The 115,343-nt window shown below is 41.4% G+C and carries 107 protein-coding genes and 1 tRNA gene (2 of these 108 cut by a window edge); 51 read left to right on the forward strand and 57 right to left on the reverse strand.

Annotated features, from left to right (window positions below):
* Positions 1–312, forward strand: partial view of an endonuclease/exonuclease/phosphatase family protein gene (locus tag BUC07_RS01725; protein WP_073164632.1) — the end only. The gene continues 765 nt to the left of window position 1, outside the view; only the last 312 of its 1,077 coding nucleotides appear in the window; its start codon lies beyond the left edge, outside the window; its stop codon occupies positions 310–312.
* Positions 313–354: 42 nt separating this feature from the next.
* Here the strand turns inward: BUC07_RS01725 and BUC07_RS01730 are convergent, their stop codons facing one another.
* The 3 genes from BUC07_RS01730 to BUC07_RS01740 form a co-directional block, all read right to left on the reverse strand.
* The gene (locus BUC07_RS01730) at positions 355–792 is read right to left on the reverse strand and encodes a hypothetical protein (RefSeq protein WP_073164635.1); all 438 of its coding nucleotides are present in this window, start codon (positions 790–792) and stop codon (positions 355–357) included.
* A gap of 65 nt (positions 793–857) precedes the next feature.
* On the reverse strand, positions 858–1,514 hold the full coding sequence (locus tag BUC07_RS01735; RefSeq protein WP_073164638.1) for an NAD(P)H-binding protein: 657 nt from the start codon (positions 1,512–1,514) through the stop codon (positions 858–860).
* Between the two features lie 54 nt (positions 1,515–1,568).
* On the reverse strand, positions 1,569–4,814 hold the full coding sequence (locus BUC07_RS01740) for a ligand-binding sensor domain-containing protein (protein WP_073164641.1): 3,246 nt from the start codon (positions 4,812–4,814) through the stop codon (positions 1,569–1,571).
* A 310-nt stretch (positions 4,815–5,124) separates the two neighbouring features.
* On the opposite strand from BUC07_RS01740, the gene BUC07_RS01745 reads away from it, so the two are divergent.
* From BUC07_RS01745 to BUC07_RS01765, 4 genes are all read left to right on the forward strand, one after another.
* Positions 5,125–6,558: a glycoside hydrolase family 140 protein gene (locus BUC07_RS01745; protein ID WP_083578044.1), complete on the forward strand. Its 1,434-nt coding sequence runs from the start codon at positions 5,125–5,127 to the stop codon at positions 6,556–6,558.
* A 19-nt stretch (positions 6,559–6,577) separates the two neighbouring features.
* Positions 6,578–8,077 carry a hypothetical protein gene (locus tag BUC07_RS01750; RefSeq protein ID WP_073164644.1) on the forward strand — a complete coding sequence of 500 codons (1,500 nt, stop codon included), beginning with the start codon at positions 6,578–6,580 and terminating at the stop codon, positions 8,075–8,077.
* Positions 8,078–8,095: 18 nt separating this feature from the next.
* Positions 8,096–9,499, forward strand: a complete 1,404-nt coding sequence (locus BUC07_RS01755; RefSeq protein WP_073164646.1) for a putative collagen-binding domain-containing protein — start codon at positions 8,096–8,098, stop codon at positions 9,497–9,499.
* Positions 9,500–9,795: 296 nt separating this feature from the next.
* Positions 9,796–10,428, forward strand: coding sequence for a hypothetical protein (locus BUC07_RS01765; protein WP_073164651.1), 633 nt, complete (start codon positions 9,796–9,798; stop codon positions 10,426–10,428).
* Between the two features lie 276 nt (positions 10,429–10,704).
* Here the strand turns inward: BUC07_RS01765 and BUC07_RS01770 are convergent, their stop codons facing one another.
* Both BUC07_RS01770 and bamA read right to left on the reverse strand, forming a co-directional pair.
* A complete protein-coding gene (locus BUC07_RS01770; protein ID WP_073164654.1) occupies positions 10,705–14,925 on the reverse strand; it encodes a translocation/assembly module TamB in 4,221 nt (1,406 codons plus the stop codon).
* Positions 14,926–14,941: 16 nt separating this feature from the next.
* Positions 14,942–16,777 (reverse strand): outer membrane protein assembly factor BamA, encoded by a 1,836-nt coding sequence (gene bamA / locus BUC07_RS01775; protein WP_073164657.1) that lies wholly within the window; start codon positions 16,775–16,777, stop codon positions 14,942–14,944.
* A 286-nt stretch (positions 16,778–17,063) separates the two neighbouring features.
* Between bamA and BUC07_RS01780 the strand changes: the two genes are divergently transcribed.
* Both BUC07_RS01780 and BUC07_RS01785 read left to right on the forward strand, forming a co-directional pair.
* The gene (locus tag BUC07_RS01780) at positions 17,064–17,987 is read left to right on the forward strand and encodes a YihY/virulence factor BrkB family protein (protein WP_073164997.1); all 924 of its coding nucleotides are present in this window, start codon (positions 17,064–17,066) and stop codon (positions 17,985–17,987) included.
* 158 nt (positions 17,988–18,145) lie between these two features.
* Positions 18,146–18,649 carry a response regulator gene (locus BUC07_RS01785; RefSeq protein ID WP_073164660.1) on the forward strand — a complete coding sequence of 168 codons (504 nt, stop codon included), beginning with the start codon at positions 18,146–18,148 and terminating at the stop codon, positions 18,647–18,649.
* A gap of 52 nt (positions 18,650–18,701) precedes the next feature.
* Here the strand turns inward: BUC07_RS01785 and BUC07_RS01790 are convergent, their stop codons facing one another.
* The 8 genes from BUC07_RS01790 to BUC07_RS01825 form a co-directional block, all read right to left on the reverse strand.
* Complete coding sequence (locus tag BUC07_RS01790) at positions 18,702–19,745, reverse strand: AI-2E family transporter (protein ID WP_073164661.1); 1,044 nt, start codon at positions 19,743–19,745, stop codon at positions 18,702–18,704.
* An 11-nt stretch (positions 19,746–19,756) separates the two neighbouring features.
* The gene (locus BUC07_RS01795; protein ID WP_073164663.1) at positions 19,757–21,088 is read right to left on the reverse strand and encodes a saccharopine dehydrogenase C-terminal domain-containing protein; all 1,332 of its coding nucleotides are present in this window, start codon (positions 21,086–21,088) and stop codon (positions 19,757–19,759) included.
* A gap of 158 nt (positions 21,089–21,246) precedes the next feature.
* Positions 21,247–22,080 (reverse strand): phytoene/squalene synthase family protein, encoded by an 834-nt coding sequence (locus tag BUC07_RS01800; RefSeq protein ID WP_073164665.1) that lies wholly within the window; start codon positions 22,078–22,080, stop codon positions 21,247–21,249.
* Positions 22,067–23,548: a phytoene desaturase family protein gene (locus BUC07_RS01805; RefSeq protein WP_073164667.1), complete on the reverse strand. Its 1,482-nt coding sequence runs from the start codon at positions 23,546–23,548 to the stop codon at positions 22,067–22,069. Before BUC07_RS01805 ends, BUC07_RS01800 begins: the two co-directional genes overlap by 14 nt.
* A 13-nt stretch (positions 23,549–23,561) precedes the next feature.
* Positions 23,562–24,290: a hypothetical protein gene (locus BUC07_RS01810; RefSeq protein ID WP_139279436.1), complete on the reverse strand. Its 729-nt coding sequence runs from the start codon at positions 24,288–24,290 to the stop codon at positions 23,562–23,564.
* Positions 24,266–25,357: a glycosyltransferase family 2 protein gene (locus BUC07_RS01815; protein WP_073164670.1), complete on the reverse strand. Its 1,092-nt coding sequence runs from the start codon at positions 25,355–25,357 to the stop codon at positions 24,266–24,268. Before BUC07_RS01815 ends, BUC07_RS01810 begins: the two co-directional genes overlap by 25 nt.
* A 1-nt stretch (position 25,358) precedes the next feature.
* On the reverse strand, positions 25,359–25,982 hold the full coding sequence (locus BUC07_RS01820; RefSeq protein ID WP_073164673.1) for a lysophospholipid acyltransferase family protein: 624 nt from the start codon (positions 25,980–25,982) through the stop codon (positions 25,359–25,361).
* 2 nt (positions 25,983–25,984) lie between these two features.
* Positions 25,985–26,629, reverse strand: a complete 645-nt coding sequence (locus tag BUC07_RS01825) for a carotenoid biosynthesis protein (RefSeq protein WP_139279437.1) — start codon at positions 26,627–26,629, stop codon at positions 25,985–25,987.
* Between the two features lie 128 nt (positions 26,630–26,757).
* Between BUC07_RS01825 and BUC07_RS01830 the strand changes: the two genes are divergently transcribed.
* Entirely contained in the window at positions 26,758–28,032 is a 1,275-nt protein-coding gene (locus tag BUC07_RS01830; RefSeq protein WP_073164679.1) for an outer membrane protein assembly factor BamB family protein, read from the forward strand.
* A gap of 428 nt (positions 28,033–28,460) precedes the next feature.
* On the opposite strand, the gene BUC07_RS01840 is transcribed toward BUC07_RS01830, so the two are convergent.
* The gene (locus BUC07_RS01840) at positions 28,461–28,850 is read right to left on the reverse strand and encodes a DUF302 domain-containing protein (protein ID WP_073164685.1); all 390 of its coding nucleotides are present in this window, start codon (positions 28,848–28,850) and stop codon (positions 28,461–28,463) included.
* Between the two features lie 391 nt (positions 28,851–29,241).
* Between BUC07_RS01840 and asnB the strand changes: the two genes are divergently transcribed.
* The 3 genes from asnB to BUC07_RS01855 all read left to right on the forward strand — a co-directional run bounded on the left by asnB (position 29,242) and on the right by BUC07_RS01855 (position 33,310).
* Positions 29,242–30,951, forward strand: coding sequence for an asparagine synthase B (asnB, locus tag BUC07_RS01845; protein WP_073164688.1), 1,710 nt, complete (start codon positions 29,242–29,244; stop codon positions 30,949–30,951).
* 269 nt (positions 30,952–31,220) lie between these two features.
* Entirely contained in the window at positions 31,221–32,315 is a 1,095-nt protein-coding gene (locus BUC07_RS01850) for a TlpA disulfide reductase family protein (RefSeq protein WP_073164692.1), read from the forward strand.
* Between the two features lie 83 nt (positions 32,316–32,398).
* Positions 32,399–33,310: a DMT family transporter gene (locus BUC07_RS01855; RefSeq protein ID WP_073164695.1), complete on the forward strand. Its 912-nt coding sequence runs from the start codon at positions 32,399–32,401 to the stop codon at positions 33,308–33,310.
* Between the two features lie 89 nt (positions 33,311–33,399).
* On the opposite strand, the gene BUC07_RS01860 is transcribed toward BUC07_RS01855, so the two are convergent.
* Complete coding sequence (locus BUC07_RS01860) at positions 33,400–33,795, reverse strand: hypothetical protein (protein WP_073164697.1); 396 nt, start codon at positions 33,793–33,795, stop codon at positions 33,400–33,402.
* 51 nt (positions 33,796–33,846) lie between these two features.
* Here BUC07_RS01860 and BUC07_RS01865 point away from each other — a divergent pair, with 51 nt between their 5' ends.
* From BUC07_RS01865 to BUC07_RS01930, 14 genes are all read left to right on the forward strand, one after another.
* Positions 33,847–34,053, forward strand: coding sequence for a C1orf53 family protein (locus BUC07_RS01865; RefSeq protein WP_073164700.1), 207 nt, complete (start codon positions 33,847–33,849; stop codon positions 34,051–34,053).
* A gap of 143 nt (positions 34,054–34,196) precedes the next feature.
* The gene (gene fmt / locus BUC07_RS01870; protein ID WP_073164703.1) at positions 34,197–35,168 is read left to right on the forward strand and encodes a methionyl-tRNA formyltransferase; all 972 of its coding nucleotides are present in this window, start codon (positions 34,197–34,199) and stop codon (positions 35,166–35,168) included.
* Between the two features lie 241 nt (positions 35,169–35,409).
* Entirely contained in the window at positions 35,410–35,688 is a 279-nt protein-coding gene (locus BUC07_RS01875; protein WP_073164705.1) for a co-chaperone GroES, read from the forward strand.
* Between the two features lie 27 nt (positions 35,689–35,715).
* On the forward strand, positions 35,716–37,359 hold the full coding sequence (groL, locus tag BUC07_RS01880) for a chaperonin GroEL (protein ID WP_073164708.1): 1,644 nt from the start codon (positions 35,716–35,718) through the stop codon (positions 37,357–37,359).
* Between the two features lie 227 nt (positions 37,360–37,586).
* Positions 37,587–38,921, forward strand: coding sequence for an NADP-specific glutamate dehydrogenase (gene gdhA, locus BUC07_RS01885; protein ID WP_073164711.1), 1,335 nt, complete (start codon positions 37,587–37,589; stop codon positions 38,919–38,921).
* Between the two features lie 134 nt (positions 38,922–39,055).
* Positions 39,056–39,820 carry a TatD family hydrolase gene (locus BUC07_RS01890; RefSeq protein ID WP_073164714.1) on the forward strand — a complete coding sequence of 255 codons (765 nt, stop codon included), beginning with the start codon at positions 39,056–39,058 and terminating at the stop codon, positions 39,818–39,820.
* A gap of 32 nt (positions 39,821–39,852) precedes the next feature.
* Positions 39,853–40,896: an asparaginase gene (locus tag BUC07_RS01895; protein ID WP_073164717.1), complete on the forward strand. Its 1,044-nt coding sequence runs from the start codon at positions 39,853–39,855 to the stop codon at positions 40,894–40,896.
* 66 nt (positions 40,897–40,962) lie between these two features.
* Positions 40,963–41,050, forward strand: a tRNA-Ser gene (locus tag BUC07_RS01900).
* 15 nt (positions 41,051–41,065) lie between these two features.
* Positions 41,066–41,311: a GIY-YIG nuclease family protein gene (locus BUC07_RS01905; RefSeq protein WP_073164721.1), complete on the forward strand. Its 246-nt coding sequence runs from the start codon at positions 41,066–41,068 to the stop codon at positions 41,309–41,311.
* A 68-nt stretch (positions 41,312–41,379) separates the two neighbouring features.
* Complete coding sequence (locus tag BUC07_RS21565) at positions 41,380–41,625, forward strand: GIY-YIG nuclease family protein (RefSeq protein ID WP_073164721.1); 246 nt, start codon at positions 41,380–41,382, stop codon at positions 41,623–41,625.
* A 234-nt stretch (positions 41,626–41,859) separates the two neighbouring features.
* Positions 41,860–42,672: a MotA/TolQ/ExbB proton channel family protein gene (locus BUC07_RS01915; RefSeq protein ID WP_073164724.1), complete on the forward strand. Its 813-nt coding sequence runs from the start codon at positions 41,860–41,862 to the stop codon at positions 42,670–42,672.
* An 8-nt stretch (positions 42,673–42,680) separates the two neighbouring features.
* Positions 42,681–43,139 carry a hypothetical protein gene (locus BUC07_RS01920; RefSeq protein WP_073164726.1) on the forward strand — a complete coding sequence of 153 codons (459 nt, stop codon included), beginning with the start codon at positions 42,681–42,683 and terminating at the stop codon, positions 43,137–43,139.
* A 34-nt stretch (positions 43,140–43,173) separates the two neighbouring features.
* A complete protein-coding gene (locus tag BUC07_RS01925; protein WP_073164729.1) occupies positions 43,174–43,743 on the forward strand; it encodes an ExbD/TolR family protein in 570 nt (189 codons plus the stop codon).
* A gap of 2 nt (positions 43,744–43,745) precedes the next feature.
* On the forward strand, positions 43,746–44,216 hold the full coding sequence (locus BUC07_RS01930; protein ID WP_073164732.1) for an ExbD/TolR family protein: 471 nt from the start codon (positions 43,746–43,748) through the stop codon (positions 44,214–44,216).
* Positions 44,217–44,294: 78 nt separating this feature from the next.
* Here the strand turns inward: BUC07_RS01930 and aspS are convergent, their stop codons facing one another.
* On the reverse strand, positions 44,295–46,049 hold the full coding sequence (gene aspS, locus BUC07_RS01935; protein ID WP_073164734.1) for an aspartate--tRNA ligase: 1,755 nt from the start codon (positions 46,047–46,049) through the stop codon (positions 44,295–44,297).
* Between the two features lie 85 nt (positions 46,050–46,134).
* On the opposite strand from aspS, the gene BUC07_RS01940 reads away from it, so the two are divergent.
* The gene (locus tag BUC07_RS01940; RefSeq protein ID WP_073165000.1) at positions 46,135–46,578 is read left to right on the forward strand and encodes a nucleoside deaminase; all 444 of its coding nucleotides are present in this window, start codon (positions 46,135–46,137) and stop codon (positions 46,576–46,578) included.
* Between the two features lie 213 nt (positions 46,579–46,791).
* Positions 46,792–47,985, forward strand: coding sequence for a transglutaminase-like domain-containing protein (locus BUC07_RS01945; RefSeq protein WP_073164737.1), 1,194 nt, complete (start codon positions 46,792–46,794; stop codon positions 47,983–47,985).
* 51 nt (positions 47,986–48,036) lie between these two features.
* Here BUC07_RS01945 and BUC07_RS01950 read toward each other — a convergent pair whose 3' ends face one another.
* The 8 genes from BUC07_RS01950 to aroB form a co-directional block, all read right to left on the reverse strand.
* Positions 48,037–48,726: a DUF4386 domain-containing protein gene (locus BUC07_RS01950; RefSeq protein WP_073165005.1), complete on the reverse strand. Its 690-nt coding sequence runs from the start codon at positions 48,724–48,726 to the stop codon at positions 48,037–48,039.
* A 4-nt stretch (positions 48,727–48,730) separates the two neighbouring features.
* Positions 48,731–49,729: an NAD(P)-dependent alcohol dehydrogenase gene (locus BUC07_RS01955; protein ID WP_083578047.1), complete on the reverse strand. Its 999-nt coding sequence runs from the start codon at positions 49,727–49,729 to the stop codon at positions 48,731–48,733.
* A 219-nt stretch (positions 49,730–49,948) separates the two neighbouring features.
* Positions 49,949–51,163 (reverse strand): serine hydrolase domain-containing protein, encoded by a 1,215-nt coding sequence (locus BUC07_RS01960; protein ID WP_073164740.1) that lies wholly within the window; start codon positions 51,161–51,163, stop codon positions 49,949–49,951.
* 30 nt (positions 51,164–51,193) lie between these two features.
* Positions 51,194–51,793 (reverse strand): ankyrin repeat domain-containing protein, encoded by a 600-nt coding sequence (locus BUC07_RS01965; RefSeq protein WP_073164743.1) that lies wholly within the window; start codon positions 51,791–51,793, stop codon positions 51,194–51,196.
* 99 nt (positions 51,794–51,892) lie between these two features.
* Entirely contained in the window at positions 51,893–52,921 is a 1,029-nt protein-coding gene (locus tag BUC07_RS01970; RefSeq protein WP_073164745.1) for a serine hydrolase domain-containing protein, read from the reverse strand.
* 127 nt (positions 52,922–53,048) lie between these two features.
* Complete coding sequence (locus tag BUC07_RS01975; protein WP_083578048.1) at positions 53,049–54,884, reverse strand: tetratricopeptide repeat protein; 1,836 nt, start codon at positions 54,882–54,884, stop codon at positions 53,049–53,051.
* A 124-nt stretch (positions 54,885–55,008) separates the two neighbouring features.
* A complete protein-coding gene (locus BUC07_RS01980) occupies positions 55,009–56,250 on the reverse strand; it encodes a 3-phosphoshikimate 1-carboxyvinyltransferase (protein ID WP_073164747.1) in 1,242 nt (413 codons plus the stop codon).
* Between the two features lie 86 nt (positions 56,251–56,336).
* Positions 56,337–57,410, reverse strand: a complete 1,074-nt coding sequence (gene aroB / locus BUC07_RS01985; protein WP_073164749.1) for a 3-dehydroquinate synthase — start codon at positions 57,408–57,410, stop codon at positions 56,337–56,339.
* A 95-nt stretch (positions 57,411–57,505) separates the two neighbouring features.
* Here aroB and BUC07_RS01990 point away from each other — a divergent pair, with 95 nt between their 5' ends.
* Positions 57,506–57,964 carry a hypothetical protein gene (locus BUC07_RS01990; RefSeq protein WP_139279438.1) on the forward strand — a complete coding sequence of 153 codons (459 nt, stop codon included), beginning with the start codon at positions 57,506–57,508 and terminating at the stop codon, positions 57,962–57,964.
* Between the two features lie 16 nt (positions 57,965–57,980).
* The gene (gene dprA / locus BUC07_RS01995) at positions 57,981–59,084 is read left to right on the forward strand and encodes a DNA-processing protein DprA (RefSeq protein WP_073164754.1); all 1,104 of its coding nucleotides are present in this window, start codon (positions 57,981–57,983) and stop codon (positions 59,082–59,084) included.
* A gap of 28 nt (positions 59,085–59,112) precedes the next feature.
* Here the strand turns inward: dprA and BUC07_RS20830 are convergent, their stop codons facing one another.
* Together BUC07_RS20830 and BUC07_RS02000 are read right to left on the reverse strand one after the other, a co-directional pair.
* Positions 59,113–59,271, reverse strand: a complete 159-nt coding sequence (locus BUC07_RS20830) for a hypothetical protein (RefSeq protein ID WP_175552444.1) — start codon at positions 59,269–59,271, stop codon at positions 59,113–59,115.
* The gene (locus BUC07_RS02000; RefSeq protein WP_073164757.1) at positions 59,255–59,842 is read right to left on the reverse strand and encodes an ATPase; all 588 of its coding nucleotides are present in this window, start codon (positions 59,840–59,842) and stop codon (positions 59,255–59,257) included. The genes BUC07_RS20830 and BUC07_RS02000 overlap by 17 nt, the downstream gene beginning before the upstream one ends.
* 82 nt (positions 59,843–59,924) lie before the next feature.
* Here BUC07_RS02000 and BUC07_RS02005 point away from each other — a divergent pair, with 82 nt between their 5' ends.
* Positions 59,925–61,250 (forward strand): DEAD/DEAH box helicase, encoded by a 1,326-nt coding sequence (locus tag BUC07_RS02005; protein WP_073164759.1) that lies wholly within the window; start codon positions 59,925–59,927, stop codon positions 61,248–61,250.
* 2 nt (positions 61,251–61,252) lie between these two features.
* On the opposite strand, the gene BUC07_RS02010 is transcribed toward BUC07_RS02005, so the two are convergent.
* The 5 genes from BUC07_RS02010 to BUC07_RS02030 all read right to left on the reverse strand — a co-directional run bounded on the left by BUC07_RS02010 (position 61,253) and on the right by BUC07_RS02030 (position 66,180).
* Positions 61,253–62,596 (reverse strand): 1-acyl-sn-glycerol-3-phosphate acyltransferase, encoded by a 1,344-nt coding sequence (locus BUC07_RS02010; RefSeq protein ID WP_073164762.1) that lies wholly within the window; start codon positions 62,594–62,596, stop codon positions 61,253–61,255.
* Positions 62,593–63,552, reverse strand: coding sequence for a bile acid:sodium symporter family protein (locus BUC07_RS02015; RefSeq protein ID WP_073164764.1), 960 nt, complete (start codon positions 63,550–63,552; stop codon positions 62,593–62,595). The genes BUC07_RS02010 and BUC07_RS02015 overlap by 4 nt, the downstream gene beginning before the upstream one ends.
* 111 nt (positions 63,553–63,663) lie before the next feature.
* Entirely contained in the window at positions 63,664–64,818 is a 1,155-nt protein-coding gene (locus tag BUC07_RS02020; RefSeq protein ID WP_073165011.1) for an alkaline phosphatase, read from the reverse strand.
* 213 nt (positions 64,819–65,031) lie between these two features.
* Positions 65,032–65,694, reverse strand: a complete 663-nt coding sequence (locus BUC07_RS02025; RefSeq protein ID WP_073164767.1) for an AlbA family DNA-binding domain-containing protein — start codon at positions 65,692–65,694, stop codon at positions 65,032–65,034.
* Between the two features lie 39 nt (positions 65,695–65,733).
* Positions 65,734–66,180 (reverse strand): GNAT family N-acetyltransferase, encoded by a 447-nt coding sequence (locus BUC07_RS02030; RefSeq protein WP_073164770.1) that lies wholly within the window; start codon positions 66,178–66,180, stop codon positions 65,734–65,736.
* Between the two features lie 100 nt (positions 66,181–66,280).
* On the opposite strand from BUC07_RS02030, the gene yjjX reads away from it, so the two are divergent.
* Entirely contained in the window at positions 66,281–66,799 is a 519-nt protein-coding gene (gene yjjX, locus BUC07_RS02035) for an inosine/xanthosine triphosphatase (RefSeq protein ID WP_073164772.1), read from the forward strand.
* Here yjjX and BUC07_RS02040 read toward each other — a convergent pair.
* The 3 genes from BUC07_RS02040 to miaB are packed head-to-tail and all read right to left on the reverse strand — an operon-like array spanning position 66,796 to position 68,858.
* A complete protein-coding gene (locus BUC07_RS02040; protein WP_073164775.1) occupies positions 66,796–67,125 on the reverse strand; it encodes a NifB/NifX family molybdenum-iron cluster-binding protein in 330 nt (109 codons plus the stop codon). The two genes, yjjX and BUC07_RS02040, sit on opposite strands and share 4 nt — an antisense overlap.
* A 48-nt stretch (positions 67,126–67,173) precedes the next feature.
* Positions 67,174–67,518, reverse strand: a complete 345-nt coding sequence (locus BUC07_RS02045) for a carboxymuconolactone decarboxylase family protein (protein ID WP_073164778.1) — start codon at positions 67,516–67,518, stop codon at positions 67,174–67,176.
* Positions 67,519–67,529: 11 nt separating this feature from the next.
* On the reverse strand, positions 67,530–68,858 hold the full coding sequence (gene miaB, locus BUC07_RS02050; protein WP_073164781.1) for a tRNA (N6-isopentenyl adenosine(37)-C2)-methylthiotransferase MiaB: 1,329 nt from the start codon (positions 68,856–68,858) through the stop codon (positions 67,530–67,532).
* 137 nt (positions 68,859–68,995) lie between these two features.
* Between miaB and BUC07_RS02055 the strand changes: the two genes are divergently transcribed.
* The 3 genes from BUC07_RS02055 (at position 68,996) to BUC07_RS02065 (ending at position 72,260) form a co-directional block, all read left to right on the forward strand.
* Positions 68,996–69,745, forward strand: a complete 750-nt coding sequence (locus BUC07_RS02055; RefSeq protein ID WP_073164783.1) for a YebC/PmpR family DNA-binding transcriptional regulator — start codon at positions 68,996–68,998, stop codon at positions 69,743–69,745.
* Between the two features lie 135 nt (positions 69,746–69,880).
* A complete protein-coding gene (locus BUC07_RS02060) occupies positions 69,881–70,378 on the forward strand; it encodes an SPOR domain-containing protein (protein WP_073164786.1) in 498 nt (165 codons plus the stop codon).
* Entirely contained in the window at positions 70,362–72,260 is a 1,899-nt protein-coding gene (locus BUC07_RS02065) for an amidophosphoribosyltransferase (protein ID WP_073164789.1), read from the forward strand. The genes BUC07_RS02060 and BUC07_RS02065 overlap by 17 nt, the downstream gene beginning before the upstream one ends.
* Positions 72,261–72,447: 187 nt before the next feature.
* On the opposite strand, the gene BUC07_RS02070 is transcribed toward BUC07_RS02065, so the two are convergent.
* Positions 72,448–72,675 (reverse strand): hypothetical protein, encoded by a 228-nt coding sequence (locus tag BUC07_RS02070; protein WP_073164791.1) that lies wholly within the window; start codon positions 72,673–72,675, stop codon positions 72,448–72,450.
* Positions 72,676–72,744: 69 nt separating this feature from the next.
* Between BUC07_RS02070 and BUC07_RS02075 the strand changes: the two genes are divergently transcribed.
* From BUC07_RS02075 to BUC07_RS02105, 7 genes are all read left to right on the forward strand, one after another.
* Positions 72,745–73,947 carry a lipid II:glycine glycyltransferase FemX gene (locus tag BUC07_RS02075; protein WP_217652621.1) on the forward strand — a complete coding sequence of 401 codons (1,203 nt, stop codon included), beginning with the start codon at positions 72,745–72,747 and terminating at the stop codon, positions 73,945–73,947.
* Positions 73,948–74,500: 553 nt separating this feature from the next.
* A complete protein-coding gene (locus tag BUC07_RS02080) occupies positions 74,501–75,301 on the forward strand; it encodes an ion transporter (protein WP_073164794.1) in 801 nt (266 codons plus the stop codon).
* On the forward strand, positions 75,276–77,129 hold the full coding sequence (locus BUC07_RS02085) for a hypothetical protein (RefSeq protein WP_073164797.1): 1,854 nt from the start codon (positions 75,276–75,278) through the stop codon (positions 77,127–77,129). Before BUC07_RS02080 ends, BUC07_RS02085 begins: the two co-directional genes overlap by 26 nt.
* A gap of 68 nt (positions 77,130–77,197) precedes the next feature.
* On the forward strand, positions 77,198–77,545 hold the full coding sequence (locus tag BUC07_RS02090) for a type II toxin-antitoxin system RelE/ParE family toxin (protein WP_073164800.1): 348 nt from the start codon (positions 77,198–77,200) through the stop codon (positions 77,543–77,545).
* Complete coding sequence (locus BUC07_RS02095) at positions 77,523–77,834, forward strand: helix-turn-helix domain-containing protein (RefSeq protein ID WP_073164803.1); 312 nt, start codon at positions 77,523–77,525, stop codon at positions 77,832–77,834. Before BUC07_RS02090 ends, BUC07_RS02095 begins: the two co-directional genes overlap by 23 nt.
* 386 nt (positions 77,835–78,220) lie before the next feature.
* Positions 78,221–81,259: an Eco57I restriction-modification methylase domain-containing protein gene (locus tag BUC07_RS02100; protein WP_073164806.1), complete on the forward strand. Its 3,039-nt coding sequence runs from the start codon at positions 78,221–78,223 to the stop codon at positions 81,257–81,259.
* A gap of 5 nt (positions 81,260–81,264) precedes the next feature.
* Positions 81,265–81,957, forward strand: coding sequence for a transposase (locus BUC07_RS02105; protein ID WP_073164810.1), 693 nt, complete (start codon positions 81,265–81,267; stop codon positions 81,955–81,957).
* A gap of 146 nt (positions 81,958–82,103) precedes the next feature.
* Here the strand turns inward: BUC07_RS02105 and BUC07_RS02110 are convergent, their stop codons facing one another.
* From BUC07_RS02110 to rsfS, 7 genes are read right to left on the reverse strand one after another with little or no spacing between them, the layout of a single operon-like run.
* The gene (locus tag BUC07_RS02110; RefSeq protein ID WP_073164813.1) at positions 82,104–82,853 is read right to left on the reverse strand and encodes a CDP-alcohol phosphatidyltransferase family protein; all 750 of its coding nucleotides are present in this window, start codon (positions 82,851–82,853) and stop codon (positions 82,104–82,106) included.
* A 6-nt stretch (positions 82,854–82,859) separates the two neighbouring features.
* Positions 82,860–83,516 (reverse strand): phosphatidylserine decarboxylase family protein, encoded by a 657-nt coding sequence (locus BUC07_RS02115; protein ID WP_073164816.1) that lies wholly within the window; start codon positions 83,514–83,516, stop codon positions 82,860–82,862.
* Positions 83,517–83,519: 3 nt separating this feature from the next.
* Positions 83,520–84,347: a phosphatidate cytidylyltransferase gene (locus BUC07_RS02120; protein WP_073164819.1), complete on the reverse strand. Its 828-nt coding sequence runs from the start codon at positions 84,345–84,347 to the stop codon at positions 83,520–83,522.
* On the reverse strand, positions 84,344–84,550 hold the full coding sequence (locus BUC07_RS02125; RefSeq protein ID WP_073164821.1) for a putative signal transducing protein: 207 nt from the start codon (positions 84,548–84,550) through the stop codon (positions 84,344–84,346). Before BUC07_RS02125 ends, BUC07_RS02120 begins: the two co-directional genes overlap by 4 nt.
* A 31-nt stretch (positions 84,551–84,581) precedes the next feature.
* Positions 84,582–84,866 carry an LUD domain-containing protein gene (locus BUC07_RS02130; RefSeq protein ID WP_217652622.1) on the reverse strand — a complete coding sequence of 95 codons (285 nt, stop codon included), beginning with the start codon at positions 84,864–84,866 and terminating at the stop codon, positions 84,582–84,584.
* 29 nt (positions 84,867–84,895) lie between these two features.
* Complete coding sequence (gene ftsH, locus BUC07_RS02135) at positions 84,896–86,992, reverse strand: ATP-dependent zinc metalloprotease FtsH (protein WP_083578050.1); 2,097 nt, start codon at positions 86,990–86,992, stop codon at positions 84,896–84,898.
* Between the two features lie 9 nt (positions 86,993–87,001).
* Positions 87,002–87,373 (reverse strand): ribosome silencing factor, encoded by a 372-nt coding sequence (rsfS, locus tag BUC07_RS02140; protein WP_073164827.1) that lies wholly within the window; start codon positions 87,371–87,373, stop codon positions 87,002–87,004.
* 161 nt (positions 87,374–87,534) lie between these two features.
* Between rsfS and BUC07_RS02145 the strand changes: the two genes are divergently transcribed.
* Positions 87,535–88,278 carry a biotin--[acetyl-CoA-carboxylase] ligase gene (locus BUC07_RS02145; RefSeq protein WP_073164830.1) on the forward strand — a complete coding sequence of 248 codons (744 nt, stop codon included), beginning with the start codon at positions 87,535–87,537 and terminating at the stop codon, positions 88,276–88,278.
* 6 nt (positions 88,279–88,284) lie between these two features.
* Here the strand turns inward: BUC07_RS02145 and BUC07_RS02150 are convergent, their stop codons facing one another.
* The 3 genes from BUC07_RS02150 to pyrE form a co-directional block, all read right to left on the reverse strand.
* A complete protein-coding gene (locus tag BUC07_RS02150; RefSeq protein ID WP_073164833.1) occupies positions 88,285–88,728 on the reverse strand; it encodes a hypothetical protein in 444 nt (147 codons plus the stop codon).
* A gap of 180 nt (positions 88,729–88,908) precedes the next feature.
* A complete protein-coding gene (locus tag BUC07_RS02155; RefSeq protein ID WP_073164836.1) occupies positions 88,909–89,112 on the reverse strand; it encodes a hypothetical protein in 204 nt (67 codons plus the stop codon).
* 34 nt (positions 89,113–89,146) lie between these two features.
* Positions 89,147–89,782, reverse strand: coding sequence for an orotate phosphoribosyltransferase (gene pyrE, locus BUC07_RS02160; protein ID WP_073164839.1), 636 nt, complete (start codon positions 89,780–89,782; stop codon positions 89,147–89,149).
* Between the two features lie 30 nt (positions 89,783–89,812).
* On the opposite strand from pyrE, the gene BUC07_RS21405 reads away from it, so the two are divergent.
* The gene (locus tag BUC07_RS21405) at positions 89,813–90,433 is read left to right on the forward strand and encodes an NUDIX hydrolase (protein WP_073164842.1); all 621 of its coding nucleotides are present in this window, start codon (positions 89,813–89,815) and stop codon (positions 90,431–90,433) included.
* Here BUC07_RS21405 and BUC07_RS02170 read toward each other — a convergent pair.
* The 3 genes from BUC07_RS02170 to BUC07_RS02180 form a co-directional block, all read right to left on the reverse strand.
* Positions 90,421–91,851 (reverse strand): peroxiredoxin family protein, encoded by a 1,431-nt coding sequence (locus tag BUC07_RS02170; RefSeq protein ID WP_073164844.1) that lies wholly within the window; start codon positions 91,849–91,851, stop codon positions 90,421–90,423. The genes BUC07_RS21405 and BUC07_RS02170 overlap by 13 nt on opposite strands.
* Positions 91,844–92,326: a pantetheine-phosphate adenylyltransferase gene (gene coaD / locus BUC07_RS02175; RefSeq protein WP_073164847.1), complete on the reverse strand. Its 483-nt coding sequence runs from the start codon at positions 92,324–92,326 to the stop codon at positions 91,844–91,846. The genes BUC07_RS02170 and coaD overlap by 8 nt, the downstream gene beginning before the upstream one ends.
* An 87-nt stretch (positions 92,327–92,413) precedes the next feature.
* Positions 92,414–94,633: an APC family permease gene (locus BUC07_RS02180; RefSeq protein WP_073164849.1), complete on the reverse strand. Its 2,220-nt coding sequence runs from the start codon at positions 94,631–94,633 to the stop codon at positions 92,414–92,416.
* A gap of 184 nt (positions 94,634–94,817) precedes the next feature.
* Between BUC07_RS02180 and BUC07_RS02185 the strand changes: the two genes are divergently transcribed.
* From BUC07_RS02185 to BUC07_RS02205, 5 genes are all read left to right on the forward strand, one after another.
* Positions 94,818–96,437 carry an ArnT family glycosyltransferase gene (locus BUC07_RS02185; RefSeq protein WP_139279440.1) on the forward strand — a complete coding sequence of 540 codons (1,620 nt, stop codon included), beginning with the start codon at positions 94,818–94,820 and terminating at the stop codon, positions 96,435–96,437.
* A gap of 38 nt (positions 96,438–96,475) precedes the next feature.
* Entirely contained in the window at positions 96,476–97,915 is a 1,440-nt protein-coding gene (locus BUC07_RS02190; protein ID WP_073164855.1) for an MBOAT family O-acyltransferase, read from the forward strand.
* Complete coding sequence (locus tag BUC07_RS02195; RefSeq protein ID WP_073164857.1) at positions 97,915–98,850, forward strand: hypothetical protein; 936 nt, start codon at positions 97,915–97,917, stop codon at positions 98,848–98,850. The genes BUC07_RS02190 and BUC07_RS02195 overlap by 1 nt, the downstream gene beginning before the upstream one ends.
* Positions 98,851–98,911: 61 nt before the next feature.
* Complete coding sequence (locus tag BUC07_RS02200) at positions 98,912–99,859, forward strand: glycosyltransferase family 2 protein (protein WP_073164860.1); 948 nt, start codon at positions 98,912–98,914, stop codon at positions 99,857–99,859.
* Positions 99,860–100,289: 430 nt separating this feature from the next.
* On the forward strand, positions 100,290–101,471 hold the full coding sequence (locus BUC07_RS02205; RefSeq protein WP_139279441.1) for a hypothetical protein: 1,182 nt from the start codon (positions 100,290–100,292) through the stop codon (positions 101,469–101,471).
* Positions 101,472–101,532: 61 nt separating this feature from the next.
* Here the strand turns inward: BUC07_RS02205 and BUC07_RS02210 are convergent, their stop codons facing one another.
* The 5 genes from BUC07_RS02210 to BUC07_RS02230 all read right to left on the reverse strand — a co-directional run bounded on the left by BUC07_RS02210 (position 101,533) and on the right by BUC07_RS02230 (position 107,410).
* Entirely contained in the window at positions 101,533–103,011 is a 1,479-nt protein-coding gene (locus BUC07_RS02210; protein WP_073164865.1) for an ArnT family glycosyltransferase, read from the reverse strand.
* Between the two features lie 92 nt (positions 103,012–103,103).
* Positions 103,104–104,801, reverse strand: a complete 1,698-nt coding sequence (locus BUC07_RS02215; protein WP_073164868.1) for a hypothetical protein — start codon at positions 104,799–104,801, stop codon at positions 103,104–103,106.
* A complete protein-coding gene (locus BUC07_RS02220; protein WP_073164871.1) occupies positions 104,788–105,690 on the reverse strand; it encodes a lysylphosphatidylglycerol synthase domain-containing protein in 903 nt (300 codons plus the stop codon). Before BUC07_RS02220 ends, BUC07_RS02215 begins: the two co-directional genes overlap by 14 nt.
* 3 nt (positions 105,691–105,693) lie before the next feature.
* On the reverse strand, positions 105,694–106,473 hold the full coding sequence (locus BUC07_RS02225; protein ID WP_073164873.1) for a hypothetical protein: 780 nt from the start codon (positions 106,471–106,473) through the stop codon (positions 105,694–105,696).
* Positions 106,460–107,410, reverse strand: coding sequence for a glycosyltransferase family 2 protein (locus tag BUC07_RS02230; RefSeq protein WP_073164876.1), 951 nt, complete (start codon positions 107,408–107,410; stop codon positions 106,460–106,462). The genes BUC07_RS02225 and BUC07_RS02230 overlap by 14 nt, the downstream gene beginning before the upstream one ends.
* Before the next feature lie 336 nt (positions 107,411–107,746).
* On the opposite strand from BUC07_RS02230, the gene BUC07_RS02235 reads away from it, so the two are divergent.
* Positions 107,747–109,312 (forward strand): ArnT family glycosyltransferase, encoded by a 1,566-nt coding sequence (locus tag BUC07_RS02235; RefSeq protein WP_073164879.1) that lies wholly within the window; start codon positions 107,747–107,749, stop codon positions 109,310–109,312.
* A gap of 6 nt (positions 109,313–109,318) precedes the next feature.
* Here the strand turns inward: BUC07_RS02235 and BUC07_RS02240 are convergent, their stop codons facing one another.
* The 3 genes from BUC07_RS02240 to BUC07_RS02250 form a co-directional block, all read right to left on the reverse strand.
* Positions 109,319–110,068: a glycosyltransferase family 2 protein gene (locus BUC07_RS02240; protein ID WP_073164882.1), complete on the reverse strand. Its 750-nt coding sequence runs from the start codon at positions 110,066–110,068 to the stop codon at positions 109,319–109,321.
* A gap of 69 nt (positions 110,069–110,137) precedes the next feature.
* Positions 110,138–111,478 carry an ABC transporter permease gene (locus BUC07_RS02245; protein WP_073164885.1) on the reverse strand — a complete coding sequence of 447 codons (1,341 nt, stop codon included), beginning with the start codon at positions 111,476–111,478 and terminating at the stop codon, positions 110,138–110,140.
* Between the two features lie 14 nt (positions 111,479–111,492).
* On the reverse strand, positions 111,493–112,410 hold the full coding sequence (locus BUC07_RS02250) for an ABC transporter ATP-binding protein (protein WP_073164887.1): 918 nt from the start codon (positions 112,408–112,410) through the stop codon (positions 111,493–111,495).
* A gap of 517 nt (positions 112,411–112,927) precedes the next feature.
* Between BUC07_RS02250 and BUC07_RS02260 the strand changes: the two genes are divergently transcribed.
* A complete protein-coding gene (locus BUC07_RS02260; protein WP_073164893.1) occupies positions 112,928–113,962 on the forward strand; it encodes an HNH endonuclease domain-containing protein in 1,035 nt (344 codons plus the stop codon).
* Positions 113,959–114,837: an HIT domain-containing protein gene (locus tag BUC07_RS02265; protein WP_073164895.1), complete on the forward strand. Its 879-nt coding sequence runs from the start codon at positions 113,959–113,961 to the stop codon at positions 114,835–114,837. Before BUC07_RS02260 ends, BUC07_RS02265 begins: the two co-directional genes overlap by 4 nt.
* Before the next feature lie 7 nt (positions 114,838–114,844).
* On the opposite strand, the gene BUC07_RS02270 is transcribed toward BUC07_RS02265, so the two are convergent.
* Positions 114,845–115,343, reverse strand: partial view of a c-type cytochrome gene (locus BUC07_RS02270; RefSeq protein WP_073164898.1) — the 3' portion only. The gene runs 113 nt beyond the window's last position; 499 of the gene's 612 nt are visible here — the last part of the coding sequence; its start codon lies beyond the right edge, outside the window; the stop codon is at positions 114,845–114,847.

Raw genomic sequence — 115,343 nt, forward strand, 5'->3', positions numbered from 1 at the left:
CTTAATGCGCTGCCTCCCGGTGAAGCAGCTGACGGACTGGTGAACCTGATGTTCCCCGAAGCCTCGGAAGGACGTGGCACGTACAATTACCGCGGAAACTGGAATATGCTCGATAATATAATCGTTTCAACCGGTTTGCTCGACGACAAAGGGTTTCGGGTTATAGCAGATAAAGGTTTCGTTTTTTATCAGGACTGGATGGAATACCGGAACAGTGAGGGAGAAATGTCGCCCAACCGCACTTACGGAGGCCCCAATTATTATGGTGGTGTAAGCGATCATTTCCCGGTTTATATCCGGTTGAAAAGGTAGTTTGGGCGAATATTTTTCAGTAAATTATTACACCAAGGGCTATTAAAATAAAGCCCTGTCCCATGGAATTCCGGCCAGAATCAAAATAAAACTCAGCCCGAACCAGATTGAAGCCACGCGATGTTTTTTCCATGACACGGCTTTTTTCGTTTTGCTTTTACCTATGTGAACAAATATCAGGGCTACCAGCATAATGAGAATGTGTTCTACTGCATAAAATCTGAGATCGGCATTTTGCATTGCCGCCCCAAAATTGGCAAAGGCTGCTTTGGTGAGCGGACTTACAAAAGCGTAAAGTATCAATCCAATCAGGAACTGAATGTCCATGAAAATTGTGAGCAGCAAACCCGAAACTTTGTCTCTTTTGGTCCATTCATTTTTTCCAAGCCATCCGTAAATTGAAAAAGTTATGGCTATAATCAGAACAATTAAAACCAGCCAGCGAAAAACGTTATGCGTGTGAAGTAATCCTGTGTACATAATTAATTATTTTTTGATTAAAACAGGGAACCCCCCTGTTGGTTCATTAAATTAAAAATAAGTTTTCAGTCGTTTTCTGCCAATTGGAAAACTTCCGCGGCTTCCCAAATTGTTTTTTCAGGTTCAGGATGCAACACAGCATTTATCATGGACTGTGCCACTGTTACCCCGTGAATAGGGCGGTATTTTTTGAAAATGAATTTGGTAACAAATCGAACAACCGGAACCGACAACTCTTCCATTAGGCGCCGCTCTTCGCGGTCGCCGGTTAACGATGCCGGGCGCAAAATGGCCAAATTTTGAAAGCCAATTTTTGATACTGCCTCGTCGAGTTCGCCTTTTATGCGCGGATAAAACATACGCGATTTTGCGTTGGCACCAACCGACGAAACCAGCACGTAGTTTTCAATGCCGTTTTCTTTGGCTTTCCGGGCAAAATTCAGGTTGAAAGTGACATCTGTTTCGTATTGCTTTTCTTTGCCGCCGGCCTGTTTTAGGGTAGTTCCCAGAGCTGAAAAAAGTACATCGCCGGTCAGTTTGTCAGCCCAGCTTTCTACGTGGCCGAAATCGATTAGTTGTTCTTCCAGTTTGGGATGTGAAATTCCCGAGCTGCGGCGCACGAAAATGCGCACTTTCTCAAAATTTTCATTTTTCAACAGAAGTTGTACAAGCTGTTTGCCTACCAATCCGGTGGCACCTATTACATTGGCTGTTCGTTTCATAACTTTATTTTTTTCAATAAAATGAACGTGGTTCAATCCGTAATGTTGGGCTGGTTAAAGCTCCTGAACCGGAATCGAGAAATGAAAAACGGTACCTTGTGGGTGATTGGGTGTCACCCATATTTTTCCATTATTCCTTTCAGTGAATTCTTTGCAGATGATTAATCCCAGCCCTGTGCCTTTTTCACCCTGCGTACCGTTCCGGCTTTTTTTGTCCAGGTCGAACAGCTGGCGCATCTCTTCTTCATTCATGCCAATTCCTTTGTCAGCAATGTGGACAGTTACAAACCCGTTTTTACGCTTTGCCGAAACAGTAATTTCACCTTCGGATGGTGTGTATTTTAGTGCGTTGCTGAGTAGGTTCCGGGTAACGGCGTTTATAGTATCAGTATCAAAAAATGCATCTATTTGTTCCGGGAAATTGCGGTTGATTGTAATTCCTTTTTGCAGTGCTGAAGCTTCTTTTAATTCGATATTATTTTGCAGAATTTTACTCAGGTTTTCTGTTTGAGGTGAAATGTTGATTTTATCCATTTGCGAGCGTGCCCAGGTGAGCAGGTTTTCGAGCAGTTCAAATGTATTGTCGGCAGATTTTTTAGCAGCTTGCAGCAACTCTTTTTGTCTGTCAATATCCATGTTATAGTCAGGATCAGTTAAAACATCGAGAATCCCGACCAATCCTGAAAAAGGACTGCGCAGGTCGTGTGATATGATAGAGAAAAATTTGTTTTTTGTTTGGTTGGCCTGCTCCAGTTGTTCGTTTTTTTGCTGCAGTTCGCGGGTATTTTCATCAATTTTTTGTTCCAGATTTTTTTGACGTTTAATAAGTGCCCGCGATCTCAACTTCAAAATAAAAACGAAAAGAGTAATGGTGAAAATGATTGCCAGTATTATAAACAGAGGAGTTCTCCAGAAGGGGGCATTTATTTTGAGCTGAAGCAATGCGGGCCCACTTCGCCAATTCCCGTTTTTATTTTTTACTTCTACCCTGAAAAAATAGCGTCCGGGCGATAAGTTGGTGTAAGTTGCTACCTGCTCATCCTGAGGGTACATCCATTCAGAATTAAAGCCCTCCAGCATGAAACGGAAAACGGGCCGGGATTGATAATTAAAGTCAATTGTGGTAAACCGGAGGTTTATCATCTGTTTATCATGCTCCAGTTCCAATAATGGAACTTCTGAATTTGTAGTATCTATAAGGGAGAAATAGGGCTGGCCATCGACTGAAACTTCGGTAATTAATGTTTTCACTTGTGACCCTTGTATTTCTTTTACTTCCCGTGGGGAGAAAAAGTCAATTCCCTCGTTGCCCCCAAAATATATGTTATTTTCCTCGTCAGTTGCAGCTGATTGTGTGAAATAATTTGTGGAAACAAGGCCATCCGTATGATTGAAAAAGCGGGTTTGAAATGTAATGCTGTCGTTTTCTGAAATCCGGTTGTAGGTAAGCCGAAGGATTCCCGACTGGGTGCTGCACCAGATCTCACCGGGCGAAACCGATTCGATGGCTGAAATATCCAGATATGGAAACTCGTCACCAGTCAATACCGGCTGAAAAGTATTTTGCTTATGCATGAAAATATTCAGGCTATTACCTGTGCCTGCCCAAATGGTTCCGTCAACATCACAGTGTATTGTATTGATTTTATTTTCTGAAAGTGAAGCCGGATTTTCTGCTTCGTGAAAGTAAGTGCTGAACTGTTCGGTTTTAAGGTTTAACCTGGTTACACCATATACAGTTGCAATCCAAAGGTTATTGTCGTTGTCGATGCAAAGGTTGTACGAATAATCGTTCGACAAACTGGCGAAAGGATTTTCAGGATCGTGGCGAAACAGTTCCATGTATTTCGATTCGGGGTTGTATTTGCCAATCCCTTTTCCATGAAAACTTATCCAGATATTTCCATTATTGTCTTCCGCAATTCCTCTGATATCAGCTGTTTTAAGTTGTTGGTTAAGTGAATCGGGTTTGAAGTCAATGTGTTCGAAAGCCATCTTAACGGGATCAAATATTTGCAGGCCACCCTGCCATGATCCAACCCAAATGCGATGCCGGCTGTCTTCAAAAATTGCCATTACAGAACCGGGCGGCCCACTGCTTTTTTTTGATTTAAGTTGAAACTGCTTCATTTGTACCGGGGAATGGCTGTGTTTTTCTACAAAACCTCCCTCATAACCCAGCCACATATTGTTAGTATGATCGAAAAGTATAGAGGTGACTTCTTTTTGCGTGAGCTGGTAGGCACCTCCTGATGAAGCTACAAAATGATTGAACGGCACATTGGTAAGTCCCAGGTTCACTCCTCTGATTCCCGACGAGACCCAAAGGTTTTTGTCATTGTCAATATAAATATTATCAGCGGCTGTGCGGTCCAGGCTCATCGGGTCGGAGGGGACGTTAGTGTACAGATCGAATCGATCGGCTTGAATGTTAAACCTGATTAACCCGTTGTTGCTTGACAGCCAAGCGATAGAGTCGTCAATTATTCGAAAATTTTTAATCGTATATCCGAGATGGTCGAAATGTTGGTGGTTCACTTCTTTCTCCTCCGGGGTGAACCAAAAAAATCCATTACTTATTGTGCTTACAAAAATTTGGCTATTTGTAAATTGGAGGTGAGCGATATCAAAACTTCCAAAATTTGCCCCTTCCAAATTGTTAAAATTTTCAACTTCGAGTGTTTGCGGATCCAACCGGTAAAGGCCGCCGTAGGATCCGGAAAACCAAATCTTTCCATCGGGTTGACAAGCTGTTGCACTGATGTTGCTGACAGGCAAAACGGCATTTTCAGGAATTTTTATAGTGTCTGAGCTTGTGTACCAGGTAGTTTTATTTTGTTTGGGGGTAAAGCGGGCAAGCCCTTCGTCGGTAGCAATCCATAAATTTTTTTCATTGTCCTCAGCAAAATTATTTACGTGTACACTTTCCCAACCATCAACCGGTCCAATAAATTTGTCATTATAAAAATTGTACCACGAAATACCGTTGTCTGAACCTAACCAAAGGGTCCCGTCAGAAGCGGTGAATAAAGTAGTGATTTTGCCGGGAGGAATGACAGAAAAGTCGTTTCCTGTGTTTTGATAAGCTTTAAATTGTTGTCCGTCGAACCGGAAAAGCCTGCTCTCTCCGGCCATCCAAATAAATCCATTGGCATCCTGGCTAATGCTTATAATCCTGGCTTCGGGCAGTCCGTTTTCAATACCGTAATGGTAAAATGCAACAGAAGCACTGCAGGGTATTGCGTAAAAAAGTACCCATGCGATAATAAGATATTTGATGTACCGAATCTTAATTTTCATCCATTTTCTGATAAAGATGCGTAAAAATAACAAAAGCATTTTAAAACCAATGTTTGATTTTATATTCTTCTAAAAATGAGCATTCTCTCTCTAAGGTAAGGGTTCGGGAAGTAAGAAATCAGTTTTTTTAAATGGTAGATTCAGGGTTCCGGCATATTGCCGGGAGAATCCCGGGGTGTTAGAAAATAATATCATCTGTATTCACTTTTTTCAGTTATTTGAATGAATCTTTTTTTAAAGTCATTAAATTCTTTCTATTTTTCAAAAATGAACTAAACTATGTATTGATTTTTCAAAAACCTGTAGCTAAATGAATCATAAAATTAAATTTTCACTCCTCCTTGTTTTCCTTCCATTCTTTATAACTTCCTCAGGCCAGGTATCTGAATGGACAGGCAACCCAACTGATTTTTCGCGTGGTGAAATAATCGTATCTGAAAACAAACGGTTTTTGGTTTTCGAAGATGGCACTCCTTTTTTTTGGTTAGGCGATACTGCCTGGGAACTGTTTCACCGGCTTTCGAAAGACGAAACCGAAACCTATCTTGAAAACAGGCGAGAACTGGGGTTTACGGTAATTCAGGCAGTGGTGCTGGCCGAACTCGACGGGCTGAACACGCCCAATGCCGAAGGTGAAAAACCGTTGATTGATAACGACCCCACTCAGATTAACGAGGCCTATTTCCGGCATGTTGACTGGGTGATAAAAAAGGCGGAAGAAAAAGGATTGGTAATTGGCTTGCTGCCTACCTGGGGCGACAAATGGAACAAAAAGTGGGGAGTAGGCCCCATGGTTTTTTCACCCGGAAATGCCCGGATTTTTGGTGAAATTCTGGGCAAACGATACAAAGAATTTCCCAACATCGTTTGGATTGTTGGTGGTGACCGCCCGATTGAGGAAGATTCCCACCGGCAGATTGTAAGTTCCATGGCGCGCGGTTTGCGTGAGGGAGATGAGGGAGCGCATCTCATCACTTTTCATCCAACCGGAGGGTTGGGTTCGTCTGAGTATTTTCACGAAGAAGCGTGGCTCGATTTCAACATGCGGCAGAACGGGCACAATGTGAATTTTACCGGTGTTTATGAAAATACGCTCAAAGATTACAACCGCATTCCCGTAAAACCGGTTATCGACGGTGAACCCATTTACGAAGATCATCCCATTCAGTTTAACCCGCAGCAACATGGCCACTCCACCTCGGCAGATGTGCGGCGCCCGATGTACTGGAATTTGTTCAGCGGCGCTTTTGGCCACACTTATGGTCATCACTCCATTTGGCAAATGTGGCAACCCGGTCGTAATCCCGTTAATTTTCCGCTCATGCCATGGTACGAGGCTATTAACCAGCCGGGCTCGGCGCAAATGCAATATGGCCGGAAACTGATGGAGTCGCGGCCTTTCCTTTCCCGCATTCCTGATAATTCTATAATTATTGCAGATGATGTTCCTACTTCAGTTCCCGGAGCCGGACAATACCGGTTTGTGGCAACACGAGATTCAGAGGGAACTTATGCAATGGTTTATCTCCCGGTAGGGCGTTCGTTCACCGTTAAAATGGATGCCGTAAGAAGCGCTGAAGTAATAGCCTGGTGGTATAACCCGCGCAACGGAGAAGCAACCCGGATTGGTGAATTTCCGGGGTTTGGCACCCGCACTTTTACGCCTCCAACTCCAGGCGAAAACCTGGATTGGATTCTGGTGCTGGATAGTGCAAATGCGGGGTTTGATGCTCCGGGACAATAATTGAAAAAATTAGTGCAGTATGATTAAACAGCTGTGGATTCTTTTAGGAGTTTTATTTTTTTTGAGTTGCAAACCAACAAGCGGTACCATTAACGGCATAAGTATTAATCCGGAAAACCCTCATTACCTGTTGTGGGACGAAACGCCGGTTTTTTTGCTCGGTGCCACCGGATATCACAGCTGGACTCCCGTTAGCCGCCCTGCCGAAGTTAATTTCATTGAACAGCTTGATCGACTTGCAAAGGTAATTGATGACATTGGCAGCCCGCATGTTCGTGGGTTTGTGCGGTGTTTGCCCTACGACCCAATGAACCACATGCACGACGGGGAAGTGGAAAAAGTTTTGCAACCCTGGTTAAAACTGGATGACGGCCGTTATGATTTGGCACAGTTTGAACCGGAATGGGAAAAACGACTGCGGGATTATCTGAATGCAGCATTTGAAAGACATATTGTTGTTTCCCTTGAAGTTTGGGACGACTGGTCGGTTACGCGCGGCCCCGGTGGTGCCTACGACCCGGGCGAAGGAAATGGTTGGAACGGTCACCCTTTCAATCCCAAAAACAATGTGAATTTTGATGAAACCATATTATCTGCCGAAACAAGTGTATGCAACGCTCCGTTTTACAAAACCATTCCGAAGCGAAATAATAACACCCAGGTACTCAGTCTCCAGAAAAAATATGTGGATCGACTGCTTTCCGTCGCAACCAATTACCCCAATGTTATTCTGAATATTTCCAACGAAAGCCGTGCGCATTTGGATTGGAGCCGGTTTTGGGCCGGGTACATTCGCGAGAAGGTGCCGTCGGGCTTCATGATTGGTGAAATGCCGTCAACCAACCGCAAAGATGGGGGTGGCGAATGTGAGTATGAATTCAGTCCTTTAAATTTATGCACTGAACCGTTCTACGACTTTGTGGATATTTCCCAGGGAGTTTCGAGCCATGAATTTGGTCCTCCTTCGAAACAGGCAATTGGTGCGGGCGAACGTATTTTACAATACAGGCAGGCAATGGCTGAAGCAGAAACACAGCGTCCGCTGATTGTTTCAAAAGATTACTCCCGGGATGAAAATGGCGGCGATATGGTTTTGTGGAGCCGGTTTGTGAGTGGCGCAGCCTCTGCACGCTTTCACCGCCCCGCAGGCGATGATCCCGAATCGGTTATCGATTTTCAACACGCAGCAATTGGAAGATTGGGTCGGTTTATTGCAAAAATTCCTTTCTGGCAAATGTCCCCAAATCCGGGAATTGTTGTGAAGCTCCCGGAAGGAACCGGCGCAAATGTGCTTGCTGAACCTGCTTCTGTTTGTGCAATTCAGTTGATTGGCGCTGCAAAAAGCGGTTCTGTTTACCTTGATTTATCGCCCGGAAACTGGAATGTTCAATGGATAGATCCTTCAACAGGAAATGAAATAAATGAGCTTGAGGTTTCAGCAGGTGAAAGCCCGGTTAAACTTGATTTTTTGGATGGAAAGGATCACAGGATTATTTTGTTGAAAAAGAAATCAGATTAAAAATAAAAGTTATTGATCATGTTTCGAAAGTATTTTTTACCGTTTGTTTCAGGAGTTCTTTTTTTTGTAGGTTTTCAAAATAAACAGGCCGCAGCCCGGGGCATTCAGCCATGGGATGAAAACTCCTGGTACTGGCAATTCAAGGGTGAACCAGTGTTATTGCTCGGTGCCAGCAGCGACGACAACCTGTTTCAGTGGCCCGCCAAAATGCTGGTGCCGCACCTCGACTCCATGAAAAACATAGGAGCCAACTATGTGCGCAACACAATGAGCGACCGCAACGACCGTGGTTTTGAGCTTTATCCGTTTAAAAAACTGGAAAACGGCAAATATGATTTGAACCAGTGGAACGAAGCCTACTGGCAGCGTTTTAAATTCTTTTTGAATGAAACAGCCAAACGCGATATCATTGTTCAGATTGAAGTGTGGGATCGCTTTGATTATACCCGAAACAATTGGCCGCCACATCCCTGGAATCCGGCAAATAATGTGAATTATTCGTATGAAGAATCGGGACTGGCCGGTGAATATCCCGACCATCCGGGACGTAACAAGCAGCCGTTTTTCTTTACCACACCAAAACAGCAGAATAACGAGGTTTTGCTGAAATTTCAACGACAGTTCGTAGAAAAAATGCTTTCCTATTCCTTAAAATACGACCACGTGCTTTACTGCATGGACAATGAAACTTCGGCAGAAGAAGAGTGGGCTGTTTATTGGGCCCAATTTATTTTGGATGAAGCTGAAAAGCAAGGCAAAACTGTTTTTGTAACTGAAATGTGGGACAACTGGGATTTGAAATCGGAGAACCATAAACGCACGTTCGACCATCCTGAGTTGTATGCCTATTGTGATGTTTCGCAGAATAATCACCAGCGTGACCAAACGCACTGGGACAATTTTCAGTGGGTGCGGAAGTACATTGCCGGCCATCCACGCCCAGTCAACACCGTAAAAACGTATGGTGCCGACGGTGGCCGTCACGGTAATAGCAACAATGCCATTGACAGCTGGTGGCGGCATCTGGTTGGAGGAGCTGCTTCAGCCCGCTTTCACCGGCCTAATTCCGGGCTGGGGTTGTCCGAACTTTCCATGAACTCGGTAAAGGCGGCTCGTAAAGTTGAGTCGATTGTGAAATTTTGGGACGTAAACCCAAACAATGATTTACTTTCGGGGAGGGAAGAAAATGAAGCTTACCTCGCAGCAAAGCCGGGAGAAAAGTATGTCGTTTTTTTTCCTGATGCCGGAGAAGTGGAGGTCGATTTGACAGAATACAATTCAGCATTTTCGTTGAAATGGATGAACGTGCGATCCGGAGAATGGCACAGCGAAAAAGAGATTGACGGTGGCGGAATTGTAACCCTGAAAACACCCGGTGGGAATGAGTGGGTGGCAGTAGTAGTACCGTCCAGCGCTATGTAACCGTCCAGCGGCTACGGCCCGCTTGACGGATAAGTTTGGAAAGGTGGTTTTGGGGTTTTTTTATGTTTTATTTTTTTGCCCGTGTTCTTTATCCGCCGAGCCGCTTGTAGCGGCTGTGCGGGTGGCAACCGTGACGGGTAGTTATTTTGGCAATTGGGTTTTTATCTGGTTTGTTCTTTTTGCTCGTGTGCTTTATCCGCCAAGCGGTTTGGAACCGCTGTGCGGGTGGGTGTTTTTACCCGCCGAGCGGGTAGGTGCGGCTGTGCGGGGAAATCCGTATATTTAATTTCAAAAAAATGTATTTCGAACAAGATGGCGTTTATCACATTTACAACCGGTCGAACGACACGGTTTTTTATTCTCGGGGGAATTACCTTTTTTTCCTTTCGAAGATTCAAAATTTTGTTGCACCGGTATGCAATGTGCTGGCGTGGGTGCTGATGCCCAACCATTTTCATTTTATGTTACAGGCAACAGAAGAAAGTTGCAAAAACGCGAATGAGAAACATCGCCCGGACTTGCAGGTTTTATCGAAGAATTTTGGAATTGTTTTGAGCAGTTACACTCAGGCGATTAACCGGCAGGAAGGAAGAAGGGGGAATTTGTTTGCGCATAAAACCAAAGCGAAAATGTTGAATGAGGCGTATTATCCGCCAGGCGGATCGAACCGCCGGGCGGGTGGCGCTGGCAACCAGCTTGATTATGCAACCGCGTGTTTTCTTTATATCCACCAAAACCCGGTTATTGCCGGATTGGTTTCAAAATTAGAAGATTGGGAGTTTTCCTCGTTTCGCGATTATGCAGGAATGAGAGATGGCAGGTTGGTAAAAAAGGAGTTGGCTTTTCATTTTGTTGAGCTTGAACCGGAAGGGTTTTATGAGCAGTCGCAACTATTTGTTGAAGAGGAGTTGCTGAAGCGTTTGTTTTGATTGATCCGTCCAGCGGCTGTTTGGAGCCGTCCAGCGGCTATGGTCCGCTTGACGGGTAGGGTTGGAATGGTGGGTTTGGGGATTTTGGGTTTGTTTTTTTTGCCGGTGTGTTTTATCCGCCGAGCCGCTTGGAGCGGCTGTGCGGAAACCGTCCAGCGGCTACGGCTCGCTTGACGGGTAAGTTGGGAACGGTGGTTTTGAGGTTTTTGGGGGTTTGTTCTTTTTGTCGGTGTGTTTTACCCGCCGAGCCGCGTGCAGCGGCTTGGCGGGTGGCGATTACTCCATATCAAATTTCAGGATCACATCAAAACCGCTGTCGTTGGAGGAGTTATTAAGCTCAAAAAACAGAAAACGGAATAGTTCGTATTCCAGTTTCACTTCATATTTTGCCATGTTTGTTTCGTCTGTTTCGCCAAAACGCTGCTCATAACTCACAAAAAGGTCGTTGGTGATGTATTTGCCCACTACCACTGTAGCGTTGTCAAAACTACCATCGCTTTTCACTTCAATATAATCCACATTCAGTTTGTCGCCGAGGAAATTTGTTATCTGCGATGACAAGATTGAAGCGGCTGCTTTTCCGGCCAGGCTTCCGCCACCAGCCCCGGCCACGTTGTTTTGCTCGTCGATGGTTAATTCGTTCATGCTTTTCCCGAAAATAATATACGAAAGTGCATCCCCTTCGCTTATGGAGCTGTCATCTAATTTGAAACTCACTTCGGGTGATTCGGCCGTTCCTGAAATGTTAACAGTAAGCACCTGCTCGGCACGCTGTGCATTTCTGAATCGATATGAGGCAGTGATGTTCATTGTGGGCATCATCTCCTCGCCTCCCTGGAAGCTGATTGTTCCGTCGTCAATAACAAATGTTTTGCCCAGTAAATCGTACTGCCCGCGCACCACATCCACCGCACCGAATAATTCAAAAAACTCCCCGTTTTTTACAAGTTCCACATCACCTGAAATTTCAATGCGCATGTCGTCATTTTTAATCCAGGTGTTTTTGGGAATTTTTACACCCAGCCTGCCCCGGAGTTTATCGAGGAATTCAAAATTCACAGAGTCTGTCAGTGCAGGCTCAGGCTCTGGATTGGTGAAGGTTGTTGAATCTTTATAAAGCGATAACTTTTCGGCTTCCCTGGCCAGGATTGGTTTGGGCATTTCAGGCACATTTAGTTTTCCCATCATGCGAAGAATTGCCGGCAGATAAATTTCAGCCTGGGGAATGTTTAAATTACCACCGTAAACCAGATTATCTTTTTCACCGCCAAGGCTTGCATTTCCTGAAACCTGCATGTTAAAACTGCGGTGGTCAAACGGATTGAACTTATCAAATACAAGTTTAATCTCCGACTGGCTGAGGTCTCCTTTGTACAATTCTGATTCAAAATTAACTTCTCCCTGCCCGGTGAGGCTCCCGTCAGCACTCATAATCCTGAATGAATCCACTTTAACTCTATCGCGCAGGAAGTTCAGGTTCAGCTTGATTTTTTCATAATCGATACCGTATTCACTCAATTTAAAAGAGGCATCAGCCAACCTGAAATTTCCTTCTGGTTGTGGTGAGTTTGCAGTGCCTGTAACTGCCATTTCGCCGTTAACCTGGCCGTTTATTGTTGCAGAAGGATGAATTGTTTCTAATATCGCCAGCGAAAAGTTCTTCAAATCAACCTGGCCATTGATTGAATCGTCAGGATTAAATTTAAAACTTAACGAATTCGGTTCATATTGAACAGGAAGCGAAGCTGAAAAATTAAATTCACCATCGTCTTCAGTTATTATTTCCGATTCAGCCGATAACTGATTTTCCCGGAAATTGAAATTGCCATCTATTTTTGGGAAGGCATAATCTCTGAAGTTAGCTTCGTTAACAGAAAAATTACCGTTTGCCAGCGGCGATTTCATAGTTCCGGAAAGGCTAAATTCACTTTCCAGAAAGCCTGAAAAATCATCGATGATATCCATTTTTTGCAAAATTGCGGCCGATAAATTTGTGATGTTCATTTGTGCGTTGACAGAATTGTTGCTGTTAAAACCAAACATCATCGAATCGAGTCGCACCTGCACCGGCAGTTTTGCGGTCAGTTCAACTTTTCCGCTGTCTTCTGAAAAAATATTGGTTTCAAACTGAAATTCGTTTTCGCTGTAATCCAGATTTCCGTCGAAACCGGTAAATTCATATCCGGCCAAAGATGCATCAGAAATTGAATACCTGGCGTTGAGGACGGGTGATTGTGCGTTGCCGCTTACGTTTATCTTTGCGTTGAACAGGGAAGTAACAGGGTATTCCAGCTCCAGCAATTGGCTCAGCTTTCCAATATCCAGCCGGCTAATTTCCAGGGTGAAGTCCTCTTCCTCCCGGAGACTTATTATTCCGTTTGCACTGATAACCTGCATCGAATCGGCGTTGCCAGAAGCCAACCTAAAATTATTCAACGTATAATTTACTGAATCGAATTCGATGGTGGCTGGTGCGTTTTGCAACTTCCACTGCTGGTCCTGAAACCGGGTTTCCCAGCTATTTAGCGTGAACCTCGTTTTTTCTCCCGGAACAATGCCGGTCTGCAGGCTGGTCGTTAATTCTGAAGCCTGAAGCCGGGCATCCAGGAATAGTGAATCTGTGTTGCCATCAATATTTGCTGTTATGGAATCCACTTTCAGGTTGCCCGATCCCAGCCCACCTGCGAAAATTCGAGCGCTAAGCATGGTGTCGGTTTTTGTAATCCATCCGGTGGCTGCCAGTTGAAGTTGTTCCAGCAGAATGTCCCCGTACCGTGTGGAGTTTAGCTCAACGTTCGATTCCAGGTTCAAGGAATCGGGCCTGCCGTAAAGGCTTGCAGTCAATTTCCCGCTGGTGTTTACGTCTATCCCGGCCAGGTACGCACTGAATTCATTGAGGCTGTCAATTTCTGCTGAAAGTTGCAGATCGGAATTTGACGTTAAACTATACACTCCGCTGGCTTCAATCCGGGCCATTTGCGTTTTTAGCCTCAACGAATCGAGATTAATGTTTTGGGTTTTAAAATTGCCGGCTGCATGCAGTGAATCAATCTGAATGTGCTGAAATTCTGAACCATTTCCGGAAATTATAACATAGGCATTCAATTTCTCAGGATCGAATTCGGTTCCCGTGGCAGTAGCTTGTAAATTTAGGTTTGAATAAAGACTGTCGATTCCGGTGAGGCGAGCCAAATTGAGGTTGCGGGTGGAAAGATCCAGCTTGTATTCTGGTTTTTCAGCGAAGTTTTGAATGTTGTGCACCAGATTAAAGGAACCGAAATTTCCATGTCCCCGGAAATTGCCTGCCACATTTCCGTTTTTCAGGTTTAGTTTGAAATTGAGCCGGTCGATCTGCCTGTTTTCAATAACCCAGTTGTTCAACTGTCCGCTAATTTTACTGCTGGCGGTTTTCGGGTCAAACCCACGCCCGTTTGCTTCCAGGGTTCCGTTCAGGAAATACATTAAATCAGGATTGTTGAGCCAGTAGCCCAGTTCAACGTTTTTGAAATCAACGGTGAGTTGATAATCGGGTTGAATGTCAGTTTGTTCAGAAAGATAATTCTGCAGGTTGGAGGTGCCGGCGTTGATGAGAATTTGTTGGTCCTGGTCGGATAGTTGGATTGTAGCTTTTGCCGCATTTTGTTCCACGTTTGCCGTTAATTTTACAGAAGGCCGGGCAGGCAGCGTCAGCGAAGGCAAAAAATAGCTGAATTCAGAAATGTCAAACGCGGCGGTTTCGAAATTTGCCGTCCCGTTTTTCAGTGAATCGGATTCTATCTCGGCCATTCCTTCCATGGAATTTCTTCCTGTTTCAACATAAAAATCTCGTAATTCGATGAAATCGGTGTCACGCGTTAAATTAAATTTCAGCTGTTTCATGCTAAAATCGGGCTGGCGAGTTGAAAATGTAAATGAATGCAGTCCCAGCTCCTGGCTTTCTTCAGTCATTTGGAATGAAAGTTCACTGTTCAGGTTGCTGATTTCTTTGGGAATAATGGTGTCCAGCGCTTCGGTTTTTATGTTTCCGTTTGTGAGCTTAAATTTTCCCAGGTTAATTTCAAAAGAACCCGGTTCTTCAGAAGTTTCGCTTTCTTCGGCGCCGGGTTTTATGAGCTGCTGGAAATTCCAGACAGAATCTGAATTTTGCCTGAGGAATAAGCGTGGAGTTTGCAACCCGGCTGAGTGGATGTCCAGCTTTCCGGCAAGCAGTGGCCAAAGGCTATAATCCAGCTCAATTTTTTCAATGCTGGCCAACGTATCATTTTCAGTTTTCAGTAAAATATTGTTTATCGAGAGATGCGTGAAAAAGTTGCCTTCGATTTTGCCAATTTGCAGTTCGCCGTTCAGGAAGCGGGTGGACTGCTTTTCTGCAAGTGAAGAAATTTTTCTTTTGGCCGGTTCGGTCTGAATGAGCAAGGCCGTTGCAGTCAACACAATCACCACCAGAAGGAGGAGTCCTCCCACCGAAAGTAAACTGTATTTTAAGCCTTTTCTCATTGATGTAAAAATTATTTTAAAATGCCTGTCCCACGCTTATAAAAAATTGTGGCCTTTTTTTCTCGTTCCACAACGGAAACCCTGCATCGAAACGCACCGGGCCAATGGGAGTATCGATTCTTATTCCCGAACCGGCAGCATATCCCAAATCGTTGAAATTATAATTGTAAGCTTCTTCCCAAACATTGCCTGCCTCGAAAAATGCCACGAGGCTGAGCCGCCAAAACAGGGGGTAGCGTACTTCAAAATTACTTTCGAAAATACTTTTCCCGCCCAGCGGAGTCCCGCTTTCGCGTTTCGGGCCGAGGTCGGAACGGTTCCAGCCACGGATGGAGTTGCTGCCGCCCGAGTAAAAACGGTCTTCAACCGGGATGAATTGCCGGCTGTCAGACGAATTGATTCCCCCGGCCATCAATCTGAAAGCCAGAATTACGTCGCCGGTTTTCCGGTAAGTTCTGAAATCGGCCCACAGCTTGGTGTAGTTAAAATCACTTCCAAACAAATAACCGTTCACTTTAAAACCAAACGAAACGTTCATCCCCTTAGACGGAGAAAACCTGGGGGTGGAATTATCGAAAACAGTGCTGAGCAAAACCCCTGATTTTTTGTAAGGAAATTTATCGCTTTCAAAATCTGAAAACTCTTCGTCGCCGGCTTCAAGTAGCTGTTCCACATCTTCGAAATAGTAGGTGAGTTTGCTGTTTAGCCGGGGATTAAAATTATAGGTATATGGCACATTAACTCCCCATGTCCGGGTGGTGTAGCCGGGTTCTTCTTTTCGGTTGATAAACGGATTAAGAGAGATGGAGCTGTTCATGCCCAAAAACTGTGGCTGAATCCAGCTCAACCGGGCAGAGTAGGGCTCGAGTGCCGAGTGTTTCAGGTACAGATTGAGACGGCGGGCACTTCCCAAAAATCCATGGTAACTTAAATCGACAAATGCCCTGAATTTATCCTCCGTACCGTACCCAGCACCAAGTCTCGTGTTCAGACGGGGAGCTTCTTCAATATAAACCGAAACGGGGATGGGGCTTTTTTGCGTTTCGGGCACTTTTTCGGGATTAACGGAAACCACCCTGAACATACGCAGCCGATAAAGATTTTGCCGGGTTTCATTTAAAACCGATTTGCTGTATAAATCACCATCGGAATACTTCAGCTGTTTTTTTATGAATTCTTCCGAAACATTTTTGTTGCCTGATATGGTAGTTTCTCCGATGTACGACTTGGGACCGGGATTGACGGAGTAATGAATACCCGTACTGTTGTTATCCAGCTTAAGGTTTAAATTATAGGTGGCAGTGGCGTAAGCGTATCCCTGACTTTTTAACGCATCCTCAATTATGCGGAGATCATTATTTATGGCTTCGTCGCGAAACCGCTTTCCTTCAACTAATTCCAGCTCTTTTGTTATTTTTTCTGTTTCAACCAGGCTGTCAATGTTTTCCGTTTTACTTTGAATGGTAATTGAAACACTATCGGTTACAACCGGTTCGCCCTCGTCAACATTAATTGTTAATTTCAGAGTTTGCTTTTTTTCATTTGTTTTTAGTGGATGAAGCGCTGCCCGGGCATTTAAAAAACCTTCGCTTTGATAAATCCGGATGAGGCGTTCCAGATCCAGGTTAACCAGCTCTTCGCTGTATAAAAAAGGTTCTTTTTCGGTGAAAACTTTTTCGAGATAAGAAACTTCTTTTAACGCCATTTTGTCCAGTAGGAAATCTTTGTCGAGCGTTTTGTTTCCCTGAAAAGTTATTCGACGAACTTCATAATTTTCCTGTCCTTGCAGGCTGAAAATATTTCCGCAAACAAGTAAAATGGAAACTATGAAAGTTAAAAACCGGATTCGCATAAGTTAATTTTCAATCTCCTCAAAAAGGTTTCAAATAATTTTTGAAATAGCAACAATGTAAATGTTGATTGGTTACCAAATTTGTACCACTGTCAGAATATTCAAATAAGCGGTAATTTAAATCTTTTTCGTGGATAAAATTCCACACTTTTCCACAACTTTAAGGAAAAATACAACAAGTCTTTTCAGATTGTAAGTGCCCTTTGGGCTTTTTAGGCTTTTTTTGCGCATGGCATAGTTTTTTCAAATTGTTTATCGATTTGAACCTGTGTTAATAGTGGGAAAAATGTACAAAAATAACTTGGTTACAAAAATTACCGATGGTTTTAAAATAGTAAAAAAAGCACTTTTGCATTTTAACGCCAACCGGCCCATTGAACACGCGGGGACAACTGCATTTTTTGCCATTTTTTCGATGGCACCGATACTTATCATCATTATTTCAGTTTTTGGATATTTTGCCGGAGACGATGCCATTCGCGAAAAATTGTTTGATGAAATTAACCTGCTCCTTGGCTCGGAAAGTACGCGGGTTTTACGAAATGCCATTACAAATTACAAAATTGCTGAAAACAGTAGCCTGGGAACAATAATCGGGATTGGGTTTTTCCTGGTTTCGGCTACAACTCTTTTCAGTGCCATGCAAAATTCCATCAATTACATCTGGCGGATAAAAATCAGGACGAATTTGAAAATGAGTGTTTTAAACCTGCTGAAAACCCGTGCTTTATCGTTTGGGGTTATTTTGAGTTTAGGGTTTGTGTTGCTGGTTTCGCTAGTTGTTGACGCTTCAATCGGCTTTCTGAAAGATTTCCTTTCTGACCGGTTCAGCCCCGATTTTGTGGTGGTGGCCCAAATTCTGAATGCATTACTATCGCTGGTAATTATAGCCACCGTTTTTACTTTTATTTACCGTTTCCTTCCTGATGTACAGGTGAGGTGGAGTGCCAGCTGGTTTGGAGCCGTTTTTACCTCTGTATTGTTTGCGGTGGGAAAATATGCAATTGGTTTATTTATCGGGAACAGCAATCTTGGAGTGGTTTACGGGACTGCCAGTTCGTTTGTGGTTATTCTGATTTGGATATATTTTGTGTCCATCATTTTTTATTTTGGCGTGGAGTTAACCTGTCAGTATTCAAAATTTTACAGGCATGAAATGACACCCGCAAAATATGCTGTTCCGTTTGAAATAGCACGTATTAAAGAATGATGCGGTCAAATTTCAAAGCTCAAGAATCAAATCCAAACTCAAAAAAATGACTTCGTTTCTTATGGATTAATTGTTTTTGGTAACAGGAGGCTTTGAATGTGCTATTGATAAAATGTTTATCTTTAGCCTATCTGAAATCAAACCTAAATAATGAAATTATGACAGCCAAAAAGAATCAACTTATTTATGTGGTAGAAGACAATAAGGTTTACAATAAGCTGATTACCGAGTATTTGAAAAAGCAGCAGTACACCAATGTTAAGGCATTTTTTTCGGGTGAAGAGTGCGTGAAATCCATTAAAAAAGGCGAAAAGCCTGAGATAATTATTCAGGATTATTTTTTGGAAAATATGAATGGACTCGACGTTTTGCGTAATGTGAAAAAAGTTAATCCGGAGCCGGAATTTGTTTTTCTTACCAATAACGAAAGCATGGAAGTGGCTGTAAATACCATAAAGTATGGTGCTTACGATTATATTATTAAAGATAAAATTACACTGGACAAGGTGATGGACCGCATAGGAAAAATCACCCAGCTGAAATCATTGGAGCGACGGAACCGGCAGATTCAAAAATACATGCTGCTTTTCTCAGGTGTTATTTTCCTGATTATAGTCTTCTCAATTCTCTATTTTGTAGTAGATGTCTTTGGTGTTCAGTAAATTGTTCGGTTAAAAGCCAGATGAATTAAAACAAACGAAACCCGGGATAAAATCATTTCTCTTCTTTTTTGTTTATTTTTCCCTGCTGGCTGAGAAGTACCGCAATTGGCCGGGTATCAGGAAATTCAGACATGATTATTATAATGATTACCGTAATGGGGACACTGAGTAGCATTCCCGTAACACCCCACATAACTCCCCATAGCGCAAGTGTAAGAAAAACCACCAGGGGGCTGATGTTCAGCGAAGTGCCCATAATGCGCGGTTCAACAAGGTTCCCCATAATAAGCTGGATGGCGCCCACAATTGCCAGTACCAGAATTGCTGGTGTTATGTCTCCAAACTGAAGCATGGCAAAAATGGTAGGGAAAAGAGTTGCTATCAGCGACCCAATGGATGGGATGAAATTCAGCACAAAAATCAGGAACGACCAGAAAAGCGGGGCATCCACACCAATAATCAGCAACACAAAATAACTCAGCATCCCGGTTATCAGGCTGACAAGAGTTTTTACAGCTATATAGTTACTTACCGATTTGTCAATTTTTTTTATCAGGCCGTTAATTCTGTTGTAACTTTTCTGGTCGGGGTACATGGCTTTTACTTTTTTGGGCAGAATGGGTTCTTCGAGTAAAAGAAAAATTAAGTAGAGAAAAACCATGAAAGCATCGCCAAACAGCCCGGTAAGTGTAGAGAATATTTTTGAAAGAATGCCTCCAAAATTTAATTCATCGGCAAAATCACTCAGAAGCGATGATAAATCCACGTTGAATTGCTGGCTTATGGAATTGGTTATTTTATTTACATTGGCCTCGTAAACCGGCAAAGTCTTCGATAGCTGCTGAATGTTCTGGCTTATCATTTCCACAGTAAAAACCAGAAAAGTAAGCAAAAGCACGGATGATATGATTGTTAGCACCCATTGGGGCAGCCTGCCTACGTATTTAATTTTTGAAAGAATGTTTCTGATAACCCGTATGAGGAATAAAAACAGGATGGCAAGAATGAAAGGAATGATGATTCCCTGTGCATAAATCAGCACCATTACCAGGGTTACAATAATCAGGAAAATATAAATTCTTTTAGTTGCTTCCATGCGTTTTGTCGTTAGTTTAACTTAGCGCTTTCGGGCAGGCCCCACTCTTCATTTATTTTAATTCCGAGGGTTTCCAGTTCGTTTAATACCGGCTCGTAAATACTTTTTATAACGGGAATCTGAACGCCTGTATTATTAATTTTTCCGTTCAAAATCAGTTTTACGGCAACTGCGGCCGGCAGCGCAACAGTGCGCGCTATTGATGTGTATTCTGCTGTCGAAAAATCGAGCATTCGCGACTGAATAACCTCTTTCTCCCCTTTCGAATTTTCAATTAAAAAGGAATGCAGCATCACCACCATATCGCGGGCTCCTTCGGGCAGCATCATCTTTTGTAACATTAACATGGCAGTGAGGTCGAAAGTTGAACCTTCTTTCAGATTTATCATGTTATTGTCGAAATAGCCAAGCCAGTCCAAAGCAAAAATTGCCGGATGATCCAATTCGAGGTTTAACGTTCCTGCCAGTTTTTCTTTCACGTTTTTGGGATAAACGCCAATTTTTTCTGAAACAATTTCTTTGAAGTTTTTCCCTTCAAAGTTTTGTATTTCATGCGAAAGCAAACCGAGCGATTTGATTACATCCATGGCTTCGCACCAGTGAGGATGCCTGAATGTTCCCCTGTAAACAGTCCGGGCTTCTTGTATCCCGTAATTTTCAATGTAATTCAGCGAATTGCGGTTGGGATAAACCTCCATATTGCCCGCTTCGGGGAAATCGATTTTCAACGGATTTTTAAACAAGTCTTCTGTGGGGATTTCAACCACCTCACTGTCTTTTAAAAAGGTTGCCCCATTATTACTGGCCTTTAAAACACCCTGTGGCGACCATGAGAATTTATAACCAAAAGGATTATCGGCTTCTTCAGGAGCTGGTAAAGCCCCGCAAAGGGAGTAAAGCTCATTTATCTTTCCCCCATCTTGATGTACTTTGTCGATAATGCGTTTGACGGTCATGTGGTCCAACCCGGGATCAACGCCAATTTCATTCAAAAATAACAGGCCCGCTTGCTGAGCACCGGCATGTAATTTTTGCATTTCCGCTGAAACGTAGGATGTTGTAACCAAATTTTTCTTGTGTTCCAGACAATGCCGGGCAACTTTAACATGATGCTCGGCGGGAAGCAGACTTACGGTTATATCATGTTCGGCTATCAGTTTATCCAGCAGTTCTGTGTTGTCAATTGTCCACGAAACGGCTGTGCCGCCTTGCTGTGAACTGATAATTTTATCGGCTTTTGCCTGTGTGCGGCTGGCTATTGTAATGTTAAAATTGTTGTCGAGCAAATAATGTGCTATGGGACCTGCAATCCTGCCTGCCCCCAAAATCAAAACTTTTTTCATTTCATCTACCTCTTTCTGTCCGGATATGTGGGTTGAGTTCCTCCATCCGTATTCATTTTTTTATTAAAGAATGTAAAGGTCGTGAATTTTTTTGAACAGAAACTGATTTATGACCTGTTTAAAGACAAGCTTTTTTGAAAACAGAATTTCGATAGTAATCAAATCATTCCCAATTTATGTCTGATCAGGTTATTTACAAAAAGCATCAGTTTTGTTGGATTGGAAATCCGGTAGCGTTGTGTCAAAATATCGTCGGCAGTGGTTTTTTTTATTTTTTCAAGTAGCTTAAGGTAATAAGTATAGGCAAGAAAAACGCCCAGCCTGACATCTCTGTTCAGTTCTTTTATTCCGGAAAGGGCTTCTTCAAAGTCTGCAGCAATATCGTTTTCAATCTCTTTTTTCTGTTCTTCCGAAAAATTTTCAAACTCAATTCCCGGGAAGTAGATTCGCTTGTTTTCAATGTAATCGGCACGAATATCTCGTAAAAAATTCACTTTCTGGAAAGCTTCGCCTAGCTTTCGGGCGGGATGAACCAGTTTGTCAAATTCCTTATTACGATTTTTGTAAAACACCCGCAGGCACATCAGGGCCACCACCTCTGCCGAACCGTAAATGTAGCGGCTGATTTCCTCCTGGTTGTACTCTTGATGTGTCAGATCCATTTCCATACTGTTCAGGAAGGCATCAATATATTCATGGTCGATATTATATTCATTCACCACATACTGAAAACTGTGCAGAATGGGATTGGTACTGAATTGGTCGTTAATGGCTTTATAAGTTTCCTCGCGCAGGTTTATTAATAGTTTTTTCTGGTTGTGATTATGAAAAGTGTCAACAATTTCATCGGCAAAACGCACAAAGCCGTATATGCCGTAAATGCCCGGCCTGTATTTTTTTTTAAACAACTTTATGCCAAGCGAAAACGATGTGCTGTAATTGTTTGCAGTTATTCTGCTGCAATCGAAAGCATTTTTATCATACAGTTGCATTGTGTTTTTCAATTCGTTCAACAGCCAGTTTCGAGCTAATTATCACCATGGGCAACCCCGTGCCCGGCAAGGTTGAAGCTCCTGCGTAAAATACATTTTTAAATTCTTCGTCATAATTTTTTGGTCTGAACCCTCCAATCTGGTTCATGTCGTGGGCCAGCCCGAGTGCACTTCCTTTGTGCAAGTTAAACTGGTCGCGCCATTCTTCGGGCGTGTAAATGGTTTGGGTTATAATTTTTTGCTGAATATCAACCCCCACCCGTTTGCTGAAATCGCTGATGATGCTGTTCACAATTTCTTCGCGGTCGTTCCAGTTGGACTTGTATCGCAAATCGGGAACCGGACAAACAAAAAACAGGCTTTCACAACCTTCGGGGGCGCAGTCGCTGTTGGAATGCGACAGCACATTCACATAATAGTAGGGTTTTTCAAATGAGTCGGGATTAGTGAAAATTTTGTTTGCATACTCCTTAAAATTACTTCCCAAATAATAATTGTGGTGTTTTACGTTCTGCAATTTTTCACTTATGCCCAGGTAAAAAGTAAGGGTTCCCATCGTCCATTTCATTTTATCGAGCTTTTCTTCAGCGAATGAAGGACGGTTAAAAATATGTCCCCTGAACCAGGCTGCATCGGCATTAACAAGAAATATGTCGGCTTCCCATTTTTTTCCGTTGGAGTCAGTAAGGTATTCCAGTTGGTTTTTTGAAGCTTTAAATCCAGTAATTTCGGTATTGTAATGAATCTTTATGTTTTGTTTTTTTAGCTCATCGCACAATCCTTCCACAATTTTGTACATGCCGCCTTCCACGTTAAAATAGCCGTTGTGGATAAATTCGGTGTACGAAAGCATTGAATAAATTGCAGGTGTGTCGAATGGTGTGCGGCCCACAAAAAAGGCGACCAATGATAAAATCTGCTTCACTTCCTCGGAAGTAAAATAGGTAGAAACCTGCTGCCAGAAACTGCGGAAAAGCACAGGTAAAAGTGTGGGCGGGGCCTGCATTAGTGTAAAAAAATAATGCATCAGCGAGTTGTAATTTCGGCGAACCACCAGGTCAACGGTGCCATCAAAAAGTTTCTGGCCTGCCGAAAGGTATTTTTTAATTTTTTCCTCTAAGTCGGGTTCAACATCTTTGAATTCTTCGGCCAGTTTTGCCAAATCTTTATACATGGTGTAGGTTTTACCTGTAGAAAGAAAGTTAACAGTGTAAAGTGGATCGAGCTCAACAAATTTGAATGGCATTTCAATTCCGGCATCTTTAATGAATTCGTCAAATTCGTAGGACATGCTGAAAAAACTCGGACCTACATCAAAGGTAAAACCATCTTTTTTCAACTGGTTTAAACGGCCGCCGGCTTTGTTGTTTTTTTCAACCAGTTCCACCTGGAATCCGCGTCGTGAAAGGCGAAGAGCTGCTGCCAGCCCGGCAAGCCCACTGCCCACAATCAGTACTTTTTTTGCCATGTATATAAATATCTTATTTTAAAGACGGTAACAACTCATTTTTTACCCAAATAAACCGAGGTTCAATATTAAGGGCTTTTTTATAAAATAACAATGCCTTTTCCTCATTTCCTTCATGGTTTTCAATTTGACCGACAGTAGCCAGTAAATTCAAATACATCCATTTTTGGGTTTGCTTTTCTTCCTCCTGTTTTTCAAAAATTTCAATTGCTTTTAAATAGTAATGCATTGCCTTTTCTGTTGAACCGCCAAACATTTCGGGCATGTGGTTCCAAATATTCCCCATTTCAATGTTGGCCTGCAAGTTTGTACTGTCTTTTTCAATGGCCATCTCGGCATGATCCATGCTTTTTGGGCCGAAAAACGGTGCCCTCCAAAGGCTGAGTCCGATTTTAAAACCATAGGCCGCTGCATTGTAGGCGTGGTAATTGGCGGTTTCTCCTTTTTCTTTTTTCAAAAGTTCGAGGTTTTTTTCCATCATTTCCAAGTAGTGCCTGGCATCCTTTTTTTTGTCGTTCCCCAGGCACCAGCCAATGTAACCGTACTGGTAATTTATCAGATCCAACAGGTTGACAGCTTCAGTGCTTTTTTTGCTTTCCATTTCATCTACAGCAGCTTCCCAGTTCTCCATTTTTCCGGAAATAAATGACTCGTAAATATTTGTGCTGTAGTTGTTTTGAGCAACTGAAAACAAACTGAAGCATACAAACAGGAGCATTAATCGATATCTCTTCCTTTCCATTGGTTTTTTTTCTGTTTTTTGTTCAGATAAGATAGAAAAACAATCGCACCCATTAAAAGTTGTTGAGGTATTGCAAGAAACAAATTTTGCCAAACAGACTGTTTACTGGCCACCGAAACAAAAATTTTCAGGGCAATTGCCATTGCGAGCGTGACAATCATAAACACCGGCGGGAGAAAAAACAGCACGACAAAAATTCCGAATGTCCCAAACAACCAATATAAAAAAGCAGCCAAATGGCTGCCGCCAAAAAATTCAGCTACGTTTTTGGCGAATCCCTGCATGGCATCGTCAAACCCCAGGTACATCCTGCAACTGATGGTTTCGTTGCCCGTCATACATTGCATTTTTTGTCCTTCCAATTTATACATGCGTGCAATTAAAATGTCTTCAACCGGATGTTTCTTTACTTTTTCGTGCGGTTGAATTTCCAGATAGGTCTCTTTTTCAAAAAGCATAAACTGGCCGTTGGCTGCTGCCAGCGAAGGTCTGCTGCTTTTGCGGGTGAGCACCATTGGCAGCAGCGACAACAAAATGCTGTTCATCACCGGAACGGTAATTTTTTCGCCGGTGGTTTTCATAATTTGTTTTGGGAAAATAGAAAGCAGTTTCAGCCGGTGTTTTTGCATTTGTACAATCGAGCTTTCAATCACACCCGGCAAAATGCGCACATCGGCATCGAGGAATAAAAAATAGTAGCCTGTGGCATGAAGGGCCAGGTTGTGGCACGCGTTGTTTTTGCCGAGCCAGCCCTCGGGCAATCCCGTTGATTCAACCAGCCTGAAACGTTTATCATTTTTCGAAAATGATTTAACCAGTCCGGCCGTGTTGTCGGTCGATTGATCGTTAAAAACAACTACTTCAATATTTAGGTAGGACTGTTCTTTCAGGTCATTTAGTATGTTTACGATGTTTGCTTCTTCGTTGCGGGCAGGAATCAGAACCGAAACCAGGGGTGTGCTTTGCGGTGTTCGTTTTTTCAGCACCGGTGAAAAAATAATGTTGACCAAGGCCACGCAAAAGCGCAGCGCATAAAACAAAACAACCGTGTAGGCGAGGTAAATCAAATTAATTGTCCTTAAAAGTTATGTTCTTCTTAAAGCACTCTTCGTAAAAATCATTATAATCTTTTTCAATACCGGCCAATGTTTTTCTTTCGTAATCGTAGGTTTTGTAATAAATATACAGGTTGGGCTTCACCGAATCGAAATATTCCGTAAGATTTACAATGAACACCATCTCAACTTTATTGGGAAGCTTTTTCAGTATCCAGTCCAGCCCCTTTTCAAAGTGCAGCGGGTGCTGGTATTTCGATTCAAACTGCCCTTGCGGAAACAGGGCCACCATATTTCCGGGGTCTTTAAGTAATTCAACCGAGTATTGTAATGAGCGAACCACATCTTTCGAATTCTTTCTCAGGGAGAAAACGCCACCCTGGTTCAAAATCTTATTTTCAACCAGTTGTTTTTCTTCCATCAAAATATGGAATTTTTTGCCGAACTGTTTTTTGTTTAACGATGCGATGAAAAAACCGTCCCACCAGCTAAAATGGTTGGCAATAATCAGCAAAGGACGTTTTTTGTTTTTCAGGTTACCGTTTATCCTGATTTTGTTGAAATGCATTTTAATGCGCATCCAGCCGTACCAAACCAGAAAAGGAGACAAAAACCAGTGGTGTTTTGCTTTTATCATGATTAACTGAGCCTAAAGAATAGCACTAAAATAACAAAAAACAGAAACTGGATAATGAAAACCGGTGCGGCCAGCGCATTGGTAAAAGAAACTTTTGTTTTTCGGATGAGCAGGTGAAAAAGAAATGCAAACCCGAACCAGGCGAGGTAATTCTGCAACGGAATAGTTCCCCCGTTCCAGCTCCACATGTCCAGTCCCGGAGCAACCTGTTCCATCACCAAATCGTAACCTACCATCATCAATGGCCCGGCAATGAGTCGGATGATTTCTTTTTGAAAAAGCTGGTCGGAAATTACTGTGGTGCAATAAACCAGCATGAGCCAGTTGAGCCCAATCATTAAGGGCGTTTCAAAAATTTTGGGCCCCAGCCCTTTTCCGTAAATATAATCTCCGAAAAGCAACCCTGTATTCACTCCAATCGCTTCTGCAACAAAAGAGACTACGTAAATCAATCCGAAAACAATCAGTGTTTTGCTGCTGAACCGGGGTTTGTGAAACCAGATTATAAACGCCGCACTGAGCAGTAACGCAAACGGGGTGAGCATTCTGAAAAAATTATGCGTGAAGGGAATTGTAAATCCCAATACCCCAACTGAGTAAAACAGAATCAGAAAATAAGTGGCGTATCTTGCGGTCTTTTGTTTCAAAATGAATGTGTTTTGGGGGCTAATTTATATTTTATTTTTGTTTCGTGGTGAATGGGTGAATGTGGAAATGTTATAATTTTGTATTCTTTTTTTTACTTTAGTCACCAAATCAACTTAAATCTATAATCATGATTAGCCGCTTGCTTGTTTCAATTGTTTCTTTGTTGTTTTTAAGTGCCTGCAATACTTCAGAATCCGGAAAAAACTGGACCCATTTCAGAGGATCGGAAATGAATGGCCATGCAAATGTGGAAACCGCGCCACTAAATTGGAGCGATTCTGCCAACATCGTTTGGAAAGTTCCGGTTGAAGAAAAAGGCTGGTCATCGCCTGTGGTTTTTGGCGATCAAATCTGGCTGACATCCGCCTCCGACGACGGCACTGAATTTTACACGCTTTGTTTCGATTTTGAGAGCGGAGAACTGTTGAACAAACAAACCGTGTTTACGTGCGATGACCCGCAACGCATCCACAGCACCAACTCGTATGCTACGCCCACACCGTGCATTGATGGTAACTTTGTGTATGTGCATTACGGCACATTTGGAACCGCCTGCATAAACACTGATAATTTTGAAGTGGAGTGGAAGCGCGAAGATTTGAAAGCAGAACACATGCAGGGGCCGGCATCTTCGCCCATTCTTCATGAAAATATGCTGATTTTGCATCTGGAAGGCACGGAAAATCCGTATGTGGTGGCGCTCGATAAGAAAACCGGCGAAACCATCTGGAAAAGTGTTCGCCCGGCAGATATTTATGACCCGCTGGAACCGGTTTACCGGAAGTCGTACCAAACGCCCATTGTGATTGAGGCGGATGGGCGTGAGCTCCTAATCAGCAACGCCGCATTTATGTGTTTTGCCCACGATGTAAATACCGGCGAAGTGGTCTGGACCATCGAATACGGGTACGATTCAACCGTGAGCCAGCCGCTTTACTGGAACGGACTGGTATTTGTTAATTCGGGCTGGATATTTTTAGACAACGTACCCTATTTTACGCGGCAGTTTGCAATTGATCCCACCGGCGAAGGCGATGTGACCGAAACACATGTGAAATGGATGTACGAGGATGAGGTGCCGCAAATCCCCACTCCGGTAATTGTGGACGGGAATATGTATATGGTACACGACCGCGGAATGGTCACCTGTCTCGATGCCATGACCGGCGAACCAATATGGAAGGAAAAACTGCGCGGCAATTTCAATGCGTCGCCCATTTATGCGGCTGGCAATATCTACTTTTTTAATGTGAAGGGCGACTGCACCATTATCAAGCCCGGTGAATCGTTTCAAAAAGTAGCCGAAAATAGTATCGGTGAAACAGTGAAGGCAGTTCCTGTTTTTGTGCGGGACCGGATGATTCTGCGCACGGATAAGAATCTTTATATGATAGGAAATTGAACTTTGGCCGGTTGAACTGGTGTCAATTAGAACGTTGAGCTGGTCACTCTCAGTGACCTTCTTAATAAATAGTAGCAATACTGCAAATTTATTCACCAGCTGACTTCGAGTCAGCAGGTGAACTTTCCGTGGAAAACCACGCAGTGGTTCTGCAACAATAGCCGCGGGTAAAGCCCGTGGAGTGAACCGGCATCTCCTCCCGAACCCGGAACGGGTTCAATAAGGAAAAAATAACTGTTTGATTTGGTTGAATCCTTTCAGGATTCTTTTGATCCCAAACTTCTGAACCCCGGATTGCATCCAGGGCTATTGTTGTCCAATCCTTTCAGGATTTTTTCGAGTCAGCAGGTTAAGATCCACCGGCTGGCATACAAAAAAACAGGAGCCCCGTTTCCGGAACTCCTGTCATTATGCATTTTCTAATTGAACTACAAATTGTCAATTACCTTTTTTAGCCGGCTTTTTATTTCAGCGGCCACTTCCTGAACTGTTTCGTTCTTTACTTCTGCCATGGAAACAACCGGGTCAACCGCCGCTATTTCCACTTCTCCCTGCTTAAGTTCCTGAACGACCACGCTGCAAGGTAACAGCACGCCAATATTTTTTTCGCTTTCAACTGCCTTGCGGGCAAACGCAGGATTACAGGCTCCCAGAATCCGGTATTTCCTGAAATCAACATCGAGTTTTTGTTTGAAAATTGAATGCATTTCAACATCGGCGGGTAAGCCAAATCCTTGTTTTTGAAGTTCGCTTGTTACCAGTTCAATTACGTCTTCAAAACTTTTTCCTTTTACTACAGTGTTTAAATAATAACTCATATCATTTTGCTTTTTTTGTTAAACAATTTACAGTTACAATGTAAACAAATTAAGTGGTTTAACGTTCAACCCGATTTTCTGATTCATTCGCTTCCGAATAGAAAACCCGGCAATAAAGGCACGCGGCAAGTTCAATTATTTGCATTCTTCGTGAACTTAGCGTTGTTTGTGCGAAAAATTTTGCTGCCCGGCATAGACTATTCTACTAATCCCTTAAAGAATTACACATTTGGTGTCAGTCTGGTCTATTATTTAATGGTAGTTGAATAATTTTACTAAATGTAAATTAAATGCTATAAAAATGAGAAAATATCTATTGTTTGTTTTGTATTGTTGTCAAAGTGTTTATATTTGACAAAAATTCAAATAAAATCATTTAATTATAAAAGATATGTGTGGAATTGTATGTGCATTTGATTTAAAGAGTGACCCGCAGGTTTTGCGACCGCAGGTGCTGGAGATGTCGAAAAAACTGCGGCATCGCGGGCCCGACTGGTCGGGTATTTATTGCGGCGAAAAAGCAATTATCGCTCACGAGCGGCTTTCGATAGTTGACCCCGAATCGGGAGGTCAGCCCCTGTACAGTAAAGATCGGAAACTGATTTTGGGCGTGAACGGCGAAATTTACAACCACCGCGAAATCAGGAAACAGTTTGAAGGGAAATACGAGTTTTTAACTGGCTCCGACTGCGAAGTCATTCTGGCGCTGTACAGTGAAAAAAAGGAAAAGTTTCTCGACGATATGAACGGCATTTTTGCATTCGGGCTTTACGACGAAGAAAACGATGCCTGGCTGATTGCCCGCGACCATATCGGAATTATTCCGCTTTACCAGGGCTGGGACCAGCACGGAAACTATTACGTGGCTTCGGAACTGAAAGCGCTGGAAGGTTACTGCACAAAAATTGAAGAATTTCCGCCGGGACACTATTATTACAGCAAAGACGGTGAACTGAAACGCTGGTACGAGCGCGACTGGATGGAATACGAAAATGTAAAAGACAATCCGGCTGATATCGATGAATTGTCGCAGGCACTGGAAGATGCCGTACATCGCCAGCTGATGTCGGATGTACCCTACGGGGTGCTTCTTTCCGGCGGTCTGGATTCGTCCATTACATCGGCACTGGCCAAAAAGTTTGCTGCCCGGCGAATTGAAGAAAATGACCAGAAGGATGCGTGGTGGCCCCAGCTGCATTCATTTGTAATTGGCCTCGAAGAATCCCCCGATTTGGAAGCTGCCCGCGAGGTGGCCGAAGAAATTGGAACTATTCATCACGAAATAAATTATACCATCCAGGAAGGTTTGGATGCTATTCGTGATGTAATTTACCATATCGAAACTTTTGACGTAACTACTGTGCGGGCTTCCACTCCCATGTATATGATAGCGCGCGTGATAAGATCGATGGGTATTAAAATGGTGCTCACCGGTGAAGGCGCCGACGAAATTTTTGGCGGATACCTTTATTTCCACAAAGCGCCCAATGCGGAAGAGTTTCACAAAGAAAGTGTGCGGAAAGTGAGCCGGCTGCATTTGTACGATTGTTTGCGCGCCAACAAATCGCTGGCATCGTGGGGCGTGGAAGGCCGCGTGCCGTTCCTCGACAAAGAGTTTATTGATGTGGCCATGCGTTTTAACCCCGAAGCCAAAATGGCAAAGGACGGGAAAATTGAAAAATGGTGCCTCCGGAAAGGGTTTGAAAAATATCTGCCCGAAAGCGTGGCGTGGCGGCAAAAAGAGCAGTTTTCCGACGGTGTTGGCTATGGCTGGATTGATACCCTGAAAAAAATAGCCGGCGAACAGGTAACCGATGAAATGATGGAAAATGCCGCATTCCGGTTCCCGGTTAACACGCCGCAAAACAAGGAAGAATACATGTACCGCGCCATTTACAGCGAGCACTTTCCGTCGGATCAGGCGGCTGGCTGTGTTCCCTCGGTGCCGTCAATCGCTTGCAGTACCGGCGAGGCTCTGGCCTGGGACGAATCGTTCCAAAACAATGCAGATCCCTCGGGGCGTGCGGTGAATACCGTGCATTCGAAAGGAACAATATTTCAGGATATTAAACGAAAACAAGCAGAGAAGGTAAGTGTGTAAATTTGAAGCCGTTCTGTGTCTGCAGGGCGGTTTTTTATTTTTCGTAGAATTGAATTCCTGCTCGGTTAATATGCTCCAATAAATCAGGTTTTTCAATTTGATGAAAAATAGGCATTAACTTCAAAACAGTACTAAATGCCTGTTATTTTATGCGAATCAGGTTTTTCATTCCCATTTATTAAATGCAGTTCCCAAAAAAATATTTTCAATATGTAAATGATTTCCTATCTTGCAGCAAAATATCACATTAGATTTAATATTATTTGAAAATGAAAAAGTTAGCAGTTTTTATTATAGCCATTGCCTTTTTTGCGTGTAGTCAGCAAAAAGACGGATTTGAAATCACAGTTGAACTGGAAGGTGCCGAAGGCCAGGTTTTGCTCGAAAAGCGCGGGGAGTCCAACTGGGTTCCGGTTGACACAGCCGATATAGTTGACGGCGTTGCCGTTCTCGAAGGCAAAGTTGAGGCACCGGAAGACCATTACATTTCATTGCTTGGGCAGCGTGCCAAAACCATTGTTTTTGTTGAGAATGCTGATATCATGGTAACCGGCAAAGTTGATTCACTGGCAAATGTTGAAGTTACGGGCTCTGCCACTCACGATGAATACAGCAGCGTGAACCAGCAAATTCAGGAGATTGGCGATGAATACATGGCCATTTACCAGCAGGCCCGCGAAGCAGGTGCACAAGGCGACACTGCAAAAGCGCAGCAGCTCATGGATGAAGTAAACGAACTGTATGAAAGCACCACAACTTTACAGGCCGATTTTGTGAGGAGCCATCCCGGCTCTTATGCGTCACCTTATTTTATTTCGCGCGTTCAGTATGGTATGGAACTGGATGAACTTGATGAGTTGGTAAATTCACTCGATCCGAAACTGGAAACAGTGCCCGCAATTGTAGCTTTAAAAGAGCGTATTGAAAAACTGAAAACCGTTGCCGTGGGACAAACTGCACCCGATTTTACCATGAACGATACCGAAGGAAATCCGGTAACTTTTTCGGATGTTTATTCGCAGCACGAATATACACTTCTCGATTTCTGGGCAGCTTGGTGCGGGCCCTGCCGGCAGGAAAATCCGAATATTGTGTCCGTTTTTAACGAATTTAAAGACGATGGTTTTTACGTGTTCGGCGTTTCGCTCGACCGCGAAAAAGAGGCCTGGCTGAAAGCCATTGAAGACGACAATCTCACGTGGGCACACGTTTCTGATTTATCGTACTGGAATAATGCTGCCGCACAAATGTACGCTGTAAATTCAATCCCATCCAGCTTAATTGTTGACAAAAACGGTACAATTGTCGCCAAAAACAAACGCGGAGAGGAGCTGGGCGAAACAATTCGCGAATTATTGAATTAATTTTTCGACAACAGAATATTTAAAAGCCTTTCGGAAGAAGGGCTTTTTTTATGCACGGAAATACTACATTTGCCCACTGAAAAATGCAGGATTATTTTGGTGAAATAGCAGGCGTATTAACCGCTGTATTCTGGACGGTTACCAGCATGGCTTTCGAGTCGGCAGGAAAAAAAGTGGGCTCGCTGGCCGTTAACCTTATCCGGCTGGTAATGGCCTTCTTTTTCATTGGTGCCTACAGTTGGATTGCCCGCGGTTTTTTCTTCCCTTCCGATGCCAGTCTTTTTCAGTGGCAGTGGCTGGCGCTTTCAGGGCTGGTGGGATTTGTAATTGGCGATTTGCTGCTTTTCCAGGCTTTTGTGGTTGTGGGGGCACGAATTTCAATGCTGATAATGGCACTTGCCCCGCCATTTGCCGCTTTGGTGGGATGGCTGCTTTTGGGCGAAGTGCTTGATTCACAAAGCTGGCTGGGAATGGCGGTTACCATGGTCGGGATCGTCATCGTTATTTTAAAACGTGAGCGTTCAACCCAAAACGGTTCAATTGTCAGAAAGTTAACTTCCAGCTATTCAGTTCCGGGTATTTTACTGGCCCTTGGAGGCGCAATAGGGCAGGCAACCGGGCTGGTGCTCAGTAAAAAAGGAATGGGTGAGTACGATGCATTTTCTGCCTCCCAAATCAGGGTGCTGGCCGGAATTGCAGGTTTTTCAATTCTATTTATTTTCATGAAACGCTGGCCATGGGTGTGGACGGCGTTAAAACACGGCTCAGCCATGAAACGGATTACCCTGGGGGCATTTTTCGGACCTTTTCTGGGCGTGTCATTCTCGTTACTTGCCGTGCAACATACTTCTGCCGGAATTGCAGCAACTCTGATGGCTATTACCCCGGTGCTTATTATTGCACCTTCAGTAATTATTTTTAAAGAAAAAGTGAACTGGAAGGAAATTTTGGGCGCAGTGGTTACAGTTGCAGGGGTAGCAATGTTTTTTCTTTAGAATTGAAAAATTGTGAAATTGAAAAATTGTCAAATGGTTAAATTGCAGAAATGTCGAATTGAAAAATCGTTATTGGGGTTAATTTTTTTTCAATTCAAATACTCACGCAACTCAGCCAGTTTCATTTGCCGATCCATTGAAAAGCTGGTGCTTTCGCGGTCAACTTTATCCAGTAAGAAGTAGGATTTTCTGAAAAAATCAAGTTTTTGTTCCGCACTTTCTGCCAGTTCTCCCTGCTCTTTCAAAACAAAGGCAATCATCTCCAGGTGGTCATTGGTAAATTTCTTTTCCGAAACCAGATAATCGAGAAACGACTCAATATTCTTTTCCTGAATTTTTGTTTCCAGTTTCAGGTAATTGTAAAAATACCGGATTTGCTCCCCTGCTTCTTCCTTCTGACCTTTTTTTCTGAAATTGAATATTTTCTGAATGACATCGAAAAGCATCATTAGCTGGCGCATCAAATAATCGCGTTCAATTCCCATATTTCCAATAATTTTGATTTAAATTTATGGTTTATTTTGAAGAGCAGTGCCATGAGCTACGAAGAATATTATTTTGATGACAATATCAGTTTTAGCGATGGCCTTGTGGAAGGCAAGGACTTTTACCTTGAGAATGGTTACAGGGTAATGACCAGCGAATTTTTAACCCGTCGTGGTTTTTGTTGCGCAAACGGTTGCCGGCACTGCCCTTACTGGCCAAAAGCACAAAAAGGAAACACACGACTACGTGAAAAATGAGCTGGAATAGAATGTTGATTTTTTGAAGCAGCCTGGTAAGATTCACATTGAAAAGCGTTGAGATCCCTAATTTATTTGTGTTAAATCCGTTAAAACATTCGATAATTTAATTGAATCATTATTTTTGCTGAAAAATTAGGTTGATGACAGGAAAAGAGCTCCGGATAGTTTTTATGGGTACCCCTGATTTTGCAGTGGCCAGTTTACAAGCATTGGTTGAAAACAGCTATAATGTGGTTGGTGTGGTAACGGCACCCGATAAACCGGCAGGACGCGGAAAAAAATTGACGGAATCGGCTGTGAAAAAATACGCTGTTGAAAAAAATATCAAAGTCCTTCAGCCCGAAAAGTTAAAACACCCGGACTTTCTTGAAGAATTAAAAGCATTACAACCCGATTTGCAGGTGGTAGTTGCTTTCAGGATGTTGCCGGAAGTGGTTTGGGCTATGCCCCCGCTCGGAACCTTCAATCTGCATGGATCGTTGTTGCCGCAGTACCGGGGCGCAGCTCCGCTAAACTGGGCGGTTATCAACGGCGAAACAAAAACGGGAGTTACTACTTTTTTGCTCGACCAAAAGATTGACACGGGTAAAATCCTGTTTCGCAAGGAAGTTAAAATTGAAAAGAGCGATACAGTAGGCGATATTCACGATCGCCTGATGGAAGTGGGAGCCAAACTGGTGCTGAAAACAGTTGATGCTTTGGCAAATGGAAAAGTAAAACCCATACCGCAATCGGAACTGGAATCGGATAAAAATAGTAGGCCGGCCCCAAAAATTTTTAAAATTGACTGCAAAATCAACTGGACAAAAGATGTGGAAACTGTTCGGAATTTGATCCGCGGTTTGTCGCCACATCCTGCTGCCTGGGCCAACCTGGTGCACAAGGACACCGGCCGTACCATCCCGTGCAAAATATTTTTTGCTCAGCCGGTTATTTCTGCCGAAACTGCTACTCCCGGCACCATCGATTCTGATGATCAATCATTTTTGAACGTTGCCTGCGGAAATGGCTGGTTGGAAATTACCGATATGCAGCTTTCCGGGAAAAAACGTATGAATGCCGCTGATTTTCTGCGTGGATTTCGCAATATCATGGATTACCATTTCGAATAAGATTTTTTTACCAAAATACATTTTTTCATTTATACTGCCACCCTGTCATAATTAATGCCATTTGTTTGTTGTGTCTGTATTTCAGTCTATTGAAAACGCAATGCGGGTTTGAGGTTCCAGTGAAAATGTAATTTTGTCCATTTTGCCTTGCAAAAACAGTGTCCATGCTGCTTGGCACAGAATATGATTAAGCTGTGTGTCGATTTTTGAAAAAAATGTTTAATTATAAAAACGTAAAACAATGGCAGAACTTAAAGGTAAAATTCTGGCTGGTAAAATCCTGGTAAAACCGCAGGAAGCCGAAGAAAAAACACAAAGTGGAATTATCATTCCGGATTCAGCAAAAGAAAAACCACAGCAGGGAACTGTTGTATTGGTCGGTGCTGACAAAAAAGACGAACCCATGGAAGTTAAAGTGGGCGACGTTGTAGTTTATGGCAAATATTCCGGAACAGAGTTAAACATTGACGATGAAGATTATTTGCTGATGTCACAACCCGACGTTTTGTACATTGCATAATCAAACAAATTCAAAAAAGAAAATAAAATGGCAAAAGAAATTAAATTTGAAATTGATGCCCGTGATAAACTGAAATCAGGAGTTGACCAACTGGCCAACGCTGTAAAAGTAACACTGGGCCCCAAAGGGCGTAACGTAGTTATTGAGAAAAAATTTGGAGCACCTCAAATGACCAAAGACGGGGTAACCGTTGCAAAGGAAATTGATTTACCCGATTCATACGAAAATCTGGGTGCTCAAATGGTGAAAGAGGTAGCCTCTAAAACCGGCGACGATGCCGGTGACGGAACTACAACTGCAACCGTTTTGGCACAGTCAATTATTAATGTTGGCTTGAAAAACGTTGCTGCCGGTGCAAATCCAATGGATTTGAAACGTGGTATTGACAAAGCCGTTAAACGCGTTGTGAAAAATCTGGCAGAACAGGCACAAACCATTGGCGACGATTACAAAAAAATTGAATCGGTTGCAAAAGTTTCAGCAAACAACGACGAAACAATTGGTGCATTGATTGCCGAAGCAATGCAGAAAGTACACAAAGAAGGTGTTATTACCATTGAAGAATCGAAAGGTACCGAAACCTACGTTGACGTAGTGGAAGGTATGCAGTTCGACCGTGGTTACATTTCTCCTTACTTTGTAACCGACACTGAAAAAATGGAAGCCGACCTGGAAAATCCTTACATCCTTATTCACGACAAGAAAATCAGCACCATGAAGGATTTGCTTCCCATACTCGAAGCTACCGCACAGAATGGTCGTCCGTTGATGATTATTTCTGAAGATGTTGATGGCGAGGCACTGGCTACTTTGGTAGTTAACCGTTTGCGTGGCTCACTGAAAGTTTGCGCTGTGAAAGCACCAGGCTTTGGCGATCGTCGTAAAGAAATGCTCGAAGACATTGCTGTTTTGACAGGAGGTACAGTTATTACCGAAGAAAAAGGTATGAAACTGGAACAGACCACCATCGAAATGTTGGGCGAAGCCGAAAAAGTTACAGTTGATAAAGAAAATACAACTATTGTTAACGGCTCTGGCGATCCGAAGGCTATCGAATCGCGCGTTTCTCAAATCAAAAAACAGATTGAAACCACTACTTCTGACTACGACAAAGAAAAACTGCAGGAACGCCTCGCTAAACTTGCCGGTGGTGTTGCAGTAATCTACGTTGGCGCATCTTCAGAAGTTGAAATGAAAGAGAAAAAAGACCGCGTTGACGATGCACTTAGCGCAACCCGCGCAGCTGTTGAAGAAGGTATTGTTCCCGGAGGTGGTGTTGCCTACCTGCGTGCACACGATTCACTCAAAGATTTGACAGGAGATAACGACGACGAACAAACAGGTATCGATATCGTTACTCGCGCCATTGAAGAACCGTTGCGTCAGATTGTAGAAAACGCCGGAAAAGAAGGTGCTGTTATTGCCCAGAAAGTAAGAGAAGGAAAAGGAGACTATGGATACAACGCACGTGTTGATGAATTCCAACAATTGTATGAAACTGGCGTGATAGACCCTGCCAAAGTTGCACGTATTGCACTTGAAAACGCAGCTTCTATTGCCGGCATGTTCCTTACAACCGAAGCCGTAATAGTGGATGAAAAAGAGGATAATCCTCCAGCCATGCCAGCCGGCGGCGCTCCCGGAATGGGAGGTATGGGAGGAATGATGTAAAATATAGTTCCTATTAATTATTATCGAAGCCTTTCCTTAACAGGAGAGGCTTTTTTTTGCATTTCAAAATCCTGACGATTGTCAGAAACTGTTATTTAACATCTTTTATGGGTTTGTAAGTTTTTGGTATTGTGTTTGTTACGTTTTTGTGGCATGTCGCTTAAACCATCTGTTTTCATGAATAAGTTGTCTAACTTTAACATTTAATTTTTAAAACCATTCATAAAATGAAAGCAGATATAAATGAGTTCATTTCAAAGCTTGAAAACAGAACTCCCGGAGAAAAAGAGTTTCATCAGGCAGTAGAAGAAGTAATCGGTTCAGTGTGGGATTTTTATCAGAAAAATCCGCGTTACCAACAGGCAAATATCCTGGAACGCATGGTAGAACCCGAACGGGTAATCATGTTTCGTGTGCCGTGGGTTGACGACCGTGGTGAAGTACAGGTAAACCGGGGCTACCGTGTTGAATTCAATTCGGCACTCGGGCCATACAAAGGAGGATTGCGTTTCCATGCCAGTGTTACCTTGAGCATTCTTAAATTTTTAGGTTTTGAACAAACGTTTAAAAATAGCTTGACTACATTACCAATGGGAGGCGGGAAAGGCGGCTCTGACTTCAGTCCGAAAGGAAAATCAGACGGCGAAATTATGCGTTTTTGCCAGTCGTTTATGAGCGAATTATTTCGGCATATAGGTCCGAATACCGATGTTCCGGCCGGTGACATTGGAGTTGGCGGCCGCGAGGTGGGTTATTTGTTTGGACAATATAAACGCCTAAAGAATGAATTTACAGGAGTTATGACCGGTAAAGGGCTGGGCTGGGGAGGTAGCCTTATTCGCCCAGAGGCAACCGGTTTTGGTGCTGTTTATTTTGCACAGCACATGCTTCACCGAATTGGTAAAGATATTGAGGGACAGAAAGTTGCTGTCTCAGGTTTTGGAAATGTTGCCTGGGGGGCCATAACCAAAATTAATGAGCTGGGCGGAAAAGTCGTTACCATTTCCGGCCCTGATGGTTATATATATGATCCTGAAGGTATTTCAGGAGAGAAAATTGATTATTTGCTCGAACTCCGCTCCACAAACAACGATGTGGTGGAACCCTATGCAGCCGAATTTGGAGCCAAATTTATACCGGAACGTCATCCATGGGAAGTGCCTGTAAATGTTGCCATTCCTTGTGCTACCGAAAATGAGGTGAATTTAAACGATGCAAAAGAACTGGTTAAAAACGCGTGTTACCTGCTGGCAGAAGCTTCAAATATGGGCTGCATGGCCGATGCCGCAGAGTACCTTTCAAAAAATATTGATTATGCTCCGGGAAAGGCGGTAAATGCCGGAGGTGTTGCTGTATCGGGACTTGAAATGTCGCAAAACAGCATGCGTATCAGCTGGCCACGAGAAGAAGTGGATGCCCGTCTGAAATTAATTATGAGCGACATTCATGAAAGGTGTGTGAGTTATGGCAAAAACGGAAATAAAGTTGATTACATAAAAGGAGCCAATATTGGTGGGTTTGTTAAAGTTGCAGATGCTATGCTGGCACAGGGCGTCGTATAATTTGTGAGGAATTTACTGTCAAAAATAAAAGTGTTTTATCCTGATTACAACGTAAAATTTAATCTATTGGTAAAGTTGAATTTAACTTAAGGATAAAACACTTTTTTACATTTGACGAAATTTGAATTTTCGACATGCTGATTGATACACACTCACATATTTATTCTGAAGATTTTAACCACGATATTGATGATGTGATGCAACGTGCATACGACAATGACGTGAAAAAAATTATTCTTCCGAATATCGATTCCGGGTCTATTAAGCGTTTGCTCGACCTCAGTAATTCCTACCCACATCTTTGTTTTCCGTTAATGGGACTTCATCCCACATCCGTTTCAGCAGATTATGAAGAAGAACTGCAAGCCGTGGAATATTGGCTGGATAAAAGAAAATTTTACGGAATCGGGGAGATTGGAATCGATTTGTACTGGGAGCAGAAATATGTTGAGGAACAAAAAATTGCATTCAGGCACCAGGTGAAACTGGCCAAATCAAGGAATTTACCCATAGTTATTCATTTGCGAAATTCTTTCGAGGAAGTTTATTCCATTGTAAAAGAAGAGCAGGATGGTAATTTGAAAGGGATTTTTCATTGCTTTTCGGGAAGCGTTGATGAAGCCCAGAAAGTGGTTGACCTTGGTTTTCTTCTTGGAATTGGCGGTGTGGTAACCTTTAAAAACAGTAACCTGGATGAGGTGTTAAAAGACGTTGATATAAAAAATATTGTATTGGAAACCGATGCTCCCTACCTGGCCCCGGTCCCCAAGCGGGGAAGGAGAAATGAAAGTGCCTACCTTGCTTTTGTTGCCAAAAAAGTTGCTGAAGTTTACGGCATTTCTGTAGAACAGGTAGCAGAAATAACTTCATCAAATGCCCGCCAATTGTTCGGAATTTGATAAATTAGCGCCGCTAAACTATAACTGAGCAAATGACTAATTCTGAAGAGAAGGAAACTTCAATACTGATTATTTATACCGGCGGTACCATTGGTATGGTTCAGCATCCGCACTCCGGCACGCTAGCGCCTTTCAAATTCGATCAGATCAAAAAGGAAATCCCGGAACTCAACAAGTTCAACTATAACATCGAAACAGTAACATTCACCCCGCCCCTCGATTCATCCAACATGAGCCCGCGCAACTGGGTGAAAATTGCCAGAATAATCCAGAAAAATTATAACCGATTCAACGGGTTTGTTGTTTTGCACGGAACCGATACCATGGCCTATACAGCCTCGGCGTTGAGTTACATGTTCGAGAACCTCGACAAACCAATTATTTTCACAGGTTCCCAGCTGCCAATAGGCACTTTGCGCACCGACGGGAAAGAGAATTTAATTACCTCGGTTGAAATCGCCGCTGCGCGTAAAAATGGCATGAGCTTGGTCCCTGAAGTATGCATTTATTTTGATTTTAAACTCTACCGTGGAAACCGTGCAGTAAAACGGGATGCCGACTTGTTCAGTGCTTTTCGTTCAGTAAATTACCCGGAACTCGCTGTGGCAGGAGTTGACATCAGGTTCCGGACCGAATTTATTCACTGCAATGAAAATAAGGGAATCCTGAAAGTAAATACACAATTTGACGATAATGTGGTCATCCTGAAAATTTTCCCGGGAATCAACCAGCAGGTTTTTAATTCTGTATTTAATATCCCCGGGTTAAAAGGAGTGGTGCTCGAAACATTTGGTTCGGGGAATGTGCCTACATCAAGGTGGCTTATTAACTGCATTAAAAAAGCCATCAGGCGAAATATAATTTTACTGAATGTAACGCAATGCGAGGGCGGACGTGTTTCAATGGGGCAGTACGAAACAAGCTTGGATCTCATAAAAGCAGGGGTTGTTTCGGGCCACGATATGACCACAGAGGCAGCAATTACAAAACTGATGTTTTTACTGGGGCAGGAATTGCCCGTAACCGAAATTAAAATGCGTCTCAATAAGAGTTTGAGAGGGGAAATAAGTGAATAGCTTTATTCCTTTTTCATATTTTTTTATTATTTTGCAGCCCTCTATTTGAGGCATGCCGGAAAATCAGGAGAGGTGCAGGAGTGGCTGAACTGGCACGCCTGGAAAGCGTGAATACCGCAAAACGGTATCGGGGGTTCGAATCCCCCTCTCTCCGCAGGAGAAGAGAAAAATGAGTTATTTCACATACATCTTGAAAAGTGAGCATGATGGAACTTATTATTACGGTTCAACCAAAAATTTGAGAGAACGAGTAAAAGTTCACAACTCAGGAAAAAGCAGGTACACGAAAGGGAGGCGCCCTTGGAAATTACATTATTTTGAAGAGTTTGAATCCCGGAGTGAAGCTGCAAAGCGTGAGAAGTTCTTTAAAAGTATTGATGGATATAATTTTCTTAAAAAGGGAAATATTATATAGGTATCGGGAGGTTCTCCCGAAGGGATCCCTGTGGGGGAATCCCCCTCTCTCCGCAGAAGAAGAGAAAAATGAGTTATTTCACATACATCTTGAAAAGTGAGCATGATGGAACTTATTATTACGGTTCAACCAAAAATTTGAGAGAACGCGTAAAAGTTCACAATTCAGGAAAAAGCAGGTACACGAAAGGGAGGCGCCCCTGGAAATTACATTATTTTGAAGAGTTTGAATCCCGGAGTGAAGCTGCAAAGCGTGAGAAGTTCTTTAAAAGTATTGATGGATATAATTTTCTTAAAAAGGGAAATATTATATAGGTATCGGGAGGTTCTCCCGAAGGGATCCCTGCGGGGGAATCCCCCTCTCTCCGCTCAGAAATTAGAAATAAAGGAGGTTAATGAAATATAAGTTCGTAACTTGACATCAAATAAACTTTAATTTATTTGATTATTTAAAGGGAAAACATGTTATTTGTTGGGAAATTTTAATTGAAATAAGTTCAAATAATACAAAAATCAAGGAAATTATTAATTAAAAAATTTAAATTAATTATGAAAAGACTATTCGCGTTAATAGCAGTATTCGGGATGCTGTTTTTTATGGCATCAAACACTGTGGTTGCACAGGATGAGGCAGCCGACCAGGAAACAACGAGTGCAGAGAGTACGGAGCAGGTTGACATGACTGCTGATCCTGTAGAAGAGGCTGCAGCAGCAGCTGAAGAAGGGAAATCCTTGCACAGCCAGTTGAAACAAAAATTTATTGAAGGTGACCCAACTTTCATGTCATTCGTTTTAATTGCATTGATTTTAGGTTTAGCCTTTGCTATTGAAAGGGTAATTTACCTTAACCTGGCAACCAGCAATACCAAGAAGCTGCTTGTTAAAGTTGAAGATGCGCTTGAAAATGGTGGTGTTGAAGCTGCCAAAGATGTTTGCCGCAAAACGCGCGGCCCCGTTGCAAGTATTTTCTACCAGGGACTGGATCGTTTCGATCACGGAATCGATGTAGTTGAAAAATCAATCATTTCGTACGGTGGCGTTCAGGCTGGTTTGCTCGAAAAAGGACTGAGCTGGATTGGGCTGTTTATCGCACTGGCACCAATGCTTGGTTTTATGGGAACTGTAATTGGTATGATTGGTGCATTTGATGCCATTGAAGTTGCAGGTGACATTTCTCCCTCACTGGTAGCAGGTGGTATTAAAGTAGCTTTGATTACAACTGTGTCGGGGCTGTTAGTTGCAATTATTCTGCAGATTTTTTACAACTATTGTGTTTCAAAAATTGACAGCATCATCAACAACATGGAAGATGCATCCATTTCATTTTTAGATTTATTGGTTAAACATAACTTGAAAAAATAAGAAAATCCATGAATAAAGTAGGAAAAATTGTTACCATAGTATTGTGGGTCCTGCTCATTATCTCGGCTGTTCTTATTGTTTCAATGATGGTTAACATTAGCGAAAATGAAGCCGACCCGACAATGGGTAGTTGGATTAACACCAACCTTGTGTGGACCTACATTTTAATGGCTTTTGGTGCCGGTATTGCTATCCTGGCAAGCATATTCCATATGTTTACCGACATTAAAGCTGCCAAAAAAGGTTTAATATCAGTGGTCTTTTTGGGAGCAGTGGCGCTCGTATCTTATTTGTTGGCTTCCGATGAAATTCCTCAGTTTATAGGAGTTCAGAAGTTTATAAACGACGGAACGCTTACAGAGCAAGTAGCAAAATTAGTGGATACCGGTTTGTATGCTACCTATATTTTAATAGGATTGGCAGTGCTGTCAATTGCATACTCATCAGTAGTTAATTTATTTAAGTAATTTAATTCGTGGTAATTAAACAGGAAAATTAATTATGGCAAAGAAAATACCTGAAATACCGTCAGCATCATTGGCTGATATTGCTTTTATGCTGCTTATCTTTTTCCTGGTAACAACCACGATGGACGTTGACAGCGGATTGGAAAGAAGACTTCCACAATGGGTCGATCCCGAACAGCTCGAAGATGATCAACAGATTAAAGAGCGAAATGTATTTGTTGTTCTGGTTAACAGGAACAATCAATTACTTGTGGAAGGCGAATATGCCCAAATTGATAATTTACGTGAAAGAGCGAAAGAATTTATGGCGAACCCAACCAACGATGAGAGTTTGCCCGAAAAGGAACCGCAACAAATTCCCTATTTTGGGGAAACCATGGTTACCAAAGGAGTTATTTCGCTGCGTAATGACCTTGATACACAGTATGGTACCTATATCGCTGTTCAAAACGAACTGGTTGCTGCCATTAATGAACTGAGAGATGAACTCGCCAGAGATGAATTTGGAGAACCCTATGATGAGTTGGAAAGAGATAAGCAAGACGCTATTCGAGATGTCTATCCATCCAGAATTTCAGAAGCTGAACCTAAAAAGGTAGATTAGTTATGAGTAAATTCAAAGATACAGGAAAAAAGGAAATACCTCCAATATCAACAGCTTCGTTGCCTGATATTGTATTTATGTTGCTGTTCTTCTTCATGGTAAGTACTACCATGCGGGAAGTAACCTACATGGTAGATATTACACTTCCGGAAGCAACAGAATTGAGTAAACTGGAAAAGAAATCGCTGGTAAGCTACATTTATGTGGGTGAACCGCTGAAGCAATATCAAAGTACATTTGGTGTTGCACCACGCATCCAGTTGAACGATCAGTTTGCCAATGTGAATGATATCCAGGATTATGTTATTGCTGAAAGAGAAGCAAGAGACGAAGCCGAAAGGCCCATGATGATTACTTCTCTTAAGGTGGATGAAAATACTAAGATGGGTATTGTTTCCGATATTAAGCAGGAGTTAAGAAAATCTGCTGCATTGCATATTAACTATTCGTCAAGGCAAAAAGTGGAAAGATAGAACTTATCCGTTTTAAGATATATCAAAAAAGGGAAGCTAATTTAGCTTCCCTTTTTTGATCCTTCTGCTTGAAAATAGTTACTTTTTCTTTTCAATTAACCGAAGGCTTAATTCAGTAAGTTGCTCTTCTGATACAGGTGATGGAGAGTCAATCATTACATCCCTGCCGGCATTATTTTTTGGGAAGGCAATTACATCGCGAATGGAATCGAGGCCGGCAAACAGCGAAACAAACCGGTCGAAACCAAATGCAATACCCGCATGCGGAGGTGCACCATATTTAAAGGCGTTCATCAGGAACCCAAATTGTGCTTCAGCCTGTTCAGGCGTAAAGCCGAGTACTTTAAACATTTTCGATTGCAGTTCTGAGTCGTAAATCCTGACAGATCCTCCACCTATTTCTACTCCGTTAATAACCAGGTCGTAGGCGTTTGCACGTACATCTCCCGGGTTGGAGTCGAGCAATTTAATATCCTCGGGTTTCGGAGCTGTAAACGGGTGGTGCATCGCGTAAAACCGTTCAGTTTCTTCATCCCATTCAAGCAGCGGAAAATCAACCACCCACAGTGGTTTAAAAACACCCTGTTTGCGTAACCCCAATTGTTTTGCCATTTCCAGGCGCAGTTCGCCAAGGGCGTGGAGCGTTTTGGTTTTATCTCCAGAAAGAACAAGTATTAAATCGCCGGGTTTTGCATCCAACTTTTCAGCCCACTGTTTTAAATCTTCGGCCGAATAAAATTTGTCCACTGATGATTTGAAGCTTCTGTCTTCGTTATACTTTACGTAAACCAATCCTTTGGCACCAATTTGCGGTCGCTTCACCCAGTTAGTCAGTTCATCGAGTTGTTTGCGTGAATAACCCGCACATCCTTTTGCACATATTGCACCCACATATTCTGCCGAGTCGAATACATTGAACCCTTTTCCTTTAACCGTTTCAGAAATATCTGAAATCAACATGTCAAAACGGATATCAGGTTTGTCGGATCCATATTTTTCGATGGCTTCGGAATAAGGCATTCGTGGAAAATCTTCCACTTCCACATTCAGTACGTTTTTAAACGTGAATTTGGTAAGCCCTTCAAAAGCATTCAGCACATCTTCTTGTTCCACAAACGACATTTCGCAGTCAATCTGTGTAAATTCAGGCTGCCGGTCGGCGCGCAGGTCTTCATCGCGGAAACACTTTACAATCTGGAAATATTTATCGAACCCGGCCACCATTAGCAATTGTTTAAAAACCTGTGGAGACTGCGGAAGTGCAAAAAACTCACCTGAATTCATGCGCGAGGGAACTACAAAATCGCGTGCACCTTCAGGTGTTGATTTTATAAGAACCGGCGTTTCAGTTTCGATGAAACCTTCTTCATTCAAATAAGTACGAATAGCATGTGCCATTTTTGCGCGCAGTTCCAGGTTTTTGCGAACATTTTGGCGGCGCAAATCGAGGTAACGGTATTTCATCCGTAATTCGTCGCCGCCATCGGTATCTTCCTGAATGGTAAACGGCGGAACGGCCGACGGGCTGAGGATTTTAATTCCAGCCACTTCAATTTCAATTTCGCCGGTGGGTATATTTTTATTTTTGCTCGAACGTTCCCTTACTTTTCCTTCTGCCTGAATGACAAACTCACGCCCCAGTTTCTCCAGATTTGCTTTTACGTCTTTCGAGGTATTTTCATCAATTACCAGTTGGGTAACTCCGTATCGGTCGCGTAAATCAATAAATGTCATGGCTCCCAAATCTCTGACCCGTTGAACCCATCCGGCCAGTTTTACCGGCTGATTAATATTTTTTGCTCTTAATTCTCCACACGTATGTGTTCTGTACATGATACCTTTTTTTTTATTTGGTTGCGAAAATAAGAAGATTTTAGCAATTTTATCGGCTAAATTTCACAGCTTTTGTAAACATTTTATGATTGAACCTTTTGGTGATGAATATTTTATGAAAAAGGCCTTTGCCGAGGCTGTTCAGGCTTTTGATCAGGGCGAAGTTCCTGTGGGGGCAGTGGTTGTTTCAGGCAACAAAATTATTGCGCGGGCCCATAATTTAACTGAAACCCTGAACGATGTAACGGCCCATGCCGAAATGCAGGCCATAACTTCCGCAGCCAACTTGATGGGGGGGAAGTACCTGAATGACTGTACGCTGTATGTTACGCTCGAGCCCTGCTTAATGTGTGCAGGTGCACTGGCATGGGCGCAGGTGGGCAAAATTGTTTTTGGCGCTCCTGACCCCAAACGCGGATTCCGGAAGCATTCTCCAAATGCACTTCACCCGAAAACTGAGGTTGTTGGTGGAGTCCTTAGTGAAGAATGTGCTGAGCTTATGCAGGAGTTTTTCAGAAAAAAAAGATGAGGATTGCTGCAATTGCGTCAATTCTTCGTCCCGGATTTAGAGAATAACTAAGTTTGGCATTCAAAAAAGTTAGAAAATTCCGAAATGCCTTGTTAATCTCCATTTCAATAAAATAATGGAATGACCGAAAATAAACCATTAGTTTCGCTCGATGCGCTCCGTAGATTTCATACAAGAAACGAATTTTTATAAGGCTTTAATAAATTTAAGAAGATGAAGAGAATTTTGTGGTTGGTTATCGCTGTAACAGCAATTTTTCACAGTTGTCAGTCTGAATATTCAAGTGTTCCCAAAAAGTACCATTCACTGCTTGATACCGCATTTGCTAATGCCAGAGAGAATGCGGATGAATTAAAACTGGCATTGGAGCAGAGTGAGAAGAATCAAAAGGAAGTAACTGCTTTCTTAATTTCTTATATGCCCGAAAGAGATTTGAAAACATTATCTGCAGAATTTATCCTCGACCAGGTGGAGGGTGCCTGGCGGGCCCGCGAAGAATTTGAATGGTGTCGTAATCTGCCCGATTCTGTTTTTTTGAATGAAGTTTTGCCCTATTGTAATCTGGATGAAACCCGCGACAACTGGCGCGAAAATTTTTACCACCTGTTTTCGCCTTATGTGCAGGAGTGTGAAAATATTTACCAGGCAGTTGATTCTGTAAATTTCAATATCATGGATGAACTGGGGGTGGAATACAATACCAAACGCAGTGTTGTAAATATCAGTCCTTTTCAGGCTATAAAAGAGCAAATGGCTACGTGCACCGGCTTATCGTTTCTGCTGGTCGATGCTTTCCGGTCTGTTGGTATTCCGGCGCGCATTGCAGGAACTCCGCTTTGGACAAACATGCGCGGCAATCACAGCTGGGTGGAAGTTTGGATTGACGGCGAATGGTATTTTACCGAATACTATCCTGATGCGCTGAATAAAAGCTGGTTCTTGGCCGATGCCGGAAAAGCCGATCCGGAAAAACCGGTTCACTGGATTTATGCGGCTTCCTACAAACCTGCCCAAACGCATTATCCGCTGGTGTGGGACCGCGATTCAAGGGAAATTCATGCAGTTAATGTGACCGATCGTTACATCAGGCTGTACCAGGAACAACTGGCCGGACAGGAACTGAAGGAAGATGAAATTTTGGTTGATGTGGTTTTGTTTAAAAATGAGAACGAACAAAATGCGCAGGGCCGGATCTCAGAAAGAATTTCTGTTTTCGAGGGGGATAATCAAATCGAATTTGGCTATTCACCTTTGCCGACTGACGATTTGAACAAGTTCCTGAAGTTCAAACTGGGGAAAAATAAAACTTACCGGTTGGAGTTTGTGGGAGCAGATGCTCAACTGAAATCTGTTGAAATTAATCTGGGAAGAGGACCGGTTGGAGTTATAAAATTGTTTGCTGATTAACTACTTCAGAGAACTCAAAACTTCTTTAAACGGATTGGTATTACATTACATTTAATTTGTCTTAACTCCCTTAATCAGCAGGAACAAACAAAGCGACAGTTCCGAAACCACGGCAACAGTCATAACAAGGATTTCGCTTGTTGAAGTAAGTTCCGGGAACAGGAAATTAACGAAACAGTCGATTAAGTAGCTTACACCGGCTGCAACAACCAAAATGCCCAGCCATTTTGGGAAATAACCGGCTTTAAAAATCAGGTGTCCGAGGATTACACAACTGATTCCAAAAAATACGCCGCTGATTAGGTAACCGTAAGAATGCGCATTCAGAAAAAGAAGCGAAAGCGAATTGAGCTGTTCGTCTGAAAAACTGCTGAGATAGCTATTATCGCCCAAAAGCAACAGCGGCAAATAAAAATTCAGCAGATTTATACCCAGCACCGTTGCCTGGGCCAACCTGAAAAATGCGGCCAGCATGGACAATCCTTTATTTACAGGTTTTAAAACGAAGTAAAGCAGCAGTGGCACTCCCACATCGCTCATTACCATAATTAAATCGCTGATAAAACCGATTCTGAATAAAAAAGAGTTGGCTGCAATGTTTCCGGCAGTAGCATTTGCGTCGCCCGGAACAATGATTCCTGAGCGAACGAATAGCTCGCTGAACAAACCCGAGATGATAATTATAAGGTACAAAACACCGGTAGTCCGGGCATTTGTTTTCATTGTTTGAATTGTTTTCATGACTTTAATTTTCAGGTTCAACAATAATTACAACGTTCCCTTTTTTGTGACCTGAAGCAATGTAGGTGTGTGCTTCGGCAACTTTTTCTAAAGGGTATTGGCGGTCGATTACTGTTTTGAGTTTTCCTTCTTTGGAAATTTTCAATAATTCAGCAAAAAGTTCTCTCAATTCAAATTCTTTTAGTAACCCGGTAGCACTAAATTTGGCTTTCTTTTTACTAAAAACTGAAGTCCGCATCATTTGTAAAAGCAAAGAGAATTTCAGCACCGGCGAAACATACAATCCTGATTCGGTAAGAATATTTTTACTTTCTGAAAAAGAGCTTTTACCAACGGTATCAAAAACCACGTCGTAAGTTTCATTTACTTTGGTGAAATCCTTTTTGGTGTAGTCGATTACATGGTCGGCTCCAAGCGATTTTACCAGGCCTACATTGCGGGTGCTGGTAACACCGGTAACCTCAGCGCCCATATATTTGGCAATTTGTACCGCGGCTGTTCCCAAACTACCGGATGCTCCGTTTATCAATACTTTCTGGCCCGGTTTAATTTGGGCAATTTCTTTCAAAAAATTCAAAGAAGTTACATGGCCATCGCCGTAAGTCGCACCTTCGGCATAACTCATATTTTCGGGCATCGGGAGAATAACACCATTTTCAGGAACTGCCACAAATTCGGCATTGGTGCTGAACCCAAGCGTAGTTTCACCAAAAACACGGTCGCCTGTTTTGAACGAAGTCACATTTTCACCCACCGTTTCAACAATACCCGCAAATCCGGTTCCGGGGATGGCATGTTTTGGTTTGGTGAGTCCGGTCATTAAACGGCCAAAGTAGGGTTTGCCGGTGCGCATCATGCCGTCGGCCGTGGTTGCCGAATTAGCGTGCACTTTTACCAGCACTTCATTTTCTTTGGGTTGCGGTTTTTCAACCTGTTGCAGTTTCAGTACATTCGGTGCTCCGTAACCTGTTGCAACAATTGCTTTCATCATTTTTGTTTTCATTTGTTTTTATTTAAAAGTTTGACTTCTTTTTGTTTGATTATGAATGAAATCATGATGCAAATGTAGGGGAGTGGAACCGGCTAAATGTTCGGGAAAACAATGCAGAGGTTCGGAATTATAAATGTGGACAAAAAAGTATGATTTTATTAAAAAACAGACCTTTAAGGATTTTGAAAACCTTGAAGGTCTTAAAGAGTTTAAAGATTAAAATTGAAGTTATTACTCAATCAAATTAGCCACCTGCCATAATTCGCCATCGCCATAATGTTCCAGTGAGTTGCCGCAATGAACGATAATTATTTCTTTTTCGGGGAAAACATAAATGTTTTGCCCCAGGTTGCCCGACGCAGCGAACTGAAACGTTGAGTCGCAGTTGGCATGGCCCCACCACTGGTAATTGTAGTAAACGTGGTTGCAATTGTCGCCTCCAAACCAATCCGGGTAAATATCGCGCGGAATGGATTTGTTTTCTCGTGTCGATTCCAGCACCCAGTCTTTCGAAATGACTTGTTTGCCGTTCCAGTTTCCTTCCTTCAAAAACAGACGGCCAAAACGGGCATAATCAATGGCCCGGGCAATTAACCGGCTGGGCATGTATTCAAAACCCGACTTTTTGCTGTCGATGGAAAAAAGTGCATCGTATTCCATTACCTGCGACCACAATTTTTCCTGTAAATATTCCGATACCGTTTTTTTTGTAGCACGTTCAATAATCAGTCCCAAATAACTGGTGTTGTAATTATTGTACTGAAATGAATCGCCCGGTTCGCGCGCAATGTCCACTTTTTTGAGCAGCAGTTTCCGCACATTGGGATGGTAATAACCAACCGCCTCGTCGTGCCACGGAGCATGAATATACGTTCCCGGAATGTAACTCGTATTGTAGCTTAATCCGGAGCGCATTTCAAGCAGATTTTTAATGGTAATTTTTTCAAAATCAGGATTTCGTTCTTTGAGTTCAGGTATATATTTGGTCATCGGGTTGTTAACGTCTGAGATAAGGCCATCTTCAATAGCTGCACCAATCAAAAACGAAATAAATGATTTGGCCATCGACTGCGAATGAAAATACGAATCGCGCGAAAAACCATTAAAGTATTTTTCATAAAGTATCGTGTCTTGTCGAATAAATATCAAAGCGGTAGTCTGCGATTTCTTCGCCCACTCACTAAAAGAGCTAAAACCAGAACGTTCCACTCTGTCCTGAAACAATGATTCCATGTATTCTTCATCGAGTTGTTTTGCAAATTGGAAAGAGTCTTTCGACCCCTCGATAACACGGTTCTCGTATTTTTTATAGTCGTAAACATCGGCTACATTCTGGGTAATCAAGCGGTAAACATAGGTTGGCGAATATTTTACCGAAAGGATTACCAGAAATAATAGAACCAAAACCAACGGGGTTAACACGATTACTTTTATTGCCTTTTTCATTACTTCCTGATTTTGAAATCTATATTCAAATTACTGCAAAAGTATGGCAACCATCGGGCGGCTTATTTCAATATCTTTTAAATCAAGCTTTAGCCCAAGTGGTTCCAATTGCTTCTGAATCATTTCATAAATGGGTTTCATTTCAGAAAATGGCCCGATAACCGATTGCCGGGGTGTTGCATTATGGTTGTTTTTTACCGATTTATCAGCCCCTGCCTCAACGAGCATTTTTACAATTTCAACATGGCAAAAAAATGCGGCGGCATGTAAGGCAGTGGAACCTTCATTATTTTGAATGTCCAGTTCTGCATTTGCATCAATTAATGCTTTTGCAATATCTGTTTTGCCGAAAGTAGCGGCTGTAATTAAGGGCGTTGAGCCGCCCATTGGGTCTTTTGCATTGATGTCGATTCCGGCTTCAATATGTTGTTTAACAATTTCCAGATTATCGGAAATTATTGCTGCATGAATATCCATTTGGGGTTGGTCAACCATTGACTTATCGTCAGATTTATTTTCAGACACAGTTAGAGTATTGCTTTCCGATTGAGCATATCCATTTGTTAGTAAGAGAATTACAAGTGAAAAACTTGCAAAAATCTTAATTGAATTCATTTTAAGTGTTTTCATGATTTTAAATTATTTGACTTTGAAATTAGTTGTCTGTTTTTGAAGAACACAACGGTTTGCAAACAGTTTTTTTGTTTCACTGAACGCTTGTTATGATCTTCATCTTTTCAGTATTTTCACAATCCGTCTGTATGTGATTTCCGCTAAACTCCAGTCATATCCATCAAAGTTAGTCGTATTATTAAACTGAATGACAACCGTATCGATGTCTTTGTGGTATTTGGCAATACTTTGGTAACCGGGAATCAGGCCTGTGTGTTCATACTTGTAAATAGAGGAATAGATTTCCTGCTCTCCTTCATTAAATACGGAACCATCGTTCAATGCCCGCAGGAATTTGCCGACATCTTCTGCTGTAGCGATCATTGAGGCGTAATCAGTCGTTTTGATATCTTCCTCTACGCCAACATAGTAGCCACTCATCAAACGATCCATATTTATTTCATGGATAGAACCGAAGGTATTTTTCAGCCCCAGCGGGTCCAAAACTTCCTTTTTTATGAATTGGAATTTGCTCGTTCCTGTCACCTTTTCAATGAGCAGAGAAATCAGTAAATAATTGGTATTTGAATATTCGTAATCTTGATTGGGCTCAAAGTTAGCTGGCAAATCAAGTACGCGTTCAAGCGCTTCTTCGCTGTTTTTTGGCGGGTCTGTCCAAAAGTTTGGGGTGTTTGTCAGATTCGGAATGCCACTTCGATGTTCCACCATCATTCTCAGGGTAATTTTTTCGGCATTCTCAATTCTTCCCGCGAGTTCCGGAAAATATTCGGCTAATGTTTTATCCAGCGACAAATGCCCGTCACCGACCAACCTGGTGATCGCAACTGCATCGTATAACTTACCAATACTGGCAATTTTGAATAGTGCATGAGGATCGGCAGGTATTTTGTTTTTCCGGTCGTGCCAGCCGGCTGCATAAAAAGCAGGTTCTTTTCCCGCTTGATCTACGTAAACAACTATTCCATCAAATCCGTATTTAATTCCTTTATCAAGTTGTTCCTGAACGGTTTCGGGCAGCGGTGCCAATATCGCCCGTAACAAAATCCATGGTACAAAAAACATGGAAGCTATGGTTCCTGTAAATAACATTATTTTGAGTATTCGTTTTGAATGTTTCTTTTTCATAATCCAGCAATTTTTTGAAATCTAAAATTATGTAGCAAAAGTAGCCCGTGAGCTTTTAACGCAAGTGCGCAATTCAAAAAGAAAAGTTCGGAATTATAATTGCGGACCAAATCGTTTGAATTTGATTTTATGAGGAAATATTTTCTTTTAAAAATTCTTTTGGCGTTCTTCCTGTTTCTTTTTTGAAATAGGTATTAAAAACGGTTTTTGAATTGAAGCCGCTTTCGTAAGCCAGTCCTAACAAGGAAATATGACTGTTCGCCGGATCGAGCGCCAGTTTCTTGAAATATTCAATCCGGTAATAGTTGATGAATTCATTAAAATTTTTGCCCATACGTTCATTCAGCAGCCACGACAATTTGTTGGGGTGAATTTCCAACTGTTCGGCAAGCGAACGCAAGGAAAGATTGGGAACCAAAAACGGCTCTTCTTCGGCGATGAAACGGGTCAGTTTTTCGGTGTAGTTATCAGCAGTTTCTGTATCCAGAAGGGAAGGTTTTTCGGGCGCCTGAATAACTATTTTTTCGGGAAGCCGGTAAAGTTTCTTTTTGTAAATATCGTAACGCGGATCTTCTTTCAATCTGTTTGCCAGCGAATCAGTATAACTGAGCAGTAAAACCGATGATTTCAGTTTGATTGCCTCATCGATCCAGGCAAACGCTTCGTCTGCTTTTCCCAGGGTAGCATAAGCCAGATAGAGGTATGAATGCGCCTGAAAAGCAAATTTTCCCCTGGATTTCTCAATTAACTGCTTCAAATACTTTTCCGTTTCAGTCTCATTTTTTTTAAGAATATTTGCCAGGCAAAGTATTCCCAATCTCTCATCGTGAATAACCATTTCTTCCGGCATTTTTTCAAGGAACTGAACCGCTTCGTCAACCCGCCCCATTTTCAGCAGGCAATAACTGCGTACAATGTAGGCCGGAATATTTTTCGGATTATTCGCCAGACATTCATCGTACAATTTTAATGCTTCTGAATATTTGTTTGAACGGTAATGAAAATAAGCGCGGTAAAACAAGGTTTCCTGCGAAAGCGGGTCAATGCTGTGCGCGATTTCAAGGTGCTGTTTTGCTTTTACTTTTTCTCCCAAAATCATATACAACATGGAAACAAACTGCTGTGCTTCGGGGTAGTTCGACTTGAGTTCCACCGAACGAAGCGCGTGTTTGAATGCCTCCTGAAAATTGGCATTGTAAAAAAATGAGAAATTCGCCAACAGATAATGCACCCCCGAGTGTTCCGGATTCAACAAAAAGGCTTTGTCCATGTATTTCCGTGATTTTTTCCAGGCCTCTTCGCGCGGCATCAATTCTGTTACCGCAAAAAAACTGTAAGCATCGGCCAGCCCAACATGCGAGTCGGTATGGTTTGGGTCGAGTTCAATGGCTTTTTCATAAAATCCGATAGCTTTTTGCGCGTCCACCGGATTCCACTTGTTGAAATGAAACCGGCCTTTCAGAAAGAATTCATACGCGTCGATGTTTGTAGTTTTCTTTTCTACAAGGTGTTCCTGAATTTCAAAATGGCCATATTGCTCTCTGAGTTTTTCTGCAATCAGCAGACTGATTTCATCCTGAATTTCAAAAATATTTTCCAGTTGGCGGTCCCAGGTTTCCGACCAAAAATGAAAATCTTCTTCGGCATGAATCAACTGCGCCGTAATTCTCACAGTTTTTGCCGCCAGGCGCACGCTGCCCTCTAAAATTGTTGCTACATTTAATTCTTTGGCAATTTGTATTGCGGGAATATTTTTGTTTTTGAAATAAAAGGAAGAGGTTCTGGAAGTGACCTTCAGTTGCTCAATTTGCGCCAGCGCGTTAATGATTTCTTCGGTTATTCCATCGCTGAAATATTCCATTTCTTCGCTGCCACTCATATTTACAAACGGTAAAACAGCAATGGATTTTGCTGCAATGGGTGCAGAAAAATGAGCCAAATTGCTGTTTAATTCTGAATACATGGACGATTTAATCTTGAAGGAAATTTAATTTCAATAATGAATTAAACAATGGATTACTATTGTAGTTCAAATCTACGTAATGAATTTTGTTCGTGCCAAAAAATAAATTATAGCCCAAAAGCAATTAACTCTGAATTTCTACCACTTCAAACCCCACATTCTTCAAATCTTCCCAAAATGCCGGGTATGATTTGGTTACCACCATGGGATCATCAATTTCCATTTGCAGGCCAGAAAGTGCCATGGGGGCAAAAGCCATTGCCATTCGGTGGTCGTGGTAGGTTTTTACTATCGGTGTCTCTTCTTTTAACTGTAAGTCAATCTGTCCGTCCCATTCCAGTTCACCATGTTTCGGTTCGGTAAGTGAAGCCCCAAATTTTGCCAGTTCGTTTTGCAATGCTGCAATCCGGTCGGTCTCCTTAATTTTCAGCGTTTTCAATCCTGAAAAATGGAACGGGACTTTTTTGGCCACGCACAAACAGGCGAAAGTTTGTGCCACATCAGGATTTTCAATAAAATCGATAGTGAGTCTTTCGGGTTGGACCGATTTCATTTTTTTCAGCAAAACTCCTTCTTTTTTTTGTTCTGAGAAAACGCCGAATTGCTCAAACCAGGTTGCAATATTTGCGTCGCCTTGCAAACTGTCCAGTTTCAGATTTTCCAGAAAAACATCGCCTTTTTGAGCCAGCGCCAGCATCTGGTACCAATACGATGCGCCTGACCAGTCGGCTTCCACGGTAAAATCCATGGGGAAATATTTTTGCTCGGGCACATAAATGGTGTTTTCTTTCCATTCATGCCGGACGCCAAATTTTCCCATTAGTTTTAGGGTGAGTTCAATGTACGACCGCGATGTGATATTGCCTTTCAGGTTGATTGCCAGGCCATTTTCAATGGTTGGCGCAAGCATTAGCAGTGCCGAAATATACTGGCTCGAAACACTTCCGTCGAGTTCAATGGTTTTTCCTTTCAGGTGCGAACCGAAAATTTTCAGTGGTGGAAAACCTTCTTTTTCAAGGTATTCGATTTTGGCGCCCAGTTCGTTCAGCGCATCCACCAAAATTTTTATGGGACGCTGTTTCATGCGTTCCGAACCTGTAATTTCCCACTCGCCAACAATTTTGGAAATGAAAGCGGTGAGGAAGCGCATTGCCGTGCCGGCATGGCCGATGTCAAATTTATTTTGGTTTGAGAAAAGCGCTTCAAGTAAAACTTTTGTGTCGTCAGAATTTGATAAATTCTGCACAGGATAAGGACTGTAACTCAGTGCATTTATGATTAATACCCGGTTGCTAATGCTTTTGGATGCGGGCAGTTTTATCTGTCCCTCTATTTTATTTTTATTGATTGAAATTTGATATCTCATTTTCGATTATCTTAGTGAATCCTCAGCGTATTCGCGGCTTTGTGGCTTTTTTCAAATAAAGCACTCAGTCATAAATGCACGCAGGCTCACGCAGGTTTTAAGTTTTTATAAAAGTTTAAGGCATCAAAGATCAACTCTTTTTCGCAGTTTTGATTAATGGCAATCTCGCCAATTTTCGGAAGTAGCGTAAAGTTGATTCGCCCCGATTCATTTTTCTTGTCGTGGGTCATCAGCTCGAAAAGCCGTTCAAAATCGAATTTTTCAATTTCCAGTTTTCCGTAAATATTTAACAGCCACTCAATCAAACCGTTTTGCTCATTTAGCGGGAAGCCGCATTTTATTTCAGACAAAAATAATTCGGTAATCATTCCGTAAGCCACTGCATAACCGTGCAGTACGGGCCGGTTTTGCTCCATTGCGAGGCTTTCAAATGCGTGACCGGCAGTGTGTCCAAAATTCAAAGCTTTGCGAATGCCGCCTTCCTGAAAATCATTAGCTACAAAATATTTTTTCACCTCTACCGAATGCCGGATTATTTCCTGTAACTGATTGTAATCAATATTTTTAAAGTCGAATATTTTTAATTCATCCAGGTGTTCCGGGCTTTTTATCAGGCCGTGTTTAATCATTTCGGCATAACCGGAAATAAAGTTTTCGCGGTCGATGGTTTTCAGAAAATCAGTATTAATGATAACTGCCACCGGTTCTTTAAACGTTCCCACTTCGTTTTTCAGGCCGTTAAAATTGATGCCGGTTTTTCCGCCTACCGAAGCATCCACTTGCGAAAGCAGGGTAGTTGGAACGTTCAGGAAATCGAGTCCGCGTTTGAAAGTGGAAGCGGCAAATCCAGCCAAATCGGTAAGCATACCGCCTCCAATATTTATCAGCAACGATTTGCGGTCGGCTCCGTTTTGTGAAAGAAATTTCCAAATTTTTTCCACCGATTCCAACTTTTTGTTGTTTTCTCCTGCCGGAATTACTACTTTTTTTATGCCTTCTGATTGGAAAAAATCATCGAATTGGGGCATCCAGATTTCATCCACTTTTTTTTCTGTGGCCAGAAATACTTTTCCCGGTTCGTATTTTTTAATCCACGCCCGAAGTTCGGTTTGTGGCGAACGTGTGTAAATTATTTTGGAATAAATGTTTGAATTTCCCATGGTTACCTGCTAAATTGCGGTAAAGTTAAAATAAATTTGTTTTATGAATTTTGAATCAGGGGCCACAGCCTGTTTTTCAAAAAAAATTAATGCTGATGGTTATTAAAAATAAAAAGAAGGTGGTAAAACTTCGCCGCCTGTTTTTTCTGGTAAGCCTTGTAATTGCACTGGTTGCACTGGTGTTGTTTTTAACAGATTATACATTGTACGCCATTGGAATGGTTGGCGTTTTTGCACTCTGGTTTTTGTTTTTTCAGGTGGCCGATTACCAGTACATTGAGTTTAGCGACGATAACGAAAAAATTTTACTGCGCTATTACAAAGCAATCAGATTTGGAAAAACGGACTTCCACGCCATTGAATTTCCTCAGCAATTACTTTATAACGCACTTTTCGAGCATTCAATGTTTGGAAAGATGACTGATTTAACCCTGGTAATCAGGACAAAACGCGGAATAGCCGAGTACCCTTCGGTGAGTTTGTCCGCATTGCCTTTCGACGACAGGAAAAAAGTGGAGGCGTCTTTGCACAAATTGCTTGGCGTAAACGTTTAATTTCTGCCACACAATCATGAATAATGAAAATTTATACCGAATTGCACTGTCGCTCATTCCCGGGGTGGGGAGTGTTTTGGCGCGGAACCTGGTAGCGTATGCAGGCAGTGTTGAAGCTGTTTTTAGTCAATCGTTCCAGGCACTGAAAAAAATTCCCGGTATTGGTGAAGTGAATGCACGACGAATAAAAAACAAAGAAATTTTCGAACGTGCTGAAAAGGAATTAAAGTTTATTGAAAAGTACAAAATTGATGTGCTGTTTTATACGGATAAAAATTTTCCGCGAAGACTGAAAAATTGTATCGATGCCCCGGTAATATTGTATTCCAAGGGGAATATGAATCTTGATATGCAGCGGATTGTCAGTATTGTGGGCACACGAAATGCCACTGATTACGGCAAAGATGTCTGCGAAAAATTAATCAGTGGCTTTTCTGAACGAAACTACCCGGTTTTGGTGGTGAGCGGCTTGGCCTATGGGATCGACATCCAGGCGCACAAAATGGCACTGAAATACAGCATCCCAACAGTTGGTGTGGTTGCGCACGGGCTCGATAAAATATACCCGTCGCTGCATGCTGACACTGCCCGTAAAATGCTGGGAAACGGCGGATTGGTCTCTGATTTCCCGAGCGGTACAAAAATCGACCCCGCCAACTTTATCCGCCGGAATCGCATAATTGCCGGGCTGGCCGATGCCACAATTGTAGTAGAATCGGCCGAAAAAGGCGGCGCTTTAATAACTGCTGACATTGCCTCCTCGTACAACCGCGATGTTTTTGCTTTTCCGGGGCGGGCCGACGATACTTATTCACGGGGCTGCAACCGGCTCATCCGACTAAACGGCGCCGATTTGATTGAAGGAATCGACGACCTCGAATTTTTTATGGGTTGGGAAAGCAATAAAAAAGAAAAAATTGTCCAATCTACACTTTTTGCTGACTTAACTGCTGATGAAACCAAAGTGGTGGATCTGCTCCGCGATAAAGGCGAACTGTTTATCGATCAGATTTCCGGTGAGCTGGGGATACCTACCAGCAAAGCTTCGGCACTACTGCTGAACATGGAATTTAAGAACCTGTTGGTGGCGCTGCCTGGGAAAATGTACAGACTGAAGTAGTTTTAAAAATGAACAAAATAAACCGGGATTACAATTTATGAGCGGGAATACGTATTACCTTTCCGTTTTCGTCGGAAACAACCAATTCAAGGTTCCGGGCCTTTTTGGTTTTAATTAATTTTTCCTGATACATCTCAAGACCTTTTAAAATTTTTTCCCGAATTTCCTTTTTATTTTCCCTCTTCATCAATTAAAGATTTTAAACGGTCAAATTTAGCAATATTTTTTACAATTTTCGATTCAGTTTTTACTCCCTCAGCAATCAGCTCTGATGACATTTTTTGAGAATTATCAAAAATCATCCAGTAATCACTTACCGGCATAAAAATGTCGAAAAGGTTTTTTATACCTGCATAATAACGTCGTGAAATAACATGTTTGGGTACATGATGTCCTCCTTCAAATACCCTGTTTTCAACACGTTCGTAGGCCAGTTCAACTGAATTTAGCCAAAAAAACAGAAGCGTGGTTTCGTACCCCGATTTTTTGGATTTCAAAATGGTATTCCGAAATGTACGTGACGATAAGGTGGTTTCAAAGGCAAAATCTTTTTGTTGAGGGATGTGTTCGTTAATCTTTTTCAACATTATCCGCCCTGCTTCAATCGACGACAACTCCGGTTTTAACGGAGAAAGACCGCGTGCAATTTCATCTGCATTAATAAAAATATTGCAATTGAGCATTTCCGGCAAAACTGTAAAAGATGCCGTGGTTTTTCCAGCTCCGTTGCAACCGGCTATTATATATAAATTTGGCATAATTTGAATTCTGGGCTAAAGATAAAAATTAAACAAGATTTAAACGGAATTACTTTCAGGCAGGATTTCCTATTTTTGCAGCATGAAGAAAACATTCGAAGAGCTGAAAATTGCCAAATCGATTTTAAAGTCGCTGGATGACATTGGTTTTAAGGAACCAACTCCCATTCAGGAGCAAGCCATTCCGAAAATTAATTCAGGAACAAACGTGGTTGGAGTGGCCCAGACAGGCACGGGCAAAACGGCAGCTTATCTTTTGCCTTTGCTGACCAAGCTTCGAAAGCCTGAAGGCAACGATCCGCGCGTGGTTATTTTAGTACCTACCCGCGAACTTTCCATCCAGGTTGGCGAAGATGTGGCAGAGCTCACCACCCGTTCCGAACTGCGGCATGCTGCTGTTTATGGCGGTATTGGCTGGACAAAACATGCTGAAATTGTGGAACCGGGAATCGACATTTTGGTAGCCACACCCGGCCGTCTGCGCGACTTGTACAACAATGGTGTGCTGTCGCTTAAAAAGGTAAAATACCTGGTAATTGATGAAGCCGACCGGATGCTCGACATGGGATTCATGCCCCAGCTCAGGCAGCTCTTCGATATTTTACCCCGTAAACGTCAAAACCTCCTTTTTTCGGCTACGTTTTCGGAGAACGTGGAAAAACTGGCCGAAGAATTTCTCGATTTTTATGAAAAACTTGAGGTTTCCCCATCGGCTACCCCGGTTGAAGAAGTTACCCAGTTGGCTTATAACGTGCCGAACTACCGCACTAAGCTCAATCTGCTGAAATATTTATTGCTTGATGAAGGAACTTTTTCGCGCATCATCATTTTTGTGAAAACCAAGGAACATGCCGATGGCGTTTATAAAGTGGTGAAACGCAAAGTTGAAGGTGAGATTCGTATTTTACATTCCAACAAAGCGCAAAGCACCCGCATTAATGCTATTCAGGCTTTTAAACACGGCGAAGTGCGGGTGTTGATTACCACCGATGTTTCGGCACGTGGAATGGATGCGAGCATGGTGAGTCATGTAATTAATTTTGATGTGCCGTCGGATTATGAGAATTATGTACATCGCATTGGTAGAACAGCCAGGGCGGGAAACCGGGGTAATGCCATTACGTTTATTGCTCCATCTGAAGAATGGCACTGGAAAAAAATTGAGGAGTTGATTCGAATGGAAATTCCGCTGCAGGAACTCCCCGAAGGAGTGGAAGTTGTTGAAACTGATTTTGATGAACGACAACGTCAGTTGCGTGAAATTGACAGGCAACGAAAAATTGACGATCCTACCTACCAGGGCGCTTTTCATCAGCGAAAGAAAAAAGAGGGGGCAAAAAAGAACTATTCCGATCGTTTTAAACGAACCAAAAAACGCCAGAAACGCTCGAAAAGAACAAGGCGATAAATTTACAGGAGGGTATCCAGCTTTTCAGTCAAACTTTGCTTTTCACTTAAAAGTTGGTGATAGATTTTGGGGTTAGATCTTTTTAACCACAGGTGCCTGAACATGCCAATGTTTTTTCGAAACAGTAAAAACCATTTGAAGGCCAGTTTCCCGGTCAATGGGAAACTCACCAAAAACAATATTTTCAGCCAAATGCCCGGAATAATCCAGGACACAGCAAGCAGTTCCAGCAAATAAAGAACCGGAAAAACAATGATTCCTGCACCCAAAAAGAAGGTGCTCCAAAATGAAAAATCTTTTACTTTTTTGCGTACAACCTTATCGATGATGAAAAAAGGAAGTGCGTTGAAAATGAGTCCGTATAAAAATACTGGCAGGCCTAAAATCAAAACCGGGATATTGAAAATTATTTTCCTAAAATGACTCCGCGGGCTGGAGTCGGTTAACCAGCTTCTGAGTTTTAGTTTTTTGATTTTAGAATTCAGGCTGCCGGCTTTTTTTGCAACCTGCTCTGCCACCTCCGGGTTTTCAGTTTCCAGTTTATCTAATTTATCAACCAAAACCTGGTCCGATTTAAACCGGTTTAATGTTGAAGCTTTTATGTTTTGTTTTCTCAAAAAATGTGGCCCGTAAATTTCTCTTATGGCCTCAAATTCATTATATGACCGCTTTGTTTTAAAGTTTAAAATTAACGGAAGTATTGATTTATGAATTTCTGTTTTGAGCGCAATGGTGGCTAAATTTGGATTTTCGTGATACTGTTCCAGGTAATCTTTTGCAGGAATGGGATCCCCAAAATTAACAATCACAGTGCGGTTAAATTTCCAATAGCTGCTGTAATAAATTCCTGTTGGAATAATTTGAATGTCGAGCTTGTTTTCGCTTTTCTCTTCGGCCATAAAAACAATGCGCGGCACAGCCTTTTTGTGCGCCAGCATTTGGCGTTTGGCAGAATGTGCGGCCTCAGGGAAAAGTGCCAGCGCAAAATTGTTTTCCAACACTTTTATGGAATCCGAAAATGTTTTTTCATTTTTTTCAAGATTGGCTTTTCCGTCGCGCAACCGGTAAACCGGCATAATTTTCAAAAAATGTAAAATGGCATCAATTACTTTTGATTTCCCAAACATGTCGGCTCGGCCCAGCCAAACCGGCTGAAAACGGGTGTGCAAAAGAATGGCCATGGGGTCGCTTAACGCATTTTGGTGATTGGGCGCAAAAACAATCGGTTTGTTTTTCGGAATTTTTTCTTTGCCGGTAATAATTACTTTTTTGTGAATAAGCCAGTCGGCAAATGATATGTACTGTTTCAGAAACCAGTACCCCAACGACCACTTCTCATATTTCATTGCACAGCAGTTTGATATAATGGTTTTCGGGCCCAGAGTCCTGAAATTGCCAGGCCGCTCACAATGTGCCACACTCCCCACCAGGCTGCAATAAATGTCATGCCGCCCAGTTCGAGTTCCGGTGGAAAAATTTTGGGATTGAACATGAGCACCAGTGCCAGCCCGGAGTTTTGTATTCCCGTTTCAAGCGTTATTGCACGACGGTCAACACGCGGCAGTTTCAATGCCGAGGCTAAGGTAAAACCAGTTGTCAGGGCAAGGGCATTGTGCACAAGCACAATTAAAAATATGAGGTGGATAAAGCGAATAAAGTGGCTGAAATTGGCCGAAAGCAGAATAATAACAAATGCAATAAAAATGAGAATAGAAGCTTGTTTTATTGGCTTCTTGATTTTTTTGGTGAATTTAGGAAGGTATTGTGAAAATAAAAGTCCTGCAATAACCGGTATTCCGAGCAAAATAATTACGGTTTGCACCATTTGCATGAAATCAATTTCAATGGGCACCAGGTAATTTCCTGCACCAGATGCGTTATAGTGATTCAGGTACATTTTTCCCCAAACGGCAAAATTTAATGGCGTCATAAAAGTGGCCGCTAAAGTGGCGAATCCGGTGAGACTGACCGAAAGTGCCACGTTTCCCTTGGCCATCGAACTCATAAAATTTGAAACATTTCCTCCGGGGCACGAAGCAATTAAAATCATTCCGAGTGCCACGGTGGGAGTGGGGTTCAGAATTAATACAAACAAGAATGTTATAAACGGCAACAGGAAAAACTGCGAAATAGCACCTGTAATAGCCGATTTGGGCTTGAGGATGACATCTTTGAAATGCTGCCATTTTATATCGAGCGCCACGCCAAACATTACAAAGGCAATTACAACATTTAATGCGAACAACCCGGTGGGAGAGAAGTTTAATCGTACATGATCAAGTACTTCCAGAGCCTCATTCATAAGAAATTATTTAATTGAATGCCGAAAAATAGAAAAACTATTGCGAAAAACAATAAAAAAGCCGAAACCCATTATCTTACGGTCTCGGCTTCAATTGTGGCTGCAGTATTGTTAATTGCTGATAATCAGTTCTTTAATTTTTTTATTGATGTCGGTGTTGTCTATAAAACCGATAAATTCTTCAGCACCCGGACCATAAGCGAAAACAGGCACCATTAAGCCAGTGTGGCCGCCGGTTGTAAATTCTCCTTTTACCAGGCCGGTTTCAGGATTGCCTTCCAGAATAGACATTCCACCGGTTTCATGGTCGGCAGTTACAATAACCAGTGTTTCTTTGTCTTTTGATGCAAACTCCAGGGCCTCGCCAATAGCCTGGTCAAAATCGAGCATGTCTTCCACCACATAAATTGTGCTTCCGGCATGGCCGCCCCAGTCAATTTGCGAACCTTCAACCATCAGGAAGAATCCTTTTTTATTCTTGCTCAAAACAGTAATGGCTGTTTTGGTGGAAACAGGCAGCATATCACCGCGTTCGGCTACTCTTCCGTTATGTCCCGGAGCTGTAAACCCAGCCAGCTTTCCTTTTTTTACTTTTTTTATTTTATTTAGATCCTGTTCAACAACGTAACCTTTTTGTTCCAGTTCGTTTGCGAGGTTGCGGCCATCTTCGCGTTCGGTAAAATGGCTATAGCCCCCGCCAATAAACACATCGATATCTGTTTTCAGAAAATCGGCGGCAATTTCTTCATACATATTCCGGCTGGTTTGGTGAGCAATAAACGAGGCGGGTGTGGCATGTGTAATAGCTGATGTGGAGACAAGCCCTGTGGCTAATCCCTTGTCCTCGGCATCTTCCAAAATCGTTTTAACCGGATTGTCGTTTACATCAACTCCAATGGCACCATTGTATGTTTTTACCCCTGTTGAAATGGCGGTTCCGCCTGCAGCTGAATCGGTGATGTAATTGTCAGCTGAATTTGTACTCATCAGCCCTGTATATTTGAAATTTTGGATGAACAGCTGTCCTTTGTTTGCGATTAAACCGGACTGGAGCTGAGGTAAACTCATTCCGTCACCAATTAAAAGAATTACATTTTTGGGTTTTTTCGATTTAAATTTATGCAGATAGGTTTTTACCATGTGTGTGTCGCCACCCTGATAAATTTTTTCATTATCTTCTGCCTCGGCTTCGAGGTAGTCATTCTGAGCATAAGTAAAAATACTTGCAGTTAGTGCAAGTAATAAAATCATTGATTTTCGTAACATATTCATTTTAATTTTAATTTTGAATCAGTAAAAATAAGTAGAAATATTTTTGTTCAAAGTCAAATCTTTAAAAGATCTGTGAAATTTACTGTTTTTTATTTTTTATTGAATAAATGCTTAATCAAACGCTTTCCTGGAATTATTCGGCTACTACCATTTAACATTGGAATATCCAACAAGTTCAATCCACATTATTAAAGAAGTGTAAAATTTTTATTTAAATTTCACGAGTTCATTCTTGTCGAAATCAGTATTCAGAAAAAAGTAAGTACCCTCGTGGGTTGTGTTTAACCTGATGATGTCCATTATTATGAAATTGCTTAGGATTTCCTGCGCTTTATGCCTCGAAATTTGAGCCAGCCGCATGAATTTTGAAAATGTAATCCTTTCGTTTTCCTGGAGGTACTGAATCAGAAATTTTTCATCATCGGAATAGGTAAAACAAATTCCTTTTGGGCTGTTCTGTTTGTTCCAAACCACCAGTTGGATTTTGTGTGCTAAAATGTTTTCATCGTTTTTTCTGATATACGCCAGCCACTTTCCACTTTGGTCTTTCGCGTAATGGGGCTTTTCAATGCTTGGCTCAATGGAGATTTCGAGTACGGTTTTTCCTTCGGAATTCCATTGTTTAGTTGAAAAATTGATGGGCGGATTACTGTAAATTTTGGCGGCTGCCTCAACCATGTAAAACTCTTCGTCGGTGCTTATTCCCACAATTTTGCCATTATCTTTTACCCCGATGAGCAACCGCCCACCATCGGTATTGGCAAATGCAACAAGCGATTTGGCAATTTTTTTCGAGTCGTTTATGCAGTACTTGAAATCTTGCTGCTGGTGTTCGCCCTCTTCAATAAGTTTATGTAGATACTGATTCAAAACGGGGAATTTTTTATCCTGCTCAAAAACCAGGGTGTATTATTTTAGCCATTCAAAAGTTATATAATGATCCGGACTCATGCCCAGTTTTTTATAAGTTTTTTGGGCCGCTTTGTTGTCCTTGTCGGCATACAAACGAATTCCTTTCAGCGACTCCTCCTGCAATACCATTTCTTTTAAATGCGAATACATTTTGCTGTAAACCCCTTTTCGCCTGAATTCGGGCAGTATAAATACCGACTGTATCCAAAGCACAGTTCCATTGCGCCAGTCGCTCCACTCGTAGGTAGTTAAAAGCGAACCTATGATTTTACCTTTTTTTTCAGCCACATAGTAACGGCCTTTTGTGTTGTCGTTTATTACTTCTTCTACACCTTTTTCTACTGTAGGTTGGTGAAGTTTAATATTTTCCGTTTCTTCGGCCATTGCCATTTGAAATTGGACAATTGCAGAAACATCTGTTTTTTTTGCTATTCTTACTAACATTTTTATTTTTAAAAGGCAAAATTAAAAAAACCGGCATAACCATTAAGTTTTGGTTGATAAAAGTATCCGGCATATTTTATATGTATTAAAATAACACAACATGAAGATTGTAGTTGCTTCGAAAAATCCGGTAAAAATTGAAGCTGTACAAAAAGGATTTAAATCGTATTTTAATGATATTACAGTTGAAAGTGTCCTGGTTGACTCAGGAGTATCAGAACAGCCAGGCACCGATGATGAAACCCTTACTGGAGCAATCAACCGGGTAAAAGCCGCCCGGAATCAGATTTATGACGCTGACTATTGGGTGGCCATTGAGGGTGGAATTCAGGCCAATGAAAAAGATGTTCACGCTTTTGCATGGGTGGTTATTTATTCGGCAGGAAAATATGGTGAGGCCCGGACTGCGTCATTTGTTCTTCCAAAAAAGATAGCCCATTTGGTGGCTGGTGGAATGGAGCTTGGAGTGGCCAACGACATGGTTTTTAACGAAACAAATTCGAAACAAAAAAACGGGGCCGTGGGGTTGCTTACCCACAACCAAATCGATCGGGTTGAGTTATACCGTGCAGGTGTGGTTTTGGCTTTAATTCCCTTTGTGAATCAGGGGTTGTATTAGCCAGCCTTTTGGTTTATCCGGTTAATTATTTCTTCCACCTTAATTTTTTCTTCCTGTAAAAGAACAAGCTGCAACTTTTCTTTTTCGAGTAAACTGCTCACCATAGGGCCAACTTCTCCGGTAATGATTACCGAAACGCCTTTTTTCTGAAGGTGCTTAATCAGTTTTACCCCGCTGTGATCTGTATCTTTGTACGGATTCTCCACAATTGAATATGTACCGCTTGCCTCGTTGTAAATAACAATGTTTTCACACTTTCCGAAGCGTAAATCGAGAAATGATTTTTCGGATTTTCCAGAGGAGGAAATTGCATAAACTTTATTCATAACTTGAAAGTTGTTTTTTACTATAACAATTTTAAACCTGAAAGTTTTTTATTTCTGGTTGTTTAATGCTTCCCAGTATTCCAGCGCTCTTCGTGTATGGGGAATAACAATGGTTCCGCCAACCACATTGGCTACCGAGAAAACTTCAAAAATTTCGTTGGTACTTACCCCTTGTTCAAAACATTTTTCCAGGTGGTATCTCACGCAATCGTCGCACCTCAGCACCATTGATGTGGCCAGGCCGAGCATTTCTTTCACTTTGCCGCTAAGTGCGCCATCCTGGTAAGTCAGGGTATCGAGGCTGTAAAGCCGTTTCATTACTTTATTGTCGCTACCCAGTATTTTGTCATTCATTTTTGAACGATAGGCATTAAAATCTTCAATTATGGCCATAATTTAATTTTTTATTCCACGTCTCCAATTAAAGTCGTTTGGGTGCAGCTATTGATTTTTACTTTTACAAAATCGCCTTTTTTAAAATTGTATTTGGGAAATACCACTACTTTGTTTTCGGAAGTCCGGCCAAAAAGTTGCTGGTCCGATTTTTTTGAAAAACCTTCCACAAGAACTTCAACCACTTTGCCAATATCTTTTTGGTTGCTTTCCAGCGAAAGGCTGTTTTGGAGTTGAATCACTTCGTTTAACCGGCGCGTTTTGGTTTCCTCCGGCACATCGTCTTTCATTTTTTTGGCTGCGTAGGTGCCGGGCCTTTCCGAATATTTAAACATGAAAGCCATATCGAATTTTACCTCTTCCATCAGCGACAGTGTTTGGGCGTGGTCTTCTTCGGTTTCGCTGCAAAAACCGGTAAATACATCGGTGGATAATCCGCAACCGGGCAAAATGGTTTTAATGGCCCGAATGCGGTCGAGGTACCAATCGCGATCGTATTTGCGGTTCATCAGCTTTAAAATGCGCGAACTGCCCGACTGCACCGGCAAATGGATGTGTTTGCAAATGTTGGGGTACTGCGCCATTATGTGCAGCACTTTGTCCGACATATCTTTGGGGTGCGAAGTGGTAAAACGTATCCGCATTTCAGGATCTATTTTAGCAACCATTTCCAGCAAATCCCAAAAGCGCACCGGTTTTCGTTCTCCTTCCGGCAGCCAATTAAACGAATTAACGTTTTGCCCGAGCAGGGTTACTTCCTTATAGTTTTTTGACGAAAGATCTTTTACTTCATTTAAAATATCCTGTGGGTAGCGGCTGCGTTCACGTCCGCGTGTGTACGGAACAATACAGTAGGTGCAAAAATTATTACACCCACGGGTAATGCTTACAAATCCTGAAAGCGCTTTGTCGCCAAGGCGCACGGGAGTGATTTTGTCGTAGGTTTCAATGGTCGATAATTCGGTGTTGAGGGCCTTTTCGCCGCTTTCCACTTTATCGATTAAATAGGGGAGATCGCGGTAGGCATCGGGCCCGGCCACCAAATCAACCACGCCTTTCTCCAGAAATTCATTGCCAACCCGTTCGGCCATGCACCCGAGCACTCCAACCACCAGCTTTTTATTTTTCTTTTTGATGGCATTGTAATGGTTCAGTCTGCCCCAAATGCGTTTTTCGGCATTGTCGCGAACCGAGCAGGTATTCAGGAAAACCGCATCAGCATCTTCGGGCGATTTTACCAACTGGTATTGCCTTTCCTGTAAAATAGCAGCCACCACTTCGCTGTCGGCCACGTTCATCTGGCATCCGTAAGTTTCTATGTATAGTTTTTTTTGTTCCATGTCAAGTGGGGCAAATTTAGTTCATTTTACCGATTAACAGGAATCCACTTTCAAAAGAATATTATTTCGTGTTTGTCAGAAATTGCCATTTTCTACATTTTTGTAACTTAATAGAAATTTAAAAGAACAAAAAGCATATGTCAGGTCACAGCAAATGGTCAACCATAAAACGGAAAAAAGGGGCACTGGATGCCAAGCGGTCGAAAATGTTTTCGAAACTTTCGAAAGAGATTACTGTAGCAGCCAAACTGGGCGGCGCCGATGAGGAAGCCAATTCGAGGCTCCGCTTAGCGGTGCAAAATGCCAAAGGTCAGAACATGCCCAAAGATGTGATTCAACGGGCAATTAACAAGGCCGATAAGGATTCTTCCAATTTTGAAGAAATGACTTTTGAAGGTTACGGGCCCGAGGGAATTGCCATTTTTGTGGAATGTCTTTCGGATAATAACAACCGTACGGTAGGCAGTGTGCGGTCAATTTTTTCAAAACATAACGGGCATTTGGGAACCAATGGTTCAGTAGCCTTTCTTTTTGAAACCAAAGGTGTTTTTGTAGTTCCGGTTACGGACAAAATTGACATGGATGAGTTTGAGCTCGAGATGATTGATGCCGGTGCTGAAGAACTGGAAGAAAATGACGGTTTTATTGAAATTACTTCTGCCATGGAGGATTTTGGCAACATTTCAAAAAAACTGGAAGAGCTAAGCATTGATGCTGAAAGCCAGGGCCTGCAGCGTATTCCAACAACCACTACGGCACTTGATGTGGAAGACGCTAAAAAAGTATTGCGCCTGATTGAACGCCTGGAAGAAGACGACGATGTACAAAATGTTTACCACAACCTGGAAATTACACCCGAGTTGGAAAAAGCACTCAGCGAAGAGTAGTTTGCAGCCAGTTTATTTTAAAAGAGAAAGGGGCTTTTCAGTAACAGAAAATTCCTGCAGACAATTGTCAGTAAGAAAATCCGTTATTGTTTTAAGGTTTTTACGTTATATTTGCATTCTCAATTTAAGGGATTAATGAGGGTACTTTTTTTAATCATTACAGGTTTGTTTTTTTGCCAGCTTGCTCAAGCGCAGGTTCAGTTTCCTGAAAGCACTACTTCTGATACTGTAGCTATTTCCGAAATAACAGTTGACAGCATTCAACTGCTTTCAGAACTTGACTTGACCCAGGATTCCCGCCTCGATAAAATGCTGAAATGGCATATTGAATATAACAGAAGGCGCGATGGAATGGATGGGTACCGTATTGAAATTTTTTCAAGCTCGGCGCTTAACGGTAAAGAACAGGCCCTGAAAAAGAAAGTGGAATTCCTGTCGTTATACCCCGATGTAAATGTTTACGTAAAATTCAGGGCACCGGTGTTCAAAGTGAGGATTGGCGATTTCAGGACCAAAAAAGATGCAATGAAATTGTACAATCGGATCCGTAAAAATTACCCCGGTGCATTTATTGTTCCTGACATCATAAATTTTCCTGTGCTGAAAACAAATAAATATGAGCGACCAGATTAAGCACGAATGCGGAATTGCTTTAATTCGACTTTTAAAACCGTTATCGTATTACAAAGAAAAGTACGGAACCTGGAAATACGGGCTCAATAAACTCTACCTGCTCATGGAAAAGCAGCACAACCGCGGGCAGGACGGTGCAGGCGCAGTTTGCGTGAAAGATCACCTCGCCCCGGGGAGTACCTACATCAACCGGTACCGTTCCATTCAGCAAAACCCCATTAAAGATATTTTCGACAGGATAAACAAACCGCTGAAAAAAGCTATCCGCAAAGGAACTGATGTGAATGATTGCGAATGGGCCTACCAAAATTACCCGTTTGCCGGGGAATTGTATCTGGGCCATTTGCGTTACGGTACTTTCGGGAAAAACAGCATTGAGTTTGTGCATCCGGTAATGCGCCAGAATAACTGGAGGTCGAGAAACCTGGTGCTGGCGGGCAATTTTAACCTGACCAATACCGACGAACTTTTTGAAGTGCTGGTTGACCTGGGGCAACATCCCAAAGCTTATACTGATACTGTTACGGCCCTTGAGAAAGTAGGGCATTTCCTCGATGAAGAGAACCAGTTGCTATTCAGGCAATATAAAAATGAAGGCTACCAGAACAACGAAATTTCGCCGCTGATTGAAAGCAACCTCGATATCCGAAATATTTTGGAAAGGGCCACCAAGGACTGGGATGGCGGATATGCGATGGCAGGGTTAATCGGCCATGGCGATGCTTTTGTGGTGCGCGATCCGTGGGGCATCCGGCCCGCGCATTATTATGCCAACGACGAGATTGTGGTGGTGGCGTCCGAACGTCCGGTTATTCAAACGGCCATGAATGTGCAGTGGAATGAAGTGCATGAAATTGAACCGGGTGAAGCGCTGATTATTAAAAAGAAAGGGGAAGTGAAACATGAAATGGTTCGTCCGCCGCACAAAAGAACTTCCTGCTCGTTCGAACGGATTTATTTTTCGCGGGGCAGCGACCGGAACATCTACAACGAACGCAAAGAGCTGGGGCGGTTAATCAGCCCGGCCATTTTAAAAGCAGTTGATTACGATTTTATTAATACAGTCTTTTCTTTCATCCCCAACACTTCGGAAACTGCTTTTTACGGAATGCTTGAAGGAGTGCGCAGTTACCTTACCAACTGGAAAATTGATGAGCTGAAAAAGAAAAACGGATCGCTTACCAATGCGGATATCAAGAAAATTATTTCGTTTGAACCCCGTGTGGAGAAAATTGCCATTAAAGATGTGAAGCTCCGCACTTTTATTGCCGACGATGCCAGCCGCGACGACCTGGTGGCCCACGTTTACGATGTAACCTACGGGGTTATTAAAAACGGAGTGGATACCCTGGTGGTTATCGACGATTCCATTGTGCGGGGAACAACTTTGAAGAACAGTATTTTGAGAATTCTTGGCCGCCTGCATCCCAAAAAAATTATTGTGGTTTCATCGGCTCCACAAATCCGTTACCCCGACTGCTACGGAATTGACATGGCACAGCTCGATAAATTTATTGCCTTTAACGCGGCCATTACTTTGCTGAAAGAAACTGGCCGGGAATCGGTCATCGACGAGGTTTACCAAAAATGCAAGGAGCAACAAAACCTGCCCAAAGAAGAAATGGTGAACTATGTCCGTGAGATTTACCGTCCTTTTACAGCCGAACAAATTTCTGCCAAAATCTCTGAATTGTTAAAACCCGATGAATGCCTTTCGGAAGTTGAAATTGTTTACCAGTCGGTTGAAAACCTGCACAAAGCATGCCCCAACGATACCGGTGACTGGTACTTCACCGGGAATTATCCCACTCCCGGAGGCAACAGGGTGGTGAATTCTTCATTTATAAATTATATTGAAGGAAAACACAAACGCGCCTACTGATTTTTTTCTGGCAGAATCTTTTTATTTCCATAAAAACAATTTGTAGGTTGGCGTGTTAATGTAAAAGCCTCTGGAAATGAAAGATGTAAATTTGTCATGGCGTATTATTTATCTTTCCTTCGGGAAAAAATTATCTTTCAGTTTTCAGGGGTTTTTTTTATACTTCTGAATGAATTTTTGATATTCTTCACTCATTGCCTCCCGCATTCATTACAACCATTTTCAAAATTTTTGCCAGTGCAGCACTGGGGAAAAACAAAGATTGATATCGCTGTTTTTTTTGTTGGTTGAATGAGTGACAATTAGAGTAGCCAACAGTAAATCCACCAAACTTGCTTTTTTCAAGATGCTGAGCATAAGTTATTTGGTAACCTAAAATTAACAACTGTTTTGCAAAAGCTATTCTTCCCGTCATGCTCTGTTTCTGTTGAAGAATGTGATGATGCGAGATTCATAAATTGTTGTTTTTTGCTTTCAAGAAGGTATGTATTTCAGAACATGGATGATATCATTTTGTGCTGCCAGTATGCTTTTTAAATTTGCCGGCCCAAAAGTCAACAGGATTATGCATTGCAAGCTGGAAGAAAAAGCGATTCGTGATATTGAAGCAACCAATGTGGTTCAGCAAACTTCGTTTTGGGCCCGTGTGAAAAATCAGCAGGGGCTGGAACCTTTTGCTTTTGAGTATGCTGCTTCGGAAGATTTACTGAAACCAGCGAGTAGCGGACAAAAATTTATAAATGACGATTTGCTGGTGTTGGTGCGTTACATCGACGATAAACACAGTGTTGCATATATTCCTTACGGGCCTGTAAATGAACCCGACTTTGAAAACCAGGGCGTTTTTATGGAAGAGCTGGCCGAGGCTATGCGTCCTCATCTGCCTGAAAATTGCATTCTTATACGGTTCGATCTCCCCTGGGAAAACCAGTGGGCGCACGAAGATGATTTTTTTGACGAACGCGGCAACTGGAGCGGTCCTCCATCGGCCAACCAGCAGGAATTCAGGGTGAATTTTAAAACCAACAACTGGAACCTGCAAAAGAGCCGGAGCGACAACCTACCCACCAATACTATTTTTTTGGATTTGAACCAGGGGCAGGAGAGGCTTTTGCAAAACATGAAACCCAAAACACGGTACAACATTCGTTTGTCGAAGCGCAGGGGAGTGCAGGTAAAAAGCTATGGCATGGACATGCTTGAAACCTGGTATGATTTGTACCGCGAAACTTCAATGCGCAACGGAATAACTCTTCACCCCAAAGATAATTTTTACAACTTTTTTGAAATTCAGAAGAATACGGCAAAAGACATTAATACCCACTTGCTGATGGCCGATTATGAAGGCGAATTCCTGGCGGCCATGTTTCTGGTATTGTCGAAAAAACGGGGCACATATTTGTACGGAGCATCTTCGGCAAACAGGCGCAACCTGATGGCTACTTACGCGGTGCAGTGGGAAGGCATCCGGCTCGCGCAGGAAGCAGGCTGCGAAGAGTACGACATGTTTGGCGCAGCTCCCAATGCCAACTCGGGCCACCCGATGCACGGACTTTACCGCTTCAAAAGTGGTTTTGGTGGTTCCTTTTTTCATCGCATGGGGTGCTGGGATTACCCCTTAAACCAAACACAATACAACACTTTCAGAGCGCAGGAGGTAAACAGCCAGGGGTATCATGTGAACTGACATTTCTGTAAACATTGAAATCCTCCGGATTTCTTCCTACAGCCCAGATCCCCAAATCCGTGTCGGTAAAAATTTATTCAGCAGCAGGTATGAATCGGAGCGACTGTCCCCCTGCCAAGGGGGACAAGGACGGATCTATTCGTCCAGGGGGTCAACATCGGAAGTAATAAGGTCAATAAGGTTTAATTTCAAATGAATCATCAATTCTACTAAGGTCAAATTTGAAAAATAAGGTTGTAATTCTTAATGACGCTGACAGGTCTTTCGACGCTGACAGGTCACTTAACACATTAAGATTATTGAATTTTGTTCGAATTGAATTTCAACAAGCTCCTTTTGCTTTTTAAATTAAAGTTGGTTAGTTTTACAAAATACTGAGGCTTAACGAAACTGACCTTGAACAAAACAATCAAAATAACAAATCACATTAACCAAATTCTTAATCTTAGTGGATTTGCCAAAGTTATTTGCTCTTTCAGCTTCGAACAACCATATTTTTTGAGATTCAATTTTAATCTTTATTGAACATTGATTATGCAAAGAATTTAGTTCTATGATAAAAAATATATTCTTAAACGATAGATTTATACTTGGGCTGATTCTTCTAAATGCATTATTACTTATTGCAGGAGGTTACTTACAAACTGATTCTGAAAGACAATTATTTTCATTAGCGGATAATATGATTACAACGCTATTTTTAGTTGAGCTATTTATTAAATTTAAAGCTTTTGGAATTAAAAACTATTTTAAATCAAATTGGAATAAACTTGATTTCATTTTAATTGCATTGTCATTGCCTGCATTAATTGCTTTCCTGTTTAATTTTAGTGTTTTAGATTTTAGTTTTTTGCTTGTTTTTCGTGTATTAAGAGTTTTTAAAGCATTCCGGTTCTTTAAGTTTATCCCAAATATTGGGCAGTTGGTTTCTGGAATACAGCGCGCATTAAAAACATCTTTATTCGTGTTCTCCGGCTTCCTAATCTATATTTTTATCATCGGAATTCTTTCATATTATCTTTTCGAAAACAGCGGTTCGGAATATTTCAGTAATCCAATGATATCACTTTATTCAACATTTAAAATTTTTACCGTTGAGGGATGGTTTGAAATTCCTGAACAAGTAATCGAAAATTATTCAAAATCAGCCTCTTTTTTTACTTATTTGTATTTTATTTTTGTTGTTTTAACAGGTGGAATTTTTGGCCTATCGCTGGTTAATTCAATTTTTGTAGATTCAATGGTGAGCGATAATAATGATGAGCTCGAGAAAAAAATTGACAATATAGATTCAAAAATCATAGAAATTTTAACTAAAATCAAAGACAATGAAACTGGAAATAATTCTGGATAATGTAAATTCTTTAGAAAAGAATTCGTTTTTAAAAATTATCGATAACATAAAAGCCAGCAACCCGAAAAACAGCAAAGAGATTGATAAAATTCTTTCAGACAGTAGTAATGATTTAAAAAGTGTTGACAGTATCAATATTGCCAGGGTTTTTGATTTGGTGAAAAACGAATTTGCCGAAACGGTTCAGGCTGAATTTGTAAATACTACTTCACAACTAGATATACTTATAGACATAATAATTAAAGATGGTAATGGCATATTGAGTCGTGAATGGCTTTCTCGTCTTTATGAAAAGGAATTAGAAAATATTAAGAAGAAAACGCAACAACTTAAGAAACAGTTAGAAAACGAAAAGTCTGATATTAATGAAACCCGGAAGCGATATTACGAGATTTATAAAGCTTGTTTACTTACTGCCTACAAAAATGACATTGAGAAAAATCATGACCCTAAAATAACAGATGATGAGTTATCAATATTATTAACCTTAACCAATGAGTTAGAATTATCACAAGAAGAAGTTAAGCTCATAAATTATTTGATTATACCACCTAAAAAGGCTGATATTGATGATGTCATTAATTCTCTTAAAAATATTGGAGTAATTTTTTACTCTCGAAAAAATAATTTGATTTATGTAGCCGATGAAGTTGTTAAAGTACTACGTAAAATCAGGAAAAAAGAAGTTGCTGATAAATACTATCGTCGAATTCTTAAAACATTGAAAGAATCCCAGATTAATCTTGTTTGTCGAAAACATAACATTAATACCAGAGAACTTGATTATGAATCAAAAATTAAACAAATAATCAAGGAGGGTATTTCATTTTCAAAACTTCTTAAAAATGATATTCACAAAGACGGAACTTCTTTAACTGATAAAAAGAAGTTTTTAAATGAACTTTGGGATAAAGGATTACGAGTGGAAACTCCATTGCGTGGTTCTACAATTGAAGAGAAAATTGAAAATATTATTTTGTATTTCGACGATCTTGAGCGAGATGAAAAAGTTGGTATTTCAGTTGAGGGATATGAAAAATTGCTAATTGATTTGAAAAATACATTGGATACTTTTGAAAAAATTGTTCTTGATGAATTTGAAATGCAAGATGGAACAGTATTAAATAGCAATACATTATTGGAATACAACATTAAACCGCGCGACATTTTAGATATTCTTCCAATTGATGAACTGAAAAAATTTATTGATGCTCACAATCTTAAATCAAGGGGTGATTTGGTACTGAATATTTTGGACGCCTATACCGATGCTGAAAATTTAATGATTGAGAATTATAAAGCTATCGGGTTAAGAGATATTGCCACATTACGAGAAAACGGAATTAATATTAAAGAAAGTGAACTGGGCTTAAAATTTGAAGAAATTACCAAATCAATTTTTGAAAAATTAGGATTCAATGTTGATGAATCCCTGAAAAAACAGCTAAATACTTCTAAAAATAAAATCGATCTTGTTCTGAATTTGGGGAAGAATAATATCATAATCGTTGAATGTAAGTCGGTAAAAGAAAAAGGTTACAATAAATACAGCTCAGTATCGCGACAAATAAAATCGTATGTAAATCTGGCCAGGAAAGCGGAATTCAATGTGGTTAAATCTCTTCTTGTGGCTCCCGAATTTACTGATGATTTTATTAATGAGTGTGATTTGGAATTTGAAATAAACTTGTCACTCATTACAGCCGGGGCTTTGATAAATATCCTTAAAGTATTCAGGAATTCCAATCTGGAACAATTTCCACATCAGCTTTTAATGAAAGATGTTTTGATTAGAGAAGATAGAATTATTAAAGCGATGAGTAAATAACTGTAGAAACACAAAACAATTTTTTGATAAGCGTAACTTTTAAGTTACCTTTGTTTTATTGTAGTAATATGAAGAAAGTCCGAAAGATAATCGCTTACCGACATTACTTTGAGGAGTTTTTATTGAAGCAACCCACAAAGGTTCAGGATAAAATCTACAAAGTTTTGGAAGCGGTTGAAACGTTGGAGAGAATTCCTTCAAATTATTTGAAATACATTACCGGGGCAAATGGATTATATGAGGCCAGGATAAGGTTAGGAAGTAATATTTGGCGTGTTTTCTGTTTCTTTGATGGAGATAAATTGGTTATTCTATTGAATGGATTTCAAAAAAAATCACAGAAAACGCCGAAACAGGAGATTCGAAAAGCGGAGAAATTAATGAATGAATACAATGAAAACAAAAGGAGAAAATAGAGAAGTTAGCTCATGGGCAGAAATAAAAGACAGGGTGTACGGAGAGAAAGGCACTGAGAGACGTGATAACCTGGACAGGGAAACTGAAGCGTTTAAAATTGGCTTGCTTTTAAGAAAAGCGAGAGAATCACGTAATCTGACCCAGGAAGAATTGGGAAAAATTATCGATAAGAAGCGAACTTATATTTCCCGCGTTGAAAATGACGGAAGCAATATCACTTTGAGTACCTTATTCGAAATTGTGGAAAAAGGTCTTGGCGGAAAGGTAAATATCTCAATCGATATGTAGAGATTTATACGTCAATTTTAACCAAATAAAACACAAGATTCTATTTGACGCTGACAGGTCGCCGGTCGCTTCACAACCGCAGTTCATTTAATCGGAGCGACTGTCCCCCTTCCAAGGGGGACAGGGATGGATTTATCCATCCAGGGGGTAAACACTAAAAATTCCGCTTTTCCTCATTTAGGGGAAATGCCGGCGTAAGGCAAGTGCGGTTGGAGGCAAAGGGGTTTTACAAGGCTGACAAGGACAACTTTAGTTGTCCAGGGGGTAAACAGGTAAACAAGAATGATTGTAATCCGCCTGCTGGCAAACACCACCTCAAAAAAAGAAGCAACGTGCTCTCCGGCTTGTCATAATATTTTATTAAATTGCTTCCTTTTCTAACCAATATGAGCACTAAGCAGGAAGCATACGCCAAAATCAGTGAACTGGTGACCCGGTTCAGCGAACAAATCGACTCTTACAAACAATCCGATTACAACGAAACCTTAACCCGTCGCGATTTTATCGACCCGTTTTTTAAAGCCCTCGGCTGGGACGTGGACAATTCCCAGGGAAACGCCGAAGCCTACCGCGAAGTCATTCACGAAGACCGCGTGAAAATCGGCAAAGCTACCAAAGCGCCCGATTACTCTTTCCGGCTGCCGGGCGGAAAGCGCCTCTTTTTTGTGGAAGCCAAAAAGCCGAATATCGACATCAAAAAGGACATTTCGGTGGCTTATCAAATCAGACGGTACGGATGGAGCGCCAAACTGCCGGTGAGTATCATTACCGATTTTGAAGAGCTGGCGGTGTACGATTGTACCAAACGACCGAAACCATCCGACAAATCAGGAATAGCACGTATCAAATACATCAATTTTCGTGAGTATGCCAATGAGTTTGACTACCTCTGGAACACCTTCTCCAAAGAACGAGTGCTGAAAGGCAGCTTCGATAAATACATCCAAAGCGATACCGCCAAAAAAGGAACCGCCACCGTTGACAAGGAGTTCCTGGAGTCGCTCGACAAATGGCGCACTTACCTTGCCACCACCATCAGTTTACGCAATAAGGAACTCGACGAGGACGAAATAAACTACATGGTGCAGCTCACCATCGACAGGCTCATTTTTTTGCGCATTGCCGAAGACCGGGGCGTAGAACCGTACGGACAACTGAAGGTTTCGGTTAATCAAAAAGGCGACGCCTGGCAAAACCTCTTTTTCAATTTTAAAAATGCCGATGCCAAATACAACTCCGGCCTGTTCGATTTTAAAAAGGATAAGATTTCTGTAACCCTGAAAATCGACAACAAGGTGATTAAAACCATTGTGAAGGAGATGTATTACCCCGAATGTCCCTACGAATTTTCGGTGCTGCCGGTGGAAATCCTTGGCAATGCCTACGAGCAGTTTCTCGGAAAAGTCATCCGCATTACCCCCGCGCACCATGCCAAAATCGAGGAAAAACCCGAGGTACGAAAAGCGGGCGGGGTGTATTACACGCCGCAATACGTGGTGGATTACATCGTGAAAAATACTGTTGGTAAACTTATCAGCGGCAAAACACCGCGGCAAATTTCCAACATCAAGATCTGCGATCCGGCCTGCGGAAGCGGCAGTTTCCTTATTGGCGCCTACCAGTACCTGCTCGGTTACCACAAAGACTATTATACCGACCACGGCACTACCATCGGAAAAAAGAACAGCCCGGTTACACCTGCCGGGGAACTCACTTCGGCTGAGAAAAAGCGGATTCTGCTCAACAATATTTTCGGGGTCGATATTGATGTGAATGCCGTGGAAGTGACCAAGCTGAGCCTGCTGCTGAAATGCATGGAGGGCGAAACTGAAACCACCATTGCGCAGCAGCAAAAGCTGTGGCACGAACGCATTTTGCCGAACCTCGGCGACAACATCAAAAGTGGAAACAGCCTGGTGGATACCGATTTTTACGACGCCATGCTCGAATTTGACGACGAAGAAAGAAAAATTAAACCCTTCAACTGGCAGCGCGCTTTCCCTGAAATTTTTAAGAAAGGCGGGTTTGATGCGGTGATTGGGAATCCGCCGTATATAAGAATTCAAAGTATTCAGGAAAACTCACCTGAACAAGCCATTTATTTTCATGAAAAATATCAATCGGCAGCAAAAGGAAATTATGATATCTATGTTATTTTCATAGAACGCGCATTGAATCTAATCAATTCAAAAGGTTATGTCAGCTATATTCTACCCCATAAGTTTTTTACAGCACAATATGGAGAAGGAATCAGAAAAATCTTGCTTTCAGAGAATAACATTGAGGAAGTCGTTCATTTTGGACATCAACAAGTATTTGATAATGCTACAACCTATACTTGTGTTTTAACGCTCTCAGGAATAGGCAAAAAACAAAAATTTAAATTCCAAAAAGTTGAGGACCTAAAAGAATGGAGGAATTCAGAGAAATTGACTAATTCTGAAATCGCATTTAAATCGCTGTCAAATGAAGCATGGAATTTTGTTACTGAAGAAGAAAAGATTGTATTTAACAAATTATCAACTTTAAAAACAAATTTAGAAGATGTAACTGATCGAATCTTTCAGGGATTAAAAACAGGTGCAGACAAAGTTTTTATTTTGCTCAAAAAAGCGGAATACGAAAACTATTATGTTGCTTATTCAAATCAACTTAAAAAAGATGTTGAACTTGAAAAAAAATTACTACATCTATTAATCAAAGGAGGTCATAGTAAAACTTTTAGACTGCAAAGTACCGATTTATTTGTTCTATTTCCTTATGAAAAAAATTCAAACAATAAAACGACTCTTATACCAGAAAAAAAATTACAAAAAGAATATCCTTTAACCTTCTCATATTTAAAAGAAAATAAAGACTTGTTGAAGTCAAGAGATGGTGGAAAAATGGATGCAATAAACTGGCATGGTTACAGTAGAAATCAAGCACTTGATGTAATTTCAACTCCAAAAATTTTCACTCCCGATATCGCTCCAAAAGCCTCCTATTCAATCGATGAAAAAGGAGAAATATTTTTTACCGGAGGAGTTTCGGGCGGTTATGGAATTAAAGTAAAGAAAGGAATCTCGGAAAAATTTGTTCTTGGTTTATTAAATAGCAGATTATTGGATTGGTATTTAAAAAAAATCTCCACGCAAATGAGAGGTGGCTGGTATAGTTTTGAATCGAAATACATCAAACATCTTCCAATAAAATTGATTGATCGAAAAAATAAAGAAGAAATTAAGATTCAACAGGAAATCGAAAAATTGGTAGATTTAATCATCCACCTCCACAAAGAATTGCAAACCATCAAAATCCCATCAAAAACAGAGCAGTTGCAAACCCGCATCGACCACACCGACAACCGCATCAACCAACTGGTGTATGAGCTTTACGGGTTAACCCATGAAGAAATTGCCATGGTGGAAGGAGAAAACAATTAAATCAAATGGATAAATTCCAAAACAAATACCGCATTGAATCCGCCCGGTTAAAAAATTGGGATTATGGCCGGAATGCCTGGTATTATGTAACCATTTGCACCGGCGGCAGAAATTGTTTTTTCGGTGCAATTGTAAACGCAAAAATGAATTATTCGCCCACAGGCGATATTGCCCGGCAATTATGGATGGAAATACCCAATCAATTCGATTATGCAAATCTGGATGAATACATTGTTATGCCCAATCACATTCATGGCATTATACAAATCGATAAAAACAATTATGAATATCCATCCGGAAACGACCATTCGCAATATGATCGTGTTAATACACGGGATGGTGTGCCGGATGGTAAAGACGCGATTAATCGCGTCTCTACGGACGACGCCCCAACCACCGACATCCCAACCACCCACGATCCAAATTTCGATGACGCATCAATGGACATACCAACAAATAAAAATCCCGGCGGGATAACCGGAAATTATAATCCAATGTTGCACGATAATTTATCACGAATCATACGTTGGTACAAAGGGCGCGTTTCGTTTGAGGTGCGGAAGGTAACCGACGGATTTTCGTGGCAATCCCGTTTTCACGACCGCATCATTCGCAATGAAGAACAATTAACCAGGGTCAGGAAATACATTATCAACAACCCCCGGAATTGGAAAAATGATGATTGGTTTATCCCGTAAATGTGCGTTTTATTCGATAGAGACGCGATTAATCGCGTCTCTACGATCGATCGACCCACGAACGGATCCAAAAAATAATGATCCAAACGTGAACACCCCAAACACAAACCGTCCCGGCGGAATAACCGGAAAATCCAATCCCATGTTTACAGAATTTCCACACCAGCCAGGTAGAACACAAAATTCAAAAAGATATAGGCAAGAATGGTGAGTGCCAGGCCATAAACGTTGAATACGGCCAGCAACGCAACGGCAATGGCCAGAAACAGGAACCGGTGCCAGTTTTCCTTCCATTTCAGGTTTTTAAATTTCAGCGAGAACATGGGCAGGTTAATCACCATCATACCGGAGGTGAAAAGGCCCAGCAACAGCAATATGCGGGTAGAATAAATCATTTCGAAAAGCTGGTGGTAGCGCGGTATTTCGAGCATCAGTCCCAGCGATGCCCAAAACAAACCGTTGGAAGGGATGGGCAGCCCACGGAAGAAACCTTCGTCGGGGGCGTTGTTAAAGCGGGCCAGCCGCACTGCTCCCAGCACAGGCATAACAAATGCCGAGAACAAAATCAACCATTGGCTCCAGTGGGCCGTTATTTCGTAAATGGGCTGGTTTTTTTGAAACATTGAAAATTCGAGCAAGGTAAAAAGGATAGCTGCCGGCGCCAGGCCGAACGACACCAAATCGCCCAGCGAATCGAGTTGTTTGCCGGTTTCGGAGTAGGCATTCAGGAGCCGTGCGACAAATCCGTCTAAGAAATCGAAAACCGCAGCGAGGCAGATAAAAATACCGGCCCAGATGAGGTGCCCGTCGATGGCAAAAATAACCGCCAGCGAGCCTGAGACCAGGTTCAGCGAAGTAATAAAATTGGGTATTTGCCTGATAATTCTTTTCAACATTTTTACTTATTCAAAACTTGCTATTACCGTTTGACCACCTACCGTGAGTTGATGCAATTTTACATTTACCTTTGTGTCAACAGGTAAAAACAGGTCCACCCGCGACCCGAACCGGATGAAACCGTATTCTTCGCCCTGTTCAGCTTTGTCGCCCAGCTTTTTGTAGGTTACAATGCGTTGTGCTATTGTGCCGGCAATCTGTCGCGACAAAACCTCGGTGCCACCGTCCATCTTAAATACGGTGGAACAGCGCTCGTTTTTTTCTGACGATTTCTTCACAAATGCAGGGTAGTAGGCACCTTTAAAATGTTTTTGATAAACGATATCGCCGGCAACAGGAACCCGGTTTTGGTGTACGTTAAAAACTGTCATGAAAATAGAAATCATCAACCGTTCTTCCTTGAAATATTCATTTTCGCGAACTTTCAGTATCTCAACAATTTCGCCATCGGCAGGGGCGAGTACATGGTTTTCATTTTTTTCAATCTCGCGGAAAGGCTCCCTGAAGAAGAAAATAATAAGCACTGCCAGCAGCAGCGATGCTCCCATGAGAAAATAAAAAACGGTGTAGTCCCGCAGCAAAATATAAATGATTGCATCGATTACCGCGAGAAAGAAAAAGGCAATGGGAATTATTTTTCGTCCTTCTTGATGAATTTGCATAGCTTATAAATTTCCTGAAAAAGTTAACCATACATAAATAACGGGTATTACAAACAGTAAACTGTCGAGCCGGTCGAGCAAGCCGCCATGGCCTGGTAAAACCGAACCTGAGTCTTTCACGTTAAGTTTGCGTTTTATTTTTGATTCGAACAAATCGCCCAGTGTACCAAAAGCTACTACAATTACTGCAATTATTATCCAGTTGATAATATCCGGTTCCTGAAAAATAACTGCATTGAGAACGCCCATCACCAGTGCGAATATTGCGCCGGCTGTAAACCCTTCCCAGGTTTTGTTGGGCGATATTTTCTCGTTGATTTTATGTTTTCCGAACATGGAGCCTACGAGGTAAGCCATTGAATCGTACACCCAAACAATAAAAAACACGCCCATGAGTATCCACGGAAAAAACTCAGGTGTTTCGGGATAATCAGGGTAAACAATGAAGTTAAGCAGGCTGAAAGGGACGGCAACATAAACAAAACCGGTAAGCGTAACTGAGCTGTTTTGAATTTCTTTTGAGTTGTCCCTGAAGGTTTCAAACAAAAAGAGAATTGTTAAAACAGGGATAAAAATGAGAAAAGCATTCTGAGGGATAAATCCGTGAACCATCCCAAAACAGGTACCAAAAAGGAGTAACCCCAAAGTTAATCCCACATGTTTACGTGGCGAACTGCCTGCATTTTCCACCAGCTGGTAAAACTCGAGCTGGGTAAAAAACAGCATTGCTGCAAAAATTACTGCAAAAACAACAGGATGTATAGCTGTACCTGCAATTAGCAGTGCTACATATATACATCCGGTAACAGTTCTTTGTACAAGATCATTCAATGCTTCAACTCTTTTAGTAGTTCTTTGGCTTTGTTTTCGTCGGCATCGGGCACATACACCACGATGTCGCCAAACGATTTGTAGGCCGAGTCGTGCTGGTTCATAATCACAGTTTTAATGCCTGCATTTTCCAGAATGTCTTTGGCCATGTTTGCTTTGTATTCCTGAACAGTCAGGAACACTTCTTTCCATCCTTCTTCCATGTTACAAAAGTATTAAAATTTATATTCAAAGTTAATATAAAAATACATGAAGACCTTTAGGGCCGTGTGCCCCGAGTGTAAGTGTTTTTTCAATATTGGCTGTCCGGCTTGGGCCGGTAATCAGCAAAAGCTGCGAGGGCAGGTGGTTCCCATATTTTTCTGAAATGGCAGAATAAGCTTCGCCGAGTGAATTTACAAGTTGTTTTTTTGAAACCATGTTATTTTTCAAAATCAACTCCGGTGAACCGCTCAGGTCATGAAATAACGGCGATTCAAAATCGGTCATTTCGGGAATCCTGACAGTTGTTTCTTGCAACTTTTCGAGTATTTGCTGCCGGGCCGGTTTCATTTATCTTCTACCGAAATGGATTTATCTTTCGGAGTGTCGTCGTTTTTAGGAGTTTCTTTATTTTCAGTTTTTTCCTCTTTTGGTTCTTTTGGCTCTTCCTGTCCGTTTTCAGGATCAATAATCTTATCGTCCCACGGCCGTTTGCCAAAGATATGTTCCAGGTCCTCGCTGAAAATTACTTCCCGCTCGAGCAACAGTTCTGCCAGTTTTTTATGGCCTTCAGAATTTTCTTTCAGAATTTGTTTTGCCCGCTTGAACTGCGAATCGATGAGCTCTTTAACTTCTTCGTCAATAAGCTCGGCGGTTTTTTCGCTGTAGGGTTTGGTGAATGAATATTCCGACTGGCCTGTAGAGTCGTAGTAACTCACATTGCCCACTTTTTCGCTCATGCCAAAATAGGTAACCATGGCAATGGATTGCTTGGTGACTTTTTCTAAGTCATTTTGAGCGCCCGAGGAAACCCTGTTGAAAATAAGTTCTTCGGCAGCTCTTCCTCCAAGTGCCGAGCACATCTCGTCAAGTAGCTGGTCTTTTGTCGTAATTGAGCGCTCTTCCGGCAGGTACCAGGCTGCCCCCAGTGCCTTGCCACGCGGAACAATGGTGACTTTCACCAGTGGGTGGGCGTGTTCAAGCAGCCAGCTAATAGTGGCATGCCCTGCTTCGTGGTAAGCAATGGTGTTCTTTTCGTCTTTCGAAATGATTTTATTTTTCTTTTCCAGTCCGCCAATAATGCGGTCAACGGCATCGAGGAAATCCTGTTTGGTAACCGAATCGCGGCTTTTCCGGGCAGCAATAAGCGCCGCCTCGTTACACACGTTGGCAATGTCGGCACCTGAAAAGCCGGGGGTTTGTTTGGCCAGGAAGTCCACTTTTACATCTTTACTCAGTTTAAGTGGCCTGAGGTGGACTTTAAATATTTCAGCACGCTCTTTGAGGTCGGGCAGTTCCACATGAATCTGGCGGTCGAACCTGCCGGCACGCATAAGGGCACGGTCGAGCACATCGGCGCGGTTGGTTGCAGCCAGTATGATTACACCACTGTTGGTGTCAAACCCATCCATTTCGGTGAGCAGCTGGTTCAGGGTGTTTTCCCTTTCGTCGTTGGAACCGAAGTTAGGATTTTTCCCACGCGAGCGGCCGATGGCATCAATTTCATCGATGAAAATGATGCAGGGCGCTTTTTCTTTGGCCTGCTTAAACAGGTCGCGCACCCGCGAAGCACCTACACCTACAAACATCTCCACAAAATCGGAACCCGACATGGAAAAGAATGGCACGCTTGCCTCGCCGGCAACAGCTTTGGCCAGCAATGTTTTTCCTGTTCCGGGGGGGCCAACAAGCAATGCCCCTTTGGGAATTTTCCCGCCCAGTTTAGTGAATTTTTCCGGGCTTTTCAGGAATTCGACAACCTCTTCCACTTCCTGCTTGGCTTCGGCCAAACCAGCCACATCTTTAAACGATGTGGTTACTTTTTGATCTTTATCGAAAATTTTGGCCTGCGATTTACCCACGTTAAAAATTCCGCCGGCACCGCCGCCGCCACCTCTGCTCATTCTTTTGAATATCCACCACCAGAGCAGGATAATCAGCACAAACGGCCCTATTGTCCATAAAATTTCTCCGGCCCAGTTTCGTTCTTCATCGTATTCGAGTAAAATTTCCTGGTCTTTTCCTTCCTGGGCTTCGCGCAGGTTGCGTTCGAATGTTTCTACCGAGCCAATAGTGAACGTAAAGTGCGGGCCTTCTTCTGCAGGTTGCGAAAAATTTCCGCTGAATTGCTGTTCGTATTTTTGAAGACTGCTTTTTTTAAGGTAAATATTGGCCTGTTTCTCGTTAACAACCACAATCCGTTCTATGTCGTCGTTGGCAAGCATTGTGGTTTTTACTTCATTCCAGTTGGTTTCAACGGGGCCGCGGCTGTTGGTCAGGTAAATCTGTACAACAATAAAAATAACGGCAATAATGCCGTAAATCCAGTAGGCGTTAAATTTTGGGCCTTTCGGGTCTTTCGGGTCTTTTTTGTTTTTGGTGCCCTGGTTAAAAGGGAAGCCCGGAGGTGGTGTTTGTTTATTGTTTTTTTTGTTTTCTGCCATATCGAGTTTCTAATTTTCTGAATCTATTTTAATAAATTTTGCATCAGCCCAAAGTTCTTCAAGGTTGTAAAACTGCCTTGCCTGTTGGTGAAATACATGAACTACAATTTCGCCAAAATCGAGTAATACCCAAATTGAGTTTTGCATTCCTTCCACATGCCAGGCATCTTCCCCGGTCTCTTTTTTAACTGTTTCTTCAACCGACCGGGCAATGGAGTTTACTTGTGTTGACGAAGTTCCGTGGCAAATTATAAAATATCCGCATTCAGTATAATGTATTGTATTTAAATCAATTATAGTTATGTCTTTTCCTTTGATTTTTTGAATCCCTTCGAGGATTGCTGTTTTTGTTTTTTCTGTAATTTTTTCGTTTTTATTCATAAATAATTTTTAACTCCACAAAGATAATCTTTTTGACTTACTTCTTTTTTTGTGTTTTCTATTTATGTTTGTTTTTATCGCTGATTTGAAAATTAGTAAACATGAAGTTTAATAACTTCGTGCGAGGAAAATAGTTTAAAGTTGATAATTTCGCTTCTGAAATGACAAAAACAGACAAAAATACACTCATAATCCAGGAAGTTGATTCTTCCAATAACTATGCCAAGCAGTTAATTGCAGCGGGGAAGGCAGATCATGGTACTGTCGTTTTGGCACACTTTCAGAATGCCGGAAAAGGGCACGCCGAAAATTACTGGGAAAGTGAGTTTGGAAAGAACATGTTGGCGAGTTTTATTTTGTTCCCAAAGTTTCTCAGGGCTGACAAACAGTTCTACCTTTCAAAAATTATCAGCCTGGCACTGGTTGATTTGCTAAGCGATGAAATAGGTTCTGTTTCAGTGAAATGGCCTAATGATATTTATGTTGAAAATAAAAAACTGGCCGGCATTTTAATCGAGAATTCAGTCAGTGGAAGCTATATTCATTCTTCGGTGATTGGCGTGGGGCTGAACCTGAACCAGGAGAAATTTAGTGAGCAACTGCCTAATCCGGTGTCGCTTAAACAAGTTGCACAAAGAAAATATTCGCCTGAAACAGTAGTTGAACAGTTAAAAAACAAACTATGGAGCTGGTACAAAAAACTGGAAGACGGCCAGCAAGATTTTATCGATTCAGCCTATTTGCGAAAACTATACCGGCGGGAACAGTGGAGCCGCTTCAAAAAAGGAGATGATTTTTTTGAGGCCAGGATTAAAGGAATTGGCGAATACGGTCAGCTGATTCTTGAGATGAGAAACGGTGCTGAACAAACCTTCCAGTTTAAAGAGGTGGAGTTTGTGATTTAACTTCGGCTATTTATACGGAAGTTTTGAAAGCGTTTCTGCCAGTTGGTTAATTCCCTCAGCCAGTTTATTGCCTGCCATCATTTTAATCATCATGTTCATATCTGCATGCAGCGTCAGCCGCATTTTGGTTTGATGCGGTGTTTCCGGCAGCAGCTGAATCCAGAATGTGAAGCTCAATGGCAAACCACCCGAACTTTCCACTTTAATTGTTTTAAACGGCTCGCGGTTCACTATCCGGATTCTGGCAACTCCCATTCCCGTAATGTTAAACTTGCAGGAATCGCGATCCGACTCAAAGTCGGTGATTTTTACCTGTGGAACCTGTTTGGTGATCTTTTCAATTAAACCTGAATTTAAATACTCCGAGAGGTTTTCAAAATTCGAAAGGTATTCAAAAATAATCTGCTGGTTATGATCGATTAACTTTACTTCGCTTACGTATTTTTCCATGTTTTAAAATCCTTAAATAATTTTTGGGAATTTATAAAGGTTAAGCTCCTTGACAAATTTAAAATCTTTTTTGTTTAGGGTAAAAAGCTCAATTTCGTTTGCAATTCAGATGTAATTCAGAAACAACTTTTTGATTGTTTTTATAGAATTCAATGATAACATCTATATCGCAAAGTATAGTTATTTCCTTGTCCATGCTTCATCTCTTAACCTGCGAGAGTCAATATCTCTTCCTTCCCACATTCCTGCTGAATCAAAAAAGTTATGGTCTGAATGTTCAACTGATTTTGATTTTTTCATCTCAACAAAATCCAGTTGTTCTAAAAGTTGTTTCAGAAACTTCAGTTTGCTTTTGTCTCTTATTTTCAAAACGATTTCTTCCATCCCAATTTCTTTGTAGCAAGTTAAGAAAAAAAATCTACTTTTTTCCCCAGTTCGCCGGGTCTTCCCGCCATTTCATGAGGGTTTCCACCTGGTCTTTCGAAATTTCTCCCATTTCCAGTGCGGTGTCGATTAAAACCTGGTAACGGCTGAGCGGAGTCAGTTCAATATTTGCTTTTTTGAAATTTTCGCGGGCAAGGCTAAAATTATAGGTAAAGATTGAAACCATTCCAATTACTTCGGCACCAAAATTATTGACTGCCTCAGCTGCTTTCAGACTGCTAACTCCTGTTGAAACCAGGTCTTCAATTACAACCACCTTTTGGCCGGGTTTCATTTCGCCTTCAATCAGGTTCTCAAGCCCGTGGCCTTTGGGTTTCGACCGCACATAAATGAAGGGAAGTCCCAGCACGTCAGCAACCAAAACTGCGTGTGCAATTGCTCCGGTGGCAACTCCGGCAATTACTTCGGCCTGCGGGTATTTTTTACGGATAATTTCTGCAAATTTGTCGCGAATAAACGAACGGGTGTCAGGGTAAGATAAAATTTTCCGGTTGTCACAATATATCGGTGATTTCCAGCCCGATGCCCAGGTGAATGGACTCAACGGCTGGATTTTTATAGTATTCAACTCTAAAAGTTTTTTGCTAACTTCTTTTTGTGTTGTTTCCATAATAGTTGAAATGATTTTAATTTAAAGCAAATGTATAAAGTTTTTCTGAATGACCGGTTGATACAAATTGGTGCGCCGGAGAAAATAACAATTAATAAACCATCAGTAACTTTCAGTAACGGGGTTGAAAAAGATGAAATTAAAAAATGGTTTTTAAGTTTCCTGAAAGATGATTTTCAGGAGGTTTATTTGTTGCATCCGCGGCCCGAATATTTTTTTGAAATATTCAGGAGTTCGTTCAGAGAAATCAGTGCTGCGGGGGGCGTAGTAAAATCGGGCAACAAAATACTTTTTATATTCCGCCGCGGTAAATGGGATTTGCCCAAAGGAAAAATCGACAAAGGGGAAACGCCCGAAATTGCTGCATTGCGTGAAGTAGAGGAGGAATGCGGCATTTCAGGGCATGAAATCATCAAGCCGCTGCCCTCCACTTTTCATATTTATGAATCGCCCTATTCGGGAAATACGGGAGAATGGATTTTTAAAGAAACGTTTTGGTTTGAAATGAATTACACCGGAACTTTCAGCGGTAAGCCGCAAACCGAAGAGGATATCCTGGAGGTGAAATGGGTAACGCCCGAAAAACTGGATCCGGTTATTGCCAACACTTATGCCAACTTGAAACAGATTATCGAACTTTACCGCTCCTGATTTCGCTGCCGTTCAAACAACTCCTTTTGCAGGAACGCACCGAATTGCTGTTCAAAACCGTCGAGTGGGGCTTTGGCTTGCTGAAATACAACGTGGTGGTTATCGTTCAGTAAAAAACAGGTGGGGTAAGATTTTATCCGGTATTGTTCAATAAATTCACCATCATTATCAACCAGATGGATTCCCGGAATGTCATTTTCGTTGAGGAAAATTTTCATTTCAATCAAATCGGTTTTTCGGAGAATCACATAAATTTCGAGGTGTTTGTTAAATCTCTCTTCAATTTTAGTGAGGTATTTCAGGTGTTCTTTGCACACCACCATTTCGGTGTCGGCAAAAATGAAATATTTGAAATTACCGGAATTTTCGTTCGTGCATCTGTTGTGGCCATCTGTGTCTTTCAGGCAAATAACCGGAGCCGCACTTCCTGGCCGTAAAAATTTAATTTTTTGCAGCACGTTCTGGGCGGCCGCCGAAATTTGTTTGTGCCTGTTTTTTTGAAAATAATCAGAGCCAGTGATTTTTATAATCGATTCCTGCGAAAAATCGCCGGAGTAGTAGCCGTCGTGCAGCATTTTAAGTAGTGCCAGTTCCAGCATTGGGCTCGAAAGCTGGTAGTTTCTTTTCAGAAATTCAGTTAAAAAGCCTGTGTTTCCTGATGCCACAGCCCTGAAGATCTCGTCATTTCCTGTTGTTTTGGCTTCAAAGCTAAGTTTGTTGGCGTACGTTTTTTCAAAAAGATCGATAAAAGCCGGATGTGCCCAGAAACGTGGAGCGACGTCTGACAATTCTGCGGAAATTTCACGGGGCCCCAGCCGGAATGCATCGGTTTCAACCGATTTTAGCGACAGGTTTTTGTGCATTAAAAAAGCTGGCGCTTTGGCAGAACCAAACTGCTTGTTGAGTTCCGTTTTCAGGGTGTCGAAAATTTGTTTCGACTGCCGGAAATAGAGGCGGTTGAAATATTGGTCGGTCAGCTGGTTCAGCTCCAGGTCGAAAGCCGCAATTTTATCGTTCAGCCGGTTGCCCTGTTCGGTAGCAAACCAGAATTCTACGGGTTTAAAGAAGGGGTTTTTTTTGTCGGCAAAGGTTTTTTTGCGCAGCGGGGGCAGCCTCAGTGTGATCTCTTTTCCGGCCTCCAGAAACAGCAGCCCGCGATAAATCCCGAATTCAGTAAAAAAGAATTCAGTATTCGAAACTTCAATTTCTTTACTGAATTTCCCGTCTGCATCAATTTGTATTGAAAATGCCGAAATTTTTTCCCGGGTTATTGCATCAGAATAGCGAAAGAAAATCAGCTCATGGCCGGCGTAAGCTTCGTTTTGTCCTTTTATTATTGTTGCGCTAACGGGAGCGCAAAACAACAAAAGCAGCAAAATCAGGAATGGCGTTTTTAATTTTGGTGATTTGTCAATCATTTTCGGCTACAAACTCTTTTGGGTCGAGACCTGAAGGAAGAAACATGCTGGCATCTCCGCCGTGCAAAACAATGTCGCGAATGATGGTGGCGTTTACCGGTGTATGTTCCGGCAAGGTAAGCAAGAAAACGGTTTCAATTTCGGGATGCATTTTTTTGTTTATCTGGGCTATGGCGCGTTCATACTCAAAATCGGACGAAGTGCGCAGCCCGCGCAAAATATATTTTGCCCCCACTTCCTTGCAAAAATCAACGGTGAGCCCTTCGTGAACACGCACCTCAATATTACTTTGATTTTCAAAAACCTGGTCGATCCATTTCAATCTTTTGTTAAGTGAAAAAAACGATTTTTTATTGGCATTAAACCCAATCATTATAATGATTTTGTCGAATATTGGCATGGCACGCCTGACAATGGATTCGTGGCCGATTGTAAATGGATCGAATGACCCTGGGAATATGGCTGTTCTTGTCATGATAGTACTGAATTTGCAACAAATTTAGTTTTTTATTAGAAACAGGCATGCCCGTTAACTGTTCGATTTCCCAAACGTTACCTGAAATCAGTTTATTGCCTTGGCCCGGTTGGCGCCCACAAACAGTATGTTCCCCAGGTTTTCGTAGCCTTCCGACAGGTCTTCGGGATTGACCAGCATTTCGGAAGTAAAACCAATAAGGGTTAAATCGGCATCAGCAGAGTATTTTGAAATCACACTTTTTCGGTGTCCTTCTTCAAACGAAACCATTGAAATATTGGACGGGCTGATGGGCAGCCGGCCAGCTTTAATGAGGCTAAGCAGTTGTTTTCTTTTTTCTTCCATCGATTCTTTGGGGTAAAGGGCAAATATTTTGATTTTTCCTTTTTTCCAGTCGGGATGCCCCATTATGATATATCCCAGCAAAATCATCAGGTTGGCATTGCGGTAATCGTCAGGCCGTATCCAGATATGAATCTCTTTTTTATCGCCGAAACTTTTGTAGGAAGTGTTGAGGATGCAAATATCGAACCCTGTGGATTCAACCAAACGGTAGTTGGCGGTTATCTCTTTGAGGTTTTCAGGATTCGTTCTCGAAAATTCGAATAAAATGAGGTTATTCCCTTTCCCGGAAATGCCCGAAAGCTGTACCACCTGAGCGATGGCCGATGTGTAGGAGGGTGAAATTATCGTATCGAGATATACCCTGTTTTTGCTGCTTTGCGAAAGTTGAATCAGGCGGGTGAGTGCCTCTTTCGATTCTTTTGTGGTTTCGGCATTTAAATAACCTTTAATAAAATGAATGTAGGTGCCAAATCCATATTTGTAAGAAAGCCAGCGCATTACATCAAAAGCCGACCGGCGTTTAAATGTGTCGTGCGAAATGCACACGCCAAAGGGGCGCCAGCTATTCTGCTTGTCCGAACTGTCGGCACGCTGCAAAATAATTTGCAACTGCCTGCTCAATTGGAAAATAACACCCCTGAAAAGTTTGTTAAGCCCCTGGTTTTCCTTGTTGTTACGCATCACGCTGTAATATATCAACCCCATTATAATAAGTGAAATGGCAGCGTAAGGAGCATTCATTTTGAACATGAGCCAGAATGAAAATATGGCCCCTACCACCGATATTTTCCAGTTGGAACGGAACGTGGGACGGTAAGCCGGATCGGCTGCAAAATGTTCCAAAAACGAAACCAGGCAAATGGCACCATAGGTAACCATGAAAAACATGGAGATAATTTGGGCCACAAAGTTTACATCGCCAATCACTACAAAAATGAATGCAATAATCACTGTAATTGTTGAAGCATTAACCGGTTCGTTATCGTGCTTTTTCCCTCTGGCAAACCAGCTGTTAAGTGTTTTTTGAGGGAATATGTCGTCGAATCCAATGGCCTGCAAAGTGCGGGGGGCCACAATAATGGAACCCAATGCTGAACTAAGCGAAGCAGCTGCCAGACCGGCAGGAACAATGGGGCCCCAGATGGCAATTTGCCGCATTATAAGTTGATCGCCGACAAGCTCTTCGGGCGATGCAGAAGTGGTGAATTTCCAGGCAACTGCAATATACACCACCATCCCCACAAAAGTGGCCCATAGCGTGCCTTTGGGGATGGATTTTTTCGGATCTTTTAAATCGCCCGATAACCCCAGTCCTGCTGCCAACCCAGTAAAAGCCGGGAATATAATGGTAAATACATAAAAGAAATTTTCGTGCTCGGCTACCCGTGCCTGCAAATCAATTTCAGCAGGTTTGAGCGCTGAATCGCCCAAAAAGAAAAACAGGATGGCAGAAGCTAAAATAACCACAACCACATACAGGGCTTTCATACCCAGGTTAGCTCCTTTGGTTAAAATAAGTACTGAAAGCAAAACCATTGTAGGTATTGAAACCCAGCGGCGATCGGAAATGTAGAACCCGTATTGTTCGTTTAGCCAGTTAAAAAGCGGTTCGAAAGCTTCGCCAAAAGCGATAATGTAAAATGCCACGCTTATGGCCTGCGAAAGGTAGAGTGCGATGCCAATGGCACCACCAATGTTCAGCCCAAACGAGCGGCTGATGATAAAATAGGCACCGCCACCCTGCACCCGCTGATTGGTGGCAATTTCGGCAACGGCAAAAGCAGTGGGAATGGTTACCACATGCCCGAGTATGATGATTCCGATAATTCCCAGAAAACCGACTTGCCCCACAGCCCAGCCAAAACGCAGAAACAAGATTGCTCCAAGAATAGTAGATAGTGCCGTTAAAAATACGGGCATCGTACCAAACTTGGCATTGGTATTCACCAGTGATTTTGCCATTTTCTATTTTTTCAGAGCCAAAAATTAACGGATTTCATTGAAAAAATCAAACAGGGAACGAAGATAATTGTTCCCCCGCAAGATTTTGCATTTTGTTTAGACAGATTCCGAAATAATTCTTCATTTTTCGTGTTAAATCGCTTATTTTGTCTGAAAATTAACTGAACGAATCAATTTGAAACTTTTGTCGAAAAACATTTTGTGGGGATTGGCCTTTCTGACGGTTGGAGTAGCCTGGATATTTGGGTTGTTTATTGACCTCACCGGCGATGCAGGATTGTATGCCGTCATTTCGCGGCAAATGGTGGTATCGGGCGATTGGCTGAACCTGCAAATAAACGACGAACTCTACGACCAAAAACCGCATTTGCTTTTCTGGCTGGCCGCTTTGGGAATCGAATTGTTTGGCAACCTCAATTTTGCATTTAAACTTTTCCCGTTTCTTTTTGCACTCAGTAGCTTGTGGTTTGTTTACCAACTCGGACGGCTTTTGTTTTCGCAGGAGGCCGGTCTTACTGCGGCGCTGATCGTCGGTACTTCGCAAATGTTTTTCCTCTACCTGCTCGATATTCACACCGACACCATTTTGCAGGCCGGTATTACGCTGGCTTTGTGGCAACTGATTGCTTATCTTGAAAAAGGAAAAACCGGACATTTCATTTGGGGTTTTATCGGAATCGGGTTGGCCATGCTTGCAAAAGGTCCGGTGGGGGCGGTGTTGCCGTTTTTTACTGTGCTGATTTACTTGATAGTTAAAAAAGACTTTCGCCAGCTCTTTCACCCCAAATGGATTTTGGGAATTATGATTGTGCTGGTGGTTATTTCGCCAACACTCTGGCATTTGTTTCAGAGTTTTGGGTGGGAAGGCATCCGTTTCTATTTCATTACCAACAACTTTGGACGCGTAACCGGAGAGTACGCCGGTTCCAGTAACGACCCGTTTTTTTACTTGTATAATATGCTCTGGGCATTTTTACCCTGGACACTCATTGTGCTGGCAGCCCTTTGGTTTGAAATAAAAAGCTGGTTCACTTCAGCAAAAATACATCCAGCACGTGCTGCCATTTTGGGAAGTGTCCTGATTTTACTGTTTGTGTACAGCATTTCAAAAGGGAAAGCACCCCACTATTTTCTGATAATGGTTGCGCCGCTCGCAGTGGTAACGGCAGGGCATTTGCCTGAATTTAAAAATATGGCTCTAAAAAGAGGCAGAAGTTTTCTCTGTTTGCAGGGCTTGGTTTTAACTGTTATTTTTCTGGTTTTCATTGCAGTGGTTTTCTTTTTGTCAGAAAAACTAACCTGGATGCCGGTTTTTTTGCTGGCGTTGCTTTTCGTTTTGTCGTGGGTTTTTACCCAAAAAGAACAAGACAGCTGGAAGCGGCTCCTTTTCTTTTCAATAATTGTTACCGGTGTTTTCAATATTTTTATGAATGCGGAATTTATTCCCGGCTTGTTTCGCTACCAGGGAGCCCGGCAGGCGCTGGAAGTTTTTGAAGAAAACCGAAAACCGGGAGATAAATTGTATAATTTCGCACTGGTTGAATATGAGTTGTTTTTTATGGCCGATGAAACGGTGGAAGATATTAAAGTTCCTCAACGATTGTATAAACTTTTGGAATCGGATGAGACATGGGTTTATACGAATCAAATAAAACTCAACGATATAACAAGGAACATGGAATATAAAATCGATACGGTTTATGTGATTCGTCAGCGGGGAATGAATCAACTGACCCGGCAGTTTTTAAACCCCGGCACGCGTGAGAAAAGCCTAACAGCCAACTATTTAATTAAAGCAAAATGAAAAGTGTTAACCAAAATATTTTCGAATAGAGACTAAACATGTTATTTAATTCGCTGGTATTTTTTGTCTTTCTTATTGTAGTTTTTACGGTTTACTGGTTATTCAGAAACCAGTTGAAACTGCAAAATGTAATTGTGCTGGTTAGCAGTTACGTTTTTTATGGCTGGTGGGACTGGCGTTTTCTTTCACTGATTGTTATCAGTTCTTTGGCCGATTATTTTATTGGAATTTGGCTGAGCCGAACGGAGGAGAAAACCAAACGTAAATTACTGCTGGCCCTAAGCATTCTTGTAAACATTGGCATTCTCGGTTTTTTTAAATATTTCAACTTCTTTGTTGATTCGGCCACCGATTTGCTGAGCCAGTTCGGGTTTCAGGCCAACCCAACCAGCCTCCGCATAATTTTGCCGGTGGGAATCAGCTTTTACACGTTTCAGACGTTGAGTTACAGCATCGATATTTACCGGCGGCAGATTGAGCCAACCAAAGACATCATCGCCTTTTTTGCGTTTGTAAGCTTTTTTCCGCAGCTCGTGGCCGGTCCCATTGAGCGTGCCCGCAACCTGGTGCCGCAGTTTCTGAAGAAACGAACTTTCGATCAGGAAAATGCCAGCGACGGAATCCGCCAGATGCTTTGGGGGTTTTTCAAGAAAATTGTAATTGCCGATAACGCCGCTGTGTATGCCAACGAAATTTTTGCAAACTACGGCGATCACACCGGCGGAACGTTACTTTTGGGAGCGGTACTTTTCGGGTTTCAGATTTACGGCGACTTTTCCGGGTATTCTGACATTGCAATTGGTACGGCGCGCCTGTTTGGTTTCAACCTGATGCAAAATTTTGCATTCCCCTATTTTTCGCGCGATATTGCCGAGTTCTGGCGGCGGTGGCATATTTCGCTGTCCACATGGTTTCGCGATTATGTTTACATTCCCATAGGGGGAAGCCGCGTTTCACGCCTCAAGCAAATCCGGAATGTGTTTGTCATTTTTTTGGTGAGCGGGTTCTGGCACGGTGCCAATTACACGTTCATAGCTTGGGGCGCTGCCCACGCACTGCTGTTTGTGCCGCTGCTGGTTTTCAACAAAAATCGCAGGTACACACAACATATCGAAAACCGCGAGCTATTGAGAAATCCGCAAATCATCCTGAAAATTTTTCTCACTTTTTTGCTGGTGACAGTGGCCTGGATATTTTTCAGGGCGCAAACAATAAGCGAGGCATTTGAATACATCATAAAAATGATTCAAACACTTTTTGAGTCTCCGGTAAAGAAATTTAATATTTCAGCGCAACCCGTATTTTTTGCAATTATTCTGATGATAATTCTGGAATGGATAAACCGGAAAGAGAAACACGGCCTGCAAATTAAAAACTGGCCGGTTGTAGCAAGGTGGTCTGTTTATGTGTTTATTGCCCTGTTTATTTTTATGTACGGCAAATTCGAACAAACTGAATTTATTTATTTTGCATTCTGATGACACGATTTCTTCTGAAAATAGCGCTCTTCTGGATTTTGCTGATTGGCCTGATTTACAGTGCGGCCAAAGTTGCCAGCCGTAATGCTGAACGTAAAGATTATTCCAATTACAATATTGAAGATAATGTGATTATTACGCCAAAGAATGAACATTTCGATTTTTTGATGCTGGGGCTTTCGCATGCACGGAATTTTTCGCGCCACCGCAACCATCAGCGTGTGGAAGAAATTTTGAACTGTAGATTTTTAAACTACGGGAAAGGTGGTGGAGATGGAAATATAGCCAACCAGTACGTTTTTTTAAACTATTTTTTGAGCCGCGGAAACACCACTAACCGCATTTTTTACGTGTTGTCGATGCCCATGTTTTTTGCCGAGCGGCTGGACGAAAATGCGTTTACTTACCAGTATGAAAAACTCGATCCGCTGTTTTTTTATCATGTTTTAACCGGTCCCGATGTAAATAAGGGTGAGAAATTATATACCTACGTCAGGAGCAAATTTGACAAGCACTGGCGCATGAAATATGGGCCTTGGAGTGCGAAAATAAGTGATAACGTACTGGAAAAATTCGATACTGCTCAAATAATAAATGGTTTTAAAAGAGCGTATGTCAACGGTTTGGAATTCGATACTTTTGAGAAAAACAAAAAATTGATGCGGAAAACTATTGATCTTGCTCAGAAAAAAGATATTGAAGTTACTTTTATCGTCACACCCTCAACTTTTGGCGAATGGCCGGGGCACGAACACGTGATGGAATTTATGAACGACCTGAAAAAAGAATTCGGCATTGAAGTGTATGATTTTTCAAGGGTGTATTTGCATCAGAATGAATACTTTTACGACCATCACCATTTGAATTCGGATGGAGTGGTAAAATTTACAAAAGAATATTTGAAGCCAATTCTAAATAAGCAAAAGTCAAAGTAATCATGATTTATTATTTCTGAATGTTTTTGATAATTTAGAGTCTGCGATAAATTAATTTCTTATGAAAAAGATCAGTATAATTGTTCCCTGTTTTAATGAAAAGGAGAATTTATTCTATTTGAATCAGAAACTTCAGGAAGTATTTTTAAATCAACCAAAAGAAAAATACAGTTTCCGTATTGTCTTTATTAATGATGGGAGTTCCGATGATACACTTTTGGAAATAAAGGAATTGAAAAGGCAATCTTCCAATATTGATTTTATTTCATTCTCAAGAAATTTTGGTCACCAGCAGGCAATAAAAGCAGGGATTGATTGTGTGGATGCAGATGCAATTATTACCATGGATGCCGACATGCAACATCCGCCACATTTAATTCCTGAGCTGATTGAAAAATGGGAAGAAGGATTTGATATAGTTAATTCCAAAAGATTCGACAGCAAGAACCAATCTTTTATGAAGAAATTAACCTCGAGAAGTTTTTATGCGCTGTTAAATAAACTAAGCTACGTAAAAATAGAATCGGGAACTGCAGATTTTAGATTATTAGACAAAAAAGTAATTGAACAGCTTAGAAATTTGAACGAGCAAAATTTGTTTTTCAGGGGAGTAATTCCCTGGTTAGGATTTAATCAATATACAATTGATTATTATCCGGATGAAAGGAGATTTGGAAAAACAAAATACACTGCCCAAAAAATGATTAGTCTTGCCATTACAGGAATAACATCTTTTAGCATCAAGCCTTTACGCATTTCTATATTCGTTGGATTGTTTCTTTCTGTTATTGCAATATTTTATATGCTTTATGCACTGTACATAGGATTTTTTACCGATAGAGCTATAGCAGGGTGGACTTCCGTTATCGTAAGCGTTTTGTTTATTGGCGGATTACAGTTGTTAATGCTGGGGATTTTAGGTGAGTATATCGGAAAAATTTTTATTGAAAATAAAAAGAGACCAAATTACATAATTGATCAAATCGATATCTTTGATGAAAATAAATAAGAACCTTTTCAAAGCCCTTTTTTATTTAACAATAGTATTAAACCTTGTATTCGTTCTGCAAATTTTTGGCAGTTTAACTGAAAAGGAATTAAGTGTATTTTTTAATTCCGATGCTTTATATCTGCCATCAATTTATAAAGATATTTTTATAGATAACTCCGGCTTTGCAGGATGGCACCTAAATGCTGCCCCAAACTTTTTCCCGGAGTGGCCTTTGTATTTCACAGTTCGCTATATTACTGGTGATTTTAAGATAGCAGGTGTTGTTTATTCACTTATTTATGTGCTGGCAGTAAATGTTTTAACTGTGAGTGTAATTAAATATGTTTTTAAAAGAATTGATTACCGGCACCTTATTTTAATAAATATAGGGTTTGCTCTGTTTTTACATCAATACATTCTGATGAATGTTTTTTACGAAACTGCATTCTTGTTTTTTGTTGGCTTTCATGGCGGGGCATATTTAATGGCACTGCTTTCTTTACTTCTTTTTCTTTTCTATTTACGCCGCGGAAAAGTAATTCATCTCGTACTACTTCTAATTATTGTTTTTTTGGGTGTATTATCCGACAGGCTATTAATCATGTATTATGTGGTTCCTTCTCTCCTCATATTATTTTTTATTCGAAATAATGAATTTAGGCTAAGGATCCTTTTCAGCAGCGCAGCTTCAATTTTAGCTGCATTTTTCGGAATGATTCTTTATAATTTCATAAAAAACAGTGAATTCATTTATATCATTGGATTAGGGTACAAAAAATTTGACCTCGCAAAAATTACCCCGGCTTTTAATAATTATTTGCAAACACTCACCGGCATGATTGAGGCAGGAGGTGTTGAATTAATAATTGTTGCTGTTTTTATTATTTCAATAATTGCAGGAACTGGTTTATCACTAAAAGCCATTTTTTGTAGTAAGGCAAAAATTGGCAATTTGTTTTTAGAAAAAGTGCTACTTGTTTTTATGACGGGTTATATAGTTATTGTGGCTTTAACTCCCGTTGTGCATGGCACTTTTTTAGGGCAAGGACATTTACGTTACAACTTTTCATCGTTTTATATTGCGATGAGTTTCTTTTTTGTGATACTTTTTCTTCTGGAAAGGAAAAAACCAAAGATTTCAGCTTTTGTAAGCATATTAACTTTAGCTTTAGTTGTTGCAGCCACTTTTTCAGCAATTAGAAATGAAAAAAATAATGATACAATTAAAGGATTAATAAGTTTAAGCAACTATTACCCTGAGGAAGTAAAATTGATTGATGAAGTAGCTAAAGAACATGATCTCCAGTATGGAGTAGGGAATTACTGGTATGCAAAAAAAACTACAATGTTTTCAAAAGAAGATGTAAGGATATATACTGCTCTCGAAGATTTGCGTGCCTGGCTTCACGTTACCAATGAAAATTGGTATTTCACAAATCGGAAAGGAAAATATGGTAATCCGCGATTCAATTTCGTTTTGTTGAATAATCTAAATCCGGAAGGTGAATTTTTTGATAAACTCCATGAAAAATCGGATACGGTCCAAAACGGAAACATTGAAATTCTAATAACTCCTGAATTTGGTTATAAGAACTGGAAAAACCTTTATTTACTGAACGAGGAAAATTGAAAGGATTAGTTAATTGTTATGTAAAAAAATTGGATAGTATTTGATAAGCTTATAAGTAAAATCAATTTATTCTTTTGAAAATTTTAAACCTATCGTTTTCCCATATTAGTTCTAATTTATTGGTGTAGTGTTCAAGGTAGTTCTCAAACTGTTTGCTTTTTTTATCCTCAACTGTCAATATATAATCAACTCCAACCTCTGAAAATTTTCTGTCAATTTCTTCCATGCTTTTCCCTATGCCAATACCAATAGATTGTCTTTCTGTGTATAAGGCTAATACTCTTGGTTTTATAAATGCGAATATTGAATTTTCATCTGTGTTTTTTTGTATGTAATGAAATGTCTCAATTGAATAACTTGTTTGTGGTCCGGCAAGAGTCTTTTTTTGAGATTTAATTACTGATGATATACCATTGTAATAATTTAAAATCAATAATACTGACAGAGCCATAGTCAAAAAAACATTTCTTTTGCTTGGATAATTTAATTTAATCGACTTAAAACCAAATGCAATATAAATCAGAATGATTGGATACACCGGAAATAAATACCTGAAACCCTGAACAGCTGGAAAACCGAATATGATTATTAAATAGGCAATAAAAATGTAATCTGCCACATCTGGTTTGTTTATTATTTTTTTGATAAACCCTAACAGAAACAAAGTGATGGTAATTGAACTTATTATAACGTCATCTGAGAAATAATCTTTTATTAAAACAAAATAGTAACTATAATTTGATTTGATAGCTCCAGCAATATTGTCCAAATTAAATAAAGTTGAAAAAAAAGAATAGTGCTCAGTATCAGTGGGAAACATAATGTAGTTTGAGAGGATATAAAAAAATAGTATGGATCCCAAAATTATAAGAGGATCATGAAAACGGACAAATTTAAAATTCCTGTTTTTTAATGAGGACACTATTTTTTCAAAGAGAATTCCACAAATGATTAAAGCACCTATGCTCTTAATTAGCATCGAAATGCAAATTAATAACCCTAGTAAAATTGAAAACCTGATTTTTGTTTTTTCTGAATTAAATTTTTTCAGATAGAAATATATACCCAACAAAAAGAAAAACGCAAAAGGTATATCAGATACAATCGAAGATTTAAACCGCAATAGCCATGGATTATAAATGAAAGCTACTGCCATTAAAACTGAGATTAAATAACTAAAGTATAAGTTGAAAATTTTAACAAGGACAAATGATAAAGCCAACAGGAAAATTGAAATTAAAAATGAGAAAACTAATATATTGTTGCCAAAGAAATAATAAAGTGGGGCTAATATAAGTGGAAATCCAATGGGGTATGTAGGTGGTCCCAGGTAAGGATTTTGTTCATTAAAGATATACCCGGTTTCAGTTTGGCTTCGTCCTTCACTTATACATTTTGCCTGGTTTATATATTGAGCAAAATCTCCACCCCAGTTATGACTACTTCGGACATTAATAAACAATACAGGCAAAAAAATCAACAGGACAATTGCAGATTTATATATTTTATTTGTAGGTACACTCTCAAACGGCCTTATCATTTTATTCGCATATTTGAAATTAAAAAATGCCTGTGAAAAGATTAGTGATATCAGACAATCCTATTTTTTATACTTATATCTTTCATTAAAAACTACTTAAGGTATAAGGTGTTTATGATTCTTTTGAACTCAATATTTAAAGCAGAATCATAAGGAATTTCATTTTTCAATGCCAGTTTGTTCACAAACTTATTCCACTCCTTGTCGCTGGTAATTCTGTTTTTGATCTCTTCCTCTTTTTGCTGAAGTTCAATTCCAATACGTTTCGAAGCCAGTTCTTTCAGGGCTTCATCCATTGTTTTTTCCACTCCTGTGGTAAATAATTTCAGGCTGTCAATTACCTGCGGATTTTGTTTAAGCGTGTTGATGTAGTTGTCACGGTAGCCTCTCCATAAGTCGCGCCTTCTTTTTTCAACTGGTGTTACCGCTTCATAGATTCCTTTTCTTGCCAAATAATAATCCGGAACTCGTACCATATCCCAATATTCGCTGGTAGGGTGAAGCCGAAGGAAGTTTTCCCAATAAGCCTCTTTGTTATTCCACCAAAAATGAATGGCTCCTTTGGTGTACTGCCTCATTTGAAAAGTGTTGTACCAAATAAGTACGATCAAAACAGCCGGGGCTGCATATTTCAGGAATTTTTTTTGTGAAGCTGCATCCAAAACCATTGCCAGCGGTAGTGCCATAATTCCGTAGGAATCGATAAACGCCCGGAGGCCGAATGCGCCGCCAAACCACCAGCTCCACCAGCTCGACTGGACATAAATGTTTAGAATTGTAAAAATCAGTATGGGCCAAAATGCTTCTTTCATTCTTTTACGCAACAGGAAAATCCCCAAAAAAGCAATGAGCATGATTGGCGTATAGACAAACCATCCTTTTTTATAGCTAAAAAGAATATCGATTATTTGGGGATTTCCCCAGAAAAAGGAGGCATCCTTGGTGCTGTAGGAGTAAAATATCCATTGTCCGGTTATTGTTTTCCAGTAAAAAAACTGCGGTGTCCAAACCAGAAAGAAAAGGATAATCATAATCAGCACAAAGTCGAATCGTTTAATGTAAAACCAAAGCCGGGCGGTAAAATCGCTCCAGGATTTCACGTCCCAAAGGAGTAAAATAAAAAATACCAGGATGTTGGAAGGTCGCACCAATGCAATCAGTCCGAATAATGCCCCAACTGCTATGGCATTTTTTCGTGATGGCGATTCGTACCATTTGATTACCAGCCAGGTAAAAACAGTAATCAGTGCAAAATTGTAACAATGCGTCATGGCCGCTTCATAAGTAGCATAATAAGCCAGGTTGGTACCTGCCGCAACTGCCAGTAAAACGAGTGCCACAATCCATTCTTTAAAATAGCGTTTAAGCAGCTTTCGTAAGAAAAATAATCCCAACAGAAGATAAAACGCCGCACTGAAGTTAAGCGCCATACTGTAGGGAAGAGAATATCCATCCGCTTCAAAATTATTGTCGAGCAGACTGTAACCATGAGCCAGCAAGAAAAAAGGCGAGTACAACAGCGACATTCCGTAGGAAGTAACAATCATTTTATTACCGTTCGGAAGTGTCACCGGCCACATTTCATCAAAAATCTGCGGATCATCGTCCAGAAATTTCAAGGTGAGATCGTTGTATATTATTGCGGCCGGCAGGTAGGAGTAGTAGGCCTTTACATCGTGCTCGATTACGGTTCCGCTTTGCCATTTATGATGACTGAAATTTACCAGCATCACCGCGGCCAAAATGAACCAGATAACTATTCGTGAAAAGCTGTTTTTAATTTTTTGCATTGTCGGTTTTTGTTGAAATTCTTTTTAGAATCAATGCCAGAACGAATATAGCGATTTCTCCAAATAACATCCACAACCGGGTGACCAATGAAATGGTGGTTGCCGTTTCAATAGGCAAACCTCCCTGATGCAACCAGAATACCAGCACACCTTCACGAATCCCAAGACCGCCCGGCGAGAATACGGCCAGAATCCCAAGTGTAACCGACAGCGGATATCCGGGCAGGTAAAGCAGTTGCAAAAAATCGGGCGACAAGGCACCAAGCAGCAACGCAAAACCGGTAATCCGGATAAGCCAGTCGAACAGAAAAAAGGGCAATAGTCGAATGAGTTCTCCAACCCGGATGACCGGCAACTCAATGTTTTTTTTAAAGAGTTTATTGCTGATTTTCAATAAGTAGTCCTGCAGTGAGGGCACAAATAATATCAGGGTGAGTAACGCAAAACCTGCAATAAAAACGATGGCCCATTTTGCGGGTATCGGAATAAACAAAAATCCGGCGGCGCCAATGAGCAGGCCGGTCCAGATGGTAAGTATTTGAGTGTAAAACGAAACGTACGAAGTGTCTTTCAGTTTCCAGGAATAGTTTTCGGAAATGTAGCCGGCGCGGCCCAATATTATCCAGAGTTTTCCGGGGATGTATTTTCCCAGTTCGGCCAGCCCAACCGATGTTACCCCACCGTGAAACGTCACCGGCAGGTTTTTAAATTTCAGGGTTTGTGTCCACACCCAACTTTTGGTCAGGTAGCCGGCGATTAAAAAAACGACGGAACCTGCCATGAGTAAATAGTTGTTAATTTCAGGAACAATCAGGTAATCCGCCTTCCACAACGCATAAATCAGGAACAGCACCGAAATGTAAACGAAATATTTAGTCCACTTTTTCATATTCTACAAATCGTACTGGTATTTCACCAGCAAATCATTTCCTTCTTGTTTTAAATAGTCCAAATGTTTTTGCTGAACCGGCCATTTTTCGGCAATGTTTGTCTTCGACTGATTCGAAGGTTTGGCCAGCCAATGCAAATTTTCTTCATCTTCCATATTTTCACAACCCACAAAATTCCGGATTTGGTTGAGCGACTGCAATGATTTTTCACCCGGCTTTACAAACAGATCCTCGAACCGGAAGTTGAGATATGCAAAATCGTTTTGATAATCTTCAATTACCCGGTTTACATACATCCAGCGGGCCGCCAAAATCATTACCGGATCGTTGCTTTTGCGGATGTCTTTATCTACAAATTCAACCCACCCCGGAATGTTGCGTGCAGTAAATCCTTTAATCCCGTTCCAAAATCCTTTATTCAGATGCGATTTAATGTACGTTAATGGGTGCCGGATGATATGGATTACCTTCACTGTTTCCATTTCGGAAGCAATGGGTTTCATGCAGCCAAAAATCATGTTACTCGATTCTACATATTCTTTTCCGCTGAAGTTTGTTAAAATTTTCCGGCGGGTTTTTAAAAATTCGCCGGCCACAAATTGAGATGAAAGCCGGTGGGTAAGGTAATAGTTGGAGTACCATTTAAACCGGCGGGTGGGGTGTGGCTCGTGTAAACAAAGTACATTGTTGCAGGTTTGCGTGAGGTATTTGGCAAAAAACTGGGTGCCTGTCCGCCCGGTGGACAATATAAAGGTGACTGGAATTTTTTTAATGTCTTCCATTCTGATTCTTTAACTGAAATAAAATTTCTTCCTGGTTGTGGCGCATCCGGGCAAACATGTCGAGAATGAATCCCAAAAGCAAAAAGATAAACGAGGAGAGGAACAGCACTCCCGCTGCCAGTCCGCTCCATTTATACGGTGTAAAAGAACCCGTGGTGAATTTGAAGTAGAACAGCACGATTAAAAATACCAAACCTGCCAGTGCAAAAAATAGCGAAACAAAACCAAACAATTTAAAGGGTTTGTAATCGCGGAAAGTGCGCAAAATAATTTTCAGGGTTTGGAACGCGTATTTAAACAGGTTGGAGGCCACGCGCGATTTTCCTTTGCTTCGTTTCCCCAGCACTTTTACCGGAACTTCCATGATAATCATATCTTTGAAAACCAGGTCAATAAATGTTTCCTGGGTGTAGGTGAAAGTTCCGAAAAGGTTCATCCGGTGAAGTGTTTCGGAGGAGTAGGCCCGGAATCCGCAGGAAACATCATGGAATTTTTCGCCGGTGAGCCACCCCACAAACCGCGACATTTGCCGGTTCCCCCATAATTTTACGGGCGACATCGCCGGCACCAAATCTTTGTCTTTAAACCGCGACGCCGTTACAAAATCGGCTTTGTTTTCCACAATCGGGTCCAGCAGTTTCGATATATCTTCGGGGTTAAACTGCCCGTCGGCATCCATGTTTACCATGATGTCGATACCGGCCGTGAGCATGTATTTTACACCTGTATTGAAGGTGGCCCCCACACCCCGATTTTTTTTATGGTTGATGACAGTTGCCCCGTTTTTTGCGGCAATTTCTGCAGTGTCGTCAGCCGAACCGTCATCCACCACCACCAACTTGTCGATATACTCCGGAATGCGGATCAGAACGTCTTGTATGTTCTCTTCTTCATTAAAAGCCGGTATTACAAGGCCTATTTTTTTTTGTTTATACATTCAGAGTTTTTGTTCAGAATTTTCAATTGTTCGTTTCACTGGTCTTTCCTGATTTTAAAGGAAATCTTTTTTATGATGATTTTAAAGGAGTAAAATTACTATTTTTTAGCAGAAACCTGAAACTGCAATCAGCACTTGTGTTTAATCAATCAAAAATGCTAATTTTTTCTTCCCGTTTTCGAATCTAAAAAAATGTGTGGATAATCTCTTTAATATTTATATTTGAACCAAATTTTTGGGAATGTACAGTTCAGCCTTTCACTCTCATAAACAATTTTTTATTTTCAGTTGGTTTCTTTTTCAACTGCAAAATTATAGCTAAATCAAAATGTTTTTATGAAAACAAATATTTTTAAATCAAAATGGTTCGGGAATCTTCTGTTTCTGTTGGTTTTTGTGGCTATGTTTTTTTACTACGGATTGCATGAATCAATGTTTTATCCACCTCAGTCTGTTCATGTTTGGCGGCAAACAAATTGTCTTTCGTTAACTCAAAATTATTATCAGCACGACCTTCCATTTCTGCAACCAGAAATGCATAACCAGTTTGGAAACGGCGGAACTTCCGGTAAAGCCGTGGGGGAATTCCCGATCATATATTATTTGGTTGCCCAGCTTTGGGATTTTTTCGGAAATCATGAATGGGTATTTAAACTGGTTCAAATTCTTATTTTTTTTACGGGGATGCTGGCTTTATTCTCCACATTAAAATACCTGTTTAAGAATTATTTTTGGGCAATTTTTGTCAGTTTACTTGTGTTTACTTCGCCCATGATTGTTTTTTACGGGCCCAACTTTTTACCCGATGTGCCGGCTCTTTCGCTGGTATTTATTGCCTGGTATTTCGTGATTCGCTTTACAAGAAAACGACGGCAGCACAATCTTTGGTGGTCTGCTTTGTTTTTCTGCCTTGCGATGCTGTTAAAAGTGACTTCAGCCATTTCGTTTATTGCACTTGGCGGATGGGTTGTTTTCGAGTTAATCTTTCAGCAAAATCAGCAGCGCATATTTAATTTTAAGATAAAGCATTTTTTGCCATTTATACTTTTCCTCTTACCTGTTATTGCCTGGTATTTTTATGCCGATTATTACAATTCGGTCCACAAGGGTCATTTCTCGGTACATGGGATATGGCCAATATGGAATATTACCGAGGAGAATTTTTTAAGAGTAATTGACGTTCAACGAAAAATTTATTTCAAGCAGTTGTTTTGGCCTGTTACTCAATATTTAACAGTTGGTATCTGGTTGTTTTTGCTGATTACCATCAAGAAAATGAAACCGGTTTACCGCTATTTTATCCTTATTTTGCCGGCCGGATTTATTATGCAGGTGCTGTTCTGGTTTCAAATTCTCGATTACCACGATTATTACCTGATTAACCTTGTAGTTGTGCTTGTAGCTATCTGGACAATTTTCATCGTTCAGTTCAGAACATTTAATTTGAACCGATACGTGAAATATGCAGTTTACGGATTTTTTACGTTGTTTTTTGTTTGGAATGTGATAACCTGCCGGGATCATTTGCAAATTCGTTACCGGGGCTGGATGAATGCACCGTTCACAAAATACCACAAAGCGCTGCTGGAACTTGAACCCTTGTTTAAAAGGTTGGGAATAAGTAAGGATGATAAAGTCATTTCGTTGCCTGACACTTCCATCAATTCAACTTTGTATTATATGAACAGAAAAGGTTATACAACTTTTGGCAGCGATTTTTCAAAGAAGGAAACTTTTTACAGGCGGATTGAACAGGGAGCAAAATATCTGATTGTAAATGACTCAACCATTTTGTCTTCTGAAGTTTTGCAACCATTTATTAAAAACAAAATTGGCGAATTTGAGAATGTTTCTGTGTATGATATCCGTAATATAAAACCGGAAAATCAACAACCCAATTAATCAGGATTATTTGTTGTATTTCAGATAGTTGTATTTTGCAATTCCCCACTTCTGCAACCTGAACTGCACCGAAGTTCTCAATACTCCAATGCCGTATATGCTACTGCTTTTCAGGCTGATGCTCGAGGCGTCGTCGAAATATTTGGTGGGACAGGTAATTTCGGCAATTTCGTAGCCGGCGTAGCATATTTGCGCCAGCATCTGGTTATCGAACACAAAGTTGTCGGAGTTGGCATTGTAATTAACAGCTTCCAAAACTTCGCGGGTAAATGCCCGGTAGCCGGTGTGGTACTCCGAAAGTTTGGCATTCATCAGAATGTTTTGAATAAAAGTAAGCCCGCGGTTGGCAATGTATTTTATCAGCGGCATGCCGCCTTTCAGTGCGCCTTTTCCCAGAATCCGGGAGCCCAACACCACGTGATACAATCCGCTGGCCAGCAAATTTGTCATTGCAGGAATCAGCTTTGGCGTGTACTGGTAATCGGGATGGAGCATAATCACAATGTCGGCACCCAGCTCGAGCGCTTTGTTGTAGCACGATTTCTGGTTGCCTCCGTAGCCTTTGTTTTGTTTGTGCTCCACAATGTGTTTAATGCCCAGTTTTTTCCCGACCTCAATGGTGTTGTCGTTGCTCAGGTCATCCACAAGAATGACATCGTCCACTATCGAAAAATCAATTTCGTTGTAGGTTTTTTCCAGCGTTTTTGAGGCGTTATATGCAGGAAGAACAACGATTACCTTTTTGTTTTTAACCATCTCCGATTTGGTTTTTGCGTGTAAAAGTAACAAGAAAATAGCAGATGCCGGACTTCCTGAATTGTCCTTTCAGCTTTTGTAACGCAGCCACTTTATTAACTCTTTGATATTTACCTTTTTGCCGTACATCAGCAAGCCGGTTTTGTAAATTTTTGCAGCTACCCAAATTGCACCCAGCGTAGCCAGTAGTAGCAAAAACATGGAGAGCAGCAGCTCCCAGGTTGGTATTCCGTAGGGGATGCGGGCCAGCATGGCCACCGGCGAAGTAAACGGTATCATTGAGCCCCAGAACGCCACCGGTCCCTCCGGATTGCGTGCAATGGGGAATAGCAGCATGATGGAAATAATAAGCGGGAAGGTGATGGGAAGTACCATTTGCTGCGAATCTTCGTCGTTATCAACAGCTGCACCAACAGCTCCCAGCAGTGAACTGTACATGAGGTAACCGGCCAGGAAATAGAAAACAAAAGTAAAAAGTATCAGGCCGAGGTTCAGGTTGCCAACCATCTCGAGTGCTGCGGTAACCTGGCTTTGGGCAGCATCCTGATTCATGGCCGGGCCCATCGATTGCCGGCTTTCCATCAGGCTTTGTCCCATTTGCTGAGCACTTTCGGGCGTAAAAAAGCTTTGCATGGCGGTTAAAACAATCATTCCAACTACAACCCAAATGGCTACCTGGGTGAGGCCAACCAGTGCGGTGCCTATTATTTTCCCGGCCATCAGCTGAAACGGTTTCACCGACGAAATAATCACTTCCACAATGCGGTTTTTCTTTTCTTCCATTACGCTGCGCATAACCATGGAACCGTACATGAAAACAAAGAAGTAGATGATGAATCCCATGGCGTAACTGGCAATGAATGCCACTTCAGAAGAACTTTGTGTGGCCTCGCCGGTTTCCGATATTTTCAGGGTATTTAATTTTACCGAAGTTTGGGTTGCTGCCAGGCGATCGTCCAAATCGGGGATGCCTGCTTCGTCAATAACTTTCTGACGTTTGTCTTTTTCGATGAACTGGCTCAGCCGGCGTTGAATTTTTTCGGTCAGTTCAATGGGCACCTGCTTTGCAGAAATAAGTTGCGCTGTTCCGGCCGAATAAATATTTTCAGGAATATACAACAATGCATAAAACTCGCTGTTTTTCAGATCCGATTTCAGTTCCGAATATTCTTCTTTCGGAATAAAATGAAATTTGGTGTACTCATCCTGTTCCAGTTCTCCGAGGAAAAGGGCCGATTCGTCGAAAACAGCAATGGTGCGTTCCTGTTTATCGTTGTTTACCGATAACAGGATGATGAGGGCAAACATCCCCACAAAAAGTAACGGCACCAGCAGTGTGAGTATAATAAACGATTTTTTCTTAACCCGTTTGAAATATTCTTGTTTTAGTATCAGAATTGTTTTGTTCATTTTTTTTTGGTTTATTATTTGTCTTCCTCAACTGCTTTAATGAAAACATCATTCATGCTTGGAATTATTTCTTCGAAAGCCACAATTTCGGCAACCGGAATTAACGCCTGCAACAACTCGTTGCTGGTTCCGCCGTTTAAATGCTGAATGCGTATCCGGTTGGCTTTTTCATTTTCGGTGTGTTCCAGAATTTTGACCTGGAACCCCAGCGTTTGGTCCACTTTTTTGAAATCGCCTTTGTATTTCACTTCAAAAATGTTCGATTTGTATTTTTCGCGAATTTCATGGGTTGGGCCGTCCACAATTTTTATTGATTTGTTAATGAGTGCGATGTGGTCGCAAAGTTCTTCCACCGATCCCATGTTGTGGGTAGAGAAAATGATAGTTGCCCCTTCGTCGCGCAATTGCAGGATTTCCCTTTTTAGCAGATTGGCATTTATGGGGTCGAAACCGCTGAAAGGTTCGTCGAAAATAAGCAGCTTTGGCTCGTGCACCACAGTGGTAATAAACTGCACTTTTTGTTGCATTCCTTTCGAGAGCTCTTCAATCTTTTTGTTCCACCAGTCCATGATTTCAAACTTCTCAAACCATTTTTTCAGGTTGGCCACGGCCTCTTTCCGGCTGAGTCCTTTCAGCTGCGCCAGGTAAATGGCCTGTTCGCCAATTTTCATTTTTGGGTAGAGGCCGCGTTCCTCGGGAAGGTAGCCAATATGCGCCACGTCGGATGTCCGCATGCGCCTTCCCTGCAAACGAACCTCGCCGGTGTCGGGAGCTGTAATCTGGTTGATTATTCTGATGAGAGTGGTTTTTCCCGCCCCGTTGGGTCCCAGCAAGCCAAATATACTTTGTTCGTTTACTGAAATGCTCACATCGGTAAGTGCCCGGGTATCGGCAAAAACTTTGGTAACATTGTTCGCGCTGAATAATTCCATTCTGAATTTTTTAAATGGGTATAAAATCGAACGGTGAAATTACATGCTTTTTTTTAATCCTCCATAAAAAATTCGGCTCAATCATGCCTTCATCCCGAATAGATTGAAACGGTTTGTCAACCGGGAATTTCCCCGCTGCATAATTGTAAGATTTATTTTTAAGAATCTGAGCTGGTGGCTTTAAGTTCACCTGCTCAATTATTTTGGTTTATCAATCTGAAAGAACCAAATCTATCCTATGCATTGGAGTTTAGTTGTGTTTTTAGTCATCGGATGAGCGTTGATTGACGAAGGTTGATTACTTTCAACTGATGTACTTTTACCCAGAACTCATCCGATAACGTTCTATTCACCGTCGGTGTCGCTCGGAGCGACGCCGACGGTTTATTAGTACTGAAATTATTCAGCAATTTCTGTTTGCAATGTTTTTTTACTGAAAAGAAAATCAGTCATAAAAATAAAATTGATAATTTTGGAAGAATAGAGTTTGAATAATCTGAATGTAAGCCAAATAAAAATGAACCTACCAATTTCTAAAGAATTACCAATCGAAAAGCTGGCAGCTTGTTTTAATAGTACTTCAGCAACCTACAAATTTTATTGGTTATTATCTGTTTTGCAGGAATTAGAGTATGGAAATGTAAAAATTCTCAAAATAAATATTTTTGCCCGAATGATTTCAACCGCCTGGTACACGGTTAATTATTTTAACGTGTCATTTGGCAAGCAGGATTTAATTCAAGCGAACACTCGTTTGATAAAGGAAATGGAAAATATTCCTGTTGATAAACCTCAGCAGTTTGTTTACAGCCAAATTATTAACTCTCAAAATCCTCAAACGAAAAAATTGCTCTGGCATTTTAACAAATATGTACCTCACCGATTTTTAAGTCCCTGGTTTATTGGAAAGAATGAAAAATATATTTATGCCGCGTCGCAATCATTCAATAATAAGTGTTTGTATGCATTGCATGAAGATTACATTGAAATCAATGAGAAATGGAAGGATTATCTAATTACCAATTCAAAAATTTTGAAAGATTTCTGTTACTGGAATTTATCATTGTTCTTGCAGGCCAGAAACCCCAGTGTTCCGGATATTCCCAATAAATTAATCAAACCACCTTCAAACAGACAACTTTCAAAACAAAGAAATAATTACTGGAATATCGTCTTTCAAGAATTAGGCACAATAAAATGTATTTATACAGGAAAAGACCTTACTTCTGAAAATTATGAGGTTGAACATTTTATTCCGCACAGCTTCGTTTCGCACAATTTAATCTGGAATCTGTTGCCTGCAGATCCATCATTTAACAGTACCAAAAGCAATAAACTTCCTTCGCTTGAACGGTACTTTGTGCCATTTTTTGAAATACAGAAAACTGCTGTTGAGATTATTAATAAGAAAGACCCCCGAAATATATTTCTACAGGATTATCTTGTTATATTACCAGATATTGAAAACAGCTTTACTGAGGTAAGATTTAAGGAAGCTTTTCAGCCATTAATTACCATTGCTTCTAACAACGGATTTGAATTTATGGAATGAAAAATACGAACCCATATAATCATCTGACAGCCAAAGAACGCGACAAGCTTAGCTACCCTGCCAGAATTTTATTAAACCAAAACAAAATTAAAGGCAGAGTACTTGATTTTGGCTGTGGACTTGGGAAAGATGTTGAGGTATTAAAATCAAAAGAAATTGAAATCACTGGTTTCGACAAGCATTATTTTCCTGAATATCCGGTTGGGAAGTTTGACACAATTTTGTGTTTTTATGTTTTAAATGTTTTGCTTCCTGAAGAACAAACCAATGTTTTGATTGAAATTTCGAGGCTTTTGAAACCAACTGGGAAAGCCTATTTTGCAGTTAGGAGAGATATTAAATATGAAGGATTCAGAACACACAAAATTCACCAGAAGCCAACTTATCAGTGTATTGTTAAACTTGGTTACAAATCGATTTTCAGAAATGAAAATGTTGAAATTTATGAATACAGGCATTTTAATCAAATAAAAAGAAAAAATGTAACCTGTCCGTTTTGCAATCCTGATTCGGATAGAGAATTGATTCTTGAATCCGCAACGGCTTATGCCATTTACGATAAATTTCCGGTGAATAACGGACATGCCTTAATCATTCCCAAAAAACACTGCTCCGATTATTTTCAACTTTCGTTTAAGGAGCAGTCTGCCTGTTGGTTTGTATTAAATAAAGTCAAAGAAATAATTACTGCGAAGTTTAACCCAGATGGGTTTAATGTGGGAATAAATGTTAACCGAGTGGCCGGACAAACGATTGACCACGTTCATATTCATTTGATTCCCCGCTACTCAGGCGATGTTGAAATACCTGAAGGAGGAGTTCGTGGTGTTATTCCGGCAAAACAGCGTTATCCTAAAAATGATGTGATAAAGTAAAGATATTCTATTCCGCACTTTCACTTTCTTCTTCCGGCTCCGGGGTCTCGGATTCCGGCACTCCCTCTTCCTGCAAATGCCGGATATAATTCACCAGCTGCCAGGTATCTTCCACCGAAAGCTGCGGTCCGTGTGCGCCCATCACACCAAATCCTGCGCGGATGTTGTGGAATAATTGTCCGTCGGTTTTATTCATCGCGCGTTCGTCGTGGTAGTTTGATGGTGGAATAGGATACTTCTTGCTGGTGAAAAGGTGACCCTGTCCGTCGCCGTTTTCGCCGTGGCACATAAGGCAGTACTGGTCGTATTTTTGTTTGGCCCTATCCATATCAAAATCATCGGCCAGCGGGTTCGCCAGCGTGGCGGCTTTGAGTTCATCTTCGGGCGTTTTTTCAAAATTAAAGGCATATTCATGCGTGGCCACTGTGCCTTCCACGGGGCCCGTCATTGTTTTCCCCTCGGGCATGTTCGGATTTTCGCTCCAGGTTTCATAAGCCTGCGAGTGC

It is taken from the genome of Tangfeifania diversioriginum, assembly GCF_900141875.1.
GTDB lineage: Bacteria > Bacteroidota > Bacteroidia > Bacteroidales > Prolixibacteraceae > Tangfeifania > Tangfeifania diversioriginum.

Coding starts and splice junctions, on each gene's coding strand:
- BUC07_RS01820 (WP_073164673.1), bottom strand. CDS start 25,982: ATGATAAAAGCAAAACACCACTGGTTTTTGTCTCCTTTTCTGGTTTGG.
- BUC07_RS01770 (WP_073164654.1), bottom strand. CDS start 14,925: ATGAGAAAAGGCTTAAAATACAGTTTACTTTCGGTGGGAGGACTCCTC.
- BUC07_RS01905 (WP_073164721.1), top strand. CDS start 41,066: ATGAGTTATTTCACATACATCTTGAAAAGTGAGCATGATGGAACTTAT.
- BUC07_RS01990 (WP_139279438.1), top strand. CDS start 57,506: ATGGTTATTAAAAATAAAAAGAAGGTGGTAAAACTTCGCCGCCTGTTT.
- BUC07_RS02005 (WP_073164759.1), top strand. CDS start 59,925: ATGAAGAAAACATTCGAAGAGCTGAAAATTGCCAAATCGATTTTAAAG.
- BUC07_RS01875 (WP_073164705.1), top strand. CDS start 35,410: ATGGCAGAACTTAAAGGTAAAATTCTGGCTGGTAAAATCCTGGTAAAA.
- BUC07_RS01745 (WP_083578044.1), top strand. CDS start 5,125: ATGAATCATAAAATTAAATTTTCACTCCTCCTTGTTTTCCTTCCATTC.
- BUC07_RS01730 (WP_073164635.1), bottom strand. CDS start 792: ATGTACACAGGATTACTTCACACGCATAACGTTTTTCGCTGGCTGGTT.
- BUC07_RS01740 (WP_073164641.1), bottom strand. CDS start 4,814: ATGAAAATTAAGATTCGGTACATCAAATATCTTATTATCGCATGGGTA.
- BUC07_RS01805 (WP_073164667.1), bottom strand. CDS start 23,548: ATGGCAAAAAAAGTACTGATTGTGGGCAGTGGGCTTGCCGGGCTGGCA.
- BUC07_RS01850 (WP_073164692.1), top strand. CDS start 31,221: ATGAAAAAGTTAGCAGTTTTTATTATAGCCATTGCCTTTTTTGCGTGT.
- BUC07_RS02040 (WP_073164775.1), bottom strand. CDS start 67,125: ATGAATAAAGTTTATGCAATTTCCTCCTCTGGAAAATCCGAAAAATCA.
- bamA (WP_073164657.1), bottom strand. CDS start 16,777: ATGCGAATCCGGTTTTTAACTTTCATAGTTTCCATTTTACTTGTTTGC.
- BUC07_RS01840 (WP_073164685.1), bottom strand. CDS start 28,850: ATGAGTTATTATTTAAACACTGTAGTAAAAGGAAAAAGTTTTGAAGAC.
- BUC07_RS01975 (WP_083578048.1), bottom strand. CDS start 54,884: ATGTATTCAGAATTAAACAGCAATTTGGCTCATTTTTCTGCACCCATT.
- BUC07_RS02220 (WP_073164871.1), bottom strand. CDS start 105,690: ATGAAAAAGTGGACTAAATATTTCGTTTACATTTCGGTGCTGTTCCTG.
- BUC07_RS02065 (WP_073164789.1), top strand. CDS start 70,362: ATGAGCGACCAGATTAAGCACGAATGCGGAATTGCTTTAATTCGACTT.
- BUC07_RS01940 (WP_073165000.1), top strand. CDS start 46,135: ATGATTGAACCTTTTGGTGATGAATATTTTATGAAAAAGGCCTTTGCC.
- BUC07_RS01925 (WP_073164729.1), top strand. CDS start 43,174: ATGGCAAAGAAAATACCTGAAATACCGTCAGCATCATTGGCTGATATT.
- BUC07_RS01960 (WP_073164740.1), bottom strand. CDS start 51,163: ATGAAAAAGGCAATAAAAGTAATCGTGTTAACCCCGTTGGTTTTGGTT.
- BUC07_RS02020 (WP_073165011.1), bottom strand. CDS start 64,818: ATGTTACGAAAATCAATGATTTTATTACTTGCACTAACTGCAAGTATT.
- BUC07_RS02195 (WP_073164857.1), top strand. CDS start 97,915: ATGACACGATTTCTTCTGAAAATAGCGCTCTTCTGGATTTTGCTGATT.
- rsfS (WP_073164827.1), bottom strand. CDS start 87,373: ATGAATAAAAACGAAAAAATTACAGAAAAAACAAAAACAGCAATCCTC.
- BUC07_RS02115 (WP_073164816.1), bottom strand. CDS start 83,516: ATGCAAATTCATCAAGAAGGACGAAAAATAATTCCCATTGCCTTTTTC.
- BUC07_RS01970 (WP_073164745.1), bottom strand. CDS start 52,921: ATGAAAAAGAAACATTCAAAACGAATACTCAAAATAATGTTATTTACA.
- groL (WP_073164708.1), top strand. CDS start 35,716: ATGGCAAAAGAAATTAAATTTGAAATTGATGCCCGTGATAAACTGAAA.
- BUC07_RS02100 (WP_073164806.1), top strand. CDS start 78,221: ATGAGCACTAAGCAGGAAGCATACGCCAAAATCAGTGAACTGGTGACC.
- BUC07_RS01765 (WP_073164651.1), top strand. CDS start 9,796: ATGTATTTCGAACAAGATGGCGTTTATCACATTTACAACCGGTCGAAC.
- pyrE (WP_073164839.1), bottom strand. CDS start 89,782: ATGGAAACAACACAAAAAGAAGTTAGCAAAAAACTTTTAGAGTTGAAT.
- BUC07_RS01950 (WP_073165005.1), bottom strand. CDS start 48,726: ATGAAAACAATTCAAACAATGAAAACAAATGCCCGGACTACCGGTGTT.
- miaB (WP_073164781.1), bottom strand. CDS start 68,858: ATGGAACAAAAAAAACTATACATAGAAACTTACGGATGCCAGATGAAC.
- BUC07_RS01945 (WP_073164737.1), top strand. CDS start 46,792: ATGAAGAGAATTTTGTGGTTGGTTATCGCTGTAACAGCAATTTTTCAC.
- BUC07_RS02045 (WP_073164778.1), bottom strand. CDS start 67,518: ATGGCCATAATTGAAGATTTTAATGCCTATCGTTCAAAAATGAATGAC.
- BUC07_RS01855 (WP_073164695.1), top strand. CDS start 32,399: ATGCAGGATTATTTTGGTGAAATAGCAGGCGTATTAACCGCTGTATTC.
- BUC07_RS02240 (WP_073164882.1), bottom strand. CDS start 110,068: ATGGTTAAAAACAAAAAGGTAATCGTTGTTCTTCCTGCATATAACGCC.
- BUC07_RS02095 (WP_073164803.1), top strand. CDS start 77,523: ATGAAAACAAAAGGAGAAAATAGAGAAGTTAGCTCATGGGCAGAAATA.
- BUC07_RS01795 (WP_073164663.1), bottom strand. CDS start 21,088: ATGAAAAAAGTTTTGATTTTGGGGGCAGGCAGGATTGCAGGTCCCATA.
- BUC07_RS01800 (WP_073164665.1), bottom strand. CDS start 22,080: ATGCAACTGTATGATAAAAATGCTTTCGATTGCAGCAGAATAACTGCA.
- BUC07_RS02085 (WP_073164797.1), top strand. CDS start 75,276: ATGAAACTGGAAATAATTCTGGATAATGTAAATTCTTTAGAAAAGAAT.
- aspS (WP_073164734.1), bottom strand. CDS start 46,049: ATGTACAGAACACATACGTGTGGAGAATTAAGAGCAAAAAATATTAAT.
- aroB (WP_073164749.1), bottom strand. CDS start 57,410: ATGGGAAATTCAAACATTTATTCCAAAATAATTTACACACGTTCGCCA.
- BUC07_RS02225 (WP_073164873.1), bottom strand. CDS start 106,473: ATGGAAGACATTAAAAAAATTCCAGTCACCTTTATATTGTCCACCGGG.
- BUC07_RS01930 (WP_073164732.1), top strand. CDS start 43,746: ATGAGTAAATTCAAAGATACAGGAAAAAAGGAAATACCTCCAATATCA.
- BUC07_RS01830 (WP_073164679.1), top strand. CDS start 26,758: ATGATTAGCCGCTTGCTTGTTTCAATTGTTTCTTTGTTGTTTTTAAGT.
- BUC07_RS01920 (WP_073164726.1), top strand. CDS start 42,681: ATGAATAAAGTAGGAAAAATTGTTACCATAGTATTGTGGGTCCTGCTC.
- BUC07_RS01810 (WP_139279436.1), bottom strand. CDS start 24,290: ATGGAAAGGAAGAGATATCGATTAATGCTCCTGTTTGTATGCTTCAGT.
- BUC07_RS02190 (WP_073164855.1), top strand. CDS start 96,476: ATGTTATTTAATTCGCTGGTATTTTTTGTCTTTCTTATTGTAGTTTTT.
- BUC07_RS02010 (WP_073164762.1), bottom strand. CDS start 62,596: ATGAAATATGAGAAGTGGTCGTTGGGGTACTGGTTTCTGAAACAGTAC.
- BUC07_RS01980 (WP_073164747.1), bottom strand. CDS start 56,250: ATGAGATATCAAATTTCAATCAATAAAAATAAAATAGAGGGACAGATA.
- BUC07_RS02235 (WP_073164879.1), top strand. CDS start 107,747: ATGAAAACAAATATTTTTAAATCAAAATGGTTCGGGAATCTTCTGTTT.
- BUC07_RS02080 (WP_073164794.1), top strand. CDS start 74,501: ATGATAAAAAATATATTCTTAAACGATAGATTTATACTTGGGCTGATT.
- dprA (WP_073164754.1), top strand. CDS start 57,981: ATGAATAATGAAAATTTATACCGAATTGCACTGTCGCTCATTCCCGGG.
- BUC07_RS02125 (WP_073164821.1), bottom strand. CDS start 84,550: ATGGAAGAAGGATGGAAAGAAGTGTTCCTGACTGTTCAGGAATACAAA.
- BUC07_RS02015 (WP_073164764.1), bottom strand. CDS start 63,552: ATGAATGAGGCTCTGGAAGTACTTGATCATGTACGATTAAACTTCTCT.
- BUC07_RS02150 (WP_073164833.1), bottom strand. CDS start 88,728: ATGGAAAAATACGTAAGCGAAGTAAAGTTAATCGATCATAACCAGCAG.
- asnB (WP_073164688.1), top strand. CDS start 29,242: ATGTGTGGAATTGTATGTGCATTTGATTTAAAGAGTGACCCGCAGGTT.
- BUC07_RS02265 (WP_073164895.1), top strand. CDS start 113,959: ATGAAAAATACGAACCCATATAATCATCTGACAGCCAAAGAACGCGAC.
- BUC07_RS02230 (WP_073164876.1), bottom strand. CDS start 107,410: ATGTATAAACAAAAAAAAATAGGCCTTGTAATACCGGCTTTTAATGAA.
- BUC07_RS01890 (WP_073164714.1), top strand. CDS start 39,056: ATGCTGATTGATACACACTCACATATTTATTCTGAAGATTTTAACCAC.
- BUC07_RS02105 (WP_073164810.1), top strand. CDS start 81,265: ATGGATAAATTCCAAAACAAATACCGCATTGAATCCGCCCGGTTAAAA.
- BUC07_RS01780 (WP_073164997.1), top strand. CDS start 17,064: ATGTACAAAAATAACTTGGTTACAAAAATTACCGATGGTTTTAAAATA.
- BUC07_RS02070 (WP_073164791.1), bottom strand. CDS start 72,675: ATGACGGGAAGAATAGCTTTTGCAAAACAGTTGTTAATTTTAGGTTAC.
- BUC07_RS02215 (WP_073164868.1), bottom strand. CDS start 104,801: ATGCAAAAAATTAAAAACAGCTTTTCACGAATAGTTATCTGGTTCATT.
- BUC07_RS02260 (WP_073164893.1), top strand. CDS start 112,928: ATGAACCTACCAATTTCTAAAGAATTACCAATCGAAAAGCTGGCAGCT.
- BUC07_RS01735 (WP_073164638.1), bottom strand. CDS start 1,514: ATGAAACGAACAGCCAATGTAATAGGTGCCACCGGATTGGTAGGCAAA.
- BUC07_RS02145 (WP_073164830.1), top strand. CDS start 87,535: ATGACAAAAACAGACAAAAATACACTCATAATCCAGGAAGTTGATTCT.
- BUC07_RS20830 (WP_175552444.1), bottom strand. CDS start 59,271: ATGAAGAGGGAAAATAAAAAGGAAATTCGGGAAAAAATTTTAAAAGGT.
- BUC07_RS01750 (WP_073164644.1), top strand. CDS start 6,578: ATGATTAAACAGCTGTGGATTCTTTTAGGAGTTTTATTTTTTTTGAGT.
- BUC07_RS02200 (WP_073164860.1), top strand. CDS start 98,912: ATGAAAAAGATCAGTATAATTGTTCCCTGTTTTAATGAAAAGGAGAAT.
- BUC07_RS01915 (WP_073164724.1), top strand. CDS start 41,860: ATGAAAAGACTATTCGCGTTAATAGCAGTATTCGGGATGCTGTTTTTT.
- gdhA (WP_073164711.1), top strand. CDS start 37,587: ATGAAAGCAGATATAAATGAGTTCATTTCAAAGCTTGAAAACAGAACT.
- BUC07_RS01785 (WP_073164660.1), top strand. CDS start 18,146: ATGACAGCCAAAAAGAATCAACTTATTTATGTGGTAGAAGACAATAAG.
- BUC07_RS02170 (WP_073164844.1), bottom strand. CDS start 91,851: ATGATTGACAAATCACCAAAATTAAAAACGCCATTCCTGATTTTGCTG.
- BUC07_RS02110 (WP_073164813.1), bottom strand. CDS start 82,853: ATGTTGAAAAGAATTATCAGGCAAATACCCAATTTTATTACTTCGCTG.
- BUC07_RS01865 (WP_073164700.1), top strand. CDS start 33,847: ATGAGCTACGAAGAATATTATTTTGATGACAATATCAGTTTTAGCGAT.
- BUC07_RS02055 (WP_073164783.1), top strand. CDS start 68,996: ATGTCAGGTCACAGCAAATGGTCAACCATAAAACGGAAAAAAGGGGCA.
- fmt (WP_073164703.1), top strand. CDS start 34,197: ATGACAGGAAAAGAGCTCCGGATAGTTTTTATGGGTACCCCTGATTTT.
- BUC07_RS02000 (WP_073164757.1), bottom strand. CDS start 59,842: ATGCCAAATTTATATATAATAGCCGGTTGCAACGGAGCTGGAAAAACC.
- BUC07_RS21405 (WP_073164842.1), top strand. CDS start 89,813: ATGTATAAAGTTTTTCTGAATGACCGGTTGATACAAATTGGTGCGCCG.
- BUC07_RS02090 (WP_073164800.1), top strand. CDS start 77,198: ATGAAGAAAGTCCGAAAGATAATCGCTTACCGACATTACTTTGAGGAG.
- BUC07_RS02075 (WP_217652621.1), top strand. CDS start 72,745: ATGTATTTCAGAACATGGATGATATCATTTTGTGCTGCCAGTATGCTT.
- BUC07_RS02180 (WP_073164849.1), bottom strand. CDS start 94,633: ATGGCAAAATCACTGGTGAATACCAATGCCAAGTTTGGTACGATGCCC.
- BUC07_RS02155 (WP_073164836.1), bottom strand. CDS start 89,112: ATGGAAGAAATCGTTTTGAAAATAAGAGACAAAAGCAAACTGAAGTTT.
- BUC07_RS01965 (WP_073164743.1), bottom strand. CDS start 51,793: ATGAAAACACTTAAAATGAATTCAATTAAGATTTTTGCAAGTTTTTCA.
- BUC07_RS01895 (WP_073164717.1), top strand. CDS start 39,853: ATGACTAATTCTGAAGAGAAGGAAACTTCAATACTGATTATTTATACC.
- BUC07_RS02060 (WP_073164786.1), top strand. CDS start 69,881: ATGAGGGTACTTTTTTTAATCATTACAGGTTTGTTTTTTTGCCAGCTT.
- coaD (WP_073164847.1), bottom strand. CDS start 92,326: ATGACAAGAACAGCCATATTCCCAGGGTCATTCGATCCATTTACAATC.
- BUC07_RS02250 (WP_073164887.1), bottom strand. CDS start 112,410: ATGGAATTATTCAGCGCGAACAATGTTACCAAAGTTTTTGCCGATACC.
- BUC07_RS01790 (WP_073164661.1), bottom strand. CDS start 19,745: ATGGAAGCAACTAAAAGAATTTATATTTTCCTGATTATTGTAACCCTG.
- yjjX (WP_073164772.1), top strand. CDS start 66,281: ATGAAGATTGTAGTTGCTTCGAAAAATCCGGTAAAAATTGAAGCTGTA.
- BUC07_RS02245 (WP_073164885.1), bottom strand. CDS start 111,478: ATGAACAAAACAATTCTGATACTAAAACAAGAATATTTCAAACGGGTT.
- BUC07_RS01755 (WP_073164646.1), top strand. CDS start 8,096: ATGTTTCGAAAGTATTTTTTACCGTTTGTTTCAGGAGTTCTTTTTTTT.
- BUC07_RS02030 (WP_073164770.1), bottom strand. CDS start 66,180: ATGTTAGTAAGAATAGCAAAAAAAACAGATGTTTCTGCAATTGTCCAA.
- BUC07_RS02210 (WP_073164865.1), bottom strand. CDS start 103,011: ATGATAAGGCCGTTTGAGAGTGTACCTACAAATAAAATATATAAATCT.
- BUC07_RS01955 (WP_083578047.1), bottom strand. CDS start 49,729: ATGAAAACAAAAATGATGAAAGCAATTGTTGCAACAGGTTACGGAGCA.
- BUC07_RS21565 (WP_073164721.1), top strand. CDS start 41,380: ATGAGTTATTTCACATACATCTTGAAAAGTGAGCATGATGGAACTTAT.
- ftsH (WP_083578050.1), bottom strand. CDS start 86,992: ATGGCAGAAAACAAAAAAAACAATAAACAAACACCACCTCCGGGCTTC.
- BUC07_RS01860 (WP_073164697.1), bottom strand. CDS start 33,795: ATGGGAATTGAACGCGATTATTTGATGCGCCAGCTAATGATGCTTTTC.